General features: G+C 63.8%; 102 protein-coding genes, 1 tRNA gene and 3 pseudogenes (2 of these 106 running past the window's edge). 54 read left to right on the forward strand and 52 right to left on the reverse strand.

From position 1 onward, the window contains the following. Window positions 1–2,003: the 3' portion of a fimbria/pilus outer membrane usher protein gene (locus LOY45_RS11285; RefSeq protein WP_258579300.1), read on the forward strand. 325 nt of this gene lie to the left of the window's left edge; the window shows 2,003 of its 2,328 coding nt (coding positions 326–2,328); the start codon falls outside the window, past its left edge; it ends in the stop codon at window positions 2,001–2,003. Then, the gene (locus tag LOY45_RS11290; protein WP_115087212.1) at window positions 2,000–2,965 is read left to right on the forward strand and encodes a Csu type fimbrial protein; all 966 of its coding nucleotides are present in this window, start codon (window positions 2,000–2,002) and stop codon (window positions 2,963–2,965) included. The genes LOY45_RS11285 and LOY45_RS11290 overlap by 4 nt, the downstream gene beginning before the upstream one ends. Here LOY45_RS11290 and LOY45_RS11295 read toward each other — a convergent pair. Beyond that, window positions 2,929–4,137, reverse strand: a complete 1,209-nt coding sequence (locus LOY45_RS11295; RefSeq protein WP_134063155.1) for an MFS transporter — start codon at window positions 4,135–4,137, stop codon at window positions 2,929–2,931. The two genes, LOY45_RS11290 and LOY45_RS11295, sit on opposite strands and share 37 nt — an antisense overlap. A 92-nt stretch (window positions 4,138–4,229) precedes the next feature. Here LOY45_RS11295 and LOY45_RS11300 point away from each other — a divergent pair, with 92 nt between their 5' ends. From LOY45_RS11300 to LOY45_RS11325, 6 genes are all read left to right on the forward strand, one after another. Beyond that, window positions 4,230–4,679 (forward strand): winged helix-turn-helix transcriptional regulator, encoded by a 450-nt coding sequence (locus LOY45_RS11300; RefSeq protein WP_115087210.1) that lies wholly within the window; start codon window positions 4,230–4,232, stop codon window positions 4,677–4,679. Between the two features lie 105 nt (window positions 4,680–4,784). Continuing rightward, window positions 4,785–6,287, forward strand: coding sequence for an APC family permease (locus LOY45_RS11305; RefSeq protein ID WP_115087209.1), 1,503 nt, complete (start codon window positions 4,785–4,787; stop codon window positions 6,285–6,287). Continuing rightward, the gene (locus LOY45_RS11310) at window positions 6,247–6,831 is read left to right on the forward strand and encodes a DUF3156 family protein (RefSeq protein WP_115087208.1); all 585 of its coding nucleotides are present in this window, start codon (window positions 6,247–6,249) and stop codon (window positions 6,829–6,831) included. The genes LOY45_RS11305 and LOY45_RS11310 overlap by 41 nt, the downstream gene beginning before the upstream one ends. A 117-nt stretch (window positions 6,832–6,948) precedes the next feature. Next, entirely contained in the window at window positions 6,949–7,893 is a 945-nt protein-coding gene (gene feaR / locus LOY45_RS11315; protein WP_115087207.1) for a transcriptional regulator FeaR, read from the forward strand. 131 nt (window positions 7,894–8,024) lie between these two features. Further along, window positions 8,025–9,248, forward strand: coding sequence for a multidrug effflux MFS transporter (locus tag LOY45_RS11320; protein ID WP_258579147.1), 1,224 nt, complete (start codon window positions 8,025–8,027; stop codon window positions 9,246–9,248). A gap of 27 nt (window positions 9,249–9,275) precedes the next feature. Beyond that, on the forward strand, window positions 9,276–9,860 hold the full coding sequence (locus tag LOY45_RS11325; RefSeq protein ID WP_134063149.1) for a TetR/AcrR family transcriptional regulator: 585 nt from the start codon (window positions 9,276–9,278) through the stop codon (window positions 9,858–9,860). An 82-nt stretch (window positions 9,861–9,942) separates the two neighbouring features. Here the strand turns inward: LOY45_RS11325 and LOY45_RS11330 are convergent, their stop codons facing one another. Then, complete coding sequence (locus LOY45_RS11330; protein ID WP_134063147.1) at window positions 9,943–10,308, reverse strand: cupin domain-containing protein; 366 nt, start codon at window positions 10,306–10,308, stop codon at window positions 9,943–9,945. 34 nt (window positions 10,309–10,342) lie between these two features. Further along, window positions 10,343–11,641 (reverse strand): NAD(P)/FAD-dependent oxidoreductase, encoded by a 1,299-nt coding sequence (locus tag LOY45_RS11335; RefSeq protein WP_115087203.1) that lies wholly within the window; start codon window positions 11,639–11,641, stop codon window positions 10,343–10,345. A 164-nt stretch (window positions 11,642–11,805) separates the two neighbouring features. Between LOY45_RS11335 and hpaR the strand changes: the two genes are divergently transcribed. Then, window positions 11,806–12,228 carry a homoprotocatechuate degradation operon regulator HpaR gene (hpaR, locus tag LOY45_RS11340; protein WP_115087202.1) on the forward strand — a complete coding sequence of 141 codons (423 nt, stop codon included), beginning with the start codon at window positions 11,806–11,808 and terminating at the stop codon, window positions 12,226–12,228. An 86-nt stretch (window positions 12,229–12,314) separates the two neighbouring features. Here the strand turns inward: hpaR and hpaI are convergent, their stop codons facing one another. The 8 genes from hpaI to LOY45_RS11380 form a co-directional block, all read right to left on the reverse strand. Next, window positions 12,315–13,118 carry a 4-hydroxy-2-oxoheptanedioate aldolase gene (gene hpaI, locus LOY45_RS11345; protein WP_134063145.1) on the reverse strand — a complete coding sequence of 268 codons (804 nt, stop codon included), beginning with the start codon at window positions 13,116–13,118 and terminating at the stop codon, window positions 12,315–12,317. Window positions 13,119–13,128: 10 nt separating this feature from the next. Next, window positions 13,129–13,932, reverse strand: coding sequence for a 2-oxo-hept-4-ene-1,7-dioate hydratase (gene hpaH / locus LOY45_RS11350; RefSeq protein ID WP_115087200.1), 804 nt, complete (start codon window positions 13,930–13,932; stop codon window positions 13,129–13,131). Between the two features lie 11 nt (window positions 13,933–13,943). Next, on the reverse strand, window positions 13,944–15,248 hold the full coding sequence (locus tag LOY45_RS11355) for an MFS transporter (RefSeq protein WP_115087199.1): 1,305 nt from the start codon (window positions 15,246–15,248) through the stop codon (window positions 13,944–13,946). Between the two features lie 48 nt (window positions 15,249–15,296). Next, the gene (locus LOY45_RS11360; protein ID WP_115087198.1) at window positions 15,297–15,689 is read right to left on the reverse strand and encodes a 5-carboxymethyl-2-hydroxymuconate Delta-isomerase; all 393 of its coding nucleotides are present in this window, start codon (window positions 15,687–15,689) and stop codon (window positions 15,297–15,299) included. Window positions 15,690–15,794: 105 nt separating this feature from the next. Continuing rightward, a complete protein-coding gene (gene hpaD / locus LOY45_RS11365) occupies window positions 15,795–16,652 on the reverse strand; it encodes a 3,4-dihydroxyphenylacetate 2,3-dioxygenase (RefSeq protein WP_115087197.1) in 858 nt (285 codons plus the stop codon). A gap of 124 nt (window positions 16,653–16,776) precedes the next feature. After that, window positions 16,777–18,237: a 5-carboxymethyl-2-hydroxymuconate semialdehyde dehydrogenase gene (gene hpaE, locus LOY45_RS11370; protein WP_134063137.1), complete on the reverse strand. Its 1,461-nt coding sequence runs from the start codon at window positions 18,235–18,237 to the stop codon at window positions 16,777–16,779. 5 nt (window positions 18,238–18,242) lie between these two features. After that, complete coding sequence (locus LOY45_RS11375; protein ID WP_134063135.1) at window positions 18,243–19,016, reverse strand: fumarylacetoacetate hydrolase family protein; 774 nt, start codon at window positions 19,014–19,016, stop codon at window positions 18,243–18,245. Further along, complete coding sequence (locus LOY45_RS11380; RefSeq protein ID WP_115087195.1) at window positions 19,016–19,687, reverse strand: fumarylacetoacetate hydrolase family protein; 672 nt, start codon at window positions 19,685–19,687, stop codon at window positions 19,016–19,018. Before LOY45_RS11380 ends, LOY45_RS11375 begins: the two co-directional genes overlap by 1 nt. 143 nt (window positions 19,688–19,830) lie before the next feature. Between LOY45_RS11380 and hpaA the strand changes: the two genes are divergently transcribed. Further along, the gene (gene hpaA, locus LOY45_RS11385; protein ID WP_115087194.1) at window positions 19,831–20,733 is read left to right on the forward strand and encodes a 4-hydroxyphenylacetate catabolism regulatory protein HpaA; all 903 of its coding nucleotides are present in this window, start codon (window positions 19,831–19,833) and stop codon (window positions 20,731–20,733) included. Between the two features lie 20 nt (window positions 20,734–20,753). Here the strand turns inward: hpaA and LOY45_RS11390 are convergent, their stop codons facing one another. The 4 genes from LOY45_RS11390 to LOY45_RS11405 form a co-directional block, all read right to left on the reverse strand. Then, window positions 20,754–21,191: a hypothetical protein gene (locus LOY45_RS11390; protein ID WP_258579148.1), complete on the reverse strand. Its 438-nt coding sequence runs from the start codon at window positions 21,189–21,191 to the stop codon at window positions 20,754–20,756. Window positions 21,192–21,288: 97 nt separating this feature from the next. Continuing rightward, window positions 21,289–22,842, reverse strand: coding sequence for an ABC transporter substrate-binding protein (locus LOY45_RS11395; RefSeq protein ID WP_258579149.1), 1,554 nt, complete (start codon window positions 22,840–22,842; stop codon window positions 21,289–21,291). Window positions 22,843–22,846: 4 nt separating this feature from the next. Continuing rightward, window positions 22,847–24,043 carry an LLM class flavin-dependent oxidoreductase gene (locus tag LOY45_RS11400; RefSeq protein ID WP_115087191.1) on the reverse strand — a complete coding sequence of 399 codons (1,197 nt, stop codon included), beginning with the start codon at window positions 24,041–24,043 and terminating at the stop codon, window positions 22,847–22,849. Window positions 24,044–24,054: 11 nt separating this feature from the next. Next, window positions 24,055–25,278 carry a lipase family protein gene (locus LOY45_RS11405; RefSeq protein ID WP_258579150.1) on the reverse strand — a complete coding sequence of 408 codons (1,224 nt, stop codon included), beginning with the start codon at window positions 25,276–25,278 and terminating at the stop codon, window positions 24,055–24,057. 273 nt (window positions 25,279–25,551) lie between these two features. Between LOY45_RS11405 and LOY45_RS11410 the strand changes: the two genes are divergently transcribed. From LOY45_RS11410 to LOY45_RS11435, 6 genes are all read left to right on the forward strand, one after another. Next, on the forward strand, window positions 25,552–26,625 hold the full coding sequence (locus LOY45_RS11410; RefSeq protein ID WP_258579151.1) for a sigma-54 interaction domain-containing protein: 1,074 nt from the start codon (window positions 25,552–25,554) through the stop codon (window positions 26,623–26,625). 184 nt (window positions 26,626–26,809) lie between these two features. After that, window positions 26,810–28,492, forward strand: a complete 1,683-nt coding sequence (locus tag LOY45_RS11415) for a nitrite/sulfite reductase (RefSeq protein ID WP_115087188.1) — start codon at window positions 26,810–26,812, stop codon at window positions 28,490–28,492. Further along, complete coding sequence (locus LOY45_RS11420; protein ID WP_115087187.1) at window positions 28,480–28,974, forward strand: DUF934 domain-containing protein; 495 nt, start codon at window positions 28,480–28,482, stop codon at window positions 28,972–28,974. Before LOY45_RS11415 ends, LOY45_RS11420 begins: the two co-directional genes overlap by 13 nt. A 198-nt stretch (window positions 28,975–29,172) precedes the next feature. Next, window positions 29,173–31,011: an amidohydrolase gene (locus LOY45_RS11425; RefSeq protein WP_258579301.1), complete on the forward strand. Its 1,839-nt coding sequence runs from the start codon at window positions 29,173–29,175 to the stop codon at window positions 31,009–31,011. A 48-nt stretch (window positions 31,012–31,059) separates the two neighbouring features. Then, window positions 31,060–31,566: a GNAT family N-acetyltransferase gene (locus tag LOY45_RS11430; RefSeq protein ID WP_258579152.1), complete on the forward strand. Its 507-nt coding sequence runs from the start codon at window positions 31,060–31,062 to the stop codon at window positions 31,564–31,566. A gap of 49 nt (window positions 31,567–31,615) precedes the next feature. Further along, window positions 31,616–32,311: a glutathione S-transferase N-terminal domain-containing protein gene (locus LOY45_RS11435; RefSeq protein ID WP_115087184.1), complete on the forward strand. Its 696-nt coding sequence runs from the start codon at window positions 31,616–31,618 to the stop codon at window positions 32,309–32,311. 100 nt (window positions 32,312–32,411) lie between these two features. Here the strand turns inward: LOY45_RS11435 and LOY45_RS11440 are convergent, their stop codons facing one another. Next, a complete protein-coding gene (locus LOY45_RS11440; RefSeq protein ID WP_134063121.1) occupies window positions 32,412–34,028 on the reverse strand; it encodes an inorganic phosphate transporter in 1,617 nt (538 codons plus the stop codon). 128 nt (window positions 34,029–34,156) lie between these two features. Here LOY45_RS11440 and LOY45_RS11445 point away from each other — a divergent pair, with 128 nt between their 5' ends. Next, entirely contained in the window at window positions 34,157–34,555 is a 399-nt protein-coding gene (locus tag LOY45_RS11445; RefSeq protein WP_258579153.1) for a DUF488 domain-containing protein, read from the forward strand. A gap of 121 nt (window positions 34,556–34,676) precedes the next feature. Then, window positions 34,677–35,108, forward strand: coding sequence for a GNAT family N-acetyltransferase (locus tag LOY45_RS11450; RefSeq protein ID WP_115087181.1), 432 nt, complete (start codon window positions 34,677–34,679; stop codon window positions 35,106–35,108). A 267-nt stretch (window positions 35,109–35,375) separates the two neighbouring features. Here LOY45_RS11450 and LOY45_RS11455 read toward each other — a convergent pair. The 11 genes and pseudogenes from LOY45_RS11455 to LOY45_RS11505 all read right to left on the reverse strand — a co-directional run. Beyond that, window positions 35,376–36,650 (reverse strand): annotated as a pseudogene (locus LOY45_RS11455) (right-handed parallel beta-helix repeat-containing protein); the annotation flags it as partial. Further along, entirely contained in the window at window positions 36,571–37,686 is a 1,116-nt protein-coding gene (locus LOY45_RS11460) for a polysaccharide lyase (protein WP_115087180.1), read from the reverse strand. The pseudogene LOY45_RS11455 and the gene LOY45_RS11460, both read right to left, overlap by 80 nt. Then, window positions 37,677–39,080, reverse strand: a complete 1,404-nt coding sequence (locus tag LOY45_RS11465) for an alginate O-acetyltransferase AlgX-related protein (RefSeq protein WP_258579154.1) — start codon at window positions 39,078–39,080, stop codon at window positions 37,677–37,679. Before LOY45_RS11465 ends, LOY45_RS11460 begins: the two co-directional genes overlap by 10 nt. 9 nt (window positions 39,081–39,089) lie before the next feature. Then, entirely contained in the window at window positions 39,090–39,734 is a 645-nt protein-coding gene (locus tag LOY45_RS11470; protein ID WP_115087178.1) for an alginate O-acetyltransferase AlgF, read from the reverse strand. Between the two features lie 10 nt (window positions 39,735–39,744). After that, complete coding sequence (locus tag LOY45_RS11475; protein ID WP_115087177.1) at window positions 39,745–40,839, reverse strand: alginate O-acetyltransferase; 1,095 nt, start codon at window positions 40,837–40,839, stop codon at window positions 39,745–39,747. Between the two features lie 9 nt (window positions 40,840–40,848). After that, on the reverse strand, window positions 40,849–42,276 hold the full coding sequence (locus LOY45_RS11480) for an MBOAT family O-acyltransferase (protein WP_115087176.1): 1,428 nt from the start codon (window positions 42,274–42,276) through the stop codon (window positions 40,849–40,851). A 14-nt stretch (window positions 42,277–42,290) separates the two neighbouring features. Next, window positions 42,291–43,742: an alginate export family protein gene (locus LOY45_RS11485; RefSeq protein ID WP_258579155.1), complete on the reverse strand. Its 1,452-nt coding sequence runs from the start codon at window positions 43,740–43,742 to the stop codon at window positions 42,291–42,293. After that, on the reverse strand, window positions 43,739–45,190 hold the full coding sequence (locus LOY45_RS11490) for an SEL1-like repeat protein (RefSeq protein WP_115087174.1): 1,452 nt from the start codon (window positions 45,188–45,190) through the stop codon (window positions 43,739–43,741). Before LOY45_RS11490 ends, LOY45_RS11485 begins: the two co-directional genes overlap by 4 nt. Before the next feature lie 24 nt (window positions 45,191–45,214). Further along, window positions 45,215–46,366, reverse strand: coding sequence for a PilZ domain-containing protein (locus tag LOY45_RS11495; protein WP_115087173.1), 1,152 nt, complete (start codon window positions 46,364–46,366; stop codon window positions 45,215–45,217). A 15-nt stretch (window positions 46,367–46,381) separates the two neighbouring features. Then, window positions 46,382–47,914 carry a glycosyltransferase gene (locus LOY45_RS11500; protein WP_258579156.1) on the reverse strand — a complete coding sequence of 511 codons (1,533 nt, stop codon included), beginning with the start codon at window positions 47,912–47,914 and terminating at the stop codon, window positions 46,382–46,384. 192 nt (window positions 47,915–48,106) lie between these two features. After that, window positions 48,107–49,414, reverse strand: a complete 1,308-nt coding sequence (locus tag LOY45_RS11505; protein WP_115087171.1) for a nucleotide sugar dehydrogenase — start codon at window positions 49,412–49,414, stop codon at window positions 48,107–48,109. A gap of 660 nt (window positions 49,415–50,074) precedes the next feature. Between LOY45_RS11505 and LOY45_RS11510 the strand changes: the two genes are divergently transcribed. From LOY45_RS11510 to LOY45_RS11530, 5 genes are all read left to right on the forward strand, one after another. After that, window positions 50,075–50,461 (forward strand): helix-turn-helix domain-containing protein, encoded by a 387-nt coding sequence (locus tag LOY45_RS11510; RefSeq protein WP_134063107.1) that lies wholly within the window; start codon window positions 50,075–50,077, stop codon window positions 50,459–50,461. Between the two features lie 100 nt (window positions 50,462–50,561). Further along, on the forward strand, window positions 50,562–51,200 hold the full coding sequence (gene gacA, locus LOY45_RS11515) for a response regulator transcription factor GacA (protein ID WP_010221877.1): 639 nt from the start codon (window positions 50,562–50,564) through the stop codon (window positions 51,198–51,200). A gap of 8 nt (window positions 51,201–51,208) precedes the next feature. Further along, window positions 51,209–53,032, forward strand: a complete 1,824-nt coding sequence (uvrC, locus tag LOY45_RS11520; RefSeq protein ID WP_134063105.1) for an excinuclease ABC subunit UvrC — start codon at window positions 51,209–51,211, stop codon at window positions 53,030–53,032. A 32-nt stretch (window positions 53,033–53,064) separates the two neighbouring features. After that, the gene (gene pgsA, locus LOY45_RS11525) at window positions 53,065–53,625 is read left to right on the forward strand and encodes a CDP-diacylglycerol--glycerol-3-phosphate 3-phosphatidyltransferase (RefSeq protein ID WP_010221879.1); all 561 of its coding nucleotides are present in this window, start codon (window positions 53,065–53,067) and stop codon (window positions 53,623–53,625) included. 63 nt (window positions 53,626–53,688) lie between these two features. Beyond that, window positions 53,689–53,764, forward strand: a tRNA-Gly gene (locus tag LOY45_RS11530). A gap of 335 nt (window positions 53,765–54,099) precedes the next feature. On the opposite strand, the gene LOY45_RS11535 is transcribed toward LOY45_RS11530, so the two are convergent. Beyond that, window positions 54,100–55,266, reverse strand: a complete 1,167-nt coding sequence (locus LOY45_RS11535) for an acetate and sugar kinases/Hsc70/actin family protein (RefSeq protein ID WP_244211928.1) — start codon at window positions 55,264–55,266, stop codon at window positions 54,100–54,102. Between the two features lie 276 nt (window positions 55,267–55,542). Between LOY45_RS11535 and LOY45_RS11540 the strand changes: the two genes are divergently transcribed. Next, the gene (locus LOY45_RS11540) at window positions 55,543–55,974 is read left to right on the forward strand and encodes a hypothetical protein (RefSeq protein WP_258579157.1); all 432 of its coding nucleotides are present in this window, start codon (window positions 55,543–55,545) and stop codon (window positions 55,972–55,974) included. A 115-nt stretch (window positions 55,975–56,089) separates the two neighbouring features. Then, window positions 56,090–56,341 (forward strand): hypothetical protein, encoded by a 252-nt coding sequence (locus tag LOY45_RS11545; protein WP_233674282.1) that lies wholly within the window; start codon window positions 56,090–56,092, stop codon window positions 56,339–56,341. Window positions 56,342–56,402: 61 nt separating this feature from the next. On the opposite strand, the gene LOY45_RS11550 is transcribed toward LOY45_RS11545, so the two are convergent. Then, complete coding sequence (locus LOY45_RS11550) at window positions 56,403–57,353, reverse strand: phosphoribosyltransferase (protein ID WP_258579158.1); 951 nt, start codon at window positions 57,351–57,353, stop codon at window positions 56,403–56,405. A gap of 362 nt (window positions 57,354–57,715) precedes the next feature. Between LOY45_RS11550 and LOY45_RS11555 the strand changes: the two genes are divergently transcribed. Then, complete coding sequence (locus LOY45_RS11555) at window positions 57,716–58,624, forward strand: hypothetical protein (RefSeq protein WP_258579159.1); 909 nt, start codon at window positions 57,716–57,718, stop codon at window positions 58,622–58,624. Window positions 58,625–59,100: 476 nt separating this feature from the next. Here LOY45_RS11555 and LOY45_RS11560 read toward each other — a convergent pair whose 3' ends face one another. Continuing rightward, entirely contained in the window at window positions 59,101–59,463 is a 363-nt protein-coding gene (locus LOY45_RS11560) for a hypothetical protein (RefSeq protein ID WP_258579160.1), read from the reverse strand. Window positions 59,464–59,891: 428 nt separating this feature from the next. Between LOY45_RS11560 and LOY45_RS11565 the strand changes: the two genes are divergently transcribed. Then, complete coding sequence (locus LOY45_RS11565; protein ID WP_258579161.1) at window positions 59,892–60,161, forward strand: hypothetical protein; 270 nt, start codon at window positions 59,892–59,894, stop codon at window positions 60,159–60,161. Here LOY45_RS11565 and LOY45_RS11570 read toward each other — a convergent pair. The 5 genes from LOY45_RS11570 to LOY45_RS11590 all read right to left on the reverse strand — a co-directional run bounded on the left by LOY45_RS11570 (window position 60,119) and on the right by LOY45_RS11590 (window position 67,703). Next, complete coding sequence (locus tag LOY45_RS11570; RefSeq protein ID WP_258579162.1) at window positions 60,119–61,009, reverse strand: alpha/beta hydrolase; 891 nt, start codon at window positions 61,007–61,009, stop codon at window positions 60,119–60,121. The genes LOY45_RS11565 and LOY45_RS11570 overlap by 43 nt on opposite strands. Then, the gene (locus LOY45_RS11575; RefSeq protein ID WP_258579302.1) at window positions 61,009–63,612 is read right to left on the reverse strand and encodes an autotransporter family protein; all 2,604 of its coding nucleotides are present in this window, start codon (window positions 63,610–63,612) and stop codon (window positions 61,009–61,011) included. The genes LOY45_RS11570 and LOY45_RS11575 overlap by 1 nt, the downstream gene beginning before the upstream one ends. 156 nt (window positions 63,613–63,768) lie before the next feature. Next, window positions 63,769–64,428 (reverse strand): hypothetical protein, encoded by a 660-nt coding sequence (locus LOY45_RS11580; RefSeq protein ID WP_258579163.1) that lies wholly within the window; start codon window positions 64,426–64,428, stop codon window positions 63,769–63,771. A 125-nt stretch (window positions 64,429–64,553) separates the two neighbouring features. Next, window positions 64,554–66,293 (reverse strand): dipeptidase, encoded by a 1,740-nt coding sequence (locus tag LOY45_RS11585; protein ID WP_115087163.1) that lies wholly within the window; start codon window positions 66,291–66,293, stop codon window positions 64,554–64,556. Window positions 66,294–66,467: 174 nt separating this feature from the next. After that, the gene (locus LOY45_RS11590) at window positions 66,468–67,703 is read right to left on the reverse strand and encodes a DUF2169 family type VI secretion system accessory protein (RefSeq protein ID WP_134063091.1); all 1,236 of its coding nucleotides are present in this window, start codon (window positions 67,701–67,703) and stop codon (window positions 66,468–66,470) included. 300 nt (window positions 67,704–68,003) lie between these two features. Here LOY45_RS11590 and LOY45_RS11595 point away from each other — a divergent pair. The 4 genes and pseudogenes from LOY45_RS11595 to hemN form a co-directional block, all read left to right on the forward strand. Then, window positions 68,004–68,435 (forward strand): annotated as a pseudogene (locus LOY45_RS11595) (type VI secretion IcmF C-terminal domain-containing protein); the annotation flags it as partial. A gap of 941 nt (window positions 68,436–69,376) precedes the next feature. After that, entirely contained in the window at window positions 69,377–69,820 is a 444-nt protein-coding gene (locus LOY45_RS11600; protein WP_258579164.1) for a CopD family copper resistance protein, read from the forward strand. Between the two features lie 88 nt (window positions 69,821–69,908). Continuing rightward, complete coding sequence (locus LOY45_RS11605) at window positions 69,909–71,243, forward strand: oxygen-independent coproporphyrinogen III oxidase (protein WP_115087159.1); 1,335 nt, start codon at window positions 69,909–69,911, stop codon at window positions 71,241–71,243. After that, window positions 71,230–72,615: an oxygen-independent coproporphyrinogen III oxidase gene (gene hemN / locus LOY45_RS11610; RefSeq protein WP_115087158.1), complete on the forward strand. Its 1,386-nt coding sequence runs from the start codon at window positions 71,230–71,232 to the stop codon at window positions 72,613–72,615. The genes LOY45_RS11605 and hemN overlap by 14 nt, the downstream gene beginning before the upstream one ends. Here the strand turns inward: hemN and LOY45_RS11615 are convergent. The 11 genes from LOY45_RS11615 to LOY45_RS11665 form a co-directional block, all read right to left on the reverse strand. Then, entirely contained in the window at window positions 72,612–74,096 is a 1,485-nt protein-coding gene (locus LOY45_RS11615; protein ID WP_134062356.1) for a cytochrome D1 domain-containing protein, read from the reverse strand. The two genes, hemN and LOY45_RS11615, sit on opposite strands and share 4 nt — an antisense overlap. Continuing rightward, complete coding sequence (cobA, locus tag LOY45_RS11620) at window positions 74,093–74,923, reverse strand: uroporphyrinogen-III C-methyltransferase (protein ID WP_115087156.1); 831 nt, start codon at window positions 74,921–74,923, stop codon at window positions 74,093–74,095. The genes LOY45_RS11615 and cobA overlap by 4 nt, the downstream gene beginning before the upstream one ends. 72 nt (window positions 74,924–74,995) lie before the next feature. Beyond that, a complete protein-coding gene (gene nirJ, locus LOY45_RS11625; protein WP_258579165.1) occupies window positions 74,996–76,174 on the reverse strand; it encodes a heme d1 biosynthesis radical SAM protein NirJ in 1,179 nt (392 codons plus the stop codon). Between the two features lie 14 nt (window positions 76,175–76,188). After that, entirely contained in the window at window positions 76,189–76,689 is a 501-nt protein-coding gene (ahbB, locus tag LOY45_RS11630) for a siroheme decarboxylase subunit beta (RefSeq protein WP_115087154.1), read from the reverse strand. Next, window positions 76,664–77,107, reverse strand: coding sequence for an Lrp/AsnC family transcriptional regulator (locus LOY45_RS11635; RefSeq protein WP_115087153.1), 444 nt, complete (start codon window positions 77,105–77,107; stop codon window positions 76,664–76,666). Before LOY45_RS11635 ends, ahbB (LOY45_RS11630) begins: the two co-directional genes overlap by 26 nt. After that, window positions 77,100–77,615, reverse strand: coding sequence for a siroheme decarboxylase subunit beta (ahbB, locus tag LOY45_RS11640; RefSeq protein WP_258579166.1), 516 nt, complete (start codon window positions 77,613–77,615; stop codon window positions 77,100–77,102). The genes LOY45_RS11635 and ahbB (LOY45_RS11640) overlap by 8 nt, the downstream gene beginning before the upstream one ends. Further along, window positions 77,612–78,070, reverse strand: a complete 459-nt coding sequence (locus LOY45_RS11645; RefSeq protein ID WP_115087151.1) for an Lrp/AsnC family transcriptional regulator — start codon at window positions 78,068–78,070, stop codon at window positions 77,612–77,614. Before LOY45_RS11645 ends, ahbB (LOY45_RS11640) begins: the two co-directional genes overlap by 4 nt. 1 nt (window position 78,071) lies before the next feature. Further along, window positions 78,072–79,250 carry a cytochrome D1 domain-containing protein gene (locus tag LOY45_RS11650; RefSeq protein WP_134062358.1) on the reverse strand — a complete coding sequence of 393 codons (1,179 nt, stop codon included), beginning with the start codon at window positions 79,248–79,250 and terminating at the stop codon, window positions 78,072–78,074. Continuing rightward, window positions 79,247–79,570, reverse strand: coding sequence for a c-type cytochrome (locus tag LOY45_RS11655; protein WP_115087149.1), 324 nt, complete (start codon window positions 79,568–79,570; stop codon window positions 79,247–79,249). The genes LOY45_RS11650 and LOY45_RS11655 overlap by 4 nt, the downstream gene beginning before the upstream one ends. 19 nt (window positions 79,571–79,589) lie before the next feature. Further along, a complete protein-coding gene (locus LOY45_RS11660; RefSeq protein WP_233673494.1) occupies window positions 79,590–79,904 on the reverse strand; it encodes a c-type cytochrome in 315 nt (104 codons plus the stop codon). Between the two features lie 24 nt (window positions 79,905–79,928). Further along, window positions 79,929–81,617 carry a nitrite reductase gene (locus LOY45_RS11665; RefSeq protein ID WP_115087147.1) on the reverse strand — a complete coding sequence of 563 codons (1,689 nt, stop codon included), beginning with the start codon at window positions 81,615–81,617 and terminating at the stop codon, window positions 79,929–79,931. Between the two features lie 199 nt (window positions 81,618–81,816). Here LOY45_RS11665 and LOY45_RS11670 point away from each other — a divergent pair, with 199 nt between their 5' ends. The 6 genes from LOY45_RS11670 to LOY45_RS11695 all read left to right on the forward strand — a co-directional run bounded on the left by LOY45_RS11670 (window position 81,817) and on the right by LOY45_RS11695 (window position 87,302). Then, window positions 81,817–82,611, forward strand: a complete 795-nt coding sequence (locus LOY45_RS11670) for a CbbQ/NirQ/NorQ/GpvN family protein (RefSeq protein ID WP_233673493.1) — start codon at window positions 81,817–81,819, stop codon at window positions 82,609–82,611. Beyond that, window positions 82,595–83,173, forward strand: a complete 579-nt coding sequence (locus LOY45_RS11675) for a cytochrome c oxidase subunit 3 (protein ID WP_233673492.1) — start codon at window positions 82,595–82,597, stop codon at window positions 83,171–83,173. Before LOY45_RS11670 ends, LOY45_RS11675 begins: the two co-directional genes overlap by 17 nt. Before the next feature lie 9 nt (window positions 83,174–83,182). Beyond that, the gene (locus LOY45_RS11680) at window positions 83,183–83,419 is read left to right on the forward strand and encodes a cytochrome C oxidase subunit IV family protein (RefSeq protein WP_115087144.1); all 237 of its coding nucleotides are present in this window, start codon (window positions 83,183–83,185) and stop codon (window positions 83,417–83,419) included. Window positions 83,420–83,516: 97 nt separating this feature from the next. Beyond that, window positions 83,517–83,957: a c-type cytochrome gene (locus LOY45_RS11685; RefSeq protein WP_010221921.1), complete on the forward strand. Its 441-nt coding sequence runs from the start codon at window positions 83,517–83,519 to the stop codon at window positions 83,955–83,957. Between the two features lie 3 nt (window positions 83,958–83,960). After that, window positions 83,961–85,388 carry a cbb3-type cytochrome c oxidase subunit I gene (locus LOY45_RS11690; RefSeq protein WP_115087142.1) on the forward strand — a complete coding sequence of 476 codons (1,428 nt, stop codon included), beginning with the start codon at window positions 83,961–83,963 and terminating at the stop codon, window positions 85,386–85,388. Window positions 85,389–85,463: 75 nt separating this feature from the next. Continuing rightward, the gene (locus tag LOY45_RS11695; RefSeq protein WP_258579167.1) at window positions 85,464–87,302 is read left to right on the forward strand and encodes a nitric oxide reductase activation protein NorD; all 1,839 of its coding nucleotides are present in this window, start codon (window positions 85,464–85,466) and stop codon (window positions 87,300–87,302) included. Here the strand turns inward: LOY45_RS11695 and LOY45_RS11700 are convergent. Continuing rightward, window positions 87,299–87,490 (reverse strand): protein DnrP, encoded by a 192-nt coding sequence (locus LOY45_RS11700; RefSeq protein ID WP_134062364.1) that lies wholly within the window; start codon window positions 87,488–87,490, stop codon window positions 87,299–87,301. The two genes, LOY45_RS11695 and LOY45_RS11700, sit on opposite strands and share 4 nt — an antisense overlap. Further along, window positions 87,487–88,170, reverse strand: coding sequence for a Crp/Fnr family transcriptional regulator (locus LOY45_RS11705; protein WP_134062366.1), 684 nt, complete (start codon window positions 88,168–88,170; stop codon window positions 87,487–87,489). Before LOY45_RS11705 ends, LOY45_RS11700 begins: the two co-directional genes overlap by 4 nt. A gap of 352 nt (window positions 88,171–88,522) precedes the next feature. Between LOY45_RS11705 and LOY45_RS11710 the strand changes: the two genes are divergently transcribed. After that, entirely contained in the window at window positions 88,523–89,713 is a 1,191-nt protein-coding gene (locus LOY45_RS11710) for an NnrS family protein (protein ID WP_258579168.1), read from the forward strand. A gap of 17 nt (window positions 89,714–89,730) precedes the next feature. Continuing rightward, window positions 89,731–90,168, forward strand: coding sequence for a CopD family copper resistance protein (locus LOY45_RS11715; RefSeq protein ID WP_258579169.1), 438 nt, complete (start codon window positions 89,731–89,733; stop codon window positions 90,166–90,168). A 505-nt stretch (window positions 90,169–90,673) separates the two neighbouring features. Here LOY45_RS11715 and LOY45_RS11720 read toward each other — a convergent pair. Next, window positions 90,674–91,108 (reverse strand): annotated as a pseudogene (locus LOY45_RS11720) (hemerythrin domain-containing protein); the annotation flags it as partial. A gap of 180 nt (window positions 91,109–91,288) precedes the next feature. Here LOY45_RS11720 and norR point away from each other — a divergent pair. From norR to ubiT, 7 genes are all read left to right on the forward strand, one after another. Further along, entirely contained in the window at window positions 91,289–92,809 is a 1,521-nt protein-coding gene (norR, locus tag LOY45_RS11725) for a nitric oxide reductase transcriptional regulator NorR (RefSeq protein ID WP_258579303.1), read from the forward strand. A gap of 81 nt (window positions 92,810–92,890) precedes the next feature. Next, window positions 92,891–93,538 (forward strand): pyridoxamine 5'-phosphate oxidase, encoded by a 648-nt coding sequence (pdxH, locus tag LOY45_RS11730; RefSeq protein WP_258579170.1) that lies wholly within the window; start codon window positions 92,891–92,893, stop codon window positions 93,536–93,538. A gap of 90 nt (window positions 93,539–93,628) precedes the next feature. Then, window positions 93,629–94,183, forward strand: a complete 555-nt coding sequence (gene moaB, locus LOY45_RS11735) for a molybdenum cofactor biosynthesis protein B (RefSeq protein WP_115086368.1) — start codon at window positions 93,629–93,631, stop codon at window positions 94,181–94,183. Continuing rightward, window positions 94,180–95,415 (forward strand): molybdopterin molybdotransferase MoeA, encoded by a 1,236-nt coding sequence (locus LOY45_RS11740; RefSeq protein WP_134062370.1) that lies wholly within the window; start codon window positions 94,180–94,182, stop codon window positions 95,413–95,415. The genes moaB and LOY45_RS11740 overlap by 4 nt, the downstream gene beginning before the upstream one ends. A gap of 133 nt (window positions 95,416–95,548) precedes the next feature. After that, window positions 95,549–96,544, forward strand: coding sequence for a ubiquinone anaerobic biosynthesis protein UbiU (ubiU, locus tag LOY45_RS11745; RefSeq protein WP_258579171.1), 996 nt, complete (start codon window positions 95,549–95,551; stop codon window positions 96,542–96,544). Between the two features lie 10 nt (window positions 96,545–96,554). Continuing rightward, window positions 96,555–97,445 carry a U32 family peptidase gene (locus LOY45_RS11750; protein WP_115086371.1) on the forward strand — a complete coding sequence of 297 codons (891 nt, stop codon included), beginning with the start codon at window positions 96,555–96,557 and terminating at the stop codon, window positions 97,443–97,445. Then, complete coding sequence (gene ubiT / locus LOY45_RS11755) at window positions 97,439–97,909, forward strand: ubiquinone anaerobic biosynthesis accessory factor UbiT (protein ID WP_115086372.1); 471 nt, start codon at window positions 97,439–97,441, stop codon at window positions 97,907–97,909. Before LOY45_RS11750 ends, ubiT begins: the two co-directional genes overlap by 7 nt. A gap of 22 nt (window positions 97,910–97,931) precedes the next feature. On the opposite strand, the gene LOY45_RS11760 is transcribed toward ubiT, so the two are convergent. From LOY45_RS11760 to LOY45_RS11770, 3 genes are all read right to left on the reverse strand, one after another. Then, complete coding sequence (locus LOY45_RS11760) at window positions 97,932–98,609, reverse strand: Crp/Fnr family transcriptional regulator (RefSeq protein WP_115086373.1); 678 nt, start codon at window positions 98,607–98,609, stop codon at window positions 97,932–97,934. Between the two features lie 95 nt (window positions 98,610–98,704). Then, entirely contained in the window at window positions 98,705–99,352 is a 648-nt protein-coding gene (gene narL, locus LOY45_RS11765) for a two-component system response regulator NarL (protein WP_115086374.1), read from the reverse strand. Beyond that, window positions 99,349–101,151: a HAMP domain-containing protein gene (locus LOY45_RS11770; protein WP_115086375.1), complete on the reverse strand. Its 1,803-nt coding sequence runs from the start codon at window positions 101,149–101,151 to the stop codon at window positions 99,349–99,351. Before LOY45_RS11770 ends, narL begins: the two co-directional genes overlap by 4 nt. A 316-nt stretch (window positions 101,152–101,467) precedes the next feature. Between LOY45_RS11770 and LOY45_RS11775 the strand changes: the two genes are divergently transcribed. The 8 genes from LOY45_RS11775 to moaA form a co-directional block, all read left to right on the forward strand. Beyond that, window positions 101,468–102,763, forward strand: a complete 1,296-nt coding sequence (locus tag LOY45_RS11775) for an MFS transporter (protein ID WP_115086376.1) — start codon at window positions 101,468–101,470, stop codon at window positions 102,761–102,763. Next, window positions 102,750–104,147 (forward strand): NarK family nitrate/nitrite MFS transporter, encoded by a 1,398-nt coding sequence (locus LOY45_RS11780; protein ID WP_115086377.1) that lies wholly within the window; start codon window positions 102,750–102,752, stop codon window positions 104,145–104,147. Before LOY45_RS11775 ends, LOY45_RS11780 begins: the two co-directional genes overlap by 14 nt. Window positions 104,148–104,220: 73 nt before the next feature. Beyond that, window positions 104,221–107,988, forward strand: a complete 3,768-nt coding sequence (locus LOY45_RS11785) for a nitrate reductase subunit alpha (protein ID WP_258579172.1) — start codon at window positions 104,221–104,223, stop codon at window positions 107,986–107,988. Between the two features lie 11 nt (window positions 107,989–107,999). Continuing rightward, window positions 108,000–109,538, forward strand: coding sequence for a nitrate reductase subunit beta (narH, locus tag LOY45_RS11790; RefSeq protein ID WP_038995541.1), 1,539 nt, complete (start codon window positions 108,000–108,002; stop codon window positions 109,536–109,538). A 2-nt stretch (window positions 109,539–109,540) separates the two neighbouring features. Beyond that, window positions 109,541–110,296, forward strand: coding sequence for a nitrate reductase molybdenum cofactor assembly chaperone (gene narJ / locus LOY45_RS11795; RefSeq protein WP_134062372.1), 756 nt, complete (start codon window positions 109,541–109,543; stop codon window positions 110,294–110,296). After that, the gene (gene narI, locus LOY45_RS11800) at window positions 110,289–110,969 is read left to right on the forward strand and encodes a respiratory nitrate reductase subunit gamma (protein WP_115086380.1); all 681 of its coding nucleotides are present in this window, start codon (window positions 110,289–110,291) and stop codon (window positions 110,967–110,969) included. Before narJ ends, narI begins: the two co-directional genes overlap by 8 nt. A 10-nt stretch (window positions 110,970–110,979) precedes the next feature. Continuing rightward, the gene (locus LOY45_RS11805; protein WP_258579173.1) at window positions 110,980–111,897 is read left to right on the forward strand and encodes a peptidylprolyl isomerase; all 918 of its coding nucleotides are present in this window, start codon (window positions 110,980–110,982) and stop codon (window positions 111,895–111,897) included. A 10-nt stretch (window positions 111,898–111,907) separates the two neighbouring features. Beyond that, a protein-coding gene (gene moaA, locus LOY45_RS11810) for a GTP 3',8-cyclase MoaA (protein ID WP_258579174.1) crosses the window boundary here: on the forward strand, window positions 111,908–112,593 show its 5' portion. It continues 307 nt past the right edge of the window; 686 of the gene's 993 nt are visible here — the first part of the coding sequence; the start codon lies at window positions 111,908–111,910; its stop codon lies off the right edge, out of view.

Raw genomic sequence — 112,593 nt, forward strand, 5'->3', positions numbered from 1 at the left:
CCAACTGGCTGCCGAACCAGCGCATCGGCAGCCGCCAGCTGTACCCGGCCAGCGAAGCCCGCAGCAGCTTCGGGGCACTGCTCAACTATGACCTGTACCTCAACGACACCGACGACGGCGGCCGTTATCTCGCGGCCTGGAACGAGCTGCGCCTGTTCGACAGCTGGGGCACGCTGTCGACCACCGGCCAGTGGCGCCAGTCCCTCGGCGGCAACGATTACGCCGGCAGCCAGGAAGGCTTTCGCCGCTACGACAGCACCTGGCGCTACACCGACGAAGCGCGCCTGCTGACCCTGGAGGTCGGCGACGTGCTCAGCGGCGCCTTGCCCTGGACCAGTTCGGTGCGCCTCGGCGGCCTGCAACTGTCGCGCGACTTTGCCGTGCGCCCGGACCTGGTCACCTACCCATTGCCGGCCTTTGCCGGGGAAGCGGCGGTGCCGTCCTCGGTGGACCTGTTCATCAACGGTTACAAGAGTTCCAGCGCCGAGCTGCAGCCGGGCCCCTACACCCTGACCAACGTGCCGTTCATCAATGGCGCCGGCGAGGCAGTGGTGGTGACCACCGATGCCCTGGGCCGCCAGGTGTCGACCACCTTGCCGTTCTATGTCACCAACAGCCTGTTGCAGAAGGGCCTGGCGGATTTCTCGGTCGCTGCCGGTAGCCTGCGCCGGGATTACGCGATTCGCGACTTTGCCTATGGCCCGGGGGTTGCCGCGGCCAGCCTGCGCTACGGCCTGAGCGACAGCTTCACCCTCGAAAGCCATGCTGAAGCGGCCGAGTCCCTGGCCCTCGGCGGGTTGGGCGGCAACTGGCAGGTGGGCAACTGGGGCGTGGTCAACGCGGCCTTGAGCCAGAGCAGCTTCGACAGCCGCAGCGGCCAGCAACTGAGCTTCGGCTACCAGTACAACAGCCAGCGCCTGGGCTTCAATTACCAGCGCCTGCAACGGCGTGGCGACTACGCCGACCTGTCGCTGGTCGACAGCCCCTACACGCGCCTGAGCCAGCGCAGCGAGCAGGTGACCATGAGCCTCAACCTCGAGCGCTACGGCAGCCTCGGTGCCGGTTATTTCGATGTACGCGCCGGTGACAACTCGCGCACCCGCTTGCTCAACCTCAGCTGGAGCAAGCCGCTGTGGCGCAACAGCAGCCTGTACCTGTCGGCCAACCGCGAAATCGGTGACAGCCAGTGGGCGGTGCAGGCACAACTGGTGATCCCGTTCGACCTGCGCGGCACCCTGAGCTTCAGCGTCGAGCGCAACAAGGAAGGCGAGAACCAGCAACGGGTCAACTACAGCCGAGCGGTGCCCAGCGAAGGCGGGGTCGGCTTCAACCTCGGTTACGCCGATGGCGACCGCGAAGCCTATCGCCAGGCCGATGTCACCTGGCGCCTGCAATCGGTGCAACTGCAGGCCGGCGCCTACGGCAGCAGCGACAGCATGACCCGCTGGGCCGATGCCAGCGGCTCGCTGGTGTGGATGGACGCCGGGGTGTTCGCCGCCAACCGCATCGACGATGCCTTCGTGGTGGTCAGCACCGAAGGCTTTGCCGAGGTACCGGTGCGTTACGAAAACCAGCTGGTCGGCCGCACCGACCAGAACGGCCACCTGCTGGTGCCCTGGAGCAGCGCCTATTACCGGGCCAAATACGAGATCGACCCCATGGAGCTGCCGGCCAACGTGCAGAGCCCGCAGGTCGAGCAACGGGTGGCGGTGCGTCGCGGCAGCGGCTACCTGCTGGAGTTCCCGCTGCAGCGGGTGGTGGCCGCGAGCATCGTCCTGGTCGATGGCAACAATAAGGAACTGGCGCTGGGCAGCCAGGTGCGCCACGAGCAGAGCGGGGCGCTGGCGGTGGTCGGCTGGGACGGGCTGGTGTACCTCGAGGGCCTGGCTGCGGACAACAGCCTGCAGGTGCAGATCGCCAATGGCGGCAGTTGCCGGGTGCACTTCAAGCTGGCGCCCGAACAGGACCAGGTGCCGCTGATCGGCCCGCTGGTGTGCCAATGAAGCGCCTGCTGACGCTGTTGGCATTGCTCGCCAGCCCGCAGGTGCAGGCCCTGTGCACGGTGATCGATACCGCGCCGGCCAGCTTCGGCAGCGTCAGTTCGACCCTGGTGCGCACCACGGTGCAGTCGGCGTCGACCCTCAACGCCGGACTGCAATGCACAGGATCCCTGGCGAGCCTGCTGGCCAGCGACGATCACTTCTATGCCACCTTCACCCCGCCTGCGGGCAGTACCGGCATGCTCGGGCCCACCGGCGATGTGATCGCCTACACCCTGTACGCCAACAACACCACCAACTTCGCCATCAACCGTAGCCAGCCCTACGACTTTGCCCGCAACGGCATCATCGATGCCCTCGGCCTGCTCAATGGCACCACGCCCAAGGCGGTGCCGATCTACCTCAAGAGCCTGACCGGCAGCAACGTCGCCGCCGGCCTCTACCAGGAAACCCTGTCGGTGTACTGGAACATCAGCTACTGCTGGGGCATCGGCGTGGGCAGTATCTGCCTGGGCCGGCAGAACCTCACCGGCACCACCAGCCTGACCGTGAGCCTGACGGTCACCAACGACTGCCAGATCACCAGCCCCAACATCAGCTTCGGCAGCGCGCCGGTGGTCGGCGGTTTCAGCACGGTCAACAGCAACGTCAACGTCTCCTGCACCAAGGGCAGCAACTACACCGTGGGCCTGGACGATGGCCAGAATGTGTCCGCCGGGCGGCGGCGAATGAAGTCGGCGGCCAACAACTACCTGGCCTATGACATCTTCAAGAGCGCCGGCAGCGTGCGCTGGGGAAGCGTCACCTCTGCCCGCCGGGCCAGCAGCGACGCCGATATCAATCCCGGCGCGGGCACCGGTACCGGCAGTCAGGTCTTCAACTACAACGCCAAGGTCTACACCGACCAGACCACCCCGCCAGCCGGTACTTACCTGGACAACGTGATACTCGACGTGCAGTTCTGAGCCCGCGCGCCTTCGGTCAGCCACCAGTAACCCAGGGCCAGGGCGTTGAGCAGGGCGCCGTAGGCGCACACCAGCAGCCAGCCGCCCCAGGCGTAGGCCAGGGTCGAGGTCAGCGCGCCGAAGGCACTGCCCACCGAGTAGAACAGCATGTAGGCGGCGGTCAGGCGGCTGTGGGTGGCCTCCGGCAGGCGGTAGATCAGGCTCTGGCTGGCCACGTGCACGGCCTGCAGGCCAAGGTCGAAGACCACGACGCCGAGCAGCAGCGCCCATAATGAATAGCCGGTCAGGGCAATGGCCGCCCAGGACGCCAGCATCAGCAGCAACGAGCCGCCACTGACCCACTGGCCCAAGCCGCGATCCACCAGCGCCCCGGCCCGTGCCGCAGCCAGCGCGCCCGCCGCTCCTGCCAGGCCGAACAGGCCGACTTCGCCGGTCGACAACGACAGCGGCGGGGCGCTCAGGGGCAGCACCAGCGGCGTCCACAGCACCATCGCCGAGGCGAAGCTGAGCAGGGCCAGCACCGAGCGTCGGCGCAGCAGCGGTTCATCGCGCAACAGCAGCGCCAGTGAGCGCATCAGTTCGCGGTAACTGCCCGCAGCCTGCGCCGGTTCCTGGCGCGGCAGCACGCGCCAGAGCAGGGCGGCAATCACCAGCGTCAGGGCCGCCGACAGCCAGTAGATCGAGCGCCAGCCGGCCAGGTCGGCCATGGCCCCGGACAAGGTGCGGGCCAGGAGGATGCCGATCACGATACCGCTGGTGATCACCCCCACCACCTGGCCGCGCTCGCTGGCCGCCGACAGGGTGGCGGCATAGGCCACCAGCACCTGGGTGACCACCGCCAGCAGGCCGGTCAGGCCCATGCCGAGCAACAGCCAGGGGGGACTCGGCGCCCAGGCGATCAGCAGCAAGGCCAGGGCCGACAGCAGCGACTGGCCGACGATCAGCCGCCGGCGGTTGAGACGATCGCCCAGCGGCACCAGCAGCAACAGGCCCAGGCCATAGCCGACCTGGGTCAGGGTCACCACCAGGCCGACCAGGCCCGGGTCGATGGCAAATTCCCGGGCCATGGCGTCGAGCAAGGGTTGTGCGTAGTAGACATTGCCCACCGCCAGGGCGCAGGCCACGGAGAACAGCAAGACGACGGCGGACGGCAATCGATGTAGGGGCTGCATGGGTTCAAATCCTTCTGGTTGCATAATGAAACCAGTTGTACGCTAGAGAAACCGGTTTTATATTGCAACCACTTTTCCTGGCGAGATCTCCCATGGTTCAACGCACCCGCCTGCAAGACGCCGAATGCCCGGTGGCCCGTTCCCTCGATGCCATTGGTGACTGGTGGTCGCTGCTGATCGTGCGCGATGCCTTCGACGGCTTGAAGCGCTTCAGTGAGTTCCAGCGCAACCTCGGCCTGGCCAAGAACATCCTCAGCACTCGCCTGCGCCAGCTGGTCGAGCACCAGATCTTCGAGCTGGTGCCGGTGTCCGAGGGCAGCGCCTATCAGGAATACGTGCTCACCGAAAAAGGCCTGGGCCTGTTCCCCTTGATCGTTGGCTTGCGCCAGTGGGGCGAGGCGTTCTACTTCGCTGAGGGCGAGGCCCACTCGCAACTGGTCGACCGTGAACACGGCAAACCGGTCAAGGCCCTGGAGCTGCGTGCCGCCGATGGCCGCCTGCTTGGTCCGCACGATTGCGTGCGCCTGCCGGCCACGGGCTGAGCCTGGCAGCCAGCTCCAACCTTCACGGCAGCCACGGGCAAGACCGCCATTGCCACCGAGCGCAGAGTAGGACCACTGTCATCCTTCTGCTCGAGGTCTTTTGCCATGTCGCTCAACGACACGCTCAGTGCGCACCTGAATCGTGGCACGGTCGGCTTTCCCACCGCCCTTGCCAGTACCATCGGCCTGATCATGGCAAGCCCGGTGATCCTCACTGCGACCATGGGCTTCGGCATCGGCGGCAGTGCCTTCGCCGTGGCCATGCTGATTGCCGTGGTGATGATGCTGGCGCAGGCGACCACCTTTGCCGAGGCAGCGTCGATCCTGCCGACCACCGGCGCGGTGTACGACTACATCAACTGCGGCATGGGGCGCTTTTTCGCCATTACCGGTACGCTGTCGGCCTACCTGATCGTCCACGTCTTTGCCGGCACCGCCGAGACCATGCTGGCCGGGGTCATGGCCCTGGTGAACTTCGAGCACCTCAACACCCTGGCTGAGTCGGCCGGTGGTTCGTGGCTGTTGGGTGTGGGGTTCGTGATCATCTTCGCCATCCTCAATGCCTTCGGCGTCAGTGCTTTCGGCAAGGCCGAGATCATCCTCACCTTCGGCATGTGGACCACCTTGATGGTCTTTGGCGTGCTCGGCCTGGTGGCCGCGCCGGCCGTGGAACTGGAGGGCTGGTTCGGCGTGTCGCTGGTGGGTACCGACCTTATGACCATCCTCTCGCTGGTGGGCATGGCCATGTTCATGTTCGTCGGCTGCGAGTTCGTCACGCCGCTGGCCCCGGACCTGCGCCAGTCGGCCAAAAGCATGCCGCGGGCCATGGCCCTGGGCCTGCTCGGGGTGGCGGCGTGCATGTTCATCTATGGCGCGGCGATGAAACGCCAGGTCGAGAACGTGCTGCTCGACGCCGCCAGCGGCGTGCACCTGTTGGACACACCCATGGCCATCCCGCGCTTTGCCGAGCAGGTAATGGGCGATATCGGCCCGCTGTGGCTGGGCATCGGTTTTCTGTTCGCCGGTGCGGCGACCATCAATACGCTGATGGCCGGGGTGCCGCGGATTCTCTACGGCATGGCCGTCGACGGCGCCTTGCCCAAGGTTTTCACTTACCTGCACCCACGCTTTAAAACGCCGCTGCTGTGCATCCTGGTCGCCGCGCTGATTCCGTGCCTGCATGCCCTGTGGCTGGGCGGCAACACCGACCGCATCATGCACCTGGTGCTGGCGGCAGTGTGTGCCTGGAGCACGGCCTATCTACTGGTGACCCTGTCGGTGGTGATCCTGCGCATCCGCCGCCCGGACCTGCCGCGGGCCTACCGTTCGCCGCTGTTCCCGCTGCCGCAGATACTGTCTACCGTCGGGATTGTCCTGGGCATGGCGTTCATCACCCCGCCAGGCATGGACCCGGCCGACATCTACGTGCCCTTCGGCCTGATGCTGGCCGGCACGGCGGTGTATGCGCTGTTCTGGACGCTGGTGGTGCAGAAGGTCAATCCGTTCAAGCCGGCCTCGGTGGAAGAGGTGCTGGCGCGGGAATTCGCTCACCAACCGGGGACTGCTCATGGCTATTGCCCTGCGCCAACTGTGGCAAAAGCTGTCTGAACGGGCGCCGGCCGGCTATCGACCGGGGCTGACCCTTGAGAAGGTGCAACGCAACCTGGGCCTGGACAGCTTTGAAGTTGTCGCCCCCGGCCTGGGCCGCTTCGACTGGGCCGGGCAGGCGGTGCAGGTGCGCGAGCGCTGTGAAGCGCAATTGCTCATGCACCTGGTGCTGACCGAGTTCAGCCTGACGCTGCCTGCCACAGGGCAGGGCAATGCCCGCCTTGAGCTGCACCACAGCGGGTCATGGCGGCGCAGCGGGCTGCGGGTTCGCCTGCGCAAGGGCGAGCTGGCGTTGCAGGCCGAACTGCAACGCCGCCTGCAGGCGGAGGCGGCTTTGTTGCAGGCGCTGATGCCCCTGGACTTCAAGCGCCTGCTGCTGGAAAGGTGCGACGGCCAGTGGACCCTGACCCTCGAGCACATCGGCGCCAGCGAAGTGGTCAACCGCCTGCCGGCCTTTCGTCGTTACATTCGCCTGAGCCCCGAGCAACACCAGCACCTGCTGGCCGCGCTGCAAGGCTTGCCGGCGCTATTGGCCGGGCTCTGACCCGGCCATCTGGCATCAAACCTGCTTTCACTCTGGCTGCTTCAAGCAAGTTGCGCGCACATAGATAACATGTTAACTATTGCCCAACAAAAACAAGATGCCATTGTGGAGGTACCCATGAGTATCCATCACGCCAGCAGCCCTGCGCTGGAACGCTGGAACGCAACCATGCAGAACATCTGCGGGGTGTATGAGACGGAACTTACGTTCAACCCCTCGCTGTTCATCGGCGAGATTTCCACCTGGTCGCGCGGCGGCCTGGCCCTGGCCAACCTGCGCACCAATGCCGGGCTGATCCGCCGCAAGGGCCTGAACAGCGACCGCGACAACGACCAGCATTGCTTTCTGGTCAGCCAGCGCACCGGCTTTTCGCAGATCACCCAGAACGGCATCAGCATCCAGCTCGCACCCGGCGAGATGCTCCTGATGGATGCCGCCGGCGCCTGCGAGATCATGCCTTTCGGCCTGATCGAACATGCCTCGCTGTCGTTGTCGCGGGCCGAGGTGTGCAAGCAACTGGGCAACGACAGCCGCACCTTCGGCAAGATCTCCCAGACCCGCGCCTGCGGGCGCATGCTGCACCTGCTGATGGACCAGCTGTGCAAGGAGCAGAGTGCCACTGACGACGAGCAGGGCGAGGGGCAGGCACTGCACAGCGCCTTCCTGTCATTGCTCGGTTCGGCCCTTGAAGGCAGCGATGACCTCACGGCGCTGCCGGCCTCGTTGCAGGGCGCCAACCTGCGCAGCTACGTGCAAAAAGTCATCGATGACTCCCTCGGCCAGGCCAACCTGACCCCGGTCAACCTCGCCAACCGCCTGAACATTTCCGTACGCCACCTCTACCGCCTGTTCGAAGAGCAGGGCGACAGCGTCTGCCGCTACATCCAGCGCGCGCGCCTCAAGCGCAGCGCCGCCGACCTGGCCAACCCGGTGCTCAAGCGCGAGTCGATCACCACCATCGCCTACAAATGGGGCTTCACCGACTCGGCGCATTTCAGCCGTTCGTTCAAGAAGCAGTTCGAGCAATCGCCCAAGGACTACCGCGCCAGCAGCCTGGCCTGATCACCGTTTCATCGCCGCTGACTTGACCGCAGGATGCGGTCTGTATAGGCTCGCCTGACTTGGCTACCTACCGATAGGTAGGTTGAGCGATAAACGCCAGCCAGGTCCCGCTTTTATCTGGAATCGAGCCTATGCACAGTGCAGCCTCCACGCCGACCGCCCGGGTCGGCTTCGCCATTTCCCTGGCCCTGATCGGCGCCCTTGGGCCCTCGGCGGTCGACATGTACCTGGCCAGCATGCCGAGCATTGCCAGTGAGTTCGCCACTTCCTATGCCGGGGTGCAGTTGACCCTGACCGTGTTCCTCCTGGCCATGGGCGCCGGGCAACTGCTGTTCGGTCCGCTGGTCGATACCCTTGGCCGGCGCCGGCCATTGCTCGCCGGCTTGCTGGTGTTCGTCCTGAGCTCCCTGGCCGCCGCTGCGGCGCCAGACCTCAACAGCCTGCTGCTGGCGCGCTTCATCCAGGGCCTGGGCAGCGCCCTGACCCTGGTGGTGATCATGAGCATGGTCCGCGACGTCGCCGAGGGCGCGCGGGCGGCGCAGATCTTTGCCTTGCTGATGACCATCGAAGGCCTGGCACCGGTGATTGCCCCGGCGCTGGGCGGCTTTGTCGGTGCGCACTTTGGCTGGCGGGCGATCATGCTGGTGCTGGCGGCATTGGGCGTGCTGGTGCTGCTCAACTCGGCAGTGATGCTCAAGGAGACCTTGCCCCAGGACCAACGCATGGCCTGGCAACCGCGTGAGTTTTTGCGCACCTACGTGCGCATCGCCTGCGACCGCCAGTTCCTGCGCCCGGCCCTGGCCTTGTCGGCGGTGTTCTTCTTTCTGTTTGCCTACATCGGCGGGGCGGCCTTCGTTTACCAGCACCATTTCGGCCTGTCGGTGGAAGCCTTTGGCACGCTGTTCGGTGCCACCGGTGTGGCCATTTTGCTCGGCGCCATCACCGCTGGCCGCCTGGTGGCGCGCAAGGGCCTGGTGCGTCTGGCCCGTTGGGGCGCGGCGTGCATGTTCGTGGGGGCCGTACTGGTGCTGGCTGGGGCACTGAGTGCGGCGGGGCTGGTGGGCATCGTTGCCGGCATGGCCGTGGCGATGTTCGGCCTGGGCATTGCCGAAGCCACCCTGATGTCGCTGGTGATGTCCTCGCAGAGCAAGGCCCTGGGCTCGACCGCCGCCTTGCTCGGCGCCTTCCAGTTGATCATTTCGTCGTTCGCCACGCCATTGTCGGGCATCATGGCGCCATTGGGTGCGGCGTACTGGGCACTGCTACTCGGCCTTTCGGCGGTGTTCGTCGCGCTGCTGGTGCACATCAGCACCCGCCATGCCGAGCCGCACCTGCAGAGCCTGGCTGGCCATTGATCCGTATTTGTTGGGGGAGACACCGTTATGAGAAGCCTGACGCCGTCGGCAGAAAAGATCTGCGCGATTGCCGTCGAGCAGTTCGCCGAGCTGGGTTATGACGCCTCGTCGCTGAACGACATCGCCGCCGCCGCGGGCATGCGCAAGCCGTCGTTGTATGCGCATTTCGCTGGCAAGGATGACCTGTTCCAGGTGGTCTATGCGCGGGCCCTGCAAGCCGAACATGAGTACCTGGAGGCCTGCTTTGCCGAGAAGGTGACGGCCGGGGAGTTGCCGGGGCAGCGTTTTGCCGAGCGCTTGAATCAGCGCTACCAGGTGTCGGCGCATTTGCGCTTCATGCTGCGCACGGCGTTCTTTCCGCCCAGTGAATTGCGACCGGTGATCAGTGCCGGGTTCGAGGCGTACCTGGCGAGGTTGGGCGAGTTGTTTGCCCTGGCGTTGCACCGCTATGCACCGGGGCTGGATGAGGAGCAGCAGCGCTTGTATGGCGATGGCTACCTGGGGATTGTCGATAGTTTGAATGTCGAGTTGATCTATGCGGGGGCGGAGGCGTTCGAGCGGCGCTTGGCGGCATTGTGGCGCTTGTTTGGGGAATCGTTGGCCAGGCTATAGGGCCTCATCGCTGGCAAGCCAGCTCCCACAGGTTCGGTGCATGCAGTACCTGTGGGAGCTGGCTTGCCAGCGATGCTTTTTGTCAGGCTACTGCAAAGTAATGCTTCACAAAACTCTCGCTGAGAATCTCCCACAACACCGGCGTGCCCTTGGTCACGAACCAGCTGTCACCCTGGTTGTAGGTGCGGCTGACGCCGGTTGCTTCGTCGGTCAGACGCACCTGGCCGGTCACCACCACGGCCTGTTCGTTGAATGGGTAGACCATGCGAAATTTGCCGCTGGTGGTGCCAAAGTAGGCGCTGCTGACCGGGTCGGTCGGCGCGCCGAAGGTCATCTTGCCGAAAGCACGCACTTCGCCTTCGAGTATTTCCGAACCCAGGTCGGCAACGGTGCCCCAGGCGTCGAGTTCGCTGAGCTGGATGTTCTGTTTAACGGCAGTCAGGGTCATGGCAGTGTTCCTTGAGGGTTGAAAACAATGGGTTTCAGCGCCGGCCATTCCAGTAGCCGGACAACTGGTGCCAGGACTTGCCCGCGGTCAGCAGCACCGCGCGCAGTGGGTCTTTGGCCGGGATGGTCGGGCGTGGCACCGAGCTGATCAGGTCATAGCGCGCCGAGCCTTCGCTCATGCCTTCGGCCAGTACCTTGCAGATGATGTGGCTGGGGGTGACGCCAAAGCCGGAATAACCTTGCACGTAAAAAGCGTTGCGCCGACCGGGCAGGGTGCCGATCTGCGGGAACAGGTTGGGGCTGCAGGCCATCGGCCCGCCCCAGGCCAGGTCGATCTTCACGTCCTTGAGGTAGGGGAAGATCTTCAGCATCAGGTTGCGGTTCCAGGCCTTGAGGTCGCGCGGGATGTGCTCGACCAGCGGCGTGGCGGCACCGAACAGCAGGCGGTTTTCGTTGGTCACGCGGTAGTAGTCGATCACCGGGCGGATGTCGCTGTAGGCGCCGCGAATCGGGCTGATGCGCTGGATCAGTTCGTCCGACAGCGGCTCGGTCATCATCTGGAAGGCGTAGGTGTTGATGGTCGAGCGGTGCAGCTCCGGCTCCAGTTTGTTGAGGAAACTGTCGCAGGCCCACAGCAGCTTGCTGGCGGTGACCGAGCCGCGCCCGGTGCGCACGCGAATGCGCTCGCCGTACTGCACCTGCAGCGCAGGGCTGTTCTCGAAGATGCGCACGCCGTGTTCGCTGAGCGCCTTGGCTTCGCCGAGCAACAGGTTCAGCGAATGCACATGGCCACCGCCCATGTGCAGCAGGGCACTGCTGTAGGCGTCGGAGCCGATGATCTGCTTGACCTCGCTGCCGCCGAGAAAACGGATCTCGTGCTGGGAATTGACCGACTTGAAGTCTTTTTCCCAGGCGCGCAGGGTCTTTTCCTGGCGGGCATTGAAGCCCATGTAGCCGTAGCCATGGCAGAAGTCGGCGTCGATGGCGTACTTGGCGATGCGCTGCTTGATGATGTCGGCACCCAGGTCGCTGATCTCGAAGATCTGCCGCAAGCCATCGTCGCCGACGTGCTGCTTGATCTTCTCCAGGTCGTGACCGATGCCGGCCATGATCTGCCCGCCGTTGCGCCCGGTGCCGCCAAAGCCCAGGTAGCGGGCTTCGAGCACGACGATGTTGGTGATGCCTTTTTCCGCCAGCTCCAGGGCCGTGTTGATCCCGGAAAAGCCGCCGCCGATGATGACCACGTCGGCGTCCACGTCCTCTTCCAGGGTCGGGAAGCTCAGGTTGTATTTTTTGGTGGCGGTGTAGTAGGTCGGCGTTTCGATGTTGATCATGGCGCTGCCTGAAAAGTGGAGTACTGATGGGCTCTATTAAGGCCTTGTACGGCGCCTGCGTCTTGACCCTGCGTGCCGCCGGGCTTGACTGCCGGTGCCAGGGCTGTGGCAAGGCGTTGATTTTGTTAAAGTGTTAACAAAATAGCCTGATGATTAGCCATTCCATGCCCCAACCGCGCCCGTCCCTGACCCTGACCTTGTTGCAAGCCCGCGAAGCGGCCATGCGTTTCTTTCGGCCCTCGCTCAACCAGCACGGGCTGACCGAGCAGCAGTGGCGGGTGATCCGTATCCTGCGCCAGCAGGGCGAAATGGAGATCTACCGCCTGGCGGAACAAGCCTGCATCCTCAAGCCGAGCATGACCGGGGTGCTGGTGCGCATGGAGGCGGCCGGGCTGGTCAGCCGGCGCAAGGCCGAGCAGGATCAGCGCCGGGTGCTGGTGAACCTGGCGGCCAGGGGCGAGGAGATTTTTGCTTCGATGAGCCAGTGCATGGAGAGCAACTACCGGCGGATTCAGGAGCAGTTCGGCGAGCAGAAGTTGCAGGCGCTGCTGGGGTTGCTGGAGGAGTTAAAGCAAGTCGGTCGGTGACCGCATCGCTGGCAAGCCAGCTCCCACAAGGTCCTCTGTAAACCGAACCTGTGGGAGCTGGCTTGCCAGCGATGAGGCCAGTACAGTCAATACACCGAAGGGCCGGATGAAGCCGGCGCCACCCCCCCCTTGAACCTGCCCGCCAACCCCTGCAAGCCCCTCATCAGCACCGTGGTATCCACCCCCACCGCGACAAACCCGGCGCCCAGCTCCAGGTAGCGCCGTGCCAAGGCTTCATCGGCACTGAGAATCCCTGCTGCCTTGCCGGCCTTTTGAATCTGCCCGATCGCCTGTTCAATCGCCGCCTGCACCTCGGGGTGGGCGGGATTGCCGCGATAACCCATGGACGCACTCAGGTCCGCCGGGCCGATAAACACCCCGTCAACGCCTTCGACCGCGGCAATCGCATCCAGGTTCTGCAGCCCTTCAAGGCTCTCGATCTGCACCAGCAAGCACATTTGCTCATCGGCCTGCTCCAGGTAACCGGGGATGCTGTTCCAGCGCGACGCCCGTGCCAGGGCACTGCCCACGCCGCGCACGCCCTTGGGCGGGTAGTGCATGGCGCGTACCAGCTGGCGTGCCTGCTCAGCGCTTTCGACCATGGGTACCAACAGGGTTTGCGCGCCGATATCCAGCACTTGCTTGATCAGCGCGGTGTCGCCGATCACCGGGCGGATGATCGCCTGGGCCGGGTAGGGGGCGATGGCCTGCAACTGGCCGAGCATGCCGCGCAGGTCGTTGGGCGCATGTTCGCCGTCGATCAGCAGCCAGTCGAAACCGGCGTTGGCGGCCAGTTCCGCGCAGTACGGCTCGGCCAGGCCGAGCCACAGGCCGATTTGCGCCTCGCCCCGTTGCAGGCGTTGTTTGAAGCGGTTGACGGGCATGTCCATGGGCAAGTCCTCAAACGAAACGACAGGCAATCGAACCGAGCATGTCGTAGTCGACATGGAAGGTATCGCCGGGGTTGGCCGCCACCGGGCGGGTGAAGGAGCCACCGAGGATGATCTGCCCGGCTTCGAGGGTGACGTCGTATGGCGCCAGCTTGTTGGCCAGCCAGGCGACGCCCTTGGCCGGGTGGTTGAGCACCGCCGCCGAGACGCCGGACTCTTCGATCACGCCATTGCGGTAGAGCACCGCCGGCACCTTGCGCAGGTCGATATCGCCCGGGCGCACCGCGCGCCCGCCCATGACCACGCCGGCGTTGGCGGCGTTGTCCGAGATGGTGTCGAAGACCTTGCGCGTGGCCTGGGTCTGCGGGTCGATCTGCTGGATGCGTGCATCGATGATTTCCAGCGCCGGGATCACCCATTCGGTGGCGTCGAGCACGTCGAACAGGGTCACGTTCGGCCCCTTGAGCGGCTTGCCGAGCACGAAGGCCAGCTCCACCTCGACCCGTGGCACGATAAAGCGCTCGAAGGGAATGTCGCTGCCTTCGTCGAAAAACATGTCATCGAGCAGCGCGCCGTAGTCCGGTTCGGTGATGTTCGACGACACCTGCATGGCCCGCGAGGTCAGGCCGATCTTGTGGCCGACCAGCTTGCGCCCGTTCTGGATCTTTTGCGCGACCCAGGCGCGCTGGATGGCGTAGGCGTCTTCAATGCTGATGCCCGGGTGCTCCAGGGAGAACTGCCGCACCTGTTCGCGGCTGCGTTCGGCGCGCTCGAGCTGGGCGGCGGCTTGCAGGATCTGGCTGTGGTCAAGCATGGCTAAATCTCTTACTGAGGGTTGACGATGGCAGCCTTGGTGCGCAGCACCAGCAGGCCGCCGAGGGTGATGAACAGCGCCAGCACGAACAGCGCCAGGCTGGCGCTCTGGGTGGTGTCGCGCATCCAGCCGATCAGGTACGGGGCGAGGAACGCGGCGATGCTGCCGAACGAGCTGATCAGGGCGATGCCGGCGGCCTGGGTGGTGTTCGACAGGAACGCTGGCGGCAGTTGCCAGAACATCGGCAAGGCGGCGCTGGCGCCCATGCCGGCGATGATCAACCCGCCCAGCACCATCACCGGGTTGCCTGGCGACAGGCCGGCGATGGCAATGCCCAGGGCCGACATCAGCAGCGGCACGCACAGGTGCCAGCGGCGTTCACGCTGACGGTCGGAGGAGCGCCCGCAGGCAATCATGAACAGGCAACCGGCCAGATACGGTACGGCGCTGAGCAGCCCGACCCGGCCATCGCTGCCGATGCCGGCGCCGTGGATCAGGGTCGGCATCCAGAACGCCAGGGTGTTGACTGCCAGCATCACCGCGAAGTACACCGCCACCAGCAGCCAGACCTGGCTGTCGCGCAGGATGCCGCCGAACGAGGTGATGGATTTGCGTTGTTCTTCCTGGTTCAGCTGTTCGCGCAGTTGCAGCTTTTCTTCGCTGCTGAGCCAGTTCACGCTGTCGAAACTGTCGGGCAGGCACTTGAGCACCACCAGGCCGAGCAGGATCACCGGCGCGCCTTCGATCAGGAACATCCACTGCCAGCCACGCAGGCCGGCGGCGTCGTGGAACAGTTCGAGGATGCCGCCCGACAACGGCCCGCCGACCACACCGGCCATGGGCACGGCGATGGCGAACAGCGCGGTGATCTGCCCACGGCGACGGGCCGGGTACCAGCGGTTGAGGTAGACCAGGATGCCGGGAAAAAAGCCGGCTTCGGCCACGCCCAGCAAAAAGCGCAGGACGTAGAAGCCCGAGGCCGATTCGACCCAGAGCATGCTGGTCGACAGCGTGCCCCAGACCACCATCAGGGTGGCGATCCAGCGCCGTGGGCCGACCCGGTCCAGGGCGATGTTGCTCGGTACGCCGAACAGCGCGTAGGCGATGAAGAACAGCCCGGCACCGAAGCCGTAGACCGTGTCGCTGAAGTGCAGGTCGCTGCTCATCTGCATCTTGGCAAAGCCGATGTTGATGCGGTCCAGGTGAGCGAACAGGTAGCAGATCAGCAGCAGCGGCATCAGCCGCCAGGTGATCTTGCTGTGGGTCGAGTCATGTTGGGCAAGGGCAGCGTGTTCGGCAGTATTGGCTGTGCTCATGATCTTGTACTTTTTGTCAGAGGGCCGTGGGGGGAGGGTGGCTGTGCGTCAGCCCGCCTGGTTCTGGAGAAAGGCGTGAACGTTGTTCTGCTTGAAATTCAGTTGCGGGTGCAGCTCGATCATCTCGAACGAGAGCGCCAGCAGGCGTTGACTTTGCAGCTCGGCAAAGTGCGCGGTGATCACCTCGAACAGCGCCTGGGCAACCTGGGTGCGGGTGTCCAGGTCACGGCCGTGGCCGACCTTCAGAGTCATGTGGACGAAGGCGTAGTCATGCTTGCCATCGGCCATGCGCCAGCTGTCCAGGCGCACGCCGCGGCTGCGGATGCCACCCAGGGGGAACACGCCGCTGGCGCCCAGGCTGGCGTGGACCTTCTCGAACAGGCCGGGCAGGTCGGCCTGTTGCTCGATGTTGTCGGTGTACTCAATGATGAAATGCGGCATGAAGATCTCCGTTTGAACGGCGGCAAGCGGCAAGCTACAAGCGGCAAGAGCGCGTGCTCTTCACTTGCAGCTTGTGGCTTGAAGCTTGTGGCTGCTGCCTTCGCGCTACAGCGGGAAGACAGCGTTGATCTGGCCGGTGCCGGAACTGCCGAACGGCTCGGTCAGCACCTCGACCGGCTTGTTGTAGTCGGCGCCGCCGAGCAGGCCCAGGAGCATCGCCGTGTCGTGCATGCCGCCTTCGCCGTAGCAGTGAGTGGCGTAGTCCGGAAGCATTGCGCAGAACTCCTTGAAACGGCCCTGCTTCCACAGCTCGACCACCCGCATGTCCATCTGCTTGTCGAATTCGCGGGTCCAGTTGTGGATGTTGGCTTCGGCGTTGCGGTCGTCCGAGAAGCGGTGCGACAACGACCCGGACGCCAGCACCAGGACCTTGCGGTCGCTCTTTTCGATGGCCCGGCGCACGGCGGCGCCGAAGGCGAAGCTATCTTCCAGGCGGTGCCAGGCGCACCAGGCGGCGATCGACACGACCTTGAGCTTTTGCGCCTCCGGTACATCCATGTGCATGTAGCGCATCGGTACCAGGGTGCCGTACTCAAGCTCCAGGCTCGGGATGTTGTGGGCCAGGGTGCGCACGTCAGCGGCATTGGCCTCAAGGCCGATCAGCTCGCCCAGCTCCGGGCAGCCGGGGTACTCGAAGTCCATGTTCTTGATGAAGTGCGGCAGCTCGTTGCTGGTGTAAGTGCCCTTGAAGTGCTCGCCACAGTTGATGTGGTAGCCGCTGTTGACCAGCCAGTGGACGTCGAACACCACGGCGGTGTCGGCGCCCAGTTCGCGGGCGCGGCGGCCGATTTCCTTGTGCCCGGCGATCGCCGCCTCGCGGCAGCCATGGTGCTTGCCGGGCAGTTCGGACAGGTACATCGAGGGTACGTGGCAGACTTTGGCTGCCAGGACGACTTCGCCCATGATGGAACTCCTGGTAATTGTTGTTCTTGTGTGCTGTCAGTGCCATCGCTATCGCCGGCAAGCCGGCTCCCACAGGTTTTGAGGTGACATCAGACCTGTGGGAGCTGGCTTGCCAGCGATGACGTCAGACGCCCCAGCGCGGAATATGATGACTGCCCATCGAGATACACACGTTCTTGATCTCGGCAAACACCTCGAAGCTGTATTGCCCGCCTTCACGGCCAGTGCCCGAACCCTTGACCCCGCCGAACGGCTGGCGCAGGTCGCGCACGTTCTGGCTGTTGATGAACACCATGCCGGCCTCGATGCCGCGGGCCAGACGATGCGCCTTGCCGATGTCCTGCGTCCAGATGTACGAGGCCAGGCCATACTCGGTGTCATTGGCCAGTCGCAGCGCCTCGGCTTCGTCCTTGAACGGAATCAGGCACACCACCGGCCCGAAGATTTCTTCCTGGGCGATGCGCATGTTGTTGTTCACGTCGGCAAACACCGTCGGCTGGATGAACTGCCCACGGGCCAGGTGCGCCGGCAGGTTGGCCGGGCGCTCCAGGCCGCCAGCGAGCAGGGTCGCGCCTTCCTCGATGCCGATCCTGATGTAACCGGTGACCTTGTCATAGTGGGCTTGAGTGATCATCGAGCCTACCTGGGTTTTCGGGTCTTGCGGGTCACCGACGATCAGCCGTTTGGCCCGTGCGGCGAACTCGGCGACGAACTGCGGATAGACGCTTTCCTGGATGAAGATACGGCTACCGGCGGTGCAGCGCTCGCCATTGAGCGAGAAGATGGTGAACAGCGCCGCATCGAGGGCGCGCTCCAGGTCGGCGTCTTCGAAGATCAGCACCGGCGACTTGCCGCCCAGCTCCATCGAGTACTTCTTCAGGCCTGCGGTCTGCATGATCTTCTTGCCGGTGGCGGTGCCGCCGGTAAAGGAGATCGCACGTACGTCCGGGTGACGCACCAGGGCATCACCGGCGGTGGCGCCGTAGCCCTGGATGACGTTGAGCACGCCGTTGGGGATGCCGGCCTCGACGGCCAGGCGGCCCAGTTCGTTGGCGGTCAATGGCGACAGCTCGCTCATCTTCAGCACCGCGGTGTTGCCCAGGGCCAGGCATGGCGCGGTCTTCCAGGTCGCGGTCATGAACGGCACGTTCCACGGCGACACCAGCCCGCACACGCCCACCGGCTGGTACAGGGTGTAGTTGAGCATCTGGTCGTCGACCGGGTAGGTGTGGCCGTCCATGCGTGTGCAGACTTCGGCGAAGAAGTCGAAGTTGTGCGAGGCACGGGGGATCAGCACGTTCTTGGTCTGGTGGATCGGCAAGCCGGTGTCGAGGGTTTCCAGTTCGGCCAGCTGCGGCACGTTCTGCTCGATCAGCTCACCAAGCTTGCGCATCAGCCGGGCGCGTTCCCTGGCCGGGGTGTTGGCCCATTTCGGGAAGGCTTCTTTCGCCGCTGCTACTGCCTGGGCAACTTCTTCGGCGCCGCCGCTGGCGACTTCGCCAATGGCTTCACCGGTGGCCGGGTTGTAGTTGACGAACACGTCTTTGCTTTCGACCTCGCGGCCGTTGATCCAGTGTTTGATCATGTTGCTCATGCCTCTTGGCGGTTGAGGGCGAAGAACTCGGCTTCGCTGACAATACGGTTGACCAGGCGCCCGACGCCTTCGACTTCGACCACCACTTCATCGCCCGGCACCACGTCGGCCAGGCCCTCGGGGGTGCCGGTGGCGATCATGTCGCCCGGCTGCAGGGTCATGAAGCTGGACAGGTATTCGATCAGGTAGGGGATGTCGAAAATCATGTCCTTGGTACTGCCTTGCTGCTTGAGCTCACCGTTGATCCAGGTGCGCAAGGTCAGGTTGGAGGCATCCGGCACCTCGGCGACGTCGACGATCCACGGCCCGACGGGGGTGGTGGCGTCGCGGTTTTTCACCCGCAGGTTGGGCCGGTAGTAGTTTTCCAGGTAATCGCGGATGGCGTAGTCGTTGCACACCGTGTAGCCGGCCAGGTACTCAAGGGCATCCTCGCGCTTGACGTTGCGCGCAGGCTTGCCGATCACCGCCACCAGCTCGCACTCGTAGTGCATGTAGGCGACGTTGTCCGGGCGCCAGCTCACCTGGTTGTGGCCGGTGTAGGTGCCCACCGACTTGACGAACGCCAGCGGTTCGGTGGGCGGTGTGAAGGCCAGCTCGGCGGCGTGGTCGGCGTAGTTCAGGCCCAGGGCGAACATGTTGCCGGTGGCCGGCGGCAGCCACTCGACCTGCTGCTCTTGCAACAGCCGGCCATCAGCCAGGCGCACGGCGTTGTCGGCCTCGACGGTGACGGCGTGGACTTCGCCCTGGTAGCGGATACGTGCGTGTTTCATCAGCGCTTCTCCTGCGCGGCAACGATGCTGTTGGTCAGGCGCCCGAGGCCGCTTATCTCGACTTCAACCTGATCCCCGGGCAGCACATCGACGCGGCCTTCGGGGGTGCCGGTGATCAGCACATCACCTTCGTGCAGGGTCATGAACTCGCTGATCTCGGCAATCAGCTGGGCAACGCTGCGGACCATGTTGGCGGTGCTGTTCTGCTGGCGCAGCTGGCCATTAATGAACAGCTTGATGCTCAGTTGCTGCGGGTCGGCGACTTGCGCGGCCGGCACCAGTTCAGGGCCCAGGGCGCAGAAGCCGTCGCGGCACTTGGCCTTGACCGCCGGGCGGTAGTAGCTGTCTTCCGGCAGGCTGAATTCATTGACGATGGTGTAGCCGGCGACATGGCTGAGGGCATTGTCGACACTGACCCGGGTGGCACGCTTGCCGATCACCACGCCCAGGGCCGGGCCCGGTTGCAGTTGTTCGATGCCTTGCGGATAGACCACGGGCTGGCCGTGGCCATTGCGGGTGTTGGGGGTCTTGATGAACAGCACCGGCTTGACCGGCGGCTTTTGATACGGCGGCTGTTCGAATTCGGCGAGACGCTGGTTCAGCAAACCCTGGTAGTTCAGCGCAACGCCGAACAGGGTACCGCTGGCAGCATCGTGCAAGGCACGGCTCATGGGGTTCTCCTGGCTGGGGCAGGGGCAGGGTCCCTGCTCGAATAATTGTTAATGTGTTAACGTTATAATTAAGATGTTAACGAAATGCAAGCGGCTTGCTGCAGGAGTAAGCTGGCGACAGAACAACAAGAGTGAGCAGGGCCATGAGCGAGCGCCAGCCAATCCCCAACATCAACATCGGTCAGGTCTATGACCAGCGCTACAGCGATGCCGAGGTGCACTACGACAAGCTCGGCAACCTGGCCGGATTCTTCGGCCGCAACATGCCGGTGCACCGACATGACCGGTTTTTCCAGGTGCATTACGTCAAGAGCGGCACGGTGCGGGTGTACCTGGACGACCAGCAGTACGTCGAATCGGGGCCGATGTTCTTCCTCACGCCGCCGACCATCCCGCATTCCTTCGTCACCGAGCCCGATGCCGATGGCCATGTGCTGACCGTGCGCCAGCAACTGGTCTGGCAGTTACTCGAAGCTGATCCGGGGTTGGCGCCGGGGCCGCAGGTGGCGCCGGCCTGCGTGGCCTTGAGCGGCCTGGAGCCGAGCTATGCCGCCGAGGCGCGGCGCCTGGCGCTGCTGTTCGATGAGCTGCACAGTGAAATCAACGCCAGCGCAGCCGGGCGCGGGGCGGCGCTGGAAAGCCTGACGCGGCTGATCATGACCAGCCTGCTGCGCCTGTGCGCGCGCTCGCTGCCCGCACGGCAAACCCGTCATGAAGACTTGCAGGTGTTCCACCGCTTCAACGAACTGATCGAGGCCCACTACCTCGAACACTGGCCGTTGGCGCGCTACGCCCAGGGCATCGGCGTCACCGAGGCGCGGCTCAATGAAGTGTGCCGGCGCATCGCCGACCTGCCGTCCAAGCGGCTGATCCTCGAACGGCTGATGCAGGAGGCGCGGCGCCTGCTGCTGTACACCGGCAGCTCGGCCAATGAGATCTGCTACAGCCTGGGCTTCAAGGACCCGGCGTATTTCAGCCGGTTCTTTTTGCGCTATGCGCAGCTCACGCCGGGAGAATATCGTCAGCGTCAGGCGGGGTTGCGCTGATGTCAGGGGGGGGGGCCAGGTCAGGCTCTGTCGCCGATAGTGAATTCCCAGCAACTGACGGTGATGCTCTTGTGAGCATCCAGCACTGTGAAGTCGAAGCGGCCTACGAGGTACAGGCTGTTCTGATCCTGATTAATTTCATCAATTGTCAGCGTGCCATTGCTTATTTCAAAGGATGGCTGGCCGTACTTTCCGAACTCCATGGTTACTTGTACCTGGTCGCCCAATCCTTGTTCATCTACATCAGCGTCCACAGGAAACAGGTAATCTCTTGCCTTGGGTTTCCCCCAGCAGCTCAAGGTCAACAGGTACTCCTCAGCCTTGGAACCAGCGGAAACCTCAAACGTGTCTTCGGTGAAAATGGGTTTCCACATCGTCAGGTTCAACGGCTTGCTACCGCTCGTTGTCTCCAGAATCAGGTCGATGCCCACAAAAGCATTCTCGATATCGTCCATCATGACGCGGCTCTCCAGCAGAGGGGGGGCGCTAAACCGACGTGTAACCGTCGTTCCTTAACCTAGGGGGCCTGCCGCAACCCGTCTACTGGCAAAAATGCTAGGTGCGCAACCAGAGGTTGTCGAAACGCCAGGTGCTGAACAGCGTCTGCTCGGCTGCGGCGCCACCGACCTGGCGCGAGAAGGCGTCGAGCAAATTCACGTAGCCCCAGATCAGCAAGCCGCCGCGCTCGTACTGGATCTGCTGGGCCTGGTGCACCAGGGCACTGCGCTTGGCCAGGTCCGGCTGGGCCATGGCCTGGAGGAACAGTTCGCTGAACTGCGGGTCGTTGAAGTGGGTCTTGTTGGCCACGGCGAAGGGCGCATCGATGTGCATGGCACTGGCCAGAAACGGCGCGCCGATGGTGCCGCCAGTGCTCAGTTGCCACTGGTCGTGCTGCGGGCCGTCGAAGGTGGCCTGGTCGACCTGGCGCACCTTGAGGCCCACGCCGATGCGCTTGGCCTGTTCGGCGAACACCAGTGCCGAAGCCAGGGCCGGGCCGCTGGTGGTCACCAGCTCGACTTCGAGCTGTTCGTGGCCGGCTTCGCGCAGCAGTGTTGCCGCCCGTTGCGGGTCATGCGGGCGTGGGCCGAGGCGGTGGTTGAAGGTCGGGTCGTTCGGTGCGTACAGGTCGTTGGCCACCCGGCCCTGGCCATTCAAGGCACGGCGCACCAGCTCCGGGCGGTCGGCCAGCAGGCGGAAGGCTTCGCGTACCTTCGGGTTGTCGAACGGTGGCTTGCTGGTGTTCATCTCGAACGACAGCCAGTTGCCGCTGACCGAGGTCACCAGTTGCAGGCGCGGGTCGCGTTCGATGATCTGCAACTGTTCGCTGGGCAGCCCGTTGGCCATGTCGATCTGCCCGGCGCGCAAGGCGGCCAGGCGCGAGACCTGGTCCTTGAAGTCGATGATCTCCAGCTCGTCGGCGTAGGGTTTGCCGTCCTTGTAGTAGTTTTCGAAGCGGCTGAACACCGAGCGCTGGCCGGGTGTGAAGCTTTTCAACTTGTAGGGGCCGGCACCGACCGGATTGGTCAGCGGGTGGTAATCGACCGGGACGATGCCGCCGAAGTTGACCCAGGTTTCTGCCAGCGGCAGGTAGCTGCGCCCGTCCTTGAAGCGGATGCGCACGGTGCGCGCATCGAGTTTTTCCAGGTTGTCGCGGTCGACCCAGTGCAGCAGCGCAGCATAGGGCGAGGCCAGTTGCGGGTCGGTCAGGCGGCGAATGGAGAAGATCAGGTCGTCGGCATCGATAGTCTTGCCGTTGTGAAACTCAAGGCCCTGGCGCAGTCGTACGGTCCAGCTGCTGGCGTCGGCGCTGGCCTCGGCTTCTTCGGCCAGGGCCAGGCGCGGTTGCATCTGCTCGTCCCATTCCCACAGCTTGCTGTACAGGGCAAAGCCGCGGACGATGCCGCTGCCGATGGGTTTGTGGGCGTCGAGGTTGCCGACCTGGCCGCCGGACAGCACGCCCAGGCGCAGGCGCCCGCCATGGCGCGGCTGGTCGCTGGCCAGGTTGCTGGCAGCAGGTGTATCGGGGCCGCAGCCGCTGAGCAGCATGCCGCCGCCCAGCGCCAGGCTATAGCCGAGAAAACGCCGGCGCTGGTAATCAAAAGGGTCCATGGCCTCAGCCTCCTGCCGCACGCAGGGCCGGCGCCTGGGTGTCGATCCGCCGTAATGGCGCTCGCTCGCCGCGAAAGTGCGGGAGGATGTGCTCGCCCAGGCGGTAGGCTTCTTCCAGGTGCGGGTAGCCGGCGAGGAAGAACAGGTCGATGCCTAACTGGTTGTACTCGCGAATCCGTGCCACCACGTTCTCGTAGCTGCCGACCAACGCCAGGCCCGGCGGGATGCCGATGTAGCCGAAGCCGGCCCAGACATTGGGGTAGATGAAAAAGTCGTCGAACGGCCGGGTTTCATCCTTGGCCGCGTATTCATTTTCGTAGCTCAGCTTGCGTGCGCTGCGCAGCCCGGCATGGGCGGCCACGGCCTTGACCGCGCCCTTGGCCACGCCTTCGTCGAAGAAGCGCTTGGCCTCGGCCAGGGCCTGGGCTTCGGTCTCGCGGGTGATCACATCGATCGACAGGCCGAAGCGGATGTTGCTGCGACCGTGCTTGAGCGCCCGCTCGCGAATGTCGGCGATCAGCGTGCGGATCTCGTCCGGGTGCTCGGCGCGCATCAGGTAGAAGTCGGCGTGGCGGGCGGCGAACTCCCGCGCTGCGATCGACGAGCCGGCAGTGCAGATCAGCGGCAGCTCGGCCTTCTTCTGCGGGCCGCGCAGGCCGCCGCCTTCGGCCTGGTAGAAGCGCCCCTGGTAGTGGAAGTTCTCCGAGTGCCAGTAGCCCTTGACCACGTCCATGAACTCGATGGCGCGCGCGTAGCGTTCATCGTGGTCGCTGAAGTCGCCGACCTGGCGCTGGACCGCGTCGGAGCCGCCGTTGATGATGTTCCACACCAGGCGGTTGCCGGTGGCGCGCTGGTAGGTGGCGGCCTGCTGCACGGCGACCCAGGGCGTGTAGTGGTAGGGCTGGAAGGCGGTGACGTAACTCAGGGTGCGGGTCTCGCGGGCGAGCAGCGAGCACACCGTCCACGGCTCTTCGCCGGACGGCGCGTTGACCATCAGCGCGCCGCCAAAGCCGTTGATCTCGGCGGCGCGGGCAATTTGCCCGAGGTAGTCGATGTAGGTGAAGTGATCGCCCACGGCGAAGTTCGACACGGCGCCGGTGCTGTCACTGCCGCTATGCCAGTCGCCGCGGTTGCGCGGGTCGCCAGGGAGGAACTGGGTTTCGCCGTGCAAGGGCAGGCGGGTAAAGAATTCGATGCTCACGGTGATAGTCCTTATTGCACGGTGGGGTTGCAGATCGGCGCGATGGGCTGGTCGCTGAACACCTTGCGGGCGAAGGGCAGCGAGTCCTTGAGCGAGGCGTTGACCGTCTCGCTGTGGCCCAGCCCCTTGTACAGGTGGCCTTCGACGATCGAACCGGTCTTGCAGGCGTCCTGCATCAACGCCACCTGGGTGGCGGCGGCCGGGGTCTTGTCTTCGGCGCCGGTGCCGATGAAGATCGGCTGCTTGAGTTTCAGGGTCGGGTAGGACACCTGTGCCAGCCACGGCTTGAGCTGCGCGCCGCTGTTGGCCTTGCGGGTGTTGGCCGGGGTCAGGCCGGTGCCGATCACATCGGCCACCAGTGACGACAGGCAGGTGCTGCGCGCCTGTTCGAACAGCGGCAGGGCCTTGTCGGTGTAGAAGTCGCGCGGGTCGATGCGCGGGTCGTACTGCTGGGCCGCCAGCAGGGTGTAGAAGCCGTAGGCCAGGGAGGCGTCGACCTGGTCCGGGTCCTGCTCGCCGACGTTTTTCGCACCCACGGTGTAGATCACCCCGGTGCCGACGCTGCCCTTCAGGCCCAGGTCCGGGGCGTAGGTCGGCGCATAGGCGGCCGAGGCAAAGGCGCCGGCGCCGCCCTGGGACTGGCCGACCACCAGCACCTTGTTGGCCAGCCCCGGCACCCCGGCAATCACTGCGCGAGCGGCGTCGAGGATGCCGTAGGCGGCCATGCGGTTGTTCAGCAGCGGGTGGCCGCCGGGCACGCCCAGGCCCTGGTAGTCGGTGGCGACGATGGCGTAGCCCTCGTTGAGCCAGCGCGCCAGGTACTGCACGTCGCGGTACGAACGCCCGGCCCAGGACGGCGCGCAGACATCCGCCACGCCCACGGTGCCGTGGCCCCAGGTCACCACCGGCCAGCCGCCTGCTGGCGCCGTGCCCTGGGGAATGAACAGCGCACCGGAGACTGCCACCGGAGTCTTGCCGTCGATACCGTCGGTGGAGCTGTAGAGGATGCGCAACTGCGACGCCGCGCCGGGCAGGCTCAGGGTCTGTTCCAGCGGCTCGCTGCGCAGCAGTTTGCCGGGGCTGGCGGGGATGGCCTGGTTCCAGCTGTAGAACGCCGAGACCCGGCCATCGCCTTGCAGCGGGTCGGGTTTGGGCGCGAAGGTTTGCGCGGCCACGGCGCTGAACGACAGGGCCAGCAGGCTCAGGCCGAAGGCGAATGTTTTCTGCAGTTTCATCGAGAGGTCCTTGCACGGTGCGTGTGCCAGGCTTGAGCGAAATGCGTGCCAGAGCGCTGCAGGCCCTGCATTTGCGGGACTTCGTTGTCATCAAGGGGGATCTCGGGGGGCGTCGATGCTGGCCAGCAGCCACGGATTGCTGGGCGACTGCTGCTGGGGCAGCAGTGCTAATCGCATATCTCTGTATGGAATATGTAAATACTAATTAATAATTATTTGTTCTAATTTGTTTCGGGCACTATGGCCCTGCGCTTTCACTGCCAGGAATGCACCATGTCGCTGATAACCCATCCCCATGCCCGGGAACTGACCAAATCCGTTCGCGCCACCGTTCTGGTGTTCAAGGACCCGCGCTCCCAGGAACTGCTCAGCCGCATCGAACGCCTGGCGCCGAGTGAAGCCAACACCCTGATCATCGGCGAGACCGGCACCGGCAAGGAGCTGGTCGCCCGCCACATCCATCAACTCAGCCGCCGCGGGCGCGAGCCGTTCGTGGCGGTCAACTGCGGCGCCTTTGCCGAAACCCTGGTCGAGAGCGAACTGTTCGGTCACGAGAAGGGCGCCTTTACCGGCGCCACCAACAGCAAGGCCGGCTGGTTCGAAGCGGCCAATGGCGGCACGTTGTTCCTCGATGAAATCGGCGACCTGCCGCTGAACATGCAGGTGAAACTGCTGCGGGTGCTGCAGGAGCGCGAAGTGGTGCGCCTGGGCTCGCGCACGCCGATCCCGATCAACGTGCGCCTGGTGGCGGCGACCAACGTCAACCTCGCCGATGCGGTGGTGGCCGGGCATTTTCGCGAAGACCTGTTCTACCGCCTGCACGTGGCAACCATCCGCCTGCCGCCGCTGCGCGAACGGCCGGGGGACATCCTGCCGCTGGCCGAGTTCTTCCTCGAAGAACACTGCCAGCGCCTGGGCTACAGCCGCGCCAGCCTGAGCCTGGAGAGCGAACGCAAACTGCTGTCGCACAGCTGGCCGGGGAACATTCGCGAGCTGGAGAACGCCATTCACCATGCCTTGCTGGTGTGCCGGCAACAGGTGGTGCAGCCGGCCGACCTGCACCTGGTGGACATGCGTTCGGTGGGCATTCGCCAGGAGGAGCACAGCCAGCCGCTGCGCCTGGCCAGCGAGCCGCCGAACCTTGAGGCGGCGCTGACGGCGCTGTTCGAACAGAACATCGCGGACTTGTACGAGCATATCGAGGAGACGGTGTTTCGCACCGCGTACCGGTTCTGCCATGGCAATCAGTTGCAGACCGGGCGCTTGCTGAATATCAGCCGCAACATCGTGCGGGCGCGGTTGGAGAAGATTGGCGAGTTGAAGCGCACGGACGGTGTCGCCCTTTAAGGCCTCATCGCTGGCAAGCCAGCTCCCACAGGGTCCGGTGCATACAGTTCTTGTGGGAGCTGGCTTGCCAGCGATAGGGTCAGCGCAATTTGAGCATCTGATCCGTATAAATACCCCCAACCTGAATCTGTAACCCAGTACACCCAAAAGCCATAGTAACGGCCTCCCTGATGAGGTCCGAACCATGTATCACTATGACGAGTATGACCGTGCGCTGGTGTTCGAGCGCGTGGCGCAGTTTCGCGATCAGGTGCGCCGGTTCATGGCTGGCGAACTGAGTGAAGAAGAGTTCCTGCCCCTGCGCCTGCAAAACGGCCTGTACCTGCAAAAGCATGCCTACATGCTGCGCGTGGCCATCCCCTACGGCACCCTGGGTGCCCGGCAGATGCGCACCCTGGCGCAGATCGCCCGCGAGTACGACCGCGGCTACGGCCACTTCACCACGCGCCAGAACATCCAGTTCAACTGGATCGAACTGGCTCAGGTGCCGGACATTCTCCAGCGCCTGGCCGAGGTCGAGATGCATGCGATCCAGACCTCCGGCAACTGCGTGCGCAACATCACCACCGAAGCCTTTGCCGGTGTTGCCGCCGACGAGCTGCTCGACCCGCGGCCGCTGGCCGAGATCCTCCGGCAGTGGTCGACCATCAACCCGGAATTCCTGTTTTTGCCGCGCAAGTTCAAGATCGCCATCTGCTCGGCGATCGAGGACCGCGCAGCAATCATGATGCATGACATCGGCCTCTACCTGTACCGCGACGGCCGTGGCCAGATGTGCCTGCGGGTGATGGTCGGCGGCGGCCTGGGGCGCACGCCGATCCTCGGTTTGCAGATCCGCGAAGGGCTGCCGTGGCAGCACCTGTTGTCCTATGTCGAAGCCATTTTGCGTGTGTACAACCGCCATGGCCGGCGCGACAACAAGTACAAGGCGCGGATCAAGATCCTGGTCAAGGCGCTGGGCATCGAGGCGTTCTCCCGCGAGGTGGAGGAGGAGTGGCAACACATCAAGGACGGCCCGGCGCAACTCACCGAGGACGAGTTCCAGCGGGTCGCCGCCGCCTTCGAGCCACCGGCCTACGACAGCGTCATCGACGATGAGCTGGCCTACGACACCCACCTGGCCCAGGACCACGCCTTCGCCCGCTGGGTAGCCTGTTGCGTCAAGCCGCACAAGGTCCCCGGTTATGCCAGCGTGGTGCTGTCGACCAAGCCGGGTGACGCGTCGCCACCGGGCGACCTGACCGATGCGCAGATGGATGCAGTGGCCGACTGGTCTGAGCAGTTCGGCTTCGGCGAGATCCGCATTGCCCATGAGCAGAACCTGATCCTCCCGGACGTGCGCAAGCGTGACCTGCACGCGCTCTGGCGCCTGGCCTGCGAACGTGACTTGGGCACGGCCAACATTGGTCTGCTGACCGACATCATCGCCTGCCCGGGCGGTGACTTCTGCGCCCTGGCCAACGCCACCTCGATCCCTATCGCGCAGTCGATCCAGCGCCGCTTCGACGACCTCGACTACCTGCACGACCTGGGCGAGCTGAGCCTGAACATCTCCGGCTGCATCAACGCCTGTGGCCACCACCACATCGGCAACATCGGCATCCTCGGCGTCGATAAAAACGGCAGCGAGTGGTACCAGGTGACCCTCGGTGGCGCCCAGGGCAAGCACAGCACCCTGGGCAAGGTCATCGGCCCGTCGTTCAGCGCCGCCGAGATCCCCCAGGTGATCGAGCAGATCATCGCCACCTACTGCGCCTATCGCGAGCAGGACGAACCCTTTGTCGACACCGTGCGCCGGGTCGGCCTGGAACCCTTCAAGGAGCGGGTCTATGCCAAGCGCCCGGAGGAGCTGATATGCGTAATGTGATTGGCCTGCGCAATGGTGAGGCGCAGTTGATCGAGCACGATCCCTGGCAGCTGTTGCGCGAACCCGGCGAGGTGCTGCCCGACGGTCTGCTGATTTTGCCGCTGGCCACCTGGATTGCCCGCCGCGCCCAGCGGCCCGTGGGCCGTGACGGCTTGTGGCTGGGGCCTGACGATGAGATCGAGCCACTGCGCGCCTGGCTGCCCCAGGTGCCGCTGATCGCGGTGGACTTCCCCAGCTTTCGCGACGGCCGTGGCTACAGCCAGGCTTACCTGCTGCGCAGCCGCCTGGGTTGGCATGGTGAACTGCGCGCGGTGGGCGATGTACTGCGTGACCAGCTCAGCCATATGCGCCAGTGCGGTTTTGACAGCTACGCCGTGCGTGAAGACAAATGCGCCGAGGATGCGCTCAAGGGCCTGGCCGGCATGAGCGTGCTGTATGGGCGTTCGGTGATCGAACCACGGCCGCTGTTTCGTCGCCGCTGACTGGTACGGCGCCGGCGCTGGTCTATCGTTTAGCTTTTGTTCGCCTGGCAACGCCGCGCCTCAGGAGCCGCCATGAACCAGGATCAGGAAAGCCGCCGCCGTTTCATCGCCGCCAGTTCCGTGCTTGGCGCCGCCGGGGCCATGTACTCGACGGCGCCGCTGGCCGTCGGGGCCATTCTGCGCGGGACCGAAACGGCCGTGCCGGCCGAGCTGATCCTGCACAATGGCCGCTTGCACACGGTGGACCGCGAGCGGCCGCAAGCAACGGCCGTGGCCATTCGCGACGGACGCTTCGTGGCGGTGGGCGATGACGCCCAGGTCATGGCCTTGCGCGGGCCGGCGACCCAGGTCATCGACCTCAAGCAACGCACGGTGATCCCCGGGCTCAACGATTCGCACCTGCACCTGATCCGCGGCGGCCTGAACTACAACCTGGAGTTGCGCTGGGAAGGCGTGCCGTCCCTGGCCGATGCCTTGCGCATGCTCAAGGACCAGGCCCTGCGCACGCCAGCGCCGCAGTGGGTGAGGGTGGTCGGTGGCTGGAACGAGTTCCAGTTCGCCGAGCGCCGTTTGCCGAGCCTCGACGAGCTGAACCAGGCGGCGCCAGACACGCCGGTGTTCGTCCTGCACCTGTACGACCGCGCCTTGCTCAACCGCGCCGCCCTGCGCGTGGTCGGCTTTGACCGCAACACGCCCAATCCGCCGGGTGGCGAGATCCAGCGCGACGCCAACGGCAACCCGACCGGCATGCTGATCGCCCGGCCCAATGCGATGATCCTTTATTCGACCCTGGCCAAGGGGCCGAAGCTGCCGCTGGAATATCAGGTCAACTCGACCCGCCAGTTCATGCGCGAGCTCAACCGTCTGGGCCTGACCAGCGCCATCGATGCCGGCGGTGGTTATCAGAACTACCCCGACGACTATGCGGTGATCGAGCAACTGGCCAAGACCCGGCAGTTGACCGTGCGCATCGCCTACAACCTGTTTACCCAGAAGCCCAAGGAAGAACTGGCCGACTTTAAAAACTGGACCCGCAGCGTCAGGTACGGCCAGGGCGACGACTTTCTGCGGCACAACGGCGCCGGCGAGATGCTGGTGTTCTCTGCCGCCGACTTCGAGGACTTCCTCGAACCGCGCCCGGACCTGCCCGGCAGCATGGAGGGCGACCTGGAACCGGTGGTGCGGCATCTGCTCGAGCAACGCTGGCCGTTTCGCCTGCACGCCACCTACGATGAGTCGATCTCGCGCATGCTCGACGTGTTCGAGAAGGTCGACCGCGACATTCCCTTCAACGGACTGCCGTGGTTCTTCGACCATGCCGAGACCATCAGCCCGAAGAACATCGAGCGGGTACGGGCGCTGGGCGGCGGCATTGCCATTCAGGACCGTATGGCCTTCCAGGGCGAATACTTCGTTGAACGCTACGGCGCCAAGGCCGCGCAGCACACACCACCGATCAAGCGCATGCTCGGTGAAGGCATCCCGGTCGGCGCCGGCACCGACGCCACCCGGGTGTCCAGCTACAACCCCTGGACCTCGCTGTACTGGCTGGTCAGCGGGCGCACCGTGGGCGGGCTGGAGCTGTACCCGCAGGGCCTGGACCGCGATACCGCGTTGTCGTTGTTCACCCACGGCAGCGCCTGGTTCTCCAGCGAGCAGGGCAAGAAGGGCCAGATCAAGGTCGGCCAGCTGGCAGACCTGACGGCCTTGAGCGCCGACTATTTCAGCATCGACGCCGAGGCGATCAAAAGCCTGGAGTCGGTGCTGACCCTGGTTGATGGCAAGGTGGTGTACGGCGCCGCCGAGTTCGCCCGGCTCGACCCGCCGACTTTGCCGGTGTTGCCCGACTGGTCGCCGGTGGCCAAGGTGCCCGGGCACTGGCGCCAAGGTGCGCCGCTGACCGCGCAAATACATCAGTGCGTCGGTGCCTGTGCGGTGCATGCCCATGCGCACCAGCGCGCGCGGCAAGCGTCGGTGCCGGTCAGTGATTTTCAGGGCTTTTGGGGCGCGTTTGGTTGTTCCTGTTTTGCCTTCTGAGGGATCGGGCTACCATGCCGGTTCGCCCGTTGGACAGGATGTTGCTGCATGCCATTCACTACCCGTGTTGCCCGGCCCAGTGATGCCGAGGCGCTCAGCCATGTTGCCGGCCAGACCTTCGCCCTGGCCAGCCCGCCGGATTCTGCTGCCCAGGCTTTGCAGGAATACATCGACACCCGGCTGCAGCCCGAGCACTTCGTGCTGCACCTGCTCAATCCGCGAAAGCGCCTGCGGGTGCTTGAGCACCTGGGTAAAGTGGTGGGTTACAGCCTGGTCGACAGCGCGCCGGAATCCTTGGGGATTGCCGAGGCCGATGGCGTGCCGGAGCTGAGCCGCTGCTATGTGCTGCCCGAGCACCATGGCCTCGGCGGCGCCCAGCTGTTGCTCGACGACACCCTGGCGCAGGTGCGCGGCGGCATTCGCCTGACCGTCAATGAACAGAACACCCGGGCCATCCGTTTTTATCAGCGCAATGGTTTTAGCAAGGTCGGCGAGGCCGTGTTCGAATGTGGCCCGGAGCGTCACCGCGACTGGGTGATGGTCGCGCGGCGGTGACAAAACTGGTTACAGTGTCTGCCTCAATTTCTTGCTCAAGGTTCTGTTCATGACCGATCTCAGTGCATTCCCGATCACCCGCAAATGGCCGGCCAAACAGCCCGAGCTGCTGCAGCTGTACTCGCTGGCCACGCCCAACGGCGTGAAGGTGTCGATCATGCTCGAGGAGATCGGCCTGGCCTACGAGGTGCATAAGGTCAGCTTCGAGACCAATGACCAGTTGACTCCGGAATTCATCTCCCTGAGCGCCAACAACAAGATCCCGGCGATCCTCGACCCCAATGGCCCGGGTGGCGAGCCGCTGGCGTTGTTCGAGTCCGGGGCGATCCTGGTTTACCTGGCAGAGAAGAGCGGGCAACTGCTGTCGGCGGACCCGGCCCAGCGCTACGAGACCCTGCAGTGGCTGATGTTCCAGATGGGCGGGATCGGGCCGATGTTCGGCCAGGTGGGTTTTTTCCACAAATTCGCCGGCAAGGCGTACGAAGACAAGCGTCCGCGCGACCGTTACGTGGCCGAGTCGCGGCGCTTGCTCGGGGTGCTGGACCAGCGCCTGCAAGGGCGTGAGTGGGTGATGGATGCTTACAGCATTGCCGATATCGCCATTCTGCCCTGGGTGCGCAACCTGGTCGGTTTTTATGAGGCGGGCGAGCTGGTGGGCTTTGATGACTTTGCCAACGTCAAGCGGGTGCTGGCGGCGTTCGTGCAGCGGCCGGCGGTGGCGCGCGGGTTGAAGATACCTGCATAGGCCTTATCGCCGGCAAGCCGGCTCCCACAGGATTGGCACTGTTCTCAGGATTGGGGCAGTACTTGTGGGAGCTGCCAGCGATGAGGCCGGTACATTCAAATCAGAACACCTGCCGAAACAACCAGTACAACCCCCCCGCCAGCACAATCGCCGCCGGCAAGGTCAGCACCCAGGCCATCAGCAGGTTGAAGAGGGTGCGCATCTGCAAGCCCGAGCCATTGGCGACCATGCTCCCGGCCACCCCGGACGACAGCACATGGGTGGTCGACACCGGCAGCCCGTACATGTCCGCCGCACCAATGGTGCACATCGCCACCAGCTCGGCCGAAGCGCCCTGGGCGTAGGTCAGGTGGGTCTTGCCGATCTTCTCGCCAACGGTCACTACGATGCGCCGCCAGCCGACCATGGTGCCCAGCCCCAGGGCAATGGCCACGGCAATCTTCACCCACAGCGGAATGTAGTGGGTGGCGCTGTCGATCTGCTGCTTGAACACTTGCACCTTGGCCTGGGTATCGGCATTGAACTGCGCCAGTTGGTGCTTGTCGATCAGGCGAATGGCTTCGGAGGTCAGGTACATGTCGTTACGCACGTTGGCCATGGCCTCTGCGGGCACCCGGTTGAGCGAACCATAGCTTTTGACCTCGGTGCCGATCATCCCGGCCAGCGCTGCCAGCGCCGGCAGCAGTTCTTCACTGGCCTGCGGCTCGCGGATGAACGCGCTGAGGGTCTGTCGCGGATCCGCCGGTGCGGCCTGCGGGGCGCTGCGCTGCAAGGCCTGCTGAGTGACCTCGGCCACCGCGGCGAACTGCAGCGACTGGTTAGCCGGCATGGTGCGGTTCAGGGCATAGGCCATGGGCAGGGTGCCGACCAGGATCAGCATGATCAGGCCCATGCCTTTTTGCCCGTCGTTGGAGCCATGGGCGAAAGATACCCCGGTGCAAGTGAGGATCAGCAGCCCGCGAATCCACCAGGGCGGTGGCGTGTTGCCGACCGGCGCCTGGTACAGCTCGCGGCGCTTGACCAGCATGCGCAGGGCCAGCAGCAACAGCGCCGCGCAGGCAAAGCCCACCAGCGGCGACAGCAACAGCGAATAGCCAACCTTGCTGGCCTGGGTCCAGTCCACGCCGCTGGTGCCGTCGCGCCCGTGCATCAAGGCGTTGGCGATACCGACGCCAATGATCGAGCCGATCAACGTATGCGATGACGAGGCCGGCAAGCCCAGCCACCAGGTGCCCAGGTTCCAGATGATCGCCGACAGCAGCAGGGCGAAGACCATGGAGAAGCCTGCCGAGGAGCCGACCTGCAAGATCAGCTCCACCGGCAGCAAGGCGATGATGCCGAAGGCCACGGCACCGCTGGACAGCAGCACGCCGAGAAAATTGAAACAGCCGGACCAGACCACGGCGACTGACGGTGGCAGCGAATGGGTGTAGATCACCGTGGCCACGGCGTTGGCGGTGTCGTGAAAACCGTTGACGAACTCGAAGCCCAGGGCAATCAGCAACGCCAGGCCGAGCAGCAAAAATGGGGTCCAGGTGGTGACCACGGTGCCGGTGGCGTCGATGTCGCGAAACAGGCTCCAGGCGGTGTACAACAGCCCGCCCACCAGCAGGCTGAAAAACAGGGTCAGGGTGGTGCGGCCGGGTTTGTGGTTGAGACGGGGGCGGGGGTCAAGGTTGGCCAGCGATGGGCTGCCAGCCAGGGTCGGGGTGGTCATGATGACGGGTCCGGGTTACCAGGAAGGGTCGAGCCTTGCCCGGCCATGATAAAAACAATCGCTGACTTCATCGTGACCTCGGTCAAGGAAAGCCCTAGGATCAAGGGACCTGCCGATGGAGCGAAGCGATGATCCGCTGCAAACGCGTTTATGATCCGCTGCAAGCCAGCGATGGCCAGCGCGTGCTGGTCGACCGCCTGTGGCCGCGCAACCGGCGCAAGGACCAGTTGCAGGCCTTGTGGCTGCCGGAGGTGGCGCCGTCAACGGCGTTGCGTCAGGCTTTTCATGCCGGTGAAGTGGATTTTGCCGGGTTTGCCGAGCGCTACCGCCAGGAGCTGACGGCGCGGCCCGAGCATTGGTGGAAGTTGCTGGGCATGGCCGGGCAGGGCGATGTGACCTTGCTGTATGCCGGCAAGGACACCGAGCACAACAATGCGATGGTGCTGGCGCAATGGCTCGAGGATGAGCTGGAGCGCCAGGGGCCGGGGAGTTCGCCGGTGTGTTATGCCGACGAATTCAAACCTTGAGTCAATGGGGCTGCTTTGCAGCCCATCGCCGGCAACGCCAGCTCCCACATATCCTGGCCCTTGTGGGAGCCGGCTTTGCCGGCGATGCAAGGCGCAGCCTTGCTGAATGAGAACGACTAGAATGACTGTGCAACTGACCCCCGCCACCGACCAGCACCGCACCTTCGCCCGCGACCTCACCCGCCGGGCCATGCTGCCGTATTACCGCGAGTTCGACCTGCTCTGGCAGGAAGAAGCCTTTGACCAGGCCTGGGGGTGGCGCGAGCAGTGGTTGATCAGCGAAGCCCAGCAACCGCTGGGCTACTTCAGCCTCAGCCAGGACCGCCAGGCCCTGTTCATCCGTGAACTGCACCTGCTCGAAGGCTTTCGCGGCCGTGGCATCGGCAGTTGGGTATTAACGCAACTGGTGGACTGGACCCGCCAACGGCAATTGCCGCTGCTGCGCCTGATGGTGTTCAAGAGCAACCCGGCACGGTTCCTGTACCTGCGCGAGGGTTTTGTCTGTGTCGGCGAAGACGAGTGCTTTTTGCGTATGCAGCGCACGCTCGCCTAGCTCGACCCGCACCACGCAGCCCCGGCGCTGGGTGGCGTCGAGCAGCAGGCCCTGCACCGGCAACAAGTCACCAATCAGCAGGTTCTGCAAAATCGGCTTGCCCTCGAAAGTGTTCGGCCCCAGCACCACCTGCTGCAAGCCCTCGACCCGCACCACCGCCTTGCCGACCTTGCCCAGGGTGTTGCCGCTCAAGGTCAGCGGCCCGGGCAGCGGCGCGGCATTGCGCAGGCTGACGGCGTATTCCGGGCTGTTGCCGATGCGGTTGCCGATCAGGCTGACGGCGCCGACCTCGCTGGCGTCCACCGCGCTGCCCTGGCTGTTGCCGATCAGGTTGTCGCTGATCAACAGCGGCGCGGCAGCCGTCGGCGCCAGGTTGCGCAGCTGGATGCCGTTGCCACGGCTGTCGCCGATCAGGTTGCCGGTCAGCAGCAGGGCGCCCTGTTGCTCGCTGACCTCGATGGCCGCCTTGTGCGCGCCGAGGATCAGGTTGTGCTCGATGCGCCCGCGGGTCTGGCCGCGCAGGCGGATGCCGCTGTTGTTGTCGATGCCGCGCAACTGGTTGTTGCGCAGCGTCACCTGGCTGTCACGCACGTCGATGGCGTACTGCTGGGACTGGCCGAACTGGCTGTTGTCGATCTGCGCCTGGCTGTGTTGCAGCTCCACCGCGCTGGACAGCTCATTGAACTGGCTGTCGCGGATGATCAGCGTGGCCGGGCGGGTCGACGCGGCCTGTTGGCTGCTCAGGGCGGTGGTCAGGCCGCGCGAGAGGTTGGCGTTGTAGCCGAGGCGGTTGAGGGTCGAGCCCAGCACCTGGGTATGGCTGCCGGCCCAGGCCACCACGAACGGCCGCCAGGCACGGTCGGTACTGCCGGGTTTGTCGCCGGCGACACTCTCCAGGCGTGACTGGTTCAGGCCCAGCCAGCCCTGGTTGATCAGCGCCGTGCCGGAGTAGCTGTACAGGTACAGGCTGGTGCCTTCGAGCAGCAGGCCGCCATCGCTGGCGATCACCAGCGGGTAGCTGAGCAGGTAGCCGTCCTTGTAGCGCTTGATGATCTTTGGGTCGTTGAGGGCGTCGTGCAGTTGCGCCAGGCTGATGCTGCCGCCGCGCACCATTACCGCTTGCGGGTGATGCGCCTGGTAGCCGGCGATGGCGCGGAACAGGCCGTTGTTGACGAACGGCTCGAACGGCCAGCTGCCAGCCTGGGACGAGAACATCGGTTGCAGGCTGACACTGGCGCGACCCGCTGGGCGCGGGCGTTCGTTGACCTGCAACTGCACGGCCTGGCTGACCTGTTGTTGCAACTGCTGCAGGTCGCGCTGGTGTTCGGCGCTGCTCACGGCGCTCAGCGATTGCTGCAACGGCAAGCTCTGGCTGGCAGCCTGGGCCATCGCGCTGAACAGCAACGCGAGGCAGGAAAGGGTAAGCGGGCGGGCAAGCATGGCCATGACGGTTCGTCCTTGATTACGGCAGTTTGGGATAGAACGGCTTGAGCGGGCCGCCGATCTGGCTGTAGTTGTCGACCTCGCCATCCTCGCTGTCATACAGCTGGCGGGCCAGGCGGTTGCCCGGGGCGCGCTGCAGGAAGGGGATCAGCCAGGCCAGTTTGTACGGGGCGACGTCGGTCTGCGACTTGCCCTTGAGCTCGGGCAGGTTGTCGGGGTCGAGGATGCTGCGGGCGGCGAAGTTGGCCAGCAGTTCCAGGGTCTGCTGATCGTCGCTGCTCCACGGCAGGCCGTTGGCCCGCGCCGACTCGGCCAGCAGCACCAGCGGCACCAGGGCGTACTGGCTGTAGGTGGCGGCCAGCTTGCTGCGCGCCACTTCCAGTGGCAGGTAGGCGTAGCTGCCATCGCTGGCTTTCACTGCTTGCTGCAGGCCACGGCGCAGGTTGCCGTCGGCCCACTGGATGAAGTCGTCGCGCTGCACCAGCATGCCGGTCGCCGCCACGGCCCAGGCCGCCCAGTAGTCATGGTTGTTGAACCAGGTAAAGCCCGGCGTACGGCGCGGCTGGTACTCGGCGATGATGCGTTCGCCCAATTGGTTGAACCAGGCCTTCTGGGCCGGCGACAATTGCAGCTTGGCGTCGCTGGCCGCCTGGGTCATCAGCAGGGTCGAGGCCATGGCCGCTACCGCCCATTTGCGTGCAGCCATGCCGGTGCTGCTGGCGTCGGGGTTGAGCAGCGCACCGGCCTGGGCCCAGCGCTCCAGCCACTGGTCCTGGCAGGCCAGGGCCATGTTCGCCTCCTGCGGATTCTTGGCCCGCTGGAAGCGCTTGCTGGCGTAGATCAGGCCGCCGATGAACTGTTTGACCTGCTTGCCGATCTGTTCGCTGTTGGCGTCCGGGCTGCTGCGCAGGGTCGACTTGCTGGCGTCGCGCTGGTCGTACTTGCTTTGCAACTGCAAGCTGCCGGTGTAGGGCGCGGGCACTTCCTTGCTGCAGCTCAGGGTCCGGTAGTCGGCAATCATCGCCGACTGCGCGGTGCCCCGCGGCGGCCAGATCGAGCTGGCCGCCAGGCTGTCGGCCAACTGCAGGCTGGCGCACAGTCCCAGGCCCAGCGCTGTCCAGGTCTTTACAGGCATACACGGGTTTCCACTTGGGTGGCGGCGGTGCCGGGCTTGGTCGGTTCCATGAACACCGACAGCAGGTTGGCGCCGGCAAACGCCTTGGCCCGGCTCAACTCAAGGTAGTACTGGCCGCCGGTGACCACCGCTTCGCGGCGGAACCAGACTTTGTCGCGGGCACCGTTGTCGTAATAGACGATCACGTAGAAATCCTTGACGTTCTTGTCGCTGATACGGATATCGAGAAAGCCCTGGCCGTTGCTGAGGTTCCTGCGCCCTTCACCGGCGTTGCTGAGCAGCTCGATGCGCTCGTTGACCCGCAGCGGCGGGCGCTGCACACGGTTGGCCAAGACCTCGGTGGACACCGGGCAGCCGCCCTTGATCGCCGGGATCAGCTGGCGGTACATCTGCTCGGACTCCAGCTGGTAGTTGGCCGGCAGCTCCCAGATGATCAGCTTCGGCGGCGCCTTGGGTTTGTAGTTTTCCGACAGCAGGTATTCGAGCAGCGAGCCGTCCTGGCCGACGCCGGGCAGGGCGTAGTTGAGGATGTCGACCTCCAGGTACTGCTTGAGGTAGCCGTCGAAGTTGAACTGCTTGCTTTCGTCTTCACGGGCGGCGGCGTTACTGTCGCCGACCAGGATCACCTCCGGGTCCGGCGCGTCGTCGAACAGCGCGTCGGCGCCGTCGGCTTCGGGGATGGTCTGGTAGCCGCGCACGTACTGGAAACCATAGTTGTTGCCGCAGATATAACTCAGCGCCAGGTTCATCGTGCCGTCCTTGGGCACCATGACGCCGGGTTCGGTGCGGTAGCGCTTTTTGCTCAGCTGGGCATAGAACGGCTGGCGCCGTACTTCTTCGGCGACCAGCCGCGCCGTGGCTTCGGCGCCGGCCGGGGTCCAGTGGTGGTCACGACGAAAGAAGAACTCGCCCTTGGGCGGGGTGTGCACCAGTTGCATCAACGGCGGCACCACCGCGCCAGCGGCGCGCAGTTGCTGCAGGTAGCTCTCCAGGTTGCCGCTGGCGCGGGCAAAGTCGAAGCCGTGCAGCTTGTCGGCGTAGAGCTTGTCGCGGTGCATCAGGCCGCGGGTCGGTTGTACCGCCATGGCCACGTGGATGCCCTGCTGGCGAAAGGCGGCCATCAAGCGGGCGAACTCCGGACGCATGGGCGCCGGGATGCCGAAATCGTTGGTCAGGTCGACCGCCGAACGGAACAGCCAGCGGTCCTCGGCCGGGACGATTTCGCGCATCAGCTTCATGCGCCCTTCGGCGTAGTTCTGCGGGTCGCTCAGGCCCGGGCAGACCATGCACTCAATGCTGGTGCAGTTGGCCTTGCCTGGTTCGGCGGCCATGCCTGGCGCACTGAGCAGCGGGCCCAGCAATGCGGCCAGGCCAAGGGGAAGAAAGCGCTTCATGGCCATGCGTCACTCGCTCGGGTCGATGCTGTTGGCCAGGCTCATGCTCTGATAGCCGGCGCCCTTGGGCAGCAGCACGTAGCTGTAGGAGCGGCCTTTTTTCAGGAACAGCTCATCGAACCTGGCCACGTTCTGTTCATCGACGTAGGCGGCAAAGCCGATCTTGATCTCGTTGACCATGCGGCTGCCGGTCTGGTCCTTGCCCAGCGGGTCGACGATCACGTGCTTGCCGTCGACGGTCTTCAGCGCCGCCTGGGCCGGGGTCAGGTTATAGAAGGCGACCTGGGCTTTCTTCGGCTCGTTGACATACTTGTCGGCGATCAGGGTCAGCTTGTTGCCATCGTAGACCACGGTGCTGGCGGCGTTGGCCTTGAGCTGCGGTTCGATGGCGGTGCCGCCAACGGCGATCTTGTGCGCACCGGCCGGGGTGAAGCGGTAGCCGCTGAGCTGGCCGGCGGCGACCCGTTGCGGGGTGATCTTGCCGCTCAGGGTCACGTCGATGTTGGCGCCGGACAGGTTGAGCACGCGGACGAAGGCCGAGTCGGCCGGGGCCACGGCGTCATACAGGTCGGCGTTGCCTTCGGCAGCATGAGCGGCGCTGCTGCCCAGCAGCAGGGCGGAAGTGGCGAGCAGGCGTTGCAGTGCAATGTTCATCAGTCTCTCCTTAGAAATGTTGGGTCTGGCCGGGGCGGCTCAGGGAGCCGAGGCGGTGGGCGAGCAGGGTGCGCAGGGGGAATTCCCAGACCACGGTGTCGATCTCGGGGTTGCTCAACTGGTCGCTGGCGAGGAACTGGCTCATGGCTTCGAACGGCCCGCGGGCTTCCACCGAAACGCTGAGCAGGTCGCGGTTGAGCGCCTCCTTGAGGAAGCCGACGAAGTTCCAGTCATCGATCTTGCTGTAGCTGGTCCCCACCAGCATCAGGCTCTGTTGTTCGCTGGCGAACAGGTCGCTGGCGCTTTGCTCGGCCTTGAGGGTTTCGTACAGGGCGATCTGGTTGGGGCCGAACTGCGGCGCCAGTTGCGCGTGGTTGAACTGGATGTAGTTCATCAGGTCGCCCTTGACCGTCTTGTCGGCGACCTTGTGCGACAGGTAGCGCTCGTCGCCGAGCAGTTCCGGGCGCTGGCGCGCCAGCTCGTAGGCGCTCAGGCGCGCGCCTTCCGGGCTCCAGTGAGTGTCGGACTTGAGGAACAGCCCGGGGCCGGCGAGGTTGGCCAGGAACGCCGAACGCAGCGGCGTGACCGCAATGTTCTGCGCCTGCAGGCGCTCGACGAAGCGGTCGTACAGGCTGATCGCCCGCGGGTCGACAGCGCGCTCGGTGTGGGCGGCATACACGTCGACTTTCATTGGCAGCGGCAGCAGGATCAGGCGCTTGTTGTGGGCCTTGAGGCGTTGCTCGATCTCGGCGATCTGCTTGAGCTGGCTGTCGAGGTTGGCCTCAAGATTGTTCGGTACGCGGTATTCCTGGTTGGTGTAGAGCCAGCCGTCCTTGCCCAGCACCACGCCTTTGGTGCCTTCGTCGAACAGCCGGTACTGGGCGTTGGCCCACAGCTGCACCGACGGTTCACGGAGGAAAAAGCGCTTCTCGTAGACCTGCTCGAACTTGCGCAGCAGCTTGCCGTCGACGAACAGGTTCCAGGCGTCGGTCTGGTTGCGGGCAAAACTGAACACTGGCGGCAGCGAGTAGACGAACATGCCCGCCAGCAGGACGCCGAAGGCAATGCCGTTGACCTTGCTGGCCGAATTCATGACCGGGTACATGGCGGTCTCCTAGAACTGAAAGTACAGAAAGGGCGAGAACGAATGCGCCGCCAGGCTGCTCAGCGCCAGGGCGAACCCGGCCCACAGCAGCAGGGCCTTGAGACCGCCGACATGGCGCATGAAGTACTGCTCCTTGTTGCCGGCGTAAAAACGCACGTTGTTGCTGCCGGCCAGCACCAGCCAGCACAGGGCAATGGCGGCGAACGACATGGCCATCTTCGAGGCGCCGAGCACGTACAGGTCCAGCGAGCCCAGGCCGTTGAGGCCGAACAGCGCCTGGTAGATGTCGATGCTGTGGCGCAGGTCGTTGGTGAAGAACAGCGGCATGCTCAGGATGATCAGCACGAAGGTGCGCAGGTTGCGGCCCAGGTGGTAGGGCGTGGTGACCTTGGTGGCGAGGTTGAACTTGCGCTCGATGACCATGCCGAAACCGAAGAACAGCCCCCAGCAGATAAAGGCGAAACTGGCGCCATGCCACAGGCCCGACAGCAGCATGGTGTAGACCAGCGCCGGCAGCGCCCCGGCGATGCGCTTGCGCACCAGCGGCATGTACACGTAGTCGCGCAGAAAATGCGCCAGGGTCATGTGCCAGCGGGCCCAGAACTCGGTGATGCTCTGCGACACATAGGGTTGGTTGAAGTTTTCCGGAAAACGGAAGCCCATCATCAAGGCCAGGCCCAGGGCCATGTGGCTGTAGCCGGCGAAGTCGAAGTACAGCTGCAGGGTCGAGACCACCAGGCCGAACCAGGCATCGCTCAACTGCAGGGTGCCTTCGCCGATGAACAGCACGTTGATCGGCGCCAGCTGGTCGGCGATCAGCACCTTCATGATGAAGCCGAGCATGAAGCGGCACACGCCCAGGGAGAACAGCTCCAGCGAGTGAGTGCGCTGGCGCAGCTGCGGCGCCAACTGGCTGTAGCGCAGGATCGGCCCGGCCACCAAGTGCGGGAACAGCGCGACGAAGGCGGCGAAGTCGATGAAGTTGTTGGTCGGCGTAGCGTCCTTGCGGTAGATATCGACGATGTAGCTCAGGGCATGGAAGACATAGAAGGAGATGCCCAGCGGCAGGAAAATCGTCTCCAGGGTGAAGGTGTTGATACCCAGCGGCGCGAGCAGGGCGGCCAGCACGTCGGCGCCGAAGTTGGCGTACTTGAAGTAACCCAGGGTCGACAGGTTGCCGATGATGCCGATCCACAGCAGGCGAAAGGCCCAGCGCTTGTCGCCGGCATCCAGGCGTGCCTTGATGCGCAGGCCGAACCAGTAGTTCCAGTAGGTAATGGCCACGAACAGCAGGAGAAAGTCCGGCCGCCACCAGGCATAGAAGATGTAGCTGGCGGCGACGATCACCGTCGAGCGCCACGGCGCCCGGGCGAGGAAGTACACGGCCAGGAACAGCGGCAGGTAGAGGAACAGGAAGACGTTGGAGGCGAAGATCATCTCGGGTTCCGTCCTTAGTAGCTGACCACGACGCCGAAGGTCAGCTGGTAGTCATCACCACTGTCCAGGGCGTTGCCGGCGTTGAGGTAGCTGGCGCTGACCAGGGCGTTGACGTCCAGGTGCTTGCCGTCGATGGCCACCGGAAACATCTTCCAGTAGTAGTTGAGGTCGAGCATCTGCCCGACGTCCTTGCCGCCGCCGTGGGTACCCTGGGCGATGGCGCGGTTGCGCTCGCTGCGCTGGTCGCCTTCGAGGCGGATCGGCAAGGTGCCGTTGGCGTCGCGCAGCTTGAGGTCGGTAACCCGGAAATCCAGGGCGCTGCGCGGCGTCGGGTTGGTTTCCAGGGCGATGCCGTAGTAGCTCAGGTTGCGCAGGTCGAGGCGGACGAAGGAGCTGGCCAGGCGCGTGCTGTAGCTGCCCTGGCGGGTGATGCGATCCGACTGGATGGCATTCAGGCGAAAGCCGTCGTTGTCGTTGCTCGGCTTGTCGGTCAGGCCGCCGCGCAGGGCCACCCGGGGCGTCCACGGCAGGTCGTGGAAGCGTTTGCCGATCTCGCCCAGGGCCGCCCAGCCGCTGGCGTTGTGGCCGCTGCTGGTGACGCCGTTGACGTCGGTGTTGTCGACCTTGCCGTCCAGGCCTGCGAGCTCCAGGTGGTAGTCGCTGAACAGCGGCGTCACGTCGAGGTCGTCAGCCTTGAAGAACAGCCCGTAGCGCATGCCCTTGAAGTCGTAGCGGTCTTCGGCATCGTGGCCGCTGTGGTCGTTCTCGTGCATCAGGCGCACGCCGGCCCAGTTGTGCTCGCTCCAGCGGTAGGCGTATTCGCCCATCAGGTAGGTGGTGCGCTCCTCGCTGTCGGCCAGGCGGTTGACGTCGCTGTTGTAGTTGTAGAACTTCTGCGCCACGGCCACGAAGCCGCGGGAGAAGGTGTCGTTGTAGTTGAAACGCAGCGACTCGATGCTGTCGTCCCACCAGATGCCGTAGTCGTCGAAATAGCGCTGGCGCCCGGCCGACAGCGAGAAGCGCGGGTCGTCGCCGAGCAGGTTGCGTTTCACATACAGCTCGCGCAGTTCGGCGTACCAGCCTTCGGGCTGTTCGCGGTCGAGGTTGTTGGCGTTTTCGTTCTGCACGCTGGCCGACTCGCTGGAGTCGTAGTTCAGCCAGACGCGGCCATAGACCATCCACTTGGCCCAGCGTTTTTCCGGCGAGTACCAGGCGAACGACGGCTCGTAGCGCAAACTGTAGAACATCTCGCGGTTGCGGCCGACTTCGGCGTTCTCCGGGCCGTAGCCGGTCTGCACGGTGAGCTTGTTGAAGAACTCCGAAGTGATCACCGGCTCGCTGCCGTCGGCGACCCGCACCGGTTCGCTGCTGTCGGCCTCGGGGCCGGTGACTTCTTCCAGGGCTTGCGCCGGGTACAGCGGTGCCAGGGTCAGCAGGGCGCCGAACAGGGTGTGGTGGGCTTTCACAGGGTTGCCTCCTTCAACAGATCGTTGCGTGCCGCCAGGGCACGGGCGATGTCATCCTTTTTCAGGGTCTTTTCCAGGCGCTTGACCAGGCTGCGGGCACCGTTCTCGCCCAGCGCCAGGGCCACCTGGGCATAGGTGTAGGCCTTGACCGGGTCATGGCAGATGGCACGGCCGTAAGCGTGCAAGGTGGCCATGCGGTACCAGGCGGCGGTAGAGCCGGCCCGGGCCTGGGCCTGGAAAATCGCCAGGGCCTGGTCCTGGTCGGGCTGGTCGGCCACGCCCTTGCTGTAGTACTCGGCCAGCAGCAGTTCGGCGTCGGGGTAGCGGTTGGCGAGCAGCTCGTCGATCAATGCGCGGGCCTTGTCCGGATCCAGGGTCAGCCAGTTGTTGACCATGTAGAACGAGGCCTGCAGCGCCTTGGCCCGGGTCGCTTCGCGGGCCCGGACCTGGTCGATCAGCGCCTGGGTCTCTTCGGCGTTGTGCTCGGTGGGGTTGGAAATCATGTAGTTGGCCTTGGACACCATCGCCGGCACAAAGCCGCGTTCGACGGCGTTGTCGCGCCAGCGATGGGCTTCGCCGCGGGCCAGGTCCAGGGCATCGCTGCGCTGCTTGTCCGCGGCCAGTTGCGCGGCGTCCGGTTGCACCCGCGCCGGGCCCATGGCGCTGGCCTGGCGCTCGTAGCGGTCGGCTTCCTGCTCGGCGCGCTGCACGCTGTTGATGCTGTCGAGCAACGAGCCGATTCGGTGCACGATCTCCACGGCCAGGGTCGGGCGCAGCGCTTCGAGGCTGCGGGCAAAGGCCGGGAAGGCGCGGTCCTGATCGTCGCCGAGGAAGCGGTAGTAGCGATCGATCGCCCGCACATCCACCCGCACCGCCTGCTGGTACCAGCGCTCGGCGCCGGCGCGGTCACCCTGGCGCTCGGCCAGCACTGCCTGGTACAGCTCGGGGCGGCAGTTGAGCAGGCACGACTGCTGGTACAGCGCCAGCAACTGCGCCGCTTGCTCGGTGGAGACCAGTTGCGGGTACACCAGGAACACCTCCAGGGTGGTGCTGGCATTGCGCGGGTCGAGGGTCGCCGGGTAGCGCGTCAGGGCCTGGGCCATCCACTCGCGCTGACTGTTTTGCAGGCTCGGGGTGCGGTCCAGCAGGCGCGCCAGCGAGGCCAGCGCCGGGACCTGGCCGCGGCCATCGGCAAACGCCTCCTTGTACAGGCCGATGATTTCCGGGCGGCTGGCGCCATCGCTGTTGGCCAGCACATCACCGAGCAACAGCTTGGACGCCAGGTCACCGCGGTCGGCCAGGGCGCGCAGGTCGGCACTGACATTGGCGCCGGGATCTTTGTACAGCGCGTAGCGGATCTGCTCCAGGCTTTGCCCGGCCAGGGCGCTGCTGGCGCAGGCCAGGCCGATGCTGGCCAGCAGCAGGCGGGAGGGCGTCTTCGCATTCATTGCCTATTCCTTCCTTGGTGGGGCTTAGCGCGAAGCCGTGAACGGCAGGCCCAGGTACAGGTCCACCGCCACCGGCTTCTGGTACGCGGCGCGGGGCAGCGGGCTGTCGGGGGCGATGGTCAGGGCCAGGTTCTTGTTGGCTTCATCGACATGGGAGTCGACGACCTTGCCGCTGAAGGTCTCATCCAGGCCGAACACCTTGAGGTCCACCGAGGTCACCCGGCCGATGTCGGCGAGCTTGTCGAACGGCACGTTGGCGGTGACGAACAGGCCTTCATCCCTGGGCAGCAAATGCACCAGTGGCGCCTGCTTGTAGCCGTAGCCGTCCAGTGGCTTGCTCGGGAAGTACACCTCGCAGTCGCACGGGCTGTTGATCACCGTCTCGATGGTGGCGCGCCCGAGCAGGGTCTGCAGGTCGCCGGGCGAGAGGTCGGCCACTGCCTTCATGTCGGCCGGGCTGGTGAAGCTGGTGGCCAGCTGGGTGGAAATGCTCGCCACCGGCGTGCCGGCCTTGACCTCGGTCTGCCCCGGCGCCAGGAGGAACTTCACATAGCCGTTGTCGGGCATGCTGATGACCTGGGCATTGGCCGAAACCTGGGCCTGCACGGCAGGGATGCGGAAGAACAGCAGGTAGCACTTGTAGGCGACAAAGCCCAGCGCGGCGACACCTGCGGCGGCATACAGCAGGGTGCCGAGGGTGGCCTTGAGACGCTCACCGGAGCTGCGCGCGCTGGCGTACTTGTGCTTGCGTTCCTTGATGTAGTTTTCCCGCTGCATCACGTTGAACAGGCCGTTGATGTCGGCGATCTCGCCCGACAGGTAGGCGCTGATGATGTAGCGCAGGATGTCGCGCTTCTGCGAGTCGAGCTCGACGAACTGGGCGCCGACTTCCTGGCCGCGCTGGGAGACGATCTTGATCTGGCTGTCGATGTTCAGGTCGACCTGGTTCAGGCGCAGCTGGATCGAGGCGTGGTACAGGCTGCCGATCTTCAGCGGCTCGGGGTGGAGCAGGCCGATGCCACCCAGGGAGATGTCCTGCAGGGTGCTGTCGAACGGCGGCTGGCCGGCCGCGCTGAGCTTGACCCGGGCATTGAGTTTGGTGCGCACGTACTGGCGTTCGTCGATGGCTTCGTGGACGACGTTCGCGGGTACTGCGGGTGTGCTTGAACTACTCATGGCAGGCGCCTTTCCTTAACGTTGCGTGAGTTCGAGAAGAACCGAGATGACCCCGAAGAAAATCGCGATGGATGAAAACAGCATCGCCTTGGAAGACCAGCGGTTCAGGGCGGCATCGAAGTTGACGGTGCCGTTGCTTAATGTGGTTTTTTGCCGGGTCCAGCTCTGCTGGTCCATGTGGAACAGGGCGTAGACTTTCATCAGCGAGCCGATGATCTGGTTGTAATAAAGAACGAACGGGTACACCGGGCTGACCGGGTGGCCGGCGAACAGAAACAGCACGGTGACGATGCTGCGCGACAGCAGTACCCAGAACAGGTACACCAGCAGGTACTGGATGCCGAACACGATGCCGGCGACCACCGAGGCGGTCAGGCCCATCAGGCAAGTCCACATCGACACCCGCTGATCGAGCAGTACGTACAGGGTGAACAGGCCCAGGCGGGCGCGGCCGAGCAGGGCGGTGGCGCGAAAGTTCTGGCGCAGCGAGTTGCCGTACCAGCGGAACATCAGTTGGCGGGTGGCGCGCCAGAAACTGTTGTCTGGCGGATGCTCGACGGTCAGGGTGTTGCTGTCGGGCACGTAGAAGGTGTCCCAGCCGGCGCGCATCAGGCTCAGCCACGACGACTTGTCGTCACCGGTGAGAAACTGAAACCGCCCAAGGCGCCAGTGCTGGAGAAAATCCGCCTCGACGTCGCGGATGAAGTCCGGGTCGGTCATGACACTGGCGCGAAAGAACGACAGCCGCCCGGTCAGGGTCAGCACCCGGTGCGACAAGGCCATCGAGCACATGTTGATGTGCCGCTGGACGAAGCGCATCGAGTGCCACTGGCGCATCAGGTTGCTGCCTTCGACTTCGCAGAACTCGTTGGTGGTCAGGCCGCCGACGTTGGGCAGGTAGGCGAACAGCTTGACCGCGCGCTCGACGCAACCGGGCAGCATCATGGTGTCGCCGTCGACCACGCCGACCACCGAGTCCTGCAGCGGCATCTGCCGCGACAGGGCGCGGAAGGCATGGGCCAGGCCATCACGCTTGCCGGTGCCGCGGGCGCGGACGATCACCAGCTTGATGTCGTCGCGGTCCTTGACCTCGTTGCGCATGATCTCCTTGATGAACTGCTCGTCGCCCTTCTCGACGATCGAGGCGATCACCGTGCACGGCACCTTCAGCCGCTGTACCTCCTGGAACACCGACTGGTAGACCTTGAAGGTGGTGTGGGTGGGGATGCGAAAACTGGTCACCACCATGAACATGTGCGCCGGCAGCGCCGCATCGCCCATGCGCTCGACCGCCTTGCGCATGCGTGGGAACTTCCAGTGCAGGAAGTACATGCCGCGCAGGTAGTGGACGATGGCATTGCCATAGCGCCACATGCCCAGCGCACCGATGATGAAGATGAACTTGTGGTGTGCAGGGTCGAGGTACTGCGGTGCGACCATCTCCGACGCCAGCGCGATCAGGCCGAACAGGCAGGCCCAGGCGCAAAAACGCGCGCCTGCCTGCAGGTAGTCCGGCTGCCCTCGGGGCGGCTGTTGCTGTCGTTCCATGTAGTCGTTGCTCCTGTGTTCGGGCCACGCCCGGCTGAATGACATGCGCACTTTTCGCGCCTGGCCATGACAGGGTCGGCCGGGCAGTTGGCAGGTGTGCAGTCAATCAGGCGGGGTGCCTGGGTGAATCGCCGGGTACTCTCTGGGTGGAGTACTTTCTGGCTGGAGTGCTCTCTGCTGGAGTACGGGGCCTTACCAGCAGATACCCTCACGCTGGGCATCGCTGCCGTGGGCCATGAAGCCCACCAGGTCGATGATCTGCTTGTCGCTGCTGGCATCCAGGGCTTGGGCGAAACGGTCATCGTTGTTGCCCAGCACCACCACGTCGGCTTCGCGGATCACCTGCTGCAGGTCGTTGCACAGCAGCGACGAAACGTGCGGGATCTTCGACTCGATGTACTCGCGGTTGGCGCCGAACACCCGGGCATACTCGACGTTGGCGTCGTAGATGGTGAGGTCGTAGCCTTTGCCGATGAGCATTTCCGCCAGCTCCACCAGCGGGCTTTCGCGCAGGTCATCGCTGCCGGCTTTGAAACTCAGGCCCAGCAGGCCGATACGGCGCTTGTCCTGACGGGTGATCAGCTCGAAGGCGTTCTTCACCTGGTTGCGGTTACTGGCCATGATCGAGGCCAGCAGCGGGTGCTCGACGTCCAGCTGGCCGGCACGGTAGGTGAGGGCGCGCACGTCCTTGGGCAGGCACGAGCCACCGAAGGCGAAGCCGGGGCGCAGGTAGTAGCGCGACAGGTTGAGCTTGTAGTCCTGGCAGACCACATCCATCACCTCGCGGCCATCGACGCCGGAAGCCTTGGCAATGTTGCCGATCTCGTTGGCAAAACTGACCTTGGTCGCGTGCCAGACGTTGCAGGTGTACTTGATCATCTCGGCGACTTCGATCGACTTGCGGATCACCGGCGCGTCCAGGCCCTGGTACAGCGACTGCAGCAGGTCGCCCGATTGCGGGTCCAGCTCGCCGATCACGGTCATGGCCGGGAAGTCGTAGTCCTGGATCGCGGTGCTTTCACGCAGGAACTCGGGGTTGACCGCCACGCCGAAGTCGATGCCGGCGCGCTTGCCCGAGCTTTGCTCGAGGATCGGGATGACCACGTTCTTCACCGTGCCGGGCAGCACGGTACTGCGCACAACCACGGTGTGGCGGCTGGCCTTGTCGCGCATGGCGGTGCCGATTTCGCGGCATACCGCTTCCATGTAGACCAGGTCCAGGTCGCCGTTTTTCTTGCTCGGGGTACCGACGCACAGCAGCGACATCTCGGTGGCCAGCACGGCGGCCTGGACATCCGTAGTGCCGCGCAGGCGGCCGTGGCGCACGCCGTCGAGCAGCAACTGTTCAAGGCCCGGCTCGACAATGGGCGACTTGCCCTGGTTGATCATGTCGATCTTGGCCGGCGAAATATCCACGCCCAGCACCTGGTGCCCACGAGCGGACAAACAACCGGCACAGACAGCGCCCACATAACCCAATCCAAAGATACTGATATTCATAGTTCCCTCTCCCAAGGTTCAGCAAAAGCTGACCGAGATAGTCAGTTAAACGGCATAGTCGACGCGGCAGACGCGCAAGAAAAAGCAGCGCGCTAAAAGGAGGCGATGCAGGCGTTTTTCGTTGTCTTATTACATCCTAAGGGAGTTTTTTTAACTTCGGCAAGCTGTCTCTAACTTTGAGTTGGATAAAGTTTAAAATCGCTGTGTTAAAGTTAAAAAACCGTTATAAATCAACAAGTTAAAGTTTGTTATTAGTTCGGCGTCAAAAATCCGATATCAACATTTTGCCGTGAAAATGGCGTCAGAAAGCCGTTGTCTCAATGGCTTTTGGCGATTTTCATGGTTTTTTTTGACGGGCATTTTGCATGTTCTCTTGAGCTTCTTTATTATCCGTAAGCTGTTGTGTTCCAACGCTAATAGTCGCCAGGTGATGGCACTTTAGCTATTAACGGAAGTTGTTTGCTTATTAGTGCGCTGTGTAAGAACTGCGGGCGAGATCCGTAACCGTCTCGGCGGTTGTCCTGACAATCCTGGACAGGTAGAGCGGGCTTCGACTTGTGCAGCGGACCTGATCGCGGCATAGTTCGGGCTTCGTTCGAGGCACGCCATTGAAGGCTGTGTGCTCATCCATCCGGATGCTGGATAAGAGATGTCAGACAGATGAATGGAATCGGTTCGCGTATCAGGGAAGAAAGAGAACGGCTGGGCCTGACCCAGCGCGCCTTTGGCGATATCGGCGGGGTAGAGCCCAACGCCCAGGGCAAATACGAAAGCGGTGAGCGCACCCCCAAGGCCGACTACCTGGCCGCCGTGGCGGCGCGTGGGGTCGATGCGTTGTATGTGTTGAGCGGGGTGCATACCCCGGTTGAGCACAGCAGCCTGAGCGCTGAGGAAGAACAGCTGCTCGGCAGCTTTCGCCTGCTGCAGGCGGCCGACCAGGTTGCCGTCCAGCAATTGCTGGGCAGCCTTGCCGAGCGTGGCCAGCGCCCGCCGGTAAGGGCCGGTGGCTATGAGCGGGGGATGTATGGGCGCCTGTCAGGAAAGTGAAAAAATGACGTCAGGCAAATGACGTGTTCCGTTAGGTCTACGGCTATATTTTTTGCTAAGGTGGCGGGATCCAATTACCGCCGCAGTGCGAGGTGTCTGCTTGATTAGGGTGCTGGTGGTCGATGACCACGATCTGGTGCGTACGGGCATCACGCGCATGCTGGCCGATATCGATGGCTTGCAGGTGGTGGGCGAGGCCGACTCCGGCGAGGCATCGCTGAAGGTCGCGCGCGAGCTCAAGCCCGACGTGGTCCTGATGGATGTGAAAATGCCCGGTATCGGCGGCCTGGAGGCGACGCGCAAACTGCTGCGCAGCCACCCGGACGTGAAAGTGGTGGCGGTGACCGTTTGTGAAGAAGACCCGTTCCCCACCCGCCTGTTGCAGGCCGGCGCCGCCGGTTACCTGACCAAGGGTGCAGGGCTCGATGAAATGGTCCAGGCCATTCGCCTGGTGTTTGCCGGCCAGCGCTATATCAGCCCGCAGATCGCCCAGCAGCTGGCACTCAAGTCGTTCCAGCCGCAAGGCTCGCCGTTCGATGCGTTGTCGGAGCGGGAAATCCAGATCGCGCTGATGATCGTTGGCTGCCAGAAGGTGCAGATCATCTCCGACAAGCTGTGCCTGTCACCGAAAACGGTCAATACTTACCGTTACCGGATCTTCGAAAAACTCTCGGTCACCAGCGACGTCGAGCTGACGCTGCTGGCCGTCCGCCACGGCATGGTTGACGCCAGTCTCTGAGCGCACTCATGACACCTGTGTTCGATTCAAGCGCATTCCTGGCGACCTGCAGCGGTCGCCCGGGCGTCTACCGGATGTTCGACGGTGAGGCCCGGCTGCTGTATGTGGGCAAGGCCAAGAACCTCAAGAAGCGCCTCGCCAGCTATTTTCGCAAGACTGGCCTGGCGCCGAAGACGGCTGCCCTGGTGGCGCGCATCGTCCAGGTCGAGACCACCATCACCGCCAACGAGACCGAGGCGCTGCTGCTCGAGCAGACCCTGATCAAGGAATGGCGCCCGCCGTACAACATCCTGTTGCGCGACGACAAATCCTACCCCTATGTGTTTCTCTCCGATGGCGACTACCCGCGTCTGGGCATCCATCGTGGGGCCAAGAAACAGAAGGGCAAGTATTTCGGGCCGTACCCCAGTGCCGGAGCGATCCGCGAGAGCCTGAGCCTGCTGCAGAAGACCTTCTTCGTCCGCCAGTGCGAAGACAGCTATTACAGCAACCGTACCCGGCCGTGCCTGCAATACCAGATCAAGCGTTGCAAGGCGCCCTGTGTCGGCCTGGTCGAGCCGGAGGAATACGCAGTCGATGTGCGCCACTCGGTGATGTTCCTCGAAGGCCGCAGCCACCAGCTGACCAACGAGCTGAACGCCGAGATGGAGCAGGCGGCCATGGCCCTGGAGTTCGAGAAGGCTGCCGAGCTGCGCGACCAGATTGCCTTGCTGCGCCGGGTCCAGGACCAGCAGAGCATGGAAGGCGGCAGCGGCGATGTCGACGTGGTCGCAGCCTTCGTCAATCCCGGTGGCGCCTGTGTGCACCTGATCAGCGTGCGTGGCGGGCGGGTGCTGGGCAGCAAGAACTTCTTCCCGCAAGTGGGCATCGAGGAGGAGGTGGCCGAGGTCATGGCCGCGTTCCTCTCGCAGTACTACGTGGGCAATGCCGAGCGCGAGCTGCCGGGCGAACTGATCGTCAACGTGGTGCACGAGGATTTCGCCGCGATCAGCGCTGCCATCGAAACCCTGCGCGGCCGTGACCTGACCATCAGCCACCGAGTGCGCGGCACCCGTGCGCGCTGGCAGCAACTGGCGGTGACCAACGCCGAGCAGGCGCTGAGCGCACGCCTGGCCAACCGTCAGCACATGGCTTCACGCTTCGAGGCCCTGGCCCAGGTCCTGGCCCTGGATGAAACCCCGCAACGCCTGGAATGCTACGACATCAGCCATTCCAGCGGCGAAGCCACCGTGGCCTCGTGCGTGGTGTTTGGCCCGGAAGGGCCGCTCAAGTCCGACTACCGGCGCTACAACATCGAAGGCGTGACCCCGGGCGACGACTACGCGGCCATGCACCAGGCCCTGACCCGGCGCTTTGGCCGGCTCAAGGACGGCGAGGGCAAGCTGCCCGACGTGCTGCTGGTGGACGGCGGCAAGGGCCAGCTGAACATGGCCCGTGAGGTGCTGCAGGAACTGGCGGTGCCCGACCTGATCCTGCTCGGGGTGGCCAAGGGCACCACGCGCAAGGCCGGATTCGAAACCCTGTACCTGAATGACGTGGCCCACGAGTTCACCCTCAAGGGCGACTCACCGGCGCTGCACCTGATCCAGCAGATCCGCGATGAAGCCCACCGCTTTGCCATCACCGGCCACCGTGCCCGCCGTGGCAAGACGCGCCGCACCTCGACCCTCGAAGGCGTCGCCGGCGTCGGCCCGAAACGCCGCCGCGACCTGCTCAAGCACTTCGGTGGCCTGCAGGAACTGACCCGCGCGAGCATCGAAGAAATCGCCAAAGCACCGGGAATCAGTAAAAAGCTTGCCGAGTCGATTTATGCCAACCTGCATAGCGAGTAGAATGCCTGCTCACTTTGCAGCCAGTTGTGCCGATGAATATTCCAAATCTGCTTACCGTTCTTCGCGTCCTGCTCATTCCGATCTTCATTTTGCTGTTCTATGTTCCGTATCACTGGAGCTATATCGCAGCGAGCAGTGTCTTCGCCATCGCCGCGGCCACTGACTGGCTGGACGGTTACCTGGCCCGTCGCCTGCAGCAGAGCACGCCGTTCGGCGCCTTCCTCGACCCGGTAGCCGACAAGCTGATGGTCGCCGTGGCCCTGGTATTGCTGGTGCAAGTGCACGCCAACTTCTGGCTGACCCTGCCGGCGGCGGTGATCATCGGCCGCGAGATCGTGGTCTCGGCCCTGCGCGAGTGGATGGCCGAGCTGGGGGCGAGGGCGCACGTCGCGGTGTCGAACCTGGGCAAGTGGAAGACCGCGGCGCAGATGCTCGCCCTGGTGATTTTGCTGGCCAACCCGCCGGTGCTGACGTTCTGGGTGATTTTGGGCTACGCCTTGCTGATGATCTCGGCCGGCCTGACCCTGTGGTCGATGGTGCACTACCTGCGCGCCGCCTGGCCGCACCTGCGCGAAGGCTCGGAGCAGAAATAAAGCTTTTTTGAATCAAGGGCTTGACGAGATTTATTGAATCGTTACAATAGCCCCCATCACGACGCGGGAATAGCTCAGTTGGTAGAGCACGACCTTGCCAAGGTCGGGGTCGCGAGTTCGAGTCTCGTTTCCCGCTCCAAATATGGCGCTTCAGCATTCAGCAGAGTGCTGTAGTGATAGAAAAAAGGCCCTTAGGGGCCTTTTTTCGTTTCTGCGCAAAAGCGCTGACATCCAGTGCAGGCCAGTACGTTCAAGTCTCGTTGTTTCAGTTGCATTTCCCTGGCATGGGTACTCATTGCTGGCCACGGTTACGTCGCCCCTTCGGGACGCCACGGCCCAGTGACACCCCGTTGGTTGTCGCCCCATCCGTACTGCAGGCGTACGCTAATGATCGTGTGAACTGACGCCGGGCACGCCGAAACACGTTGGCTTACTCCGCTCGGCATCCAGAGGCGAACGGCCATGCTGGTAGGTTTACTTGTTAATTAACAAGTAGCCCTCGGTCCACCGGATGTCCATGTTTTCAATTTTCTTTAGCGCTGTAATTTGTCCATCTTTCAAGTTTAGGTGGTCGTAGAGGATGTTATAAGCAAATACCCCGTTTGCACATTTGTTTTCTGGCTGGTATTTGTCTTTTGAACTGTCATTCTTGATGGCGTCTTCAATGTATTTGTAACTCTCGCAGCTGTGCGTAATGCCATGTTTTAATGTCTGTCGGGTTGGTGTGTCATTGTTGAAAAAGTTGAGTGTGTAGTAAAGTGCGCTCAAGCCGATGAAGTGGGTGTGACTGAAGTCGTTTGAGTTGACAATGTGTTCGAGCTTCTGGATTTCAGATTTGCCATTAGTCGCAATGGCTTTGTCATAAGTACTGTCGCACGCGGTGAAGTTAAATGAGCCTGGCGTGGATAAGCCCTCGGGGTAGCAACTCTGATCTTGCTGTTGTACCCTGTCCATAGCAAGTCTGGCCTCATTAGCACCCAGGCCAAGCAGGCTTTCACTCACAATATGATAGGTTTGTTTATTCCACTGTACAGTATGGGTGGTGTCAGTCTGCGGATCGTTGCTGGCAAAAGTAATCTGGCTTGAGGCTCCGCCCATCTCAATTATCCCTAGGGTCTTGTCAGACCCTGTAAGTCCTATTAAGTAATTAAGGTGTACCCAAGCGAATGCCCCTTCTTCCCATCCTTCAATCGTACGCACCTGACCTGTCATTAATCCCTTGCCATGGATTGCCTCGTTGACAGACTGATAAATAGATAGTTGCTGAGATGGAGACAACTCGCGCATGCCTGCTGTTCCGAGAACGCTCACGAGGACATTGTTTTTTTCCAGGGTATATCCTTTGTCATCGGCGAGCTTAATCAATGCGTCAAGCAAAGGGCTTATGAGCTGGGTGTCTGCATTTTCAGGAAAATTCACATGGCTGGCCAATGGGTTTTTGGTGCTGTTTTCCACAATGGGGGTAATCGTATCGGAGGATAATTTATAAAGAATTCCGCGGGTCTTGCTACTTCCGGCGTCAACGACAATTTGCCATGTCTCTGAACGCGCTTCTGCGTTAATGTTTTCTACCATCGTGCCGAAAACGCACAGTGCTAGAATAATGTTTTTCAGGGTGCTAACGCGGTAGGGTAAAGACAAGGCAAGTGCTCCATGGATAGTGGGAGTGAAAAAATACAATTCATGGCTTCAGAGGTGGTTGTAATAATTACTCTCTATGCTAAGCGTTACTGACAGCCTGAGGTGACGCCAGCATTGGGATGGGCCTTTGCATTGTTGATCTATAGTGTCGGCAAATCTACTGGCAAAAATGATAGGTATCGACGATGTGTTTTGTGGTGATAAGGTTATGTATTTAGCATGGAAATTCCTCCTGTTTTTGGTGAAATACACGACGGGTTCGCTCTGAACAACTGAATGCACTGGTTCGCCAAGGGGGCAGAACCAGGTCTGTACTATCAGCAACTGCACCTGTTGCGTGCAGCGCGACTCACGCTTTCATGCCGACAGAGAACTATCAATTTTGTCAGTAGACAGCTGCTGCTTCGCGTAAGTAGTGTCTATGCCAATGTCGTTGGATCGGAAAATGTGAGCAGGTATGGCTGCGGGTTAACGGGTTGGACATTTGTTACATTGGGGGCATCAATGGGCGACGATGAAATCAGAGGCTTATACGAACGTCTCAGCCAGAACCGTTCTGGCGTTCCTTCATTTGACGGGGTGCTGGAGGAACTGAAGCAATTTGGATTTCCTTTGCAGGAGATGGATGAAGGTGGCGTAAGGGTGATTCTGTTAAATGCTCTGCAGGCTGCTAGGCGGGTATGCCGCTGTCTTGACTATCAGGAGTAGGTACCGGCGGATAGCAACGTCCAATGGCGTTGGCTCATGAACATATCATCAGGCAGATAGCGTTTACTGGTGCGCTGTCTGGTTCTGAACTTTTGAGCGATGAGGTGAGTAGCGCATGAACAATTTGAACTTGGCTCGCCTGAATCTGTATCGCACTCGTGAGCGCATCCAAATTGAGCTTGAGGTCGGCGAAACGGTGGAAGGGCTGCTCAAGTCGATCGACTGGAAGCACAAGACGATCAGGATCCATCGTCCCAAGCCTGGCGTAGATTGGGTGCTCCAATTCTCTGACGTTCAATCAATAGCGCCGCATTCTTGCGAAGCGACAGAATTGGACGTAGATCATTGGGGGCTTTCCTGGTTGTAGCCTTTGCCAGGCGCAGGCGGCGGTTAATGCCTGCTGGTGATCTGACCATCCGTATCGGGGCTTACACCTGCTGTCCCCACCCAAGCGCGCCAATCAACCGTCCCAGCCCATTTCTGGCATCCCACCAGATCACCCGCAGCAATGGCGCGTACTGTGCTATCAGGATGGCTTGCACAGGGTCGCTCTCGACAAAGTGGGTACACCCCAATCGCAGGGTGGCTTGGGCCTTGTGGGCGGCTACCTGCTCAGGGCTATCGTTGTGCAGCTGGGGGTCTCTCATGATCATTGGCGTTTCGCCATGGCCGTGCCGGGATAGCCAGGCTTGAGTGCGTGCGCGGTCCATTTCCGGGCGGCCGGTGATGATGGCTTTAACCAGGCCCAATGGTGGTAGCCGTTCAAAGGGTTCAAGCTGATCGCGCTCACAAAGCGCCGCCTGCAGGTCGGCGGCATAGTGCTGGTCTGGAATGTCCGGGAGCAGAATGCCGTCAAGGTCAATGGCATACGCATCGTATTCATGATCTTGTGCCATCTGGCCGGTGCGTCCGCAGCCGGTACTTACCCAGTGGTCGCGGTAGGCTTGGGTGTTGACTTGGCGTTCCCAGGGGAACAGTAGGAAGTAGCCTCGTCCGTCTATGCCGTAGTCGGGGCGAAGTCTGCTGAGGTCATGATAACCAGCAGTGAGCGTTTTGACTTGTAACCCCCTGCGTTGCAAAAAGCTTAAGCAGTCCTTGAGCGTATGGCCGGCGCCAGCAATGTCTTCACAGAGCAACACTTTGCTGCCGGCCTGCGGGATGGGGAGCGATGAGTCCCAGGTGACACTGCGGTCCGCCCGACGATAACGCAAGAAAGACGGTTCAACGCCCGTGGCATGAGAAACCATCAGTGCCAAGGGGGCGCCACCTCTCAACACCCCAATGATGCTGCTAAAGGCCTCTGCCAGTAGCGCGGACTGCAACGAGGCGACCCAGCGGTCCATATGTTCATACGAGATGGGCAGCACAGGTTCATTCAAGGGTAGGACCTCTTCAGAACGGAAGTTATACGGTTCAGTTGAATTGATCAGAGACCTCACTCCCTGGATTCTCACCCGTTGCAAGGGTGTCCACTACTGGTAAAAATGATAGGTTCAAGGGCTGGTGCGGATGAAGACCAGCGCCAGGAAAGAGGCGATCAGCACACTGCGGTGGCAGTGTGCTGACGCTCTCGATGATCAGATCAAGCCTCGTCATGTGCCGCGCGCGGATTGAGCCGTACCCGCAGGGTTAGGCGACTGTCATTTTTGTCAGTATCGGCAAATCGTTGAGCGCCGTATCGTTCCGGGTGTCACGACAGTTCAGGGTGGTTCCAGAGCTGGACACTTGGAGATGAGTCTCGATGGACTTGATTGCTTTGCCCGCCAGCACGAAGGTTCGAGTGACTGTCGGTGTTGACCCGATGGTCGAGAGGATGGCGGTCCAGCGTCCCTATTTTGCATTCGACACCCTCTACCAGACGGCAGACGCTGATTGGGACATCTGGGGAAATTTCAAACCTGAGCAGCCCCTCGGTGCTGAGGCGGGACCTCTAACCCTGTCCGAATGCATTCGTCACCTGTCCACGCTCGGCGCTTGCGCGGCTGCCCTGGCCCAACATCCGGATGAGCGTATCCATTATTTGGCTGATCATGCGATCTGGACGATACACAGGCCTGGGCTGAATACAGATCGAGCCATGCTGTTTGCTGCACGTGCACGGGTGTCAGCACGCTCCGGTAAGCGCGTAGAGGCAAACGCTGAACTGCTGACTGCGGGTGTGGTCAGTGCCGATCTCACCGTCAGCTACCAAGCTTTACCTGCGCAAGTCTTCGATCTCGCATTTGCCGACCATTGCAATGCCGGTTGTTCTCCAGCAACGCGTTCGCCATACCGGCGAATGTTTCCATTGCTCGTGCTTTCGCTCAAGCGTCATGCGATCACTGCTTGCAGCGTGGATTTCTCGGCAGAACGTTGTGCCGGCCATTTTCCGGACCACCCGATGTGGCCTGTGTCAGCCGTCCTGTCCGGGCTATGCGAAGTGATGTCGCAGTTATTGGCCCATGAGTTCCAGCGTTGCGTGGAATACACGGTGATGCATGCCGAGATGCGCGCATTACGCCTGGTGGCGGCCTCAGAGCAATTGCTGTTCAATGCCACGCTGATGTCGGTGTCGAGTGAAGGGCGGGTGTACAGCATGAGCTGTAGCGCCACTCACGGCAGAGCGGTTGTTGTCATGTTGGATGCGGTGGTGGTGATTCGTCGGGATTGAGTTCGCCGGGCGGCGCTAGCAGCACAGAAAGCGGAGGTCGGCAGCCATTATCCAGCAGCTGGAAGCTCCTGCACCAGCAGCTCCATTCTGTACCGCGCGCGGATCGCGATGGACGTTGATGGACAACCATTGATTTTTATGGAATCGAGCACCCCGACAAAACCTTCATCGGCAAGGTCGAGAAAGGCTTTGACTGGATGGGGTTTGTTTTTACGGCTGAGGGGTGCGCCGCCGTGGCACCGCGTGCACTCACCAACCATTCCCTGAAACTCCGCCGGCTTTACGAGCGCGCGCGACACGCGAGTTGCGGTATCGGTGACGGTTGCGAGGGATAGTGTTCCGGATATTTGGCTCCAGGCACGGCACCCTTCGCTCAGATGGTCATAGCAGCTCGGAACGTGCCTGTAACTCCCACGTGGTTCTGCCGACGTCCGGTCCGTGATGTATCGACGTGCACTTCCGTCGCGCGAATTATCCTAGTTGTCGGGTGATTTTCCGGCGTTGTTCGCATAGCCGGAGTTCGCCGCTAGCGAGTCGCTGGAATTCGCAGCCGACGCGATTGACGGGAGGGGGCCGTCCGATATGCATACGATCAACTTCCCGTCGGTCGGCGCGGACCGATTGATTGATTTATATCGATCTAGTAGATGGGCGCGTAAAAATTTTTCCTGATCTCGCGTGATTTGCACCGATGCGTCATCGTCGGCTTGGTACTGGGTTGTTCTGGTCTGTTCGTCCGCCGTCACCATGAGGTAATAGATTCCGGCGACAAACTGCACGGTCTCTGTCACGATTTGGAAGGACATATCCTTGGGGATTGCGGTTACTGTAATATTCATCATCTAGTCACCTTTGTCTTATCATTTAATTCTCCCGGTTCCGAGCTTCTAAGCCCGGCTCCGGCACGTCCGGCTCGGATAGGGGCGCGTTCTGCTCGCTGCCTCTCCCGCGGGGTTGGTTTGCTTGGTCGATATTTCGTCCGTCGGTTGTAACTCCGCGTTGTCCCGTCCTCATGTGTGCCACCATTAATGAAATCTGGTAAAACATCCCTGCCAGTAAGGTTCACAGTGAACTCATCCAGAACTTACTGGCCACTGTCAGAAATACTAGTTTTCTAGAACATTACGAAATATAAAATCGCCATTAAAATTCCAATCTCTCTCGGGCACTACGTCGCCGAGAGAAGAAATGTTTTTATCGCGGCGGATGGCTGAGCGCGGTGTATCTGGAGTCGACAGGGTACTGTGGCGATAATGCCTGGAAGGCGATGAAGCGTTTGCGCAAACAAGAGCAACCGCTCAATGAACTGCAGACGAAGCGTTTTCAGCAGGCTGTTCGGGAGGTGTCCGAGGCAGTAAATGCCACGGGCGAAGCGAAGAAGGTGACGTTGTCCTATCTCTTCAAGTCAGGCAGCGGTACGCCTCAGGTGACGATGATCAAAGGTTCGGGCAAGCTGGAGATCCGGGCGCCGATTGAGCTTCCGCTCCTGGACGCTCAAAAGCTGGTTGGGATGTGCGGGTCAAGGCCCTGTAGTTGATTGCACTTTTCGATCGCCTGGCTTCGCCAAACCCTCCACGCAGTCTCCCAGCCTGACTCATGCGTCGCGGCAGGGATGATCACCCGTTGATTGCAGTCGCTCGACCGCAGATTGCCGCGAAAGCTGCTTGCGATGTCACCAGGAATCACCGCGTCGCGACCACCCAGCAGATGGCGCTGGGGCAATGATTTCAGGCGGTCCCGATAGACCATCGGGTCCAGCGAACCGTTCAGGGGCGACAAGCCTTTGAGCTGTACCCATAAGCCTGGATCAAGATTGCCGGCGATGGTCTGGATCTGCGTGACATCGTCCCGTTGCCCGGCCAGCAGCACCGCCAACGCCGCGCCACCTGAATACCCCACCAACTCGAACTCGCGATTGCCAACGCGCTGCTTGAGCCGGTCCAGCGCCTGGCTGAGACTGCTGACCACTTCCTGGGAGAAGCGTCGATCAGTCCACAGCGCAGAGCTACAGCCTGCTGCGGTGACGAACTGGCAAGGCCGTGCGAGGTAGGCATTCGGGGTCGGATCCTCAAGCGCCAGTCGCGCGACCAGCAGGTTGCGCGGGCTTGGGTCGAGGCTCGGCTGGCTAGCCGTGGCCCAGGCATGGCCGTCGCCTTCCAGGTACACCCGCAGACGCTCGGTTGCACGCTGGTCAGGTGGTGCCAGCATGGCGAGCGGGAACGGCTGCCCAGACACAACCTCCAGGTGTCGACCGTGCTGTTCAGCCAATTGTTGCAGCGCTTGATAGGAGGATTGGCAGGCACAGAGAAGGGCGCTGGCCAGCAGCGCCCCCACGGTTCGCCAGACGCCGGCCCACGGGCGTGGGCCGGCAAGCGGTTTGCTCATCAGAAGTCGTAACGGACTTTCGCCGAGAACACGTCGGCATCGAAGCCGGACTTGCCGATGTAGTCGTAGTTGACGCCCAGGGTCACCGCGCCCAGCTTGTAGTCGGCACCCACGCCGGCTTCGTAGCTGTCACGCGCCGCCTTGGCACCGCTGGTCACGAACGGCGTGCTGCCGAGCAGGAAGGTCGAGGTGCTCTTGGCTTCATCGGCGGCGAAGTCGTGATACGCCATCAGCTTGGCTTGCGGCTCCAGGGTACCGGCGCCCAGGGCCATGCTGCCGGCCACGCGCAGGCCTGCACCCAGTTCGATGGCTTCGTAACGCTGGTCTTCAACTTTCAGCGCTGCCGAAGAGCCTTTTTCACGGTAGCCGTCGATGTTCACCAGGCTGTAGCGGGCCGCCAGGCGCGGCTCGACCAGTACCTGCGGGTTGATGTGGTAGGTGTAGCCACCGATCAGGTTCAGGCCCAGCAGGTCGCTGTCATAGTCGGCCTTGGCTTGCGTGCCGGCAATGCTGCGCTTGCTCTGGTTGTCGTTGAAGCCGTAGGTCAGGCTGGCATCGACGAAGTAGTTGCCGTGCTCGAACCCGCCGTAGAGGGTAAAGGCATGGCTGTCGACTTCGGTCTGGTTGCCGCTTTTGCCGTTCACGTCGGTGTTGATGAAGCTGTACGCCAGGCCCAGGGTCAGGTTGTCGTTGAGCTTGCCATCGGCACCCACGGCGATACCGCGGCTGTAGGCGTTATAACCGGCAACGCCGTCACGCAGGTCCTGGCTGGCGTCGCTGTACAGCGACTGCACCCAGACACCGGCTTCCTTGAAGCCCTCGCCCGAGGAGGCGCCGCGCAGCGAACTGGTGCGGCTGCCGGTGACGTTGCTCACCAGGTTCTGGCTGGTGGTGGCGGCCTGGGTGGCGCCGCCATTGGTTTCCGGGGTCAGTTCCGAGGCCAGCTTGGCGACCTGGGCTTCGTCGGCGTTGAGCAGGGCCTGCTTGAACGGGTCGCTACTGGCCAGCTTGCCGATCATGCCGTCGGCGGTCAGGCTGCCCAGGGCTTTCTGGCTGTTGGACGAACCACCCTGGTTGGTGATGATCTGCTCGACTTCTTCCTTGCCCTTGCCAGTGACCACGGCCACCACCTGATTGTTGTCGACGGTGAAGCTGTCGACCTTGAGCAGCGCCGAGCTGCTGACCAGGTTGAGTTTGCCGTTCGGGTCGACGCTTTCGCCGTCGGCACCCAGCAGTTCGATATGGCCGGCTTCGATCAGTTTGTAGGTGCTGCCGTTGGCATTGAAGTCTTCGCCTTTGGCCGCCAGCTGCACTTGGGCGCCCTGGCCGAACTGGGTGGTGCCGCTGACCTTGAGCACAGCCGTGTTGGCGTCGGTGGCGCTGCTCAGGTTCAGGCCCAGGGCCGAATTGCCGGCGACGTACAGGTTGCCGTCGATGCTGGTGTGCGGGGCTTCGAAGGTCAGGGTGGTTTTCAGGTTGTCGCTGACGCTGCCGACATCGATCCAGCCGCCGTCCTTCATACGAATGTTGGCGCCGTCAGCGCGGCTGTCGGTACCGGTGAACGAGGTGTCGCCTTCGATTTCGATGTTGCTCAGGTCGATCAGGTTACCGACGATCACGCTGCCTTTGCGCAGGATCAGCTCGACCGGGCGGTTGCTTTCCGAGGCGTCGATGGCCTCGTCGGCAGAAATGATCGAACCGCTGTTGAAGATGTTGAAATCGCCTTCTTCTTTGTACCAGGGCTGGGCGCCCGGGCTGTCGAAGTCGCTGAAGCCGATGGCGATGGCGGCGTCTTCGGCACGGATGGTGCCGGTGTTGACCAGGTGGTTGTTCATACCGGTGAAGCTGGCGCCGTCGATGCGGATGCCCTCGGCATCGTCGCCGCTGGCAATGATGGTGCCGTGGTTCTCGATGCCGGCCAGGTCGACCATGTCGGTGTACGCGCCCGAGCCGCTGGTGGTGGCGTCGATGGCGGTGGCGCCTGCGCCGGTGACTTCGATCAGGCCGCGGTTGATGACCTTGCCGACGATCTCGCCGCCTTCAAGGTTGATGCCTTTGGCATCTTCACCCTTGGCGATGATCTTGCCGCCGGCGGCATTGAGCAGGTCGCCCTTGATCACCGAAGAGCCGGAGAAGTCCACGGCGCGGGCGACATCGCGGCCGCCGTCGTCGTTCAGTGGCGCACCTTCTGCGTAGAGCAGGCCTTCGTTGATGACGCTGCCGCCAATCTTCGCCGGGTCGATCATCAGCGCGTTGGCGCCACCGCCGATGGCGGAAATGCTGCCCTTGTTGATCACGTCGCCGCCAACGCTGTTGGCGACCCACGGCTGCGTGCCTTCCCACACGTCCATGTCGACGCCGCCGGCGAAGTTGCCGGTGCTGTTGATGGTGGCGTTGAGAATCAGGTCTTTCTCGATGCTCGAGCCATTGAGCTCGATGGCATCTTCGTCGCTGCCGCCGGTATAGGCGCCGTTGATCTCGAGATTGCCGCTGTAGCGCTGGTGCTCGCTTTTAAAACCGGCGTTGGTCAGCTGGACAGTTTCAGCGAGGGCGGGCAAGGCAGTGGCGGTTACGGCCAGGGCGAGCAGGGTCTTGCGGAACATCACGGGGTTCACGGTTCATTCCTTTAACGGTGTTTTGTGTGCTTCGCTTGCGTGCGGGCTGGACCTTGCAGCGACAAAAAAGGCGGGGCCACGCAGAAGGGCGCGGCGATGGTAAATGAGTTGACATCAAAATGATATCACTGGCGTGTACAACCGCTATTTGACCCGAAACGGTTGAGCCGCCATGAACGCCACCGGCAGCAGCGGCGCGGCGAGGATCATCAGCACGCCGTCAGCAGTGACGGTGACCGGCGTCAGCAGTACCTGAGTGACCTTGCTCTTTTTTCGGTAGGCCGAAACCTGAAGGGGATAGGTGCTTTTCAGCGTACTGCCCTGAAGGGCGCTGATGTCCTTGCTGGACTTGAAGCGGCTGCCTTGAATTTTGTAGCGATGCAGCAGGGCGTCCTGTTGCGCCGATGCCACGAAGCCCAGCGCTTTTGCCTCGTTGACCTCGCCTGCTGCAAGTTGCCCCAGCCCGGGGATCTTCAGTTCGAATTCGCCGTCCAGGGTTTCATACATGCTGACGTGGACCGGCAGAAACTCGGCCTGCATCTTGGCATGCAGCCCTGAGCGAATCGCCTGCAATAGCTCGGGTTCGACCAGGATGAAGTAGTGGTACTTTTTGCCCAGTACCACAAAGCTCTTCTGGTCAGCCGTCACATAGAGCTGGCCTACCTGCTCTGTATAGACTTCTTCGCTGGCCCGCGGCTCATACAGCTCGCTGGTCAGGCAGCCACTGATGCTGGCGAGGGTCAGTGCAGACACTGCCAGCAGTGTGGCCCTGAGCAATCTTGGCCGGGGCGAGGTCTTTTGCATGTTTGATCCAATCCATGGAGGGGCGGTGGTGGATCATAACCTGCAAGTGGTGTGATAGCGCTGAAGAAGCGGCGTAAGCCGATCAACCCGGCGAGCCCGCTACAACAGCGGGCCCGCCGGACGTGTCAGAGCTTGGGCAGTTGTCCCACACGCCCCATCATTTCCGTTACGACCTGCAGGTCCAGAAGGAACTGCTCCACCGTCTTGAACTCGTTGTCGTTATGCCCGGTGTACTTGACGTCGGGCATGGCCAGGCCGAACTGCACGCCGTTGGGCAGTTCATGCACCGAGGTCGCGCCGGCGGAGGTGCCGAACTCCTGCTTCATCCCCAGGTTTTCGCTGGCGACTGCCAGCAGCGCCTTGACCCATTCACCCTCGGGGTTGCGGTACATCGGTTCGGCGATCGAGTAGTCGAAGGTCGGTGTGATGCGGCTCTGCTTGCTCCACGCGTCCAGCTTGCCGGCGATTTCGCTTTTCAGGGCTTCCGGGCTTTTACCCTTCGGCACACGCAGGTTGACGGCCAGTTTCAAGGCCTTGTCGTCCAGGCCGACGTAGGTCAGCGAGGTGGTCAGCGGGCCCATGAACTTGTCCGAGAAACCGACACCCAGTTTGCCGCCCAGGTAGTCCAGGCCCCAGTTGTCGGCGGCGTAGCGGGCGGCGTCGGTGATGTGGTTGTGCTTGAGCGCGACCTTGCCGTCGAGGCTGTTGATAAAGTCGAGCATCCGCGCCACCGGGTTGACCCCGGACTCAGGTTCAGAGGAGTGCGCCGAGACGCCGGTGACGGTCAGTTTGACGTCCTTGCCATCGACCTTGGCGCTGACCTCGAAGTTGCCGCCATTGGCCTTGGCATACTCAGCGCCGGCTTTTTGCAGGGTGGCAGCCAGCTCGGCGGGCTTGTCGGTCACCAGGGTCGCCACCGAGGTCGAAGGGATCTGGTTGGTGGCCAGGCCGCCGGTCAGCGTGGTGATTTCAGCGCCTTGGCCATCGCCTGCGCGCCGGGCAAAGCTGGCCATGACCGTGCCGTAGCCTTTCTCGGCAATCACCACCGGGTAGCCACCGTCCAGTGCCAGGTTGTAATTAGGCGTCGGGTTGCGCTCGAAGTAGTAGGGGATGGCGTCGCCGGTGGTCTCTTCGGTGGTGTCGACCAGCAGCTTGAAGTTGCGTGCCAGCGGCAGCTTCTCTTCCTTGATGATTTTCATGGCGTACATCGCCACGACAATACCGTTCTTGTCGTCTTCGGTGCCGCGACCGTACATGCGATCGCCAACCAGGGTGACCTTGAACGGGTCGAGACGGGTGCCGTCCTTGAGTACCCAGTTCTCCGGCGTCACCGGCACCACGTCGGCGTGGGCGTGAATACCGACCACTTCATCGCCTTGGCCTTCCAGGGAAATTTCATAGACACGGTTGTCGATGTTGCGAAAGTTCAGGTTGAAGGCCTGGGCCAGGCTCTTGATCTTCTCGGCGATCTTGATGAATTCGGGGTTGTCGTGCTGATCGACGCCGTCGACGCGGAAGGTCGGAATAGCCACCAGTTCACGCAGGGTCTGGGTGGCCGCATCGCCGTACTTCAGCCGGGCATAGATCCCCAGCAGGCGATGGATTTCGTTCTGCTGTTCAGCCGTCAGCTGCTTGTTGGCCAGGAAGGCGGCGATGCTCTGGTCGAGCTTGTCGGCCTTGCCGAGTTCGCTTTTCGCCACACTGGCCAGGAACTGGCGGAAATCCTTGACCGAAGCGTCGCTGAAGCTCTTGAGAATGGCCGCGCTCTGCTGTGGGGTGATGTTGGCATAGGCAGGCGAGGTGATCGATGCCAGGCCAGCGAGCATCAGGGTGGCCGCAGCCAGTTTTTTCAGGGCGAAGTTCATTGCGGGGGGCATTCCTTTGCAGGCAAATGATGAGAAAGGATGGGTGCAACAAAACATTTCCAAGCTACCACTTAGAGGGGCTGGTACGGGAGTACCTGAAGTGGGATGTGTCGCACAGAACTGCAAAAGCGGCGCAGAAACGAAAAAGCCCCGGGAGAGGCTGGCTTGCAGTTTTCAGCTACGGGGGCACGGAGCGAAATCGAAGCAGGCTTCCAGTGCACAAATGTCGTCCGGGCGGGGCAGGCTGATCCGGTGAGTCAACGACAAGGTCATGGCATCGGTATCGATATGCAGGGTGTCGGTGAATAGCGGCAGCGGCAGCAACTCGCCACTGTGCAGGCGCATCAGCACAAAGGGCCGGTGCTCGGGCAGTTCCACGCAGAGTTGGCCGTTGTGGCTGAGTGCAGGCGGGGTAAGGTTGAACAGTTCGATGCGAAGGTTCGCGGGCAGAAAGGCGATTTGCTGGTCGACGGGGGCAGCGTTCCAGTAGGCAAAGTCGAAGTCGGCGGGTAACCCCGGCCAGGGTTTTTTCTGCCAGGCTTTGTCGTAGGTGCCGGCCAGGGCCAGGCGAGGCGCCCAGGCCCGGCCCACCACCCCAAACCCTGCCGGGCAGTAGCCGTAGGTGGCGGACAGCTGGGCCATGTCGGCGGCGCTGATGTCGCCGTCCGGATGGTGGGTGACGTGCAGGTGGGTGACCGGCCTGTCGAGCGCCTCGATTTGCGGGGCCGCCAGGCGCTGGAGTGGCGCGTCCATGGACCAGGCGTGTTTCTCATGGCGTTTTTCGATCCAGCCCCGGCCCAATGGATTGCTGTAGCAGACCTGATGGAGCAGGTACGGCTCGGCGCAATTGTCCGGATAGTCGGGGTTGGGCAGCACACTGCTGCCGCCGAAGGCGTACTCCCAGCGCAAGGGCACGCGGATGGCCGGCTCGGCAGCAGACAAGCGCCAGCCGCTGAACAGACCATGCTCAAAGTGTCGAGGGCCGCTGAAGCGCAGGTGCTTGTCGAGCAGAATGCCCCGCGCCTCATGGTGTTCTGCTTCGTGTTGTGCGGTGCATGGCTGTTCGCTCAATGGAGCGCTCAGGCGGATGCCAGCAGTCCAGGACGTTGTCGGTTCGCCGCCGGGGGCGTGGGCATGGCCGTTGATGATCACATCGCAGCGGGGTTTGAACGGCGCCAGGTCGCTTTCTTCGTAGACGCTGCTCTGGCCCTGTTCACCGAAGTAACGATCGGCTGCGCACAGCAGGATCGGCTCGTCAGCCATCACTTCGGCACTGCAGTGCCCTGGCTGGCCCGGGATGGGCTGCAGACGATAGCCAACCTTCATCACTACGACGGGGTAGTCATTGCCCCGGGTATCGAGCGCACTGAAGCATAACGCGGCAAAGGGCGTCAGGTTGCGAAATTCCATAGTGGGTCCTTCAATTGATGTCGACGTCCTTGCCGTTAATGTGCATAGCGCCCTGGGGCTGGAGCTGCACGGGAAGCCCCAGGGGGAAATCTAGGCGGGTGTGGCTTGAGGCCTCAAGAGAGGAGAGGTAATTCAGACGGGTCCTACGGCTTCCTACGCGCTTGACTGTCAGATGCGCCGGAGCTGATTCCGTTTTTCGCTGAGTAGGGGTTGGAATGTGTACCGGTCGTGGAGGCGGCTTCAAGGTGCCGTCCGTGATTCGAGATCCAGATCTTCTGGCCATTTCACTTTGGGTGCCTTTTCAACAACCGCGGCCACCTGGCGGTGCAACTGAGCATCGAGCCCCTGGCCTTGAGCAGCCTGCTGAGCATCGATGGCCAGTTGGTGCCTTACCGGCATGGCGCGCCACAGCGCACGGGCTTGGTCTGGCCCAATGACCTGAGCAGTGCCAGCGCCAGCCAGCTGACGCTGGTGCACAGCAGCGGCAACACCGCCAGCCTCAGTTATCGTGGGCCCTGGTCGTTGTTTCGCCTGCTCAGCCGCGCCCAGCTCAACGGCCGGACCGACACCAGCGTCGACCTGACCTTTGCCGTGGCTGATGGCCTGATGCGCTACCGCGTCGGTGTGCACAAGGCCAACAACCCGGTCACCCAGCGCAGTTTTGAAGGGTTTGCCTTGCCCAGGACGTTACTGGAAGCACGTCGCGGCCCGCCCATCGATGACGAGTCATAGGTGCGTACCTGCCTGGAGTGGGTGGGAGCGGGCTTGCCCCGCGATGAGGCCAGTACAACCAACACGTCATGCGGCGCCTGGATTACGACCGCTGCGCGCTCGATCGCCGGCAAGTCCGGCTCCCACAGGATTGGCTGTGCTCCCAGGGGCAGTGCAAGACCTGTGGGAGCTGGCTTGCCAGCGATGAGGCCAGTCCAGCCAACACATCATGCGGCGCCTGGATTACGACCGCTGCGCGCTCGATCGCCGGCAAGTCCGGCTCCCACAGGATTGGCTGTGCTCCCAGGGGCAGTGCAAGACCTGTGGGAGCTGGCTTGCCAGCGATGAGGCCAGTCCAGCCAACACATCATGCGGCGCCTGGATTACGACCGCTGCGCGCTCGATCGCCGGCAAGTCCGGCTCCCACAGGATTGGCGGTGCTCCCAGGGGCAGTGCAAGACCTGTGGGAGCTGGCTTGCCAGCGATGAGGCCAGTCCAGCCAACACGTCATGCGGCGTCTGGATTACGACCGCTGCGCGCTCGATCGCCGGCAAGTCCGGCTCCCACAGGATTGGCTGTGCTCCCAGGGGCAGTGCAAGACCTGTGGGAGCTGGCTTGCCAGCGATGAGGCCAGTCCAGCCAACACATCATGCGGCGCCTGGATTACGACCGCTGCGCGCTCGATCGCCGGCAAGTCCGGCTCCCACAGGATTGGCGGTGCTCCCAGGGGCAGTGCAAGACCTGTGGGAGCTGGCTTGCCAGCGATGAGGCCAGTACAGCCAACGCATCATGCGGCGCCTGGATTACGACCGCTGCGCGCTCGATCGCCGGCAAGTCCGGCTCCCACAGGGCCGGCGTACACAAACCCACTGTGGGATCGGGCTTTGTTGATTGCCGTCAACCACCACACCCCGCCACCGCGCTAGTCTCGAGCCCAGTGCCAGACTCACGCCGAGGCCCCGATGCTCTACCCGCTGCTGTTATCCCTGCACCTGTTCGCCGCGGTGATCTTCATCGGTACGGTGTTCTTCGAGGTGCTGTTCCTTGAACACATCCGCAAGCAGTTGCCGGCCAAGCTCATGCTGCTACTGGAACAGGCCATCGGCCAGCGCGCCCGGCAGTTGATGCCCTGGGTGCTGCTGGTGCTGTTCGGGGCCGGGGTAGGGATGGTCTGGCTGCGCTATGTGCCGCTGCTGGAGACGCCCCTGCGCTCGTCGTTCGGCACCTTGTTGCTGGTGAAAATCATGCTTGCCGCCAGCGTGCTGGGGCATTTTCTCGTGGCCATGCTGTGGTTTCGCAGCGGGCAGATGAGCAGCGGCCGGGTGAAGTTCATTCATCACAGTGTGTTCGTTCATCTGCTGCTGATCCTGCTGCTGGCCAAGGCCATGTTCTACCTGACATGGTAGCCAGCCGCGCCGCGCTTGATGCAAATCAAGGCCCCTGGGCCGCTCCGGGCGGACACTGATGCTCCGTAGCCCGTCTCGGAGCCCCGCCATGCTTGACTCACTCCATCGCCACCGGCAGCAGATCACCCCGCACGGGCAGTGGCCGGGAGAGCCCGGCAGGCATGCCGATACCCGCAGGTTTCATGCCGGCATCGGCTCGCTGGATGTGTTGCGCGCCCTGCGCGCCAGCCGTCAGCAGCACCGGCCGTTGTCCTTGGGCGTGCAACTGCCCGCCGGGCTCGACAGTCAGGAGCAAGACGCCTATCTGCGCGGCCTGCAACGGGAGATCGCGCTGGTCGGCTGCCACCTGGGAGCCGACCAGAGCATTGAGCAGTTCCAGTTGAGCGGCGCTACCCCAGGGCCCGAGGTGCTGCAGCAGTTGATGGGGCAACTGCGCCAACGCTTCAATTTTCTGCAACACGAATTGGGTGACTACGGCGTTGAAGTCGATCTGCATCACACCGACTGGGCGACCATGGGCCTGTTGCGTGACCAGGGGTTCAACCATGTCAGCATCGGTGTGCCCGATGGCGGCCAGGGTGGTGTGCCGTCGGCAGCCCGTTGCCAGAACCCGGCGCCGATTCATTCGCTGATCGATGCTGCGCGCACCTTCGATTTTCGCTCGGTGAGTGTCGACCTTGGCTATGGCCACGCCTGGCAGACCCCGGACAGCTTCGCCCGCAAGCTTGCCACCCTGATCGAGCTCGAGCCCGACCGCCTGCAGGTGTTCGATTATGCCCAGGCGCCAGCGCGCTACGCCCACAGTGCCCGGCAAGCGCCCTGCAGCGAGCAGGACAAGGCGCTGATGCGGCGCATCTGTTTTGAGCAACTGCCGGCGGCGGGGTACCAGCACATCGGCCTGGGCCAGTTCGTGCGCGCCGACGACGATCTGGCCATCGCCCAGGAACGCGGGCGCCTGCGCCGCAATTGCCAGGGTTTTACCCGGCACGGCTACTGCGACCATGTCGGCTTGGGCCTGGGCGCGATCAGCCAGTTCGACGAACTCTATGCGCAGAATGCCCTGAGCCTCGCGCACTACCTGCAACAGCTGGGCAACGACCAGTTGGCCACCTGCCGAGGCTGGCGCTGCGAGGCGGATGACCAGTTGCGCCAGCGGGTAACCGAGCGCCTGGCCTGTGACCTGGAGCTGGATATCCAGGCCATCGAGGCCCGTTACGGCGTGGATTTTCGCCAGTACTTTGCAAGCGCCTGGCGCCAGCTGGAGGCCATGAGTCGGGCCGGGCTGGTCGAGTTGTCAGCGCGTTACATCAGCATATTGCCCGCCGGCCGGGTGGAAGTGGATGCCATCTGCCAGCTGTTCGAACAGAGCAGCCCGGGGCTTTCCCTCCATCAGCAATGGGTCGATCACGATGCCAGCCTTTGAATTCAACCGCGCCCTGGTGAAAAAGTACGACCGTCCAGGGCCGCGCTATACCTCGTACCCGACCGCGCCGCAGTTTCACCCGGCCTTCGCCGTCGATGACTACCTGCAGGCCGTGCAGGCCAGCAACCAGGCGCCGAGGCCCAAGCCGCTGTCGGCCTATATCCATATCCCGTTTTGCCAGAGCCTTTGCTATTACTGCGCCTGCAACAAGATCATCACCCGCAAGACCCATCGCGCGGCCGAGTACCTGGGCTACCTGAAGCGTGAGATTGCCCTGCAGGGCGCGCTGTTCGAGCGCAGTCGCAAGCTGACCCAGCTGCACCTGGGGGGCGGCACGCCGACCTACCTGAGCAACGCGCAACTGGCCGAATTGATGGACTGCCTGCACCAGGCGTTCAACCTCGATGACAGCGACGATCACGAGTTTTCCATCGAGGTCGATCCGCGCACCGTCAGTACCGGGCAAATCCAGATGCTGCGCGGCCTGGGCTTCAATCGCCTGAGTTTCGGCGTGCAGGATTTCGACGCCGCTGTGCAGGCGGCGGTCAATCGCCGGCAAAGCGAAGAACAGATCTACGCGTTGGTGGCCGCAGCACGCGAGGCGCGCTTCAAGTCGGTCAGCGTCGATCTGATTTACGGCCTGCCGCTGCAAACGGTGCAGAGCTTCGACGTGACCTTGGGCAAGATCATCGCCCTGCGCCCGGACCGCATCGCCGCCTACAGCTATGCCCACCTGCCCGAGCAAGTGCGGGCGCAGCGGATGATCCGCCGCGAAGACATGCCGCCGCCGGAGCGCAAGCTGGAGCTGCTGGAGCTGACCATCCAGCGCCTGACCGACGCCGGTTACGTGTACATCGGCATGGATCACTTCGCCTTGCCGGACGACGAATTGGCCCTGGCCCGGGCCAATGGCACCCTGCAGCGCAACTTTCAGGGCTACTCGACCCATGCCGACTGCGACCTGATCGGCCTGGGCGTGTCGGCTATCGGCAAGGTAGGTGACAGCTACAGCCAGAGCGTCAAGCTGCTGTCCCAGTACTATGCGTGGCTCGATCAGGGCCTGCTGCCGATCCAGCGTGGCTACCGCCTGAATGCCGACGACCTGCTGCGCCGCGAGGTGATCAACCAGCTGATGTGCCATGGCCGCATCGATTTTGACCGGTTCCAGGCCGCGCACGGTATCTGCTTCAACGACTACTTCGCCGAAGCCCTGGAGCAGCTGGCCGAGCAGGTGGATGACCAGTTGCTGGCGCTTGATCAACACGCCTTGCAGTTGCTGCCCCAGGGCCACTTGATGATGCGCAACACCGCCATGGCCTTTGACGCCTACCTGGGCGGTGGGCGTAAAGGCCAGTTTTCGCGCACCGTTTAGTGCGAAGTGCCCTCGGCGAACTCGATCTTGTTGCCGACGTTGTACTTGCCCGAGGGCTTGTTCATGGGAATGCGCTTGACCTCCTCGAGGGTCTGGCTGTCGTAGACGATCAGCGCGCCGTCGTTGGCCCAGATGCTCAGCAGCAAATAGCGGCCGTCGTGGCTGAACTCGACATGGGCAGCGGTCTTGCCCGGCATCGGCCGCAGGGTGTGGGCGATTTCCAGGGTCTGCTTGTCGATCAGGTGGATGGCGTCGTTGTCGGGGCCGAAGAACACATCGGTCCAGGCATAGGCCGAGTTGGCGTGGCTGCGCATGAAAAAGCCCGGGCCCAGGGTGGGGATCTCCTTGATCAGGCGCCAGGTCTTGAGGTCGATCACCGAGATCAGGCCCTGGCTGATGTTCGGCGTGGCGAACACCCAGTCGCCGTTGCGCCGCCACCAGGTGCCGGAGCCCAGGTGCGGCATGCCGGGCAGGGCAATGCGGCTGAGCACCTGGCCGCTATCGAGGTCAATCACCTGGCCGCCGTTGGCCTTGCGGGAGGTGGCCAGCAGTTGCCGGTAGTCCGGCGAGAAGGAGAAATCGTCGAGAAAATCCTCGGCCGCAATCCTTCGCGGCACGAAGTCGGGCTGGCCGGCGCTGGACAGTTCCCAGACCTCTTTCACGTCCTTGAGCGCCACGATGAAACTGTCCCGTGGCGGTGCCGTGTACACCGCGCTGACCCGCGACGGCGTGCCGTCCTGGCCAACCGCAGCGATGGTTTTCACTGGCGTCAGGTCGCGGGCATCGAGCAGCACCAGGTTGCCTGGCAGGTAGTTGCCCACCAGCACCCAGCGCCCGTCCTTGCTCACCGCCAGGTTGCGGGTATTGAGCCCGGCGCGCACCTCGGCGATCAGTTTCAGGTTGTGCAAGTCGTACTGGCTGACCCAGCCGTCGCGGGAGGCAAAGTAGACGAAGCGGCCATCGGGAGAGAACTTCGGACCGCCGTGCACGGCAAAATGCGAGGCAAAGCGTGCCAGCACGGTGAAGCGGTCGCCGTCGAGGATATTGATGTGGTGATCGCCGGCTTCAACGACCACGAACAGGTTCAGGGGGTCGGCAGCGTGCTGGGGTGTGCCTGGAAGACTGTCGACGGCATTGAGCACCTGGTGGCTGGCGCGGATCTCGGCATCGCTCCAGGTCGGTGGTGTGGCCGGGGGCTGTTGCAGGTAGGTCACCAGGCCGTCGATCCGGGCTGAGCTCAATACCTTGGCAAAGCCGCTCATCTGGCTGGCCGGGCGGCCGGAGGCGATCACCTGGCGAATCTCGGCGGGCTTGATCCGGCTCAGGCTTTCCGGCAGCAGGGCCGGGCCGCTGGCACCGAAACGATTGGCGCCATGGCACTGCTGGCAATGCTGCTGATAGTCCAGGGCGGCCTGGTCGAGGGCCGCGCTGCCCTGCGCCGAAGCCATCCATAACAGCGGGACAAGGGCCAGGGCTTTCATGGTGCGACCTCGGCGGCAAGCGCGGCACCGGCAAAGTGCGCCGGGTGGCGCAGCGCCTGTTCGGCGAACAACCCGACCACCTTGCCGATCACCGTCAGCGTCGGCGTGGCGGCGGGGCATTGCCGCGCCAGCATTGGCAAGTGTGCGAGGGTGCCGCGCAGCACCTGCTGGTCGGCGCAAGTGCCGCGGCTGATCAGGGCCGCCGGGGTATCGGCGGCAAGCCCGGCAGCGATCAACTGCTCGGTGATCAGCCGCAGATTGGCCAGGCCCATATAGAACACCAGGGTCTGGCTGCTGTCGGCCAGGCTCTGCCAGGGCAGGTTGAGCGCGCCGTCGTGTTGCAGGTGGCCGGTGATGAAACGGCAGGAGTTGACCAGGTCGCGGTGGGTCAGGGGGATCCCGGCATAGGCGCTGCAGCCGGCGGCGGCAGTGATGCCCGGTACCACCTGACAATCGATGCCGTGCTGCAGGAGGAAGTCGAGTTCTTCGGCGCCCCGGCCGAAGATGAACGGGTCGCCGCCCTTGAGCCGCACCACCCGCTGGCCCTGGGCCGCCAGGTCGACCAGCAACTGGTTGATCTGTGCCTGGGGCAGGCTGTGGTAGCCGCTGATCTTGCCAACGTAATGGCGGCGGCAAGCGGGCGGGATCAGGGCCAGCAGTTCACTGCTGATCAAGCGGTCATAGACCACGGCATCGGCCTGCATCAGCAGGCTCCAGGCGCGCAGGGTGAGCAGGCGCGGATCGCCGGGCCCGGCACCGACCAGGGCGACTTCGCCGGGGCTGAAGGGCGAGTGCAGGGCGGCAGGTAGAACGGAGGCACAATGCATGAGGGCGTTCCTTGTTCCATCATCAGGGGCGCCGGGTCGCCGCCTGTGTCGGCGGCTTGCCCGGTCAGGTTGTCAATGCGTGACGCAAGGAATGAGCGCCGATGGCGGCAGGCCGATTTCTTCATCGCTCAGGTGGCAGCCGGGGTCCTGGCCCCAGAGGTCACCGGCGGCCCAGGCGCGGGTGCGGGTGTTGCCGTTGCAGATGCTCAGCCAATGGCAGGCGGCGCAGCGCCCGGTCACGGCCCGGGGATGCTCGCGCAGGCGCAACAGCAGAGGATCGGGCTGCTCCAGCCACAGGGTGCGGAACGGCGTGCGGCGCACGTTGCCTACCGAGTGCTGCCACCAGTAGGTGTCGGGGTGCACTTCGCCGGTGTTGTCGATATTGGCGATGGCGCAGCCCGAGGCATTGCCGCCCCAGGCGCGCAGCATCTGCTCCAGTTGCGGGTAGTGCTCGGGTAGATGACGCGCAGTCCACTGCAGCAACAGGATGGCATCGGCATCGTTGTTACCGCTGACGAAGTCGCTGTCGCGGCCGTGCTGGATATCATCCCAGGCTTGATCAAACAGCAGGTTCATCGCCTCACGGCTCATCTGCTGCAGCGCGTCGAGCTTGCGGCTGCGCTTGCCGCGGCCGCTGTAGTTCAGGTGCGAGAGGTAGAACTTGCCCACGTCACAGTCGCGCATCAGCGCCAGTAAAGCCGGCAGCTGGGCGTGGTTGTCCTGGGTCAGGGTGGTGCGCATGCCGACGCGAATGCCCTGTTCGCGGCACAGGCGCATGGCCTTCAGCGAACTGGCGAAGCTGCCTTTGAGCTGGCGAAAGGCATCGTGGGTGGCCTCAAGGCCATCGATGCTGATGCCGACGTAGTCGAAGCGGGCCGCGCGAACCTGGGCGATGTTGCGCTCATCGATCAGCGTGCCGTTGCTCGACAGGGCGACGAACATGCCTTGGTCGCGGGCATGGGCACTGAGCAGGAACAGGTCGCCGCGCAGCAGCGGCTCGCCGCCGGAGAGAATCAGCACCTTGACCCCGGCATCGGCCAGGTCATCGATCACTTGCAGGGCCGCTTCGGTATCCAGCTCGTCACGAAACACGCTGTCGGCCGAGGTGGCGTAGCAGTGCTTGCAGGTCAGGTTGCAACGCCTGAGCAGGTTCCAGATCACCACCGGCGGGCGCGGGCTGCCCGGTGGGTTGGTGCGCGGGGCAGGGCCGTGGCCGGCCAGGGCGCGCAGGTACTGGCTGATTCTCAACATGCGACGCTCCTTGCTCAGTGGCTGGTGGGCAGGCGTAAACCGGTTTTCTTCAGGATGCGGCTGCTGACCAGCATGTCGTCGGCCCGGCAGGCATCACCCAGCAGGTAGCGCAGGTGTTCGCGGTAGCTGTCGATTTCGGTGGCGCTGCGGCCATGGACCATGGCGAACAGGTTGTAGCGCCAGCTGCCGTTGCGCGGGCGCCGGTAGCAGTGGCTGACGAAGGGCTGAGCGCCGATAAGCCGGCCCAGGCGGGGCATCTGCGCGTCGTCGACATCCCAGACGGTCATGCCGTTGAAGCGATAGCCCAGGCGGTAATGGTTGGGCACGGCAGCGATGCGGCGAATGGCGCCGTCAGCCTGCAGGCGCTTGAGCAGGGCCAGGGTTGCCTCGACGCTCAGGTGCAGCTGCCCGGCCAGCCAGCCCCAGGGATCGTCCACCAGCGGCAGGCCGGCCTGGGTCAGTTGTACCAGGCGCAGGGCCAGGGCCTGTTCAGACCGGGAAGTACAAACCGACATGGTAGGTCTCCTCCTTGGGCAGGTTGAGCGGGGTCAGGCCGGTGCGCTGCTGGATGCGCTGCAGGGTCTGGTCCAGGTGCTCGAGGCTGGCGCAGCCGAGGACGAACCACATGTTGAAGGGGTGTTCGCGGCGGTAGTTGTGAGCGACTTCGGGCATCGCCGCAAGCTCGGCGGCAACGGCCTCGAAGCGTGCTTCAGGCACCGTCAGCGCCGCCAGGGTAAAGGCGCCGCCCAGCCGTTCGATGTCGAACATTGGCCCGAAGCGGGTCAGGGTGCCGTCGTCGAGCAGGCGTTGCAGGCGTTCACGCAGTTGCTGGCTGCTGCTGCCCAATTCCTCGGCCAGCACCTGCCAGGGCTGGGGCACCAGCGGCAGGCCCAATTGCAGGCGGTTGATCAGGCGGCGGTCGAGTTCATCCATGGGCGCTTGCTCCGCTGCTGGCGGGGGCGAAGCGGCCACCGCACTGTTTGAAAGCCTGGGTGCTGAACAAGACCTGGTAGGGCAGGTCGCTGAGCAGGTGCTGCTCGAGCAACGCCGCGATATGCGCCTCGACCCGCTCGCGCTGGCGGCCATGGACCATGCAGAACAGGTTGTAGCGCCATTGCGGCAAGCGCCGTGGCCGCTGGTAGCAGAGGCTGACCAGCGGCTCGCGGCCCAGGCGCTGGCCGACTTCGTCGATCAGGGCGTCGGGGATGTCCAGCACCAGCATGGCGTTGGCAGTAAAGCCCAGGGCGCGGTGGTTGAGCACCAGGCCCAGGCGGCGGAACAGGCCTTGCTGCTGCCATTGGTTGATCTGTGCCAGCACCTGCTGTTCTTCGGCGCCGATCTGCCGGGCGAGGTGCTGGTAGGGGCGCGCAAGCAGGGGCAGGCCGCTTTCAAGCAAGCGCCGCAGGGCCAGGCTTTGCGCGGGATCGAGAATACAGCTCATGGCGCGTCTCCCAGGGCAAAGCCGAGGTCGATGCGGTAGGCGGTGAGCATCGGCAGGTCGAGCGGGGTCAGGCCGGTATCGGCTTGCAGTTCGTCGAGGATGCGCTGCAGGTGCGGGCGGTCGGGCCCGGTCAGTACGAACCAGAGGTTGTAGTGGTGCTCGCGGGCATAGTTGTGGTTGACCTCGGGGTACTGGCTGATGCGCTCGGCCACCTGTTGCAGGCGCTCGGCGGGCACGGCCAGGGCGGCGAGGGTGCTGGCGCCGGCGCGGCGGTGTTCGAACACCGGGCCGATGCGCGACAGGCGGCCATGCCCGGCCATCCGCTGCAGGCAGGCGATGACCTGATCCTCGCTGCAGCCGAGCGCCTGGGCCATCTCCAGGTAGGGTTCGGCGCAGATCGGCATGCCATGCTGGTAGTGTTGGATGAGGCGCCGTTCGAGAGTGTCTAGCGGCATCTCAGTACCCCATCTGCTGGGCGCGGCTGCTGAAGAAGATGCCGCTGGGGGCGGTGGCCGGCAGGGTGGCGAGCCGCTTGAGGCTGTACGGGTCCCAGACCTGCACCTGGTTGGCGTCACGCACCGACAGCCACAGCTGGTCGCCACGGGCGGTGAACTCCATGTGCAGCACGGCGGGGCCTGGCTTGAGGTCGGCAATGACGTTGTGGGTTTCGGTATCGATGACCTGCACCCGGTCATTGTCCGGGTAGGCGAAGTTGACCCACAGCTGGCGCCCGTCCGGACGGGCGCTGACGAACACCGGTTGCCCGGCGACGGCGATGGCGTCGGTCTGCTGCCAGGTGCGCGCATCCATCACCAGTACCTGATGGCGCCCGACCGCCGGCACGAAAGCCTGGTTATCGGCCACCGCCCAGCCTTCCAGGTGCGGCATCTTGTACACCGGCAACTTGGCCTGGCCGCGACCGTAGTCGCCGAGCACGCGCTTGACCCCGTGCTCCGGGTGCCAGAGGTCGAGCTGGGCCATGCCGTCTTCGCCGAACAGCCCGGCCATGTAATAGCGACCATCGGCGGTGATCAACGCGTCGTAGGGTTGCTGGCCGATACCTGTAAACCGGGTGATCTGCGGCGTATTGCCGTGGCTGAAGTCGGCGCTCCAGATCTCGCCGCTGTCGAACAGGCTGAACACGAAGCGCTGGCCGGGCGCGTCAACCAGGCCGACCACCCGCGAGCGCTTGGTGCCGTCGGCGAGCAGGGTGGCGGGGATGTCGGCGACCAGCTCAAGGCTGTGCGCATCGAAGACCTTGACCCCGCCAGGCACGTAGTTGGACACCGCGATCAGCTTGCCGTCCTGGCTGATGGCACCACCGATGCTGTTGCCGCCCTGGATCAGGCGTTTGTCGATGCGCTGCTGGAGCAGATCGACCTTGGTCAGGCCGCCGTCACGGCCGAACACATAGGCGTAGCGCTGGTCGCGGGAAAACACCGCCGAGGCATGGGACAAATCGCCCAGCCCGTCGATGCGCGCCAGGGCTTTGCCGGCGCTGCTGTCGATGATCTGCACGCTGGCGCTGGCGCGTTCCACCACCAGGCCCAGATCGCCAGTGCCGCGCAGCGGAGCCTGGGTACAGGCGGACAACAGCAGCGCGCAGGTGGCGGGTAACAGTACGTGTCGGATCATGGGGCAGATGCTCCTTGCAAAAGATGATCGACCAGCCAGCCGATGTCGTCGGCGCTCAGCAGCGCCTCCCAGGCGGGCATCGCGGTGCCGGGGCGGCCCAGGCGCACGGTGGCGAGCAGACCATCGCGGGGTTTGCCGGCAAGGGCCGCCGGCGTCAGTTCCGGGCCCAGGCCGCCGGTCAGGTGCAGGCCATGGCAGGCGCCGCAGTCCTGGGCCAGCAGGTGTTCGAGCTGCGCCTGGCGCTGGGCGTCAGGTGCGGCGAAAGCAGGGGGAACAAGCAGGAGGGACGCCAGGCTCACAACACAGCGGTAAGTATTCATGACGCCCTCCGTGGGTGGGTTACTTGAGGCTCAAGACCCAGTTGGCCAACTGTTTTGCTTCTTCATCACTGACCGCATTGGCCGGCATCGGGATCGGCCCCCAGTTGCCTTGGGTACCGTTCTTGATATGGCTGGCCAGCGTCTCGGCGGCGCCACTGATGCCGGCATTCTTTGCTGCCACTTCCTTGAGCGCCGGGCCTACCAGCTTGGCGTCGACGGCATGGCAGGCCACACAGGACTTGCTCTGGAACAACGCCAGTGCGTCATCGGCCAGGGCCGGTTGCAGGCTCAACGCAGTGGCCAGGGTGCAGAGTGAAAGCAGGGTATTTTTCATGACGACTCCTTGCGTTGATGAAGCTCAATAAATGTCGTGTTGGGTGTTGTAGACATTGAACTTGCCGGTCGGGGTGATCAGCCGCTTGTCCTTGATCACCTGCTTGAGCGCCAGGGTCTTGTCGTCGATCACCACCAGTGCCGACTCCTCGGTCTGGCCGTTCCACACCGAGAACCACACCTCGTCACCGGCCTTGTTGTACTCGGGCTGGACCACGCGCAGGGCGCCTTGCTTGATCCCCGAATACTCGGCAATCGGCAGCACCTTGTAGCCGGCATCGAGCTTGTCGATGTCGAACACCGCCACCGACTGGCTGAGCTTGGTGTCCGGGTTCAGGGTGGTGTCGACGTACAGGTGGCGCGAGTCGGGGTGGGTCTTGATGAACAGCGAGCCGCCGCCCTGGCCCTTGAGCGAGCCGACCTGTTTCCAGGCGTACTGCGGGTACTTCAGTGGGTCGGTACCGATCATCGAGATGCCGGCATCGCCCAGGTGGCTGGTGGCCCACACCGGGCCGAACTGCGGGTGCACGAAGTTGGCGCCACGGCCGGGGTGCGGGGTCTTGCCGACGTCGACCAGGGCGGTCAGGCGGCGCTCTTTGGAGTCGATCACCGCCACCTTGTTGGCGTTGTTGGCCGCGGTCATGAAGTAGCGATGGCTGCTGTCCCAGCCACCGTCATGCAGGAACGGCGCGGCGTCGATGCTGGTGATGGTGAGGTTCTTGATGTCTTCGTAGTTGACCAGCATGACCTTGCCGGTTTCCTTGACGTTGACGATGAACTCCGGCCATTCGTGGGAGGCGATGATCGCCGCCACCCGTGGCTCGGGGTGGTACTCCTGCTTGTCGACGGTCATGCCGCGGGTCGAGACGATCTGCTTGGGCTCCAGGGTCTCGCCGTCCATGATGGTGAACTGCGGCGGCCAGTAGGAGCCGGCGATGGTGTACTTGTCTTCGAAGCCCTTGAACTTGGAGGTTTCCACCGAGCGCGCCTCGATGCCGACCTTGATTTCGGCCACCTTGGTCGGCTCTTTGGGCCACAGGTCGATCATGTCGATGCGCGCATCGCGGCCGATCACCAGCAGATAGCGGCCGGACGCCGAGATCCGCGAGATGTGCACGGCGTAGCCGGTCTCGATGAGCTTGACGATCTGCTTGCTGTCGCCGTCGATCAGGGCGATCTTGCCGTCGTCGCGCAGGGTCACCGAGAACAGGTTCTGCAGGTTGAGCTTGTTCAACTGGTGAGTGGGGCGGTCTTCGGGTTTGACCAGCAGCTTCCAGGTGTTGCGGGTTTCGGCCATGCCCCATTCCGGCGGGGTGGGCGGGGTGTGCTGGATGAAGTGGGCCATGCTGGTGATCTGCGCCTTGGTCAGCGCATTGGAGGTGCCCCAGTTCGGCATGCCGGCCGGCGAGCCGTAGCTGATCAGCGCTTCCAGGTAGGCCTGGCCACGGGCCTGGGTGATGTCCGGGGTCAGCGGCTTGCCGGTGGCGCCCTTGCGCAGCACGCCGTGGCAACCGGCGCAGCGCTGGAAGTAGATTTCCTTGGCGGCATCGAAATCGGCCTGGGTCATGTCCGGCGCGCCGGCCGTGGTGACCATGGCCGGTTGCGCGGCAGCGCTTTTCTGCTCGGCGCCGACGCTGGTGGGCAACGCCAGCGCCAGCGCCGAACAGAGGCTGGCGAGGCTCAGGGCAAAGGTTTTTCGGTTACTGATCAGCATTCCTTCTCTCCTCAGGCTAGACCTTTGCGATGTGCTGGAATGCCAGGACAGAGCGCAGGTTCTTGGTGCCTGGAAAGGCTATGCCGGAGCAGGCCGCGGACCGCTTGACGGCGATCAAGTTTGCCGGCCATGGCGCTTGCCAGGTTGTCGCAGGGGCTCTTAGCGTGGTCGTCGAACCCGCTGTCTATCCAGGTAAGCCATGGACCTCACAGAACCCCGCTGCGAACCCTTCTACCAAGCGCAAGGCAACGAACTGACGCTGTTCGAACAGGCCTGGCGCCACGGTATGCCGGTGCTGATCAAAGGCCCCACCGGCTGTGGCAAGACCCGCTTTGTCCAGCACATGGCCCATCGCCTGAAACTGCCCCTGCACACCGTGGCCTGCCACGACGACCTCAGCGCTGCCGACCTGATCGGCCGCCACCTGATCGGCGCCCAGGGCACCTGGTGGCAGGACGGGCCATTGACCCGGGCAGTGCGCGAGGGCGGCATCTGCTACCTCGACGAAGTGGTCGAAGCACGCCAGGACACCGTGGTGGTGCTGCACCCGCTGGCCGATGGCCGCCGCGAGCTGTTTCTCGAACGCACCGGCGAAGTGCTGCAGGCGCCGCCGTCGTTCATGCTGGTGGTGTCCTATAACCCCGGTTACCAGAACCTGCTCAAGGGCATGAAGCCCAGCACCCGCCAGCGTTTCGTGGCCCTGCGGTTCGACTATCCGCCCGCCGCCGAAGAAGCGCGCATCGTGCGCCGCGAGGCCGGGGTCGATGGCGCCCTGGCCAATCAGATCGTCAAGCTCGGCCAGGCCTTGCGGCGCCTGGACCAGCATGACCTGGAAGAGGTGGCCTCGACCCGCCTGCTGATTTTCACCGCACGGATGATCGGCGCCGGCATGAACCCGAGGCAGGCCTGCCTGGCTTGCCTGGCCGAGCCGCTCAGCGATGACCCGGTGACGGTGGCGGCGTTGATGGACGTGGTCGATGTCCACTTCGGCTGAGCAACTGCCCCGGCAGTTGCCGGGCGACCTGGCGATGTGGCTGTTCATCCTCGCCGAGCTGTCGGTGTTCGCCATCCTGATCCTGGCCTTTGCCGTGACCCATCACCTCAAGCCGCAGCTGTTTGCCGCCAGCCGCGCCTTGCTCGACGCCTCCACGGGCCTGGCCATGACCCTGAGCCTGCTCAGTGCCGGGGCGCTGGCGGCGCTCGCCCAGGTGCAGGTGCGCCAGGGGCAGCCGAGGCGGGCGGCATTGTTGCTGCTCGCCGCCTTATTGGTCGCCTGCGTCTACGTGTGGCTCAAGCTCGGCGAATACCGCCACCTGCTCGGCGCTGGGCTGGGCATCGAGCGCAACACCTTCTTCACCTTGTACTGGATTCTCACGGGTTTTCATTTTCTCCATGTGCTGCTCGGCATGCTGATCCTGGCCTGGCTGGCGCTGACGGCCTGGCGTCGCGGCTATGGCCCTGGCCAGTGCAGCGGCTTCGAATCCGGGGTGCTGTACTGGCACATGGTCGATCTGGTCTGGGTGCTGCTGTTCCCGCTGGTTTACCTGCTGGGTTGAGGAGGGCGCATGCCCACATCGATAGTTCTTTTGCTGTGCTGGCTTGCCCTGGCGTGCCTGAGCCTGGGCACGGTGATGCTCGGCCAGGGCACGGTCATCCTGCTACTGGCGGCGGCCAAGGCCTGGCTGATCACCGACGGCTTCATGGAACTGCGCCACGGCCCGCAGCGTTGGCGCTGGCTGTTGCTGAGCTGGGCCCTGGTGCTGGCGGCGCTGGTGGGCCTTGGCCTGCACCTGCGCGGCTAATACCTGAGTAAAACCATCGGCGTTTCTTGATCGCCATCAAGCAGGTTTTTGCCCCGCGCTTTCTATCATGGCCAGGCCAAGCAATGAGGAAGCGACCATGTCAGAGACCTTCACCAAGGGCATGGCCAGGAACATCTATTTCGGGGGAAGCGTGTTCTTCTTCCTGATATTCCTGGCTTTGACCTACCACACCGAACAGACCTTTCCCGAACGCAGCAACGCCGCGCAATTGACCGACGCGGTGGTGCGCGGCAAGACGGTCTGGGAGCAGAACAACTGCGTCGGCTGCCACACCCTGTTGGGCGAGGGCGCGTACTTTGCGCCGGAGCTGGGCAACGTGTTCAAGCGCCGCGGCGGCGAGGAGGGCTTCAAGCCGTTCATGCATGCCTGGATGAAAATGCAGCCGCTGGGCGTGCCCGGCCGCCGGGCCATGCCGCAGTTCAACCTGAGCGAACAGGAAGTCGACGACATCGCCGAATTCCTCAAATGGAGCTCGAACATCAATACCAATGGCTGGCCGCCAAACCAGGAGGGCTGAGTGATGAACGTTGCCAATCCGCATCTTAAATTTGCCTCCCAGGCCGTTGCCAAACCCTACTTCGTGTTCGCCCTGATCCTGTTCCTCGGCCAGGTGCTGTTCGGTTTGATCATGGGCCTGCAATACGTGATCGGGGACTTCCTGTTCCCGGCCATTCCGTTCAACGTGGCGCGCATGGTGCACACCAACCTGCTGATCGTCTGGCTGCTGTTCGGCTTCATGGGCGCCGCCTACTACCTGGTGCCGGAGGAGGCCGACCGCGAGCTGCACAGCCCGAAGCTGGCGATTTTGCTGTTCTGGGTGTTCGCCGCCGCCGGGGTGCTGACTATCCTCGGCTACCTGCTGGTGCCCTATGCCGGCCTTGCGCGGCTGACTCACAACGAGCTGCTGCCGACCATGGGGCGCGAGTTCCTCGAGCAGCCGACCATCACCAAACTGGGTATCGTCGTGGTCTGCCTGGGCTTTCTCTACAACATCGGCATGACCCTGCTCAAGGGCCGCAAGACCACCGTGAGCATGGTGATGATGACCGGCCTGATTGGTCTGGCGGTGTTCTTCCTGTTCTCCTTCTACAACCCGGGGAACCTTGCCCGCGACAAGTTCTACTGGTGGTGGGTGGTGCATCTTTGGGTCGAGGGCGTATGGGAACTGATCATGGGCTCGATGCTGGCCTTCGTGCTGATCAAGATCACCGGGGTCGACCGCGAAGTGGTGGAAAAATGGCTGTATGTGATCATCGCCATGGCGCTGATTACCGGCATCATCGGTACCGGCCACCACTTCTTCTGGATCGGTGCGCCCGAGGTGTGGCTGTGGGTCGGTTCGATCTTCTCGGCGCTGGAGCCGCTGCCGTTCCTGGCCATGGTCATGTTCGCCTTCAGCATGGTGAAAAACCGCCGCCGCCAGCACCCCAACCGCGCCGCCACATTGTGGGCCAAAGGCACCACGGTGACCGCGTTCTTCGGTGCCGGGGTCTGGGGTTTCCTGCACACCCTGGCACCGGTCAACTTTTACACCCATGGCACGCAACTGACCGCCGCCCACGGCCACCTGGCCTTCTACGGTGCCTACGCGATGATCGTCATGACCCTGATCAGCTACGCCATGCCGCGCCTGCGCGGGCTCGGCGAGGCCGCCGATGAGCGTTCGCAGACCCTTGAAGTGTGGGGCTTCTGGCTGATGACCCTGTCGATGGTGATGATCACCTTGCTGCTCACCGCCGCCGGCGTGGTCCAGGTGCTGTTGCAGCGCTGGGCCGAAGACGGCACGGCCTTGCCGTTCATGTCCACCACCGATCAGTTGCGCGGGCTGTTCTGGGCGCGGCTGGTCAGCGGCGTGGGCTTTCTCGCGGGCTTGTTGTGCTACCTGCTGAGCTTTCGTCAGCGCGGGCGTGCAGCGCTGCGCGCGCCAGCCAGGGTAGTGCCGTCATGACCCCGGCGGTTGCTTGATCATGTGCGGCCCGGCTGATCCAGCGGGCCGCTTTCTGCTTTGTGCAAAGGAGGCAACATGGCCTTCACGGTTGAAATGGAAGAGTGGGTTGGCAGTGTCTGGCATCGTTTCATCACCCGCCGGGCGAGTGCCGATTTCCCCGCGGCGCAAGTAGCGCTGGCGCCGCGACAACGGGCCCTGGCCCTGTTGTTCAGGGCCATGGGCGGGGCGGGCGGCATGGGGGTGGAGGCGGCCAGCGAGCGTGACCTGCTGCTGCGCCGCAGCCTGTTGCAGCAGATCGCCGGCACCTGCAAGCAGGCGCCGCTGGCCTGGTGTGACGGGCATAATCTGCGCTTGCCGGCGCAGCTTGCGGTGTTCGCGGATGCTGCCTTGAACCAGGAGCTGTACCGCTGGCTGGCCATGCTCGCGGCGCAATCGGGGCCGATGCGTCATTGGGGGCGGGACAATCAGCGCTGGACGCGCGAGCTGCTGCAACGCTTTCCGGGGTTGGTGGGCCGTTACCAACGGCTGGTCGATGCCCACCTGCAACTGCGCCCGGATCCGGCCGCGCTGAGCGCCGATGAAGCGCGGCTTGAGCGCGCCTTGCGCCAGGCCCTGCGCGAGCCGGGCAGCGTCGAGGATTTTCCGCGCAGCGAACGGGCGGCCTGGCCACTGCCGCTTTGGCTGTATCCACCCCTGCAGCTTGCCAGCGCCCAGGCTGGCGACCTTGAAGACGCCCAAAACGAGCTGCCCAATACCCCCGGCGAGCAGCAGGGCGGACGCAAGCGCGCCACCCGCATCGAGGAGCGCCCGGCCAAGGGCGGCCTGTTGATCGTGCGCCTGGAGAACCTGTTCAGCTGGACCGAACACGTCGACCTCGACCGCTGGGCAGATGACAGCCAGGACCCGGATGCCGCCCGGGTGGCCGAGGACCTCAATCAGCTGACCTTGTCGCGCACCCGTATCCGCAAGGGCGGCGGCCTGAAACTGCACCTGGACCTGCCGCCGGCCCAGGTCGACGACATTCCCCTGGGCGACGGCATCAAGCTGCCGGAGTGGGACTATCGCCAGGGGCGCTTGCAGGCCAACTTCGTCAACCTGCAGCTGCTTGAACCCCGCGACTGCGAGCCCCAGCCACTGCCAGCACGGCTGCAAACCTCGGCACGGCGCTTGCGCCGGCAGTTCGAGCAACTGCGCACCGATCGCCAATGGTTGCGCCAGCAGCCTCAGGGCAGCGAGCTGGATTTGCAGGCCTGGCTGGATTTTCATGTCGAGCGCGTGCATGGCCAGTGTGCCGAGCGCGGCTTGTTCATGGAACAGCGCCACACGCGCCGGGACCTCGCCTGCCTGCTGCTGGCGGATGTGTCGATGTCCACCGATGCGCACCTGAACGATGAACAGCGGGTGATCGAAGTGATCCGCGACAGCTTGCTGCTGTTCGGCGAAACCTTGTCAGCAGTGGGGGATGACTTTGCCTTGTACGGCTTCTCGTCGCTGCGTCGCCAACAGGTGCGCCTGCAGCAACTGAAAGCCTTCGAGCAACGCTACAACGATGTCACGCGCGGCAAGATTCAGGGCCTCAAACCCGGTTACTACACCCGCATGGGCGCGGCGATTCGCCAGGCCAGCCAGTTGCTCGGCGGCTGCAAACGGCGGCGCAAGCTGTTGCTGCTGCTCACCGATGGCAAGCCCAATGACCTGGACCTCTATGAAGGGCGTTATGGCGTTGAAGACACCCGCGAAGCCGTGCACGAAGCCCGGCGCATGGGCTTGACGCCCTTTTGCATCACCATCGACCGCCAAGCCGGTGCTTATTTGCCGTACATGTTCGGCAGCAACGGCTACGCGCTGATTCGCCAGCCTGAGCAACTGCCGCTGCGTTTGCCGCAGCTGTATCGGCAGTTGACCCAGCCTTAGCGCGGTAACCAGAACACCATCGCCACGCAGAACAGCGTCAGGCCGATGCAAAACCACAGAAAGCGCAGTTGCTGGCGTGCCCCGGCCAACGCCGCGGTGGCCGGCAGCGGCATGCCGCAGTGCTCGCAAGTGCTGGCCCGGGCCGGGTTGGTGTGTTCGCAATACAGGCATACGGGCAGGGCGTTCATTCGAATTGCTCCAGCCGTGGCCGATCGAGAATGACGATGCGCCGCCCCTCCTGGGTGATGATCTTTTCATCGATCAGGCGGCGGATGATTCTTGAGAAGGTTTCCGGCTGGATCGACAAATGCCCGGCGATCAGCTGCTTGGCCATCGGCAGTTCGAACTGGCGTTCCACCGGCTGCGCGTGCATCAGTTGCGTCAGCAGGTAGCGCACCACCCGGTGGGTGGCATTCTTCAGCGACAGCGTTTCAATTTCATTGACCCGTTGGTGCAGGCGTACGCACAGCTTGCCGAGCAGGGCGAAGGTCAGCCGGCTGTTGCTCTGCAGCAGGCGCATGTAGGTGCTGGTCGACAGCCGATACAATTGCGATTGCCCGACCGCTTCGGCCGATGCCACATAGTTGGGGGTGTCCATCAGCATCATCGCTTCGGCAAAGGTCTGCCGCGGGCCGATGACTTCGAAGACCTTCTCCTGGCCGTCCGGGGTCAAACGGTAGATTTTCACCGCGCCGGCGATCACGAAGTAGAACGCCTCGGCCGGCTCACCCTGGCGGAACAGCGGCTCGCCCTTGTCGACGCTGAGCAGCTGGCTGTTGCCCATCAGTTCGTCGAGCTGCTCGTCGTTCAACGGCTCGAACAAGTGGTGGCTGCGCAGGATCTGGTGGTGGACGCGGTGAAGCACCATGGCGATTCATCCTCAAGCGGGAAAGGGGCACGGACCAGGAGGTTCTGATCGAGCAAGAGCCGGGCCAGGCGACGAGCCCCGGGGTTTCTGACGCGCTGATGCTGGTGGGTGAAAAATACCCTGGGCAAATGGGTTGAATTGACCATTCAAGGGTCATTTCTACCCTTGTTCTATCGACTTCAGCCTGCAATCACGTCAGGGCACAACCCTTGCACTAGCGTATTCAACAGCGATTGGCAGCCTACGCCGTTACACGCCGCGCGCCTTGACGTGCGACAAGGGCGGCAGCCTGCCGATGGCAGATGATGACGCCGGTTCAGTACCACCCGGCAACAAGGTAAGGAGAGGCTTGATGCAAGTACTTGATCGCCGTAAAGCGCTGGCCATCGTGCCGCTCTTGCGCCTGGCGTTCCGGCCGATGTTCCTCGCGGGCTGTGCGCTGGCAGTGCTGGCGATACCGCTGTGGCTGGCGGCCCTGAATGGCGCCCTGGGCAACTGGCAGCCGGCCGGCGGCTGGCTGGCCTGGCACCGCCATGAACTGGTGTTCGGTTTTGGCCTGGCGATCATTGCCGGCTTTCTGCTCACGGCGGTGCAGACCTGGACCGGGCAGCCGGGCCTGAGCGGCAAGCCGCTGGCGGGCCTGGCGTTGTTGTGGCTGGCGGGGCGAGTGGCGTGGCTGGCGAATGTGCCCTGGCCGTTGCTGGCGCTGCTGGAGCTGGGTTTCCCGTTGCTGGTGGCCGTATTGATGGGCCGCACCCTGTGGCGGGTGCGGCAGAAGCGCAATTACCCGATAGTGATGGTCTTGCTGCTGCTGACGGCGGTCGATGGCCTGGCGGTGTATGGCCTGGTGCAAGGCCACGATGGCTGGCAGCGCCAGGGCGTGCTCGGCGGCATTTGGCTGGTGGCGGCGATGATGGGCCTGATTGGCGGGCGGGTGATTCCATTCTTCACCCAGCGCGGGTTGGGGCGGACCGAGGCAGTCGTGCCCTGGCCCTGGCTCGACTGGCTGTTGCTGGCAGGGTCGGCGATGGTGGCGGTGTTGTATGCGGTGGGGCCTGCCTTGACGGCGAATGCCGGGATTGGCCTGTTGTTTGCCGCCCTGGCGCTCGGGCATGTAGTGCGCCTGTGGCGCTGGCATGACCGCGGGATTTGGCAAGTGCCGCTGCTGTGGTCGTTGCACCTGGCCTACGCTTGGTTGGCCCTGGCCTGCCTGGGCATGGCCCTGTGGCATTTCGGCGTGCCATTGAACCCGAGCCTGGCGGTGCATTGCCTGACTATCGGCGCCATGGCCGGGTTGATCCTGGCGATGATTGCCCGCGTCAGCCTTGGCCATACCGGGCGGGCGTTGCTGCCGCCGACGGGGATGACCCTGGCGTTCGTTCTGCTCAACCTGGCGGCTGTCAGCCGGGTGGTGCTGGTGCTGTGGACGCCACTGGGCGGCTTGTGGCTGGCGGGTATGTGCTGGGTACTGGCGTTTGCCTTGTATGCCTGGCGCTATGCACCGATGCTGCTACGCGCCCGGGTTGACGGGCACCCTGGTTAAGCGCCTGGAGGCGAAGGATGTTGTATCCGTATTTGTTGGTGATTCATCTACTGGCGGCCATCGCCTTTATCGGCACGTTGTTTTTCGAAGTGCTCATCTGGCAAGCGGCGCGCCGGCATGTGCCGGTTGCGGCGCAGGCCGGGGTCGACCAGGCGCTGTCGGTGCGTTCGCGCAAGGTGCTGCATGGCGTGGTGTTGCTGCTGTATGGCGCCGGTGTTGGCCTTGCCTGGCATCACCGCGCGGCCTTGAGCCAGCCGTTGGCCAGCAGCTTTGCCAGCCTGCTGAGCCTGAAGATCGTCCTGGCCCTGAGCATCATTGGGCATTACCTGTTGCTGGCGTTCTGGCTCAAGCGCGGACGCTTGAGCGAGGGGCGTGCGCGTTGGATTCGCTGCAGCATTCTTGGCCATATGTTGGTGATCGTGGTACTGGCCAAGGCGATGTTCTATTGGCATTAGCCCGCGCCGTACTCAGGCGGGCCCTACTTGTAGGAGCGGGCTTGACCCGCGATGAGGCCAGTACAGCCAGTACATCAGGTGTCGTCTGGATTGCGACCTCTGCGCGCTCGATCGCTGGCAAGACCAGCTCCCACAAGTCCGGCGTACACAGATCCACTGTGGGAGCTGGCTTGCCAGCGATGAGGCCAGTACAGCCAGTACATCAAGTGTTGTCTGGATTACGACCGCTGCGCGCTCGATCGCTGGCAAGGCCAGCTCCCACAAGTCCGGCGTACACAGATCCACTGTGGGAGCTGGCTTGCCGGCGATGAGGCCAGTACAGCCAGTACATCAGGTGGCGTCTGGATTACGACCGCTTCGCGCTCGATCGCTGGCAAGGCCAGCTCCCACAAGTCCGGCGTACACAGATCCATTGTAGGAGCGGGCTAGACCCGCGATGAGGCCGGTACAGCCAGCACATCAGGTGGCGTCTGGATTAAAGGCCAGCTCCCACAAAGGCCAGCCATCAAGCCAGTGCGCTGACGAACAGCACATCGTTCTCCAGATGAATATGCTGCAGCAAATCCTCGCGAAATTCCGCCAGCCCACGGTACAGGGTACGCCATGTATTGCAGGCACCTTCCGGCGCGCTGATGTCGTCGGTCAGCAAGCTCAAACGCTCCAGCGCCTCGCCATGCTGGTCATGCTCCAGGCGCATCACCTGGATCGGCGCCGAAGCCTGGCGACCCATGCCTCGTTGCAGTAAAGGGAACAGCACCTGTTCTTCCTTGAGCATGTGCCCTTCAAGTTCCTGCTGCATGTCCTGCAGGTGGTCGGCCAGGCCGTTGGGGCACTGGTCGTGGCCGCCGTGGACCTGCTCCACACGCCGGGCCAGGCGGATCAGTTCCGGCAGTTGCTGGCGGTGGCGGTCGTGGTAGCGCGAGAGGATGTGGGCGATCAGTTCGCTCGGGGACAGTGTCGGGTTCATCAGGGTTCCTGCTCTGGTTGCAAAGGATCCCCAGGGTGATTGCATCGCCCATGCCAGCTTTAATTGCCCGAAATCAAGGGCCATTACTGCGGTTGTGGTGAAATGTACCCGAATACCTCAGGGTAGCGATAACCACAGAGGGTGATGACTACCATGCTGCGTGAAAGCCTGGCCGCCGACCTGATCGTCGAGCTGCCCAATGCTGTGCGCTTGCAACGTCTGGTACAGACGCTGCGCGAATACTTCAACTGCGGCGCCGTCGGCCTGTTGCGTCTGGAGGGCGACAGCCTGCGCCCGCAGGCCTGCGTCGGCCTGGTCCACGAAGCCCTCGGCAGGCGCTTCGTGATCGGCCAGCATCCGCGCCTGGCAGCCATCATGGCCTCGCGCGAGCCGACCTGGTTCGAGCCCGACAGCCGCCTGCCGGACCCCTACGATGGCCTGCTCGACACGGCACTGCACGAACCCCTGGCAGTCCACGACTGCATGGGCGTCAGCCTCTATGTGGAGGGGCAGGTCTGGGGCGCGATCACCCTCGATGCGCTGCAGCCCGGAACCTTCGACAGCGATGCCCGCGATGAGCTCAAGCGCTGCACCCTGCAGATCGAAGCCGCCCTGCGGGTCACGCGTCTGGAGCAGGAAAACCGCAGCCTGCGCCTGTCGCGCAGCGAACCCCAGGACCTGCGCAGGCCCGTTGAAGAGGGTGAGATCCTAGGCCACAGCGCCGTGCTGCAGCAGTTGCTCAGCGAGATTGAAGTACTGGCCGACGCCGAGTTGCCGGTATTGCTGCTGGGCGAGACCGGGGTCGGCAAGGAGCTGTTCGCCCGTCGTCTGCATCGCTTGTCGCGGCGCAGCCACAAGCCGCTGATCCAGGTCAACTGCGCGGCCTTGCCCGAGTCCCTGGCCGAGAGCGAGTTGTTCGGCCATGTCAAAGGCGCATTCTCCGGCGCCAGCAGCGACCGCGCCGGGCGCTTCGATGCAGCCAATGGCGGCACGCTGTTTCTCGATGAAGTCGGCGAGCTGCCGCTGAGCGTTCAGGCCAAGCTGTTGCGCACCCTGCAGAACGGCGAGATCCAGCGCCTGGGCGCCGACAAGCCGCTGCACGTGGATGTGCGCATCATCGCCGCCACCAACCGGCACTTGCCGGACAGCATTCGCGACGGCCTGTTTCGTGCCGACCTGTACCATCGCCTGTCGGTGTACCCGTTGCCGATCCCGCCGCTGCGCGAGCGTGGCAACGATGTGCTGATGATTGCCGGGCAGTTTCTCGAGCTCAACCGTACCCGCCTGGGCTTGCGTGGTTTACGCCTGTCGGCAGCGGCCGAGCGGGCGCTGCTGGCCTACCACTGGCCGGGTAATGTGCGCGAACTCGAGCATGTGATCAGTCGCGCCGCGCTCAAGCAACTGAGCCGTGAGGGCAGCCGCAACCTGATCATCACCCTGGAACCGCAGGTGCTTGACCTGGACAGCGCGCCGACAGTGACGCCGCAGCCGGACCCACAGGCAGAGCCCGGTCTGCCGTTTGCATCCCTGAACGATGCCGTCGACGCCTGCCAGCGCCAGGCCATTGTCCAGGCCCTGCGCCTGAGCGGCGACAACTGGGCCAGCGCCGCGCGCTTGCTGGCGGTCGACCCGAGCAACCTGCACAAACTGGCCAGGCGTTTGCGCCTCAAGTAACGCCGTTAGCGTTGATGGTGATCAAGGTGCGGGCACGGTGGTGCTTACAGACTGCGCACAACTTCACAGGAGATCACCGCCATGCCGCTGTCCCTTGCCCAGATGCGTCGCAACTACACCCTCGGTGGCCTGCAGGAAGCTGAAGCGCCGCTCGACCCGCTGGCCCTGTTCGCGCAGTGGTTGCAGCAGGCGCGCGAAACCGAGCGCGAGCCGGTGGAGGCCAACAGCATGCACCTGGCCACCGTCGACCGCGAGGGCCGGCCGCACTGTCGGGTGCTGTTGCTCAAAGGCTTTGACGAGGGGGGCTTTACCTTTTTTGGCAATTACCAAAGTGCCAAGGGCCAGGAGCTGGCAGCCAACCCCTATGCGGCGATGACCTTCTTCTGGCCAGGGCTGGAGCGCCAGGTACGCATTGAAGGGCCGGTGACGCGGCTAGATCCGCAGCTCAGCGATGCCTACTTCGATTCGCGCCCCGAAGCCAGCCGCCTGGGTGCCTGGGCTTCGCCGCAAAGCCAGCCGCTGGCCGACCGCGGCGAACTGCAGGCCTTGCTGGCGCAGACCATCCGCCGCTTCGTCGAGCAACCGCTGCAGCGCCCCGAACACTGGGGCGGCTATTGCCTGACGCCTGAACGCATGGAGTTCTGGCAGGGCCGTGCCGACCGCCTGCATGACCGTCTCGACTACCGCAGCCGGGGCGGGCAATGGGCGCGCCAGCGCCTGGCACCCTGAACCCGAAGAGATACCTCCAAGGAGGAATAGGTTCGCCCAGGCTTTAGGTTCAGGCTTGGGCCCATCCACATTTCACGGGAAGCCCAGGCCATGGCCCATCTGGCGCAACGCACGTTTGAACCCCTGAACATCGCCGTGCTGACCATCAGCGACACGCGCACCTTCGACACCGACAGCTCCGGGCAGACCCTCATCGATCTGCTGCAGGCGGCTGGGCATGTGCTGGTCGAGCGCGACCTGGTCAAGGACGATATCTACCAGATCCGCGCCACGCTTTCGCGCTGGATCGCCGACCCTAAAGTGCAGGTGGTGCTGACCACCGGTGGCACCGGCTTTACCGCCCGCGACAACACCCCGCAAGCGGTACTGCCATTGCTCGACAAACACGTCGAAGGCTTTGGCGAGTTGTTCCGCCAGGTCTCGCTGGCCGAAATCGGCATGTCCAGCCTGCAGTCCCGTGCGTTGGCGGGCATGAGCAATGGCGTGCTGGTGTGCTGCGTGCCGGGGTCGCCCGGCGCCTGCCGCACCGCCTGGACGCAGATCCTGCATAGCCAGCTCGACAGCCGCACCGGCCCGTGCAATTTCGCCCCGCACCTCAAGGCCCAGGCCGAGCAGGTCATCGAGGCCTGTGGAGCGCGGCCATGAGCGGCCGGGTATGCGACAGCGGCAAGCTGATCCCGGTCGACCAGGCCATCCGCCATTTGCTCGAACAGGCGCCACCGCCGCCCGCCGCACAGATGGTGTTGCTGGACAAAGCCCTGGGCCGGGTGCTGGCGGTTGATATCCATGCCCCGCGCAGCCTGCCGGGCTGGGACAACAGCGCCATGGACGGTTTTGCCTTCAGGGCGGCCGACCTGCCAGCTGCTGGCGGCTGCCTGAACCTGGCCGGGCGCATCGCCGCCGGCCAGCAGGCCAGCACCGCGTTGCAGGCGGGGCAGGCGGTGCGGATCTTCACCGGTGCACCCTTGCCGCCTGGCGCCGACACTGTCGCCCCCCAGGAGCTGTGCCGGGTGGAAGGCGAGCAGGTCTGGCTGCCGGCCGCGAGCCTTGGCGATCACGTGCGCAAGGCCGGCGAGGAGGTGCGCGAGGGCCATCTGTTGCTGCAAGCCGGCAAGCGCCTGCGCGCCCAGGAACTGGGCCTGCTGGCGGCCTCGGGCGTCGCCTGGGTCGAGGTTCATCGGCCCTTGCGCATCGGCCTGCTGAGCAGCGGCGACGAGCTGCGCGAACCCGGCCAACCCCTGGCCCCGGGGCAGATCTACAACAGCAACCGCTATTGCCTGACGGCCTTGTTGCACGGCTGGGGCGTGGAGGTGCATGACTACGGGGTGATGGCCGACGAACTGGCGGCCAGCAAGCACGCGCTAAACCTGGCTGCGGCCGAGTGCGACTTGCTGCTGACCTCCGGTGGTGTTTCGGTGGGTGAGGAAGACCACCTCAAGCAGGCCATCCAGGACCTGGGCAGTGTCGACTTCTGGCGCCTGGCGATCCAGCCGGGCAAGCCCCTGGCCTTTGGCGAGGTGGCGGGCCGGCCGTGGATCGGCATGCCGGGCAACCCGGCAGCGGCACTGATCACTGCGCTGGTGGTGGTACGGCCATTCTTGCTGCGCGCCCAGGGCGTGCGCGATGTGCTGCCACGGCCGGTGGCGCTGCCGGCGGGCTTCGACTGGCTGCAACGCAACAAGCGCCGCCAGTACCTGCGGGCACGCTTGCTGCCCGAGGCCAACGGCCAGTCCAGCGTGCAACTGCACCCGCAGCAAAGCTCGGCGATGCTCAGCGCCGCCTGCTGGGCCGATGGCCTGGCGGTGGTGGAGTGCGAGCAACAGTTGCACAAGCACGACAGCGTGCAGTTCCTGTCATTTGCCGAGCTGATGCAGTGAGCGACCTTGATTGCCGTCAAGGCTCTACTGGGTGCGCTGGCTAGACTGGCAGCGCTTTTTCCAGTGCTCCGGGCCTGCGCGAATGTTTACCGCGCAGGCCAGTGGAGATAGGTTTCTTTGATGAGGAAAACCCATGCAACTGGTCTGCCCGGCAGGCAACCTGCCTGCGCTCAAAGCCGCGGTGCGCCAAGGCGCCGATGCGGTCTACGTCGGCTTTCGCGATGACACCAACGCCCGGCATTTCGCCGGCCTGAACATGGACGACAAGCAGTTCGACGCGGCTGTTGCCCATATCCGCCAACACCAACGCAAGCTCTATGTCGCGGTCAATACCTATCCGCAACCCCAGGGCTGGGAGCGTTGGCAGCGGGCGGTGGACCGCGCCGCCGACCATGGCGTCGACGCGTTGATCGCCGCTGACCCCGGCGTGCTTGGCTACGCGGCCCAGCGCCACCCGCAGTTGAGCCTGCACCTCTCGGTGCAAGGCTCGGCCACCAATGCCAGCGCCCTGGCGTTCTACGTCCAGCACTACAACATCCGCCGCGCCGTGTTGCCGCGGGTGCTGTCGCTGGCCCAGGTGCGCCAGGTGGCGGCCAACAGCACGGTGCCCATCGAGGTCTTCGCCTTCGGCAGCCTGTGCATCATGGCCGAAGGGCGTTGCCATTTGTCGTCGTACATCACCGGCGAGTCGCCGAACCTGTGCGGCGTCTGCTCGCCGGCCAAGGCCGTGCGCTGGAGCGAAGACGCCGAGGGTTTGAGTGCGCGCCTGAGCGAAGTGCTGATCGACCGCTATCAACCAGATGAACCCGCCGGTTACCCGACCCTGTGCAAGGGCCGTTTTATGGTCGATGGCAAGCGCTTCCACGCCCTGGAAGAGCCCACCAGCCTCGACACCCTCGACCTGCTGCCGGAGCTCGCCGCCATGGGCGTCGAGGCGGTGAAGATCGAGGGCCGCCAGCGCAGCCCGGCCTATGTCGAACAGGTCACCCAGGTCTGGCGCGCCGCGCTCGACGCCCATCGCCTGGCGCCGCAACGCTTCACGGTCAAGGACCAGTGGCGCCAGGTGCTGGCCGGTTTGTCCGAAGGCAGCCAGACCACCCTGGGTGCTTACCATCGATCATGGCAATGAGGGACTGGACATGAAGCTCAGCCTGGGACCCGTCCTGTATTACTGGGACAAGGAACAATTGGGGCGTTTCTACAGCGAAATGTCGGCCTTGCCCCTGGATGTGATTTATCTGGGTGAAACCGTGTGTTCGAAGCGCCGGGCGATGAACCTCGACCACTGGCTTGGCCTGGGCCGCGAGCTGCAGGCCTGTAGCCCGGCGCAGATCGTGCTGTCGGGCCTGACCTTGATCGAGGCCGCGTCCGAGCTCTCCAGCCTGCGCCGTTTGTGCGACAACGGCGAACTGCTGGTGGAAGCCAACGACATGGGCGCGGTGCAGTACCTGGCCGAGCGCAAGCTGCCATTTGTGGCCGGGCCGGCGCTCAACCTGTACAACGGTCACGCCCTGGCCAAGCTGCTCGAGTGCGGGATGATCCGCTGGGTGCCGCCGGTGGAGTGTTCGGCGGCGCTGATCCGCGCGGTGCTCGACCAGGCCGCCGAGCTGGGCTGTGAACTGCCGCAGGTGGAAGTCTTTGCCTATGGGCATCTGCCGCTGGCTTACTCGGCGCGCTGCTTTACCGCGCGGGCAGAAAACCGGCCCAAGGACGATTGCCAGTTCTGCTGCATCAATTACCCCGACGGCCTGGCCCTGAGCAGCCAGGAAGGCCAGGCGCTGTTCACCCTGAACGGCATCCAGACCATGTCGGCCGAGGTCACCAACCTGCTGGCCGACTATCCGGGCCTTGAAGCCTGCGGCGCCGACCTGTTGCGCCTGAGCCCGCGGGCCCAGGGCATGGTCGAGGTGGTTGAGGCTTTTGCCCGGGTGCGCCAGGGCGAGGCGCCGCCGTTGTTTGTCGAGGGTTGCAACGGCTACTGGCACGGCCAGGCGGGCATGTTGCGGGTCGAGGAGGTGGGCCTGTGCTGAACCGCACGCAATGGCTGTTGAAAGGTGCCGACCGGGTCCTGCCGCTGATCCGCCGGGTGCCGTTCGTGATCCAGCGGGTGGCCCTGCAGCAGGCGCTCAACCGCTGCCTGGCCGAGCCTTTGCGCGACGGCGAGTTCGACCTGCTGCGTGGGCGCTGGTTGTGCCTGCGCATCCCCGACCTGGACCTGGCCTGGTACCTGACCCGCAACCGCGATGGCCTGCAGATCGCCGAGCGGGCCAAGGCCGACGTGACCATTCGCGGCAACTGGCGCGAGTTCCTCTTGCTGGCCAGCCGTCAGGAAGACCCGGACACGCTGTTCTTCCGCCGCCGCCTGGTGATCGAGGGCGACACCGAGCTGGGCCTGACCCTGAAGAACCTGATCGACAGCCTCGACCCCGAGGTGTTGCCGGTGTGGTTGTGGCGCAACCTGGAGCGGGCCGGCAAGGGCCTGGCGGCCTGTTGAGGGCAGGGCCGGCTACCCCGGGCTATCCCGAGTAGTCGGCCAGCTCATCGGCGGCGAGGATATGGATGCTGCGCCGCTCCATGGCGATCAGGCCGCGCTCCACCAGGCGATGCAGGGTGCGCGAAAAGGTCTCCGGCTGGATGCCCAGTTTGGAGGCCACCAGGCGCTTGGACACCTGCAGCTCGACCCGGCCACTGTCCGGGTCGCATTCCTGCAGCAGGAAGTTGATCACCCGCCGGCTGGCACTGGCCGAGGTCAGCGTGTCGATGTCCTTGAGGCGCTGGTGCAGGTGGATGCTCATGCTCGCCAGAATGGCCAGGCACACCTGCGGCTGGTCTTCCAGGGCATTACGGTAATGGCCGCCGTCGATGCTGATCAGCACGCAGTCCTTGAGCGCCGTGGCCGTCACCGGGTAGCTGCGCGCCTGGCTGAACAGCAGCGCTTCGGCAAAGGTCTGGCCCGGCTGGATGATCTCCACCAGGTGCTCCTGGCCCTCGGCACTGAGCCGGTACAGCTTGATCTGGCCACTGACCAACAGGAAAAAACGCTTGGCCGGATCGCCCTGGTGCATGAGCGTGTCATGACAGCTCAGGCGCCGGAGCATGGCCAGGCCGCAGACAGCTTCGAAGACTTTGTCCGGCAGTTGGCTGAACAGGTGGTGGCGACGTAAAACCAGAACGGTAGAAGGGTGGGTCAGCATGGCGTACCTCCGCTGGCGCCTATGGTAAAACCCGCGGCGCCGGCGGCCTATGCCTCTGCCGGTCTACCTCCAAAGGGGCAGTCGGCAAAAGGGGCTCAGGCGCTTTGGCGCAGGTGCTCCATGGCCCACACCGCCGCTTCCACCCGCGAACGCAGGCCGAGCTTGTGCAGCAGGTTCTTCACATGCACCTTGACCGTACCTTCGGTGATGCCCAGCTTGTGCCCGATGACCTTGTTGCTGTAGCCGCTGGCGATGGTTTTCAGTACCTGGCGCTCGCGTTCGGTCAGCTCTACTTCCGGCTGGCGCGGTGGTGAGCGCAGGGCCTGGGCCATGACCCGGGTCAGGCCGGGGCTGATCACCAGGGCGCCGTTCATGGCGTCGCGGATGTACTGGATCAGCAGCTCCGGTTCCATGTCCTTGAGCAGGTAGCCGTCGGCGTCCAGGCGCAGGGCATCGCGGATGTCGTCTTCGGCATCGGACACGGTGAACAGCAGCACCTTGCCGGCAAAGCCCTGGCTGCGCAGGTGGCGCAGGGTTTCGATGCCGTTCATCTGCGGCATGTTGTTATCGAGCAGGACCAGGTCCGGTTGCAGTGTCGGGATCAAGGCCAGGGCTTCTTCGCCGTGGCTGGCTTCGCCGACGATTTCGAAGTCGTCTTCCAGTTCGAGCATCTGGCGAATGCCGCGGCGCATCATCGGGTGGTCGTCGACCAGTAATATCCGGTAGCGCGGGGAGGGGGTCATACAGGGTTACCTTCTGTCAGGTGCCCGAGAAACTCCGGGCGAAATTCCATCTGGACCCGGGTGCCTTGCGGCTCCCGGCCAACAATCTGCAACTGGCCGCGCAGGCTGCGGGCGCGTTCGTCCATGATGTTCAGGCCGTGATGTTCGCGCAGGTCGTGGGTACCGCTGAAGCCGCGGCCATCGTCCTCGATCGACAGGCAGACGTTCTCGCCATGCTGGCGCAACTGCAGCCAGGCGTTCTGCGCGTGGGCGTGGCGCAGGCAGTTGGACAGCGCCTCGCGGGTGATCTGCAGGATGTGGATCTGCTCGCTGGCCGACAGTTCGAAGGCCAGGCTGTCGACATGCAGGTGCACCTGGAATTCGCCCCGGCGGGAGAACTCCTCGGCGGTGTCCTTGAGCTCCTGCACCAGCCCGGCATCGTGGATCTGCAGGCGAAAGGTGGTGAGCAGTTCGCGCAACTGGCGGTAAGCGTTGTTCAAGCCTTCGCGCAGCTCGGCGGTGACGTTCTCCAGGGTCGCCACCGGCTCGCCACGGCGCATCAGCGTTTGCATGCGGCTGACTTGCAGCTTCATGTACGACAGCGCCTGGGCCAGGGAGTCGTGCAGCTCGCGGGCGATGATTGCGCGCTCTTCGAGCAGCACCAGGCGGTGGTCCTGTTCGCGCTGGCGTTTGAGCGACAGCGAGGTGCCGATCAGGTTGGCCAGGGCCTGGATCAGTTCGGTCTCCCAGGCTTGCGGCTCGTGGCCGTCGATAAAGTGCGCCTTCAGCTCGCCTAGGGTGCTGCCCTGGTTGCTGATGCTGAAGGTGTGGCGGTTGGTGCGCTGGTGCCGTTGGCAACTGGCGCAATCGCTGCTGGCGCAGATCTTGCGGCTGTCGGCGCCATGCAGGGCCAGCAGTTGCTGGGCCGGGGCCTGCAACTGGCCTTGCAGGCACAGCGACAGGCGCAGGCCCGGCAAGCGCTGCTGGAAGCGGCGGATCAGCTCATCGAGGCCCTCGGCGTTGGCCAGCCGCGTGGCCAGGCTGCGGCTGCTTTGGTACAGCAGCTCCAGGGCGGCGTTGGCCTGCTGCAGGTTGAGGGTTTTATGCTGCACCTGGGTTTCCAGGGTGCGGTGGGATTGTTCGATGGTTTCGGCCATGGCGTTGAAGCTGGTGGCCAGCTCGCCGAGCTCGTCTTCGGACTGGTGATTGACCCGTGCCTGGAACTCGCCGCGGCGAAAGCGCTGGGTGGCATCCACCAGTTCCTTCAACGGCGTGATCACGTTGTATTGCAATTCATACAGGCCGAACAGCAGGACGATCATGGTGGTGAACAGCGCCGCACCCTGGATCACTTGCTGCCAGCCCTGCTTATGTTCGCTCTGGCGTTGCAGCAGGCTGACGAACTGGTTGAGCTGGTTGACGAAGGGCAGGGTGCTGGCCTGAAAGCCGGCGGCGTCGCCACGCTGCAAGGCGGGCAGCAAGGTTTGCTGCCAGTAGTCCTGCAATTGCTGGTAACTGGCCTGCAGCTCGAGGTTCTTGCCGTCTTCGAGCACCGCTTCCAGTGCCGGGCTGTTGAGCCGCTGCTGCAGGCTGTCGCGGATGCGCTCGAGCTCGACGGGTTCGGCCCCGGCGGCCAGCTTCCAGCTCAGGTGGTAGGTCTCCATGCGCACGGAACCGGCGGTGTTGATCGCCGCCGCATCGCCCTGGCTGAACCAGGCGATCAACCCGGCGCTGAGCGAACTGGCCAGGGCCAGCACGGCGATCAGGATCACCGCCAGGCCCGCGCGAGCGGGCAGCGAACTGCGCAGCCAGCCGATCATGGACGGCAGCCGGGGGCAAGAAGGGGAAAACGGCACATGGAGCACTCCAAGGTGTTGCAGCTGATCGTTTCGCAGCCTGTCCCTGGCGCTCTACCTCTAAAGAGTTTGCAACTGCCAGTTTTACCGCCAAACCAGGTGGAAAACTGACAACACCCTGATAAACAAAGGGTTTAGAGGTTTTTCGGCTCTACCTCGTTGGAGGTAGGCAGTGCAAGCATAGGCCTATGAGCGCCAGGGCTTCTTTGATCGGCGTCAAGTTTTATCGGGGTTTGCCTCTCTAGTCTGCGGGCCATGGCTACCTGACTGGAGACCCGAGATGACTCAACCGCGAATACGCCAAGGCCTGGTGCTGGGCATGAGTACGCTGGCCTTCACCGTCTGCTTCATGGTCTGGATGATGTTTGCCGTGCTAGGCGTACCGATCAAGGACCTGCTCCAGCTCAACGAAACCCAGTTCGGCCTGCTGGCCGCCACCCCGGTGCTGACCGGCTCGCTGGTGCGCCTGCCGCTGGGCATGCTCACCGACCGCTTCGGCGGGCGCAGCGTGTTCTTCTTGCTGATGCTGGCCTGCGTGCTGCCGCTGTACCTGATCAGCCACGCCACGGCTTACTGGCAGTTCCTGGTGCTGGGCTTGTTCGTCGGCCTTGCCGGCGGCTCGTTCTCGGTGGGCATTGCCTACGTTGCCAAGTGGTTCGAACAAGACAACCAGGGCCTGGCCATGGGCATCTTCGGCGCCGGCAACGCCGGGGCGGCGGTGACCAAGTTCCTCGCCCCGGCGCTGATTGCCGCCGGCAGCTGGCAGCTGGTACCGAAAGTGTTCAGCGCCATCCTGTTCATCACCGCCGTGCTGTTCTGGTTTCTCAGCGCCGAAAACAAGGCCCATCGCAGTGCCAGCGGCGCGAGCCTGAGCGAACAGCTCAAGGCCCTGGCCGAACCTGCGGTGTGGCGCTACTGCCAGTACTACTCGATCGTCTTCGGCGGCTACGTGGCCCTGGCGCTGTGGATGACCAAGTACTACGTCCAGGAATATGGCTTCAGCCTGCAAAGCGCAGCGCTGCTGGCCGCCTGCTTCTCGTTGCCGGGCGGCGTGCTGCGCGCGGTCGGCGGCTGGATGTCGGACCGCTGGGGCGCGCAGAGCGTGACCTGGTGGGTGCTGTGGGTGAGCTGGATCTGCCTGTTCCTGCTGTCGTACCCGCAAACCCAGCTGCAGGTGCAGACCATCAACGGCCCGCTGGACTTTCACATTGGCCTGAACCCGGCGCTGTTTACCGTGCTGCTGTTCGTCATGGGCATCGCCTTCGCCTTCGGCAAGGCCTCGGTGTTCAAGTACATCGCCAACGACTACCCGCAGAACATGGGCGCAGTGTCCGGCATCGTCGGCCTGGCCGGTGGCCTGGGCGGCTTCATCCTGCCGATCCTGTTCGGCGCGCTGGTCGACCTCACCGGCGTGCGTTCCTCCTGCTTCATGTTGATGTACGGCGTGGTCTGGGTGTCGCTCACCTGGATGTACTTCAGCGAAATCCGCAAGCGCCCGCTGCTGGGCAAACAGCCTCCAGCGGCCGCCTCCCCGTTTTCCAGCATTGCCCAAGGAGAAGACCATGTCGGTTCTTAACACGCCTGACAAAGGCCCGGTAATTCACGACTGGCGCCCGGAAGATCCCGCGTTCTGGGGCCGTAGCGGCAAGAAGACCGCCACCCGCAACCTGTGGATCTCGATTCCCGCACTGCTGCTGGCCTTTGCCGTGTGGATGGTGTGGAGCACGGTGATCGTGCGCCTGAACGCCATCGGCTTTACTTTCAGCACCGACCAGCTGTTCTGGCTGGCGGCCTTGCCGGGGCTCTCGGGGGCGACCTTCCGGGTGTTCTATTCGTTCATGGTGCCGATCTTCGGCGGCCGGCGCTGGACCGCCCTGAGCACCGCCTCGCTGCTGGCGCCATCGCTGTGGATGGGCTTTGCCGTGCAAGACCCGAGCACGCCCTACAGCGTGTTCGTGATGATTGCGCTGCTGTGCGGCTTTGGCGGCGGCAACTTCGCCTCGAGCATGTCCAACATCAGTTTCTTCTACCCCAAGTCGCAGCAGGGCACGGCCCTGGGCCTGAATGCCGGCCTGGGTAACCTTGGCGTCTCGGTCATGCAGTTCTGCGTACCGCTGGTGATCACCTTCGGCCTGTTCGGCGTGCTCGGTGGCCAGCCGCAGGTGCTGGCCGATGGCGGTCAGCTGTGGCTGCAGAACGCCGGTTTCATCTGGGTGCCGTTCATCATCATCGTCACCTTGCTGGCCTGGTTCGGCATGAATGACCTGTCCAGCGCCAAGGCCTCGTTCAGCGAGCAGGCGGTGATCTTCAAGCGCAAGCACAACTGGCTGATGTGCTGGTTGTACCTGGCCACCTTCGGCTCGTTCATCGGCTTCTCGGCCGCCTTTCCGCTGCTGATCAAGACCGCCTTCCCGCAGGTCAACGCCCTGACGTTCGCCTTCCTCGGCCCGCTGGTCGGCGCCCTGGTACGGCCGCTGGGTGGCTGGCTGGCGGACAAGCTCGGCGGCGCACGGGTGACCCTGTGGAACTTCGTGCTGATGATCGTCATGGTCTTCGGCGTGCTGGCGTTCATCCCCCAGCAGGGCGAGAGCGGCAACTTCTACGGCTTCCTCGGCATGTTCATGCTGCTGTTCATCACCACCGGCATCGGCAACGGTTCGACCTTCCGCATGATCCCGGTGATCTTCCGCACCCTGCACGAACAGGCTGCCAGCGGCAAAGGCGCCGCCGCCCGCGAACAGGCGCTGAAAAACGCCGGCAAGGAATCGGCCGCGGTACTCGGCTTCAGTTCGGCCATGGGTGCCTTCGGCGCGTTCTTCATTCCCAAGACCTTCGGCACTTCCATGGCCCTGACCGGTAGCCCGCAGATGGCCTTCTACATGTTCGTCGGTTTTTACCTGAGCTGCATCGTCGTGACCTGGTGGTGGTACGCGCGCAAAGGCGCCGCGACGCCCTGCTGACAGAACCCCGAATTCACACCTTGCACGGGCGGGGCACAGAACCCCGCAGCAGCAAGCCTGAGAGGAAAGCACCATGAGTCATCTACTGGATCAACTGCGGTTCTTCAATCGCAAGCAAGGCGAGTTTGCCGACGGTCATGGCGAGACCCGCAAAGAGTCGCGCGACTGGGAGAACGTCTACCGTTCGCGCTGGCAGTACGACAAGATCGTGCGCTCCACCCACGGGGTCAACTGCACCGGCTCCTGCTCGTGGAAGATCTACGTGAAGAACGGCCTGATTACCTGGGAAACCCAGCAGACCGACTACCCGCGTACCCGCAACGACCTGCCCAACCACGAGCCGCGCGGCTGCCCGCGGGGTGCCAGCTACAGCTGGTACATCTACAGCGCCAACCGCCTGAAGTACCCGAAGATCCGCAAGCCGCTGCTCAAACTGTGGCGCGAGGCGCGCCAGAGCCTGGCGCCGGTCGAAGCCTGGGCGAGCATTGTCGAGAACAAGGCCAAGGCCGACAGCTACAAGAGCAAGCGCGGCATGGGCGGCTTCATTCGCTCCAGCTGGGATGAAGTCACCGAGATCATCGCTGCCGCCAACGTCTACACCATCAAGCAGTACGGCCCCGACCGGGTGGTGGGCTTCTCGCCGATCCCGGCGATGTCGATGGTCAGCTACGCCGCCGGTGCCCGTTACCTGTCGCTGCTGGGCGGCACCTGCCTGAGCTTCTACGACTGGTACTGCGACCTGCCGCCGGCTTCGCCAATGGTCTGGGGCGAACAGACCGACGTGCCGGAGTCGGCCGACTGGTACAACTCCAACTACATCATCGCCTGGGGCTCGAACGTTCCGCAGACCCGTACCCCCGACGCGCACTTTTTCACCGAGGTGCGCTACAAGGGCACCAAGACCGTGGCCATCACCCCCGACTATTCGGAAGTGGCCAAGCTCACCGACCTCTGGCTCAACCCCAAGCAGGGCACCGACGCCGCCCTGGCCCAGGCCTTCAACCATGTGATCTTCAAAGAGTTTCACCTGGACCAGCCAAGCGCCTATTTCACCGATTACGCCAAGCGCTACACCGACCTGCCGGTACTGGTGCTGCTCAAACCGATGCTCGGTACCGCGCCGGGCAACGGTTACCAGCCGGACCGCTTCCTGCGTGCCTCGGACCTGGCCGACAACCTTGGCCAGGACAACAACCCGGAATGGAAAACCATCGCCGTCAATGCCGACGGCGAGCTGGTCTCGCCCCAGGGCTCGATCGGCTACCGCTGGGGCGAGCAGGGCAAATGGAACATCCTGGCCCGTGAGGGTGGCGAAGGCCGCGAGATCGACCTGACCCTGAGCCTGATTGGCGGCGATGTCGCTGAAGTGGCCTTCCCGTATTTCGCCGGTGAAAGCCAGGAGCACTTCCAGCATGTCGCCGGCGATGCCGTGCAGTACCGCCGCGTGCCGGTGCGCAGCCTGACCCTGGCCGACGGCAGCCAGGTCAAGGTGGCCACGGTGTTCGACCTGTCGGCGGCCAACCTTGCCATCGACCGTGGCCTGGGGGGCGCCAACGTCGCCCGCGACTACGACGATGCCAGCGTGCCCGGCACGCCGGCCTGGCAGGAGCAGATCACCGGTGTCAGCCGCGAGAAGGCCATCCAGATCGCCCGCGAGTTTGCCGACAATGCCGACAAGACCCGTGGCCGCTCGATGATCATCGTCGGCGCGGCGATGAACCACTGGTACCACATGGACATGAACTACCGCGGGCTGATCAACATGCTCATGCTCTGCGGTTGTGTCGGCCAGACCGGTGGCGGCTGGGCCCACTACGTCGGCCAGGAGAAACTGCGCCCGCAGTGCGGCTGGCTGCCCCTGGCTTTCGGCCTGGACTGGAGCCGGCCGCCACGGCAGATGAACGGCACCAGCTTCTTCTACGCCCACAGCTCGCAATGGCGCCACGAGAAGATGAGCATGCACGACGTGCTCTCGCCGCTGGCCGACAAGCGCGAGTTCCCCGAACACGCCCTGGACTACAACATCCGCGCCGAACGCGCCGGCTGGCTGCCCAGCGCGCCGCAGCTCAACACCAACCCGCTGCACATCTGCCGCGACGCCGCCGCTGCCGGCATGGCGCCCAAGGACTACGTGGTCAAGGGCCTGCACGAAGGCAGCCTGCGCTTTGCCTGCGAGCAGCCGGACAACCCGGTCAACTTCCCGCGCAACATGTTCATCTGGCGTTCCAACCTGCTGGGCTCGTCGGGCAAGGGCCACGAGTACATGCTCAAGTACCTGCTGGGCACCCGCAACGGCGTGATGAACGAAGACATCGGCCAGGTCGGCGACTGCAAGCCGCAAGAGGCCGAATGGGTCGACGAGGGCGCCATCGGCAAGCTCGACCTGGTCACCACCCTGGATTTCCGCATGTCTTCGACCTGCGTGTACTCCGACATCGTCCTGCCGACCGCAACCTGGTACGAGAAGGACGACATGAACACTTCGGACATGCACCCGTTCATCCACCCGCTGTCGGCAGCCATTGATCCGGCCTGGGAATCGCGTTCGGACTGGGAGATCTACAAGGGCATCGCCAAGGCCTTCTCGGCCATGGCCGAAGGGCACCTGGGCATCGAGCAGGACCTGGTCACCGTGCCGCTGATGCATGACAGCGTCGGCGAACTGGCCCAGCCGTTTGGCGGCACCGACTGGAAAACCGCCGGTGTCGCTCCGCAGCCGGGCAAGAATGCGCCGAACCTGCAGGTGGTCGAGCGTGATTACCCGAACATCTACAAGCAGTTCACCTCGCTGGGCCCGCTGCTGGAAAAACTCGGCAACGGCGGCAAGGGCATCAACTGGAACACCGATGAGGAAGTGAAATTCCTCGGTGAGCTGAACTACCGCGAAGTCGAGGCGGGCATCAGCCAGGGCCGGCCGAAAATCGACACCGCCATCGACGCCGCCGAGGTGATCCTCTCGCTGGCGCCGGAAACCAACGGCCATGTCGCAGTCAAGGCCTGGGCGGCACTGTCGCAGTTCACCGGCATCGACCACAGCCACCTGGCGCTGTCCAAGGCCCACGAAGCGATCCGCTTTCGCGATATCCAGGCGCAGCCGCGCAAGATCATCTCCAGCCCGACCTGGTCGGGGCTCGAAGACGATCACGTCAGCTACAACGCCGGCTACACCAACGTTCACGAGAACATCCCGTGGCGGACCATCACCGGCCGCCAGCAGTTCTACCAGGATCACCCGTGGATGCAGGCGTTCGGCGAGCAGTTGATGAGCTACCGGCCACCGGTCAACACCCGCACCATCGCCGGGGTGAAAGGCAAGCGCAGCAACGGCGAGACCGAGATCGTTCTCAACTGGATCACCCCGCACCAGAAGTGGGGCATCCACAGCACCTACAGCGACAACCTGCTGATGCTCACCCTCAGCCGTGGCGGGCCGATCGTCTGGCTCTCGGAAATCGACGCGAAGAAGGCCGGCATCGAGGACAACGACTGGATCGAGTGCTTCAACGCCAACGGCGCGCTGACCGCGCGGGCGGTGGTCAGCCAGCGGGTCAAGGAGGGCATGGTGATGATGTACCACGCTCAGGAACGGATCGTGAACGTGCCGGGCGCGGAGACCACCAAGACCCGCGGCGGCCACCACAACTCGGTCACCCGCGTGGTGCTCAAGCCGACCCACATGATCGGCGGTTATGCCCAACAGGCCTATGGCTTCAACTATTACGGCACGGTCGGCTGCAACCGCGACGAATTCGTCGTGGTGCGCAAGATGGCCAAGGTCGACTGGCTCGACGGTTCGCGCGGCGATGAGCTGCCAGGTCCGCTGCCGACCGAGATGGAATAAGGAGTGCTGTCATGAAGATCCGTTCACAAATTGGCATGGTCCTGAACCTGGACAAATGCATCGGTTGCCACACTTGTTCGATCACCTGCAAGAACGTCTGGACCAGCCGTGAAGGCATGGAGTACGCCTGGTTCAACAACGTTGAATCCAAGCCCGGGGTCGGCTACCCGAAAGAGTGGGAAAACCAGGACAAGTGGAAGGGCGGCTGGGTGCGCAACGCCAACGGCTCGATCAACCCGCGCATCGGCGGCAAGTTCCGGGTGCTGGCGAACATCTTCGCCAACCCCGACCTGCCGAGCCTGGATGACTATTACGAGCCGTTCGACTTCGACTACCAGCACCTGCACACCGCGCCCCTGGGCGAGCACCAGCCGACGGCGCGGCCGCGCTCGGTGGTGTCCGGCAAGCGCATGGAGAAGATCGAGTGGGGACCGAACTGGGAAGAGATCCTCGGCACCGAGTTCGCCAAGCGGCGCAAGGACAAGAACTTCGACCAGATCCAGGCCGACATTTACGGTGAGTACGAAAACACCTTCATGATGTACCTGCCGCGCCTGTGCGAGCACTGCCTGAACCCGGCGTGCGCGGCGTCCTGCCCGAGCGGGGCGATCTACAAGCGCGAAGAGGACGGTATCGTCCTCATCGACCAGGAAAAATGCCGCGGCTGGCGCATGTGCATCAGTGGCTGCCCGTACAAGAAGATCTACTTCAACTGGAAGAGCGGCAAGTCCGAGAAGTGCATCTTCTGCTACCCGCGCATCGAGGCCGGCATGCCCACTGTGTGTGCCGAAACCTGCGTGGGTCGTATCCGCTACCTCGGTGTGCTGCTGTATGACGCCGACCGCATCGCGGAAGTGGCGAGCACCGCCAACGAGCACGACTTGTACGAGAAGCAGCTGGAGATCTTCCTCGACCCCAACGACCCGGCGGTGATCCGCCAGGCCCTGGAGGACGGCGTACCGCAGTCGGTGATCGACGCCGCGCAACGCTCGCCGGTGTACAAGATGGCCGTCGACTGGAAGCTGGCGCTGCCGCTGCACCCGGAATACCGCACCTTGCCGATGGTCTGGTACGTGCCGCCGCTGTCGCCGATCCAGAACGCCGCAGCTGCCGGCACCGTGGGCATGAACGGGGTGATCCCGGATGTCGACAGCCTGCGCATCCCGCTGCGCTACCTGGCCAACCTGCTGACCGCCGGCGACGAAAAACCGGTGAAGCGCGCCCTCAAGCGCCTGCTGGCCATGCGCGCCTACAAGCGTGCCGAGCAGGTCGAAGGCGTCCAGGACCTCAAGGTGCTCAGCGACGTCGGCTTGAGCGTGAACCAGGTCGAGGAGATGTACCGCTACCTGGCCATCGCCAACTACGAAGACCGTTACGTGGTACCGAGTGCCCACCGCGAAGAGGCCATGAGCGACGCCTTCGCCGAGCGCTCCGGTTGTGGCTTCAGCTTCGGCAGCGGCTGCAGCGGCAGCTCCGACACCAACATGTTCGGGGCGAAGAAGGCCAACCGCCGCGACATCCTCAAAACCGTACAGCTGTGGGAGGAATGAGCATGCGCATCCTTAAAGTGATTTCGCTGCTGCTCGATTACCCGAGTGAAACCCTGGTTGCCGGCCGCGACGAGCTGGAGCAGGCGATCATCCAGGCGCGGGAAATCAGCCCGCGCCAGCGCGGCGCCCTGTTCGAGCTGCTGGAGCTGATCTGCAACAACGACCTGATGGATGGCCAGGAACACTACGGCGCGCTGTTCGGCCGTGGCCGTTCGTTGTCGCTGTTGCTGTTCGAGCATGTGCATGGCGAGTCCCGCGACCGCGGCCAGGCCATGGTCGACATGCTCGCCCAGTACGAAGACGCGGGCTTTGCCATCGGCGTCAAGGAGCTGCCGGACTACATCCCGCTGTACCTGGAATACCTCTCGACCCGCGAAGACCTTGAGGCCCGCGAGGGCCTCGCCGATGTCGCGCACCTGCTGGCGCTGCTTGCCGCACGCCTGGAGGAGCGCGAGAGCGCCTACGCCAGTTGCTTCCGTGCGCTGCTGCAGATTGCCGGTGCCGAGCCGCACCAGGCGGTGGCCGACCTGCGCGAACAGGTGGCCGCCGAGCAACGCGATGACTCCCTCGAAGCCCTGGACAAGATCTGGGAAGAAGAGGCGGTGGACTTTCTCAAGGCTGAGCAGCAGGAGCGCTGCAGCTCAATGCCAAGCGCGCCGGGCAAGGCCCGGGAAGAGAGCGCGGTACCGCTGCACTGGGTCGATTTTCAGCATCAGGGCCAGGCCAGCGCGCCGGCCGGGGAGGTGAGCAATGTCTAAGTGGAACCTGTTGTTGTTCGGGGTGTATCCCTATGTGGCGCTGGCGATTTGCTTGCTTGGCAGCTGGGCGCGATTCGACCTGTCGCAGTACAGCTGGAAGGCCGGCTCCAGCCAGATGCTCGACAAGCGCGGCATGCGCGTGGCGAGCAACTTCTTTCACATCGGCGTGCTGTTCGTCCTGGCCGGGCATTTTGTCGGCCTGCTGACCCCGGCGTCGGTCTATCACCATGTGATCAGCACCGAGCACAAGCAGCTGCTGGCAATGGTCTCCGGGGGCTTCTTCGGCCTGCTGTGCCTGATCGGCCTGATCATGCTGCTGCACCGGCGCCTGACCGAGCCGCGGGTACGCGCCACCTCCAGCACCTCGGACATCCTGATTTTGCTGGTATTGCTGGCGCAACTGGTGCTCGGCTTGCTGACCATCGTCGCCTCCACCGGCCATATGGACGGCTCGGTGATGGTGATGCTCGCCGACTGGGCGCAGAACACCGTGCTGCTGCGCCCGGTTGAAGCGGCGGCAGCGATTGCCCCGGTCAGCCTGGTGTACAAGCTGCACGTGCTGCTGGGCCTGACCCTGTTCGTGCTGTTCCCCTTCACCCGCCTGGTGCACATCGTCAGCGCGCCGGTGTGGTACCTGGGGCGGCGCTATCAAATCGTTCGGCAGAAAGCCTGAGGAGGTTGCCATGACTAGCGGATGTGGATGTGGTGGCGGTAACGGCGGTGGCGGTGGTTGCGCGTCTTCGACGGTCCTTGAAACCGCGCCAAGTACTCTGGCGGTGGAGCTCGAGCCGCCGGCGCAACTGATCGCCAGCAGTGAACAGGAATGGCCGATCATCAGCGTCAACGGTGTATCCCTCAGCCCCGAGGCGTTGGCCCAGGAGCTGCAATACCACCCGGCAGCGGATCGCGAAGAGGCGGTGTACATGGCCGCCCGCGCGTTGGTGATCCGCGAGCTGATGCAGCAGCGGATTGCCGAGCTGGGGCTGCAATTGCAGGTCGGCGCCGGCGAGAACCAGGAGGAGGCGGCCACCCGCTTGCTGCTGGAGCGCGAAGTGCAGGTACCGGTGTGTGACGAGGCCACCTGCCAACGTTACTACCACAGCAACCGCGCGCGCTTTCACAGCGCGCCGCTGCTGGCGGTGCGGCACATCCTGCTGGAGTGTGCGCCGGATGATGCCGAAGCGCGCAGCCTGGCGCTGGCACAGGCCGAGATCCTCCATGAGCGCCTGATGCAGTTTCCCGAGCAGTTCGCCGAGCTTGCGCAGAAGTATTCGGCCTGCCCGTCGAAGGCCCAGGGCGGTGAGCTGGGGCAGATCAGCAAAGGCCAGACCGTGCCGGAGCTGGAGCGCCAGCTGTTCACCCTGGCCCCGGGGCTGGCCGGCAAGCCGCTGGAAAGCCGCTACGGCTGGCACCTGGTCAGTGTCGACCTGCGTATCGAAGGCCAGGCCTTGCCTTATGAGGCGGTGGCCACGGCGATCCGCACCCAGTTGCAGCAGGGCGTGTGGCAAAAGGCCCTGGTGCAGTACCTGCAAACCCTGATCGGTGCCGCCGATATTCGCGGCATCCGCTTGCAGGGCGCCGATTCACCGCTGGTGCAATAAGGGGAAGGTGATGAGCACTGTGATGCAGGACGGCTTCGGGCGGCAGATCGATTACTTGCGCATGTCGGTGACCGATCGCTGTGATTTTCGCTGTGTGTACTGCATGGCCAAGCACATGACCTTCCTGCCACGCCAGCAGGTGCTGACCCTGGAGGAATTGCAACGCCTGGCCACGCTGTTCGTTGGCCAGGGCGTGCGCAAGATCCGCCTGACCGGTGGCGAGCCGCTGATTCGTCCGGGCATCGTCGAACTGTGCCGTCACATTGCCGCCTTGCCGGGCCTGCGTGAACTGGTGATGACCAGCAACGGCTCGCAACTGCAGCGCCTGGCCCGGCCGCTGGTAGACGCCGGGGTCAAGCGCATGAACATCAGCCTCGACAGCCTGGACGGCGAGCGCTTCCGGGCGATTACCCGCAATGGCGACCTCGACCAGGTGCTGTGCGGCATCGAGGCGGCGCGTGATGCCGGGTTCGAGGGCATCAAACTCAACTGCGTGGTGATGAAAGGGCGCAACTTCGATGAAGTGCTGCCTTTGCTGCAGTACGCCATCGACCAGCGCATCGACATCACCTTCATCGAAGAGATGCCCTTGGGCGAGGTGGGCCGTTCGCGCGGCGAGTCGTTCTGCGCCAGCGACGAGGTGCGGGCGCTGATTGCCAGCCGGCATGCCCTGCTCGACAGCGCCGAAAACAGCGG

It is taken from the genome of Pseudomonas wadenswilerensis (assembly GCF_024749185.1).
Lineage (GTDB): Bacteria > Pseudomonadota > Gammaproteobacteria > Pseudomonadales > Pseudomonadaceae > Aquipseudomonas > Aquipseudomonas wadenswilerensis.

Bases quoted from the DNA above. Each gene is read 5' to 3' on its own strand.
- LOY45_RS11290 (WP_115087212.1), top strand. From the start codon at position 2,000: ATGAAGCGCCTGCTGACGCTGTTGGCATTGCTCGCCAGCCCGCAGGTG.
- LOY45_RS11295 (WP_134063155.1), bottom strand. From the start codon at position 4,137: ATGCAGCCCCTACATCGATTGCCGTCCGCCGTCGTCTTGCTGTTCTCC.
- LOY45_RS11300 (WP_115087210.1), top strand. From the start codon at position 4,230: ATGGTTCAACGCACCCGCCTGCAAGACGCCGAATGCCCGGTGGCCCGT.
- LOY45_RS11305 (WP_115087209.1), top strand. From the start codon at position 4,785: ATGTCGCTCAACGACACGCTCAGTGCGCACCTGAATCGTGGCACGGTC.
- LOY45_RS11310 (WP_115087208.1), top strand. From the start codon at position 6,247: ATGGCTATTGCCCTGCGCCAACTGTGGCAAAAGCTGTCTGAACGGGCG.
- feaR (WP_115087207.1), top strand. From the start codon at position 6,949: ATGAGTATCCATCACGCCAGCAGCCCTGCGCTGGAACGCTGGAACGCA.
- LOY45_RS11320 (WP_258579147.1), top strand. From the start codon at position 8,025: ATGCACAGTGCAGCCTCCACGCCGACCGCCCGGGTCGGCTTCGCCATT.
- LOY45_RS11325 (WP_134063149.1), top strand. From the start codon at position 9,276: ATGAGAAGCCTGACGCCGTCGGCAGAAAAGATCTGCGCGATTGCCGTC.
- LOY45_RS11330 (WP_134063147.1), bottom strand. From the start codon at position 10,308: ATGACCCTGACTGCCGTTAAACAGAACATCCAGCTCAGCGAACTCGAC.
- LOY45_RS11335 (WP_115087203.1), bottom strand. From the start codon at position 11,641: ATGATCAACATCGAAACGCCGACCTACTACACCGCCACCAAAAAATAC.
- hpaR (WP_115087202.1), top strand. From the start codon at position 11,806: ATGCCCCAACCGCGCCCGTCCCTGACCCTGACCTTGTTGCAAGCCCGC.
- hpaI (WP_134063145.1), bottom strand. From the start codon at position 13,118: ATGGACATGCCCGTCAACCGCTTCAAACAACGCCTGCAACGGGGCGAG.
- hpaH (WP_115087200.1), bottom strand. From the start codon at position 13,932: ATGCTTGACCACAGCCAGATCCTGCAAGCCGCCGCCCAGCTCGAGCGC.
- LOY45_RS11355 (WP_115087199.1), bottom strand. From the start codon at position 15,248: ATGAGCACAGCCAATACTGCCGAACACGCTGCCCTTGCCCAACATGAC.
- LOY45_RS11360 (WP_115087198.1), bottom strand. From the start codon at position 15,689: ATGCCGCATTTCATCATTGAGTACACCGACAACATCGAGCAACAGGCC.
- hpaD (WP_115087197.1), bottom strand. From the start codon at position 16,652: ATGGGCGAAGTCGTCCTGGCAGCCAAAGTCTGCCACGTACCCTCGATG.
- hpaE (WP_134063137.1), bottom strand. From the start codon at position 18,237: ATGATCAAACACTGGATCAACGGCCGCGAGGTCGAAAGCAAAGACGTG.
- LOY45_RS11375 (WP_134063135.1), bottom strand. From the start codon at position 19,016: ATGAAACACGCACGTATCCGCTACCAGGGCGAAGTCCACGCCGTCACC.
- LOY45_RS11380 (WP_115087195.1), bottom strand. From the start codon at position 19,687: ATGAGCCGTGCCTTGCACGATGCTGCCAGCGGTACCCTGTTCGGCGTT.
- hpaA (WP_115087194.1), top strand. From the start codon at position 19,831: ATGAGCGAGCGCCAGCCAATCCCCAACATCAACATCGGTCAGGTCTAT.
- LOY45_RS11390 (WP_258579148.1), bottom strand. From the start codon at position 21,191: ATGATGGACGATATCGAGAATGCTTTTGTGGGCATCGACCTGATTCTG.
- LOY45_RS11395 (WP_258579149.1), bottom strand. From the start codon at position 22,842: ATGGACCCTTTTGATTACCAGCGCCGGCGTTTTCTCGGCTATAGCCTG.
- LOY45_RS11405 (WP_258579150.1), bottom strand. From the start codon at position 25,278: ATGAAACTGCAGAAAACATTCGCCTTCGGCCTGAGCCTGCTGGCCCTG.
- LOY45_RS11410 (WP_258579151.1), top strand. From the start codon at position 25,552: ATGTCGCTGATAACCCATCCCCATGCCCGGGAACTGACCAAATCCGTT.
- LOY45_RS11415 (WP_115087188.1), top strand. From the start codon at position 26,810: ATGTATCACTATGACGAGTATGACCGTGCGCTGGTGTTCGAGCGCGTG.
- LOY45_RS11420 (WP_115087187.1), top strand. From the start codon at position 28,480: ATGCGTAATGTGATTGGCCTGCGCAATGGTGAGGCGCAGTTGATCGAG.
- LOY45_RS11430 (WP_258579152.1), top strand. From the start codon at position 31,060: ATGCCATTCACTACCCGTGTTGCCCGGCCCAGTGATGCCGAGGCGCTC.
- LOY45_RS11435 (WP_115087184.1), top strand. From the start codon at position 31,616: ATGACCGATCTCAGTGCATTCCCGATCACCCGCAAATGGCCGGCCAAA.
- LOY45_RS11440 (WP_134063121.1), bottom strand. From the start codon at position 34,028: ATGACCACCCCGACCCTGGCTGGCAGCCCATCGCTGGCCAACCTTGAC.
- LOY45_RS11445 (WP_258579153.1), top strand. From the start codon at position 34,157: ATGATCCGCTGCAAACGCGTTTATGATCCGCTGCAAGCCAGCGATGGC.
- LOY45_RS11450 (WP_115087181.1), top strand. From the start codon at position 34,677: ATGACTGTGCAACTGACCCCCGCCACCGACCAGCACCGCACCTTCGCC.
- LOY45_RS11460 (WP_115087180.1), bottom strand. From the start codon at position 37,686: ATGCCTGTAAAGACCTGGACAGCGCTGGGCCTGGGACTGTGCGCCAGC.
- LOY45_RS11465 (WP_258579154.1), bottom strand. From the start codon at position 39,080: ATGAAGCGCTTTCTTCCCCTTGGCCTGGCCGCATTGCTGGGCCCGCTG.
- LOY45_RS11470 (WP_115087178.1), bottom strand. From the start codon at position 39,734: ATGAACATTGCACTGCAACGCCTGCTCGCCACTTCCGCCCTGCTGCTG.
- LOY45_RS11475 (WP_115087177.1), bottom strand. From the start codon at position 40,839: ATGTACCCGGTCATGAATTCGGCCAGCAAGGTCAACGGCATTGCCTTC.
- LOY45_RS11480 (WP_115087176.1), bottom strand. From the start codon at position 42,276: ATGATCTTCGCCTCCAACGTCTTCCTGTTCCTCTACCTGCCGCTGTTC.
- LOY45_RS11490 (WP_115087174.1), bottom strand. From the start codon at position 45,190: ATGAATGCGAAGACGCCCTCCCGCCTGCTGCTGGCCAGCATCGGCCTG.
- LOY45_RS11495 (WP_115087173.1), bottom strand. From the start codon at position 46,366: ATGAGTAGTTCAAGCACACCCGCAGTACCCGCGAACGTCGTCCACGAA.
- LOY45_RS11500 (WP_258579156.1), bottom strand. From the start codon at position 47,914: ATGGAACGACAGCAACAGCCGCCCCGAGGGCAGCCGGACTACCTGCAG.
- LOY45_RS11505 (WP_115087171.1), bottom strand. From the start codon at position 49,414: ATGAATATCAGTATCTTTGGATTGGGTTATGTGGGCGCTGTCTGTGCC.
- LOY45_RS11510 (WP_134063107.1), top strand. From the start codon at position 50,075: ATGAATGGAATCGGTTCGCGTATCAGGGAAGAAAGAGAACGGCTGGGC.
- uvrC (WP_134063105.1), top strand. From the start codon at position 51,209: ATGACACCTGTGTTCGATTCAAGCGCATTCCTGGCGACCTGCAGCGGT.
- pgsA (WP_010221879.1), top strand. From the start codon at position 53,065: ATGAATATTCCAAATCTGCTTACCGTTCTTCGCGTCCTGCTCATTCCG.
- LOY45_RS11540 (WP_258579157.1), top strand. From the start codon at position 55,543: ATGCACTGGTTCGCCAAGGGGGCAGAACCAGGTCTGTACTATCAGCAA.
- LOY45_RS11545 (WP_233674282.1), top strand. From the start codon at position 56,090: ATGAACAATTTGAACTTGGCTCGCCTGAATCTGTATCGCACTCGTGAG.
- LOY45_RS11555 (WP_258579159.1), top strand. From the start codon at position 57,716: ATGGACTTGATTGCTTTGCCCGCCAGCACGAAGGTTCGAGTGACTGTC.
- LOY45_RS11560 (WP_258579160.1), bottom strand. From the start codon at position 59,463: ATGAATATTACAGTAACCGCAATCCCCAAGGATATGTCCTTCCAAATC.
- LOY45_RS11565 (WP_258579161.1), top strand. From the start codon at position 59,892: ATGAAGCGTTTGCGCAAACAAGAGCAACCGCTCAATGAACTGCAGACG.
- LOY45_RS11570 (WP_258579162.1), bottom strand. From the start codon at position 61,009: ATGAGCAAACCGCTTGCCGGCCCACGCCCGTGGGCCGGCGTCTGGCGA.
- LOY45_RS11575 (WP_258579302.1), bottom strand. From the start codon at position 63,612: ATGTTCCGCAAGACCCTGCTCGCCCTGGCCGTAACCGCCACTGCCTTG.
- LOY45_RS11580 (WP_258579163.1), bottom strand. From the start codon at position 64,428: ATGCAAAAGACCTCGCCCCGGCCAAGATTGCTCAGGGCCACACTGCTG.
- LOY45_RS11585 (WP_115087163.1), bottom strand. From the start codon at position 66,293: ATGAACTTCGCCCTGAAAAAACTGGCTGCGGCCACCCTGATGCTCGCT.
- LOY45_RS11590 (WP_134063091.1), bottom strand. From the start codon at position 67,703: ATGGAATTTCGCAACCTGACGCCCTTTGCCGCGTTATGCTTCAGTGCG.
- LOY45_RS11600 (WP_258579164.1), top strand. From the start codon at position 69,377: ATGCTCTACCCGCTGCTGTTATCCCTGCACCTGTTCGCCGCGGTGATC.
- LOY45_RS11605 (WP_115087159.1), top strand. From the start codon at position 69,909: ATGCTTGACTCACTCCATCGCCACCGGCAGCAGATCACCCCGCACGGG.
- hemN (WP_115087158.1), top strand. From the start codon at position 71,230: ATGCCAGCCTTTGAATTCAACCGCGCCCTGGTGAAAAAGTACGACCGT.
- LOY45_RS11615 (WP_134062356.1), bottom strand. From the start codon at position 74,096: ATGAAAGCCCTGGCCCTTGTCCCGCTGTTATGGATGGCTTCGGCGCAG.
- cobA (WP_115087156.1), bottom strand. From the start codon at position 74,923: ATGCATTGTGCCTCCGTTCTACCTGCCGCCCTGCACTCGCCCTTCAGC.
- nirJ (WP_258579165.1), bottom strand. From the start codon at position 76,174: ATGTTGAGAATCAGCCAGTACCTGCGCGCCCTGGCCGGCCACGGCCCT.
- ahbB (WP_115087154.1), bottom strand. From the start codon at position 76,689: ATGTCGGTTTGTACTTCCCGGTCTGAACAGGCCCTGGCCCTGCGCCTG.
- LOY45_RS11635 (WP_115087153.1), bottom strand. From the start codon at position 77,107: ATGGATGAACTCGACCGCCGCCTGATCAACCGCCTGCAATTGGGCCTG.
- ahbB (WP_258579166.1), bottom strand. From the start codon at position 77,615: ATGAGCTGTATTCTCGATCCCGCGCAAAGCCTGGCCCTGCGGCGCTTG.
- LOY45_RS11645 (WP_115087151.1), bottom strand. From the start codon at position 78,070: ATGCCGCTAGACACTCTCGAACGGCGCCTCATCCAACACTACCAGCAT.
- LOY45_RS11650 (WP_134062358.1), bottom strand. From the start codon at position 79,250: ATGATCCGACACGTACTGTTACCCGCCACCTGCGCGCTGCTGTTGTCC.
- LOY45_RS11655 (WP_115087149.1), bottom strand. From the start codon at position 79,570: ATGAATACTTACCGCTGTGTTGTGAGCCTGGCGTCCCTCCTGCTTGTT.
- LOY45_RS11660 (WP_233673494.1), bottom strand. From the start codon at position 79,904: ATGAAAAATACCCTGCTTTCACTCTGCACCCTGGCCACTGCGTTGAGC.
- LOY45_RS11665 (WP_115087147.1), bottom strand. From the start codon at position 81,617: ATGCTGATCAGTAACCGAAAAACCTTTGCCCTGAGCCTCGCCAGCCTC.
- LOY45_RS11670 (WP_233673493.1), top strand. From the start codon at position 81,817: ATGGACCTCACAGAACCCCGCTGCGAACCCTTCTACCAAGCGCAAGGC.
- LOY45_RS11675 (WP_233673492.1), top strand. From the start codon at position 82,595: ATGTCCACTTCGGCTGAGCAACTGCCCCGGCAGTTGCCGGGCGACCTG.
- LOY45_RS11680 (WP_115087144.1), top strand. From the start codon at position 83,183: ATGCCCACATCGATAGTTCTTTTGCTGTGCTGGCTTGCCCTGGCGTGC.
- LOY45_RS11685 (WP_010221921.1), top strand. From the start codon at position 83,517: ATGTCAGAGACCTTCACCAAGGGCATGGCCAGGAACATCTATTTCGGG.
- LOY45_RS11690 (WP_115087142.1), top strand. From the start codon at position 83,961: ATGAACGTTGCCAATCCGCATCTTAAATTTGCCTCCCAGGCCGTTGCC.
- LOY45_RS11695 (WP_258579167.1), top strand. From the start codon at position 85,464: ATGGCCTTCACGGTTGAAATGGAAGAGTGGGTTGGCAGTGTCTGGCAT.
- LOY45_RS11700 (WP_134062364.1), bottom strand. From the start codon at position 87,490: ATGAACGCCCTGCCCGTATGCCTGTATTGCGAACACACCAACCCGGCC.
- LOY45_RS11705 (WP_134062366.1), bottom strand. From the start codon at position 88,170: ATGGTGCTTCACCGCGTCCACCACCAGATCCTGCGCAGCCACCACTTG.
- LOY45_RS11710 (WP_258579168.1), top strand. From the start codon at position 88,523: ATGCAAGTACTTGATCGCCGTAAAGCGCTGGCCATCGTGCCGCTCTTG.
- LOY45_RS11715 (WP_258579169.1), top strand. From the start codon at position 89,731: ATGTTGTATCCGTATTTGTTGGTGATTCATCTACTGGCGGCCATCGCC.
- norR (WP_258579303.1), top strand. From the start codon at position 91,289: ATGCTGCGTGAAAGCCTGGCCGCCGACCTGATCGTCGAGCTGCCCAAT.
- pdxH (WP_258579170.1), top strand. From the start codon at position 92,891: ATGCCGCTGTCCCTTGCCCAGATGCGTCGCAACTACACCCTCGGTGGC.
- moaB (WP_115086368.1), top strand. From the start codon at position 93,629: ATGGCCCATCTGGCGCAACGCACGTTTGAACCCCTGAACATCGCCGTG.
- LOY45_RS11740 (WP_134062370.1), top strand. From the start codon at position 94,180: ATGAGCGGCCGGGTATGCGACAGCGGCAAGCTGATCCCGGTCGACCAG.
- ubiU (WP_258579171.1), top strand. From the start codon at position 95,549: ATGCAACTGGTCTGCCCGGCAGGCAACCTGCCTGCGCTCAAAGCCGCG.
- LOY45_RS11750 (WP_115086371.1), top strand. From the start codon at position 96,555: ATGAAGCTCAGCCTGGGACCCGTCCTGTATTACTGGGACAAGGAACAA.
- LOY45_RS11760 (WP_115086373.1), bottom strand. From the start codon at position 98,609: ATGCTGACCCACCCTTCTACCGTTCTGGTTTTACGTCGCCACCACCTG.
- narL (WP_115086374.1), bottom strand. From the start codon at position 99,352: ATGACCCCCTCCCCGCGCTACCGGATATTACTGGTCGACGACCACCCG.
- LOY45_RS11770 (WP_115086375.1), bottom strand. From the start codon at position 101,151: ATGATCGGCTGGCTGCGCAGTTCGCTGCCCGCTCGCGCGGGCCTGGCG.
- LOY45_RS11775 (WP_115086376.1), top strand. From the start codon at position 101,468: ATGACTCAACCGCGAATACGCCAAGGCCTGGTGCTGGGCATGAGTACG.
- LOY45_RS11780 (WP_115086377.1), top strand. From the start codon at position 102,750: ATGTCGGTTCTTAACACGCCTGACAAAGGCCCGGTAATTCACGACTGG.
- LOY45_RS11785 (WP_258579172.1), top strand. From the start codon at position 104,221: ATGAGTCATCTACTGGATCAACTGCGGTTCTTCAATCGCAAGCAAGGC.
- narH (WP_038995541.1), top strand. From the start codon at position 108,000: ATGAAGATCCGTTCACAAATTGGCATGGTCCTGAACCTGGACAAATGC.
- narJ (WP_134062372.1), top strand. From the start codon at position 109,541: ATGCGCATCCTTAAAGTGATTTCGCTGCTGCTCGATTACCCGAGTGAA.
- narI (WP_115086380.1), top strand. From the start codon at position 110,289: ATGTCTAAGTGGAACCTGTTGTTGTTCGGGGTGTATCCCTATGTGGCG.
- LOY45_RS11805 (WP_258579173.1), top strand. From the start codon at position 110,980: ATGACTAGCGGATGTGGATGTGGTGGCGGTAACGGCGGTGGCGGTGGT.